Source organism: Bradyrhizobium sp. Mp19 (genome assembly GCF_029952935.1).
Taxonomy (GTDB): domain Bacteria; phylum Pseudomonadota; class Alphaproteobacteria; order Rhizobiales; family Xanthobacteraceae; genus Bradyrhizobium; species Bradyrhizobium elkanii.
In genome coordinates, this window is sequence record NZ_JASAUT010000019.1 from 55,807 (window position 1) to 137,512 (window position 81,706).

The 81,706-nt window shown below is 65.4% G+C and carries 72 protein-coding genes, 1 tRNA gene, 2 pseudogenes and 1 riboswitch (1 of these 76 cut by a window edge); of the genes and pseudogenes, 29 read left to right on the top strand and 46 right to left on the bottom strand.

Annotated elements, in window-relative coordinates:
• The 4 genes and pseudogenes from QJT82_RS21300 to QJT82_RS21315 all read left to right on the top strand — a co-directional run.
• A pseudogene (locus QJT82_RS21300) lies at positions 1 to 381 on the top strand (NADH-quinone oxidoreductase subunit B family protein); its annotated part reaches 96 nt to the left of the window's first position; the annotation flags it as partial.
• An 85-nt stretch (positions 382 to 466) separates the two neighbouring features.
• Positions 467 to 988: a DUF2867 domain-containing protein gene (locus tag QJT82_RS21305; RefSeq protein ID WP_155258539.1), complete on the top strand. Its 522-nt coding sequence runs from the start codon at positions 467 to 469 to the stop codon at positions 986 to 988.
• Positions 989 to 1,029: 41 nt separating this feature from the next.
• Entirely contained in the window at positions 1,030 to 1,941 is a 912-nt protein-coding gene (gene ubiA, locus QJT82_RS21310) for a 4-hydroxybenzoate octaprenyltransferase (RefSeq protein WP_028341320.1), read from the top strand.
• Between the two features lie 14 nt (positions 1,942 to 1,955).
• Positions 1,956 to 2,173 (top strand): annotated as a pseudogene (locus tag QJT82_RS21315) (ABC transporter ATP-binding protein); the annotation flags it as partial.
• A gap of 293 nt (positions 2,174 to 2,466) precedes the next feature.
• Here QJT82_RS21315 and QJT82_RS21320 read toward each other — a convergent pair.
• Positions 2,467 to 3,513 (bottom strand): AraC family transcriptional regulator, encoded by a 1,047-nt coding sequence (locus tag QJT82_RS21320; protein WP_245288741.1) that lies wholly within the window; start codon positions 3,511 to 3,513, stop codon positions 2,467 to 2,469.
• A gap of 316 nt (positions 3,514 to 3,829) precedes the next feature.
• Here QJT82_RS21320 and QJT82_RS21325 point away from each other — a divergent pair, with 316 nt between their 5' ends.
• Positions 3,830 to 4,120, top strand: a complete 291-nt coding sequence (locus tag QJT82_RS21325; RefSeq protein ID WP_155258540.1) for a hypothetical protein — start codon at positions 3,830 to 3,832, stop codon at positions 4,118 to 4,120.
• An 18-nt stretch (positions 4,121 to 4,138) separates the two neighbouring features.
• Here the strand turns inward: QJT82_RS21325 and uca are convergent, their stop codons facing one another.
• From uca to QJT82_RS21360, 7 genes are all read right to left on the bottom strand, one after another.
• Entirely contained in the window at positions 4,139 to 7,681 is a 3,543-nt protein-coding gene (uca, locus tag QJT82_RS21330; RefSeq protein ID WP_028341323.1) for an urea carboxylase, read from the bottom strand.
• 3 nt (positions 7,682 to 7,684) lie between these two features.
• Entirely contained in the window at positions 7,685 to 8,338 is a 654-nt protein-coding gene (locus QJT82_RS21335) for an urea amidolyase associated protein UAAP2 (RefSeq protein WP_028341324.1), read from the bottom strand.
• The gene (locus QJT82_RS21340; protein ID WP_028341325.1) at positions 8,335 to 9,180 is read right to left on the bottom strand and encodes an urea amidolyase associated protein UAAP1; all 846 of its coding nucleotides are present in this window, start codon (positions 9,178 to 9,180) and stop codon (positions 8,335 to 8,337) included. The genes QJT82_RS21335 and QJT82_RS21340 overlap by 4 nt, the downstream gene beginning before the upstream one ends.
• Positions 9,177 to 10,010: an ABC transporter ATP-binding protein gene (locus QJT82_RS21345; protein WP_028341326.1), complete on the bottom strand. Its 834-nt coding sequence runs from the start codon at positions 10,008 to 10,010 to the stop codon at positions 9,177 to 9,179. The genes QJT82_RS21340 and QJT82_RS21345 overlap by 4 nt, the downstream gene beginning before the upstream one ends.
• Positions 10,007 to 10,825 carry an ABC transporter permease gene (locus QJT82_RS21350; RefSeq protein ID WP_028341327.1) on the bottom strand — a complete coding sequence of 273 codons (819 nt, stop codon included), beginning with the start codon at positions 10,823 to 10,825 and terminating at the stop codon, positions 10,007 to 10,009. The genes QJT82_RS21345 and QJT82_RS21350 overlap by 4 nt, the downstream gene beginning before the upstream one ends.
• A 32-nt stretch (positions 10,826 to 10,857) precedes the next feature.
• Positions 10,858 to 11,931, bottom strand: coding sequence for a putative urea ABC transporter substrate-binding protein (locus tag QJT82_RS21355; protein WP_028341328.1), 1,074 nt, complete (start codon positions 11,929 to 11,931; stop codon positions 10,858 to 10,860).
• Between the two features lie 78 nt (positions 11,932 to 12,009).
• A riboswitch (guanidine-I (ykkC/yxkD leader) is annotated at positions 12,010 to 12,120 on the bottom strand.
• Between the two features lie 334 nt (positions 12,121 to 12,454).
• Positions 12,455 to 14,263: a peptidoglycan-binding protein gene (locus QJT82_RS21360; protein WP_028341330.1), complete on the bottom strand. Its 1,809-nt coding sequence runs from the start codon at positions 14,261 to 14,263 to the stop codon at positions 12,455 to 12,457.
• 515 nt (positions 14,264 to 14,778) lie between these two features.
• Between QJT82_RS21360 and QJT82_RS21365 the strand changes: the two genes are divergently transcribed.
• Entirely contained in the window at positions 14,779 to 15,213 is a 435-nt protein-coding gene (locus QJT82_RS21365; RefSeq protein ID WP_028341331.1) for a hypothetical protein, read from the top strand.
• Between the two features lie 76 nt (positions 15,214 to 15,289).
• Here QJT82_RS21365 and QJT82_RS21370 read toward each other — a convergent pair whose 3' ends face one another.
• From QJT82_RS21370 to QJT82_RS21390, 5 genes are all read right to left on the bottom strand, one after another.
• Complete coding sequence (locus tag QJT82_RS21370) at positions 15,290 to 15,988, bottom strand: hypothetical protein (RefSeq protein ID WP_155258541.1); 699 nt, start codon at positions 15,986 to 15,988, stop codon at positions 15,290 to 15,292.
• A 73-nt stretch (positions 15,989 to 16,061) separates the two neighbouring features.
• Entirely contained in the window at positions 16,062 to 16,598 is a 537-nt protein-coding gene (locus tag QJT82_RS21375; protein WP_051447914.1) for an invasion associated locus B family protein, read from the bottom strand.
• A 35-nt stretch (positions 16,599 to 16,633) separates the two neighbouring features.
• A complete protein-coding gene (locus tag QJT82_RS21380) occupies positions 16,634 to 20,782 on the bottom strand; it encodes a YadA-like family protein (RefSeq protein WP_028341333.1) in 4,149 nt (1,382 codons plus the stop codon).
• A gap of 336 nt (positions 20,783 to 21,118) precedes the next feature.
• Positions 21,119 to 22,006 carry a helix-turn-helix domain-containing protein gene (locus QJT82_RS21385; protein ID WP_245288742.1) on the bottom strand — a complete coding sequence of 296 codons (888 nt, stop codon included), beginning with the start codon at positions 22,004 to 22,006 and terminating at the stop codon, positions 21,119 to 21,121.
• A 914-nt stretch (positions 22,007 to 22,920) separates the two neighbouring features.
• Entirely contained in the window at positions 22,921 to 23,835 is a 915-nt protein-coding gene (locus QJT82_RS21390) for a LysR substrate-binding domain-containing protein (RefSeq protein ID WP_028341335.1), read from the bottom strand.
• Positions 23,836 to 23,951: 116 nt separating this feature from the next.
• Between QJT82_RS21390 and QJT82_RS21395 the strand changes: the two genes are divergently transcribed.
• Positions 23,952 to 24,521 (top strand): GNAT family protein, encoded by a 570-nt coding sequence (locus tag QJT82_RS21395; RefSeq protein ID WP_245288743.1) that lies wholly within the window; start codon positions 23,952 to 23,954, stop codon positions 24,519 to 24,521.
• Positions 24,522 to 24,935: 414 nt separating this feature from the next.
• On the opposite strand, the gene QJT82_RS21400 is transcribed toward QJT82_RS21395, so the two are convergent.
• Positions 24,936 to 25,010, bottom strand: a tRNA-Val gene (locus QJT82_RS21400).
• Positions 25,011 to 25,088: 78 nt separating this feature from the next.
• On the bottom strand, positions 25,089 to 25,448 hold the full coding sequence (locus QJT82_RS21405; protein ID WP_016843340.1) for a response regulator: 360 nt from the start codon (positions 25,446 to 25,448) through the stop codon (positions 25,089 to 25,091).
• Positions 25,449 to 25,753: 305 nt separating this feature from the next.
• Between QJT82_RS21405 and QJT82_RS21410 the strand changes: the two genes are divergently transcribed.
• The 3 genes from QJT82_RS21410 (at position 25,754) to QJT82_RS21420 (ending at position 29,041) form a co-directional block, all read left to right on the top strand.
• Positions 25,754 to 26,641, top strand: coding sequence for an N-formylglutamate amidohydrolase (locus tag QJT82_RS21410; RefSeq protein WP_028341336.1), 888 nt, complete (start codon positions 25,754 to 25,756; stop codon positions 26,639 to 26,641).
• A 569-nt stretch (positions 26,642 to 27,210) separates the two neighbouring features.
• Entirely contained in the window at positions 27,211 to 27,990 is a 780-nt protein-coding gene (gene hisN, locus QJT82_RS21415; RefSeq protein ID WP_028341337.1) for a histidinol-phosphatase, read from the top strand.
• Positions 27,991 to 28,072: 82 nt separating this feature from the next.
• Entirely contained in the window at positions 28,073 to 29,041 is a 969-nt protein-coding gene (locus QJT82_RS21420; RefSeq protein ID WP_028341338.1) for a tripartite tricarboxylate transporter substrate binding protein, read from the top strand.
• A gap of 8 nt (positions 29,042 to 29,049) precedes the next feature.
• On the opposite strand, the gene QJT82_RS21425 is transcribed toward QJT82_RS21420, so the two are convergent.
• Positions 29,050 to 29,943 (bottom strand): LysR family transcriptional regulator, encoded by an 894-nt coding sequence (locus tag QJT82_RS21425; RefSeq protein WP_018269712.1) that lies wholly within the window; start codon positions 29,941 to 29,943, stop codon positions 29,050 to 29,052.
• 93 nt (positions 29,944 to 30,036) lie between these two features.
• Here QJT82_RS21425 and QJT82_RS21430 point away from each other — a divergent pair, with 93 nt between their 5' ends.
• Positions 30,037 to 30,789: a sulfite exporter TauE/SafE family protein gene (locus QJT82_RS21430; protein WP_028341339.1), complete on the top strand. Its 753-nt coding sequence runs from the start codon at positions 30,037 to 30,039 to the stop codon at positions 30,787 to 30,789.
• A 30-nt stretch (positions 30,790 to 30,819) separates the two neighbouring features.
• Here QJT82_RS21430 and QJT82_RS21435 read toward each other — a convergent pair whose 3' ends face one another.
• Positions 30,820 to 31,455, bottom strand: coding sequence for a LysE family translocator (locus QJT82_RS21435; RefSeq protein ID WP_028341340.1), 636 nt, complete (start codon positions 31,453 to 31,455; stop codon positions 30,820 to 30,822).
• A gap of 239 nt (positions 31,456 to 31,694) precedes the next feature.
• Here QJT82_RS21435 and QJT82_RS21440 point away from each other — a divergent pair, with 239 nt between their 5' ends.
• The gene (locus QJT82_RS21440; RefSeq protein WP_028341341.1) at positions 31,695 to 33,494 is read left to right on the top strand and encodes a tetratricopeptide repeat protein; all 1,800 of its coding nucleotides are present in this window, start codon (positions 31,695 to 31,697) and stop codon (positions 33,492 to 33,494) included.
• 60 nt (positions 33,495 to 33,554) lie between these two features.
• Positions 33,555 to 34,214, top strand: a complete 660-nt coding sequence (locus QJT82_RS21445; protein WP_028341342.1) for a hypothetical protein — start codon at positions 33,555 to 33,557, stop codon at positions 34,212 to 34,214.
• A gap of 63 nt (positions 34,215 to 34,277) precedes the next feature.
• Here QJT82_RS21445 and QJT82_RS21450 read toward each other — a convergent pair whose 3' ends face one another.
• Entirely contained in the window at positions 34,278 to 35,225 is a 948-nt protein-coding gene (locus tag QJT82_RS21450; RefSeq protein ID WP_028341343.1) for an alpha/beta hydrolase, read from the bottom strand.
• A 221-nt stretch (positions 35,226 to 35,446) separates the two neighbouring features.
• Here QJT82_RS21450 and QJT82_RS21455 point away from each other — a divergent pair, with 221 nt between their 5' ends.
• Positions 35,447 to 35,923 carry an Hsp20 family protein gene (locus QJT82_RS21455; RefSeq protein WP_028341344.1) on the top strand — a complete coding sequence of 159 codons (477 nt, stop codon included), beginning with the start codon at positions 35,447 to 35,449 and terminating at the stop codon, positions 35,921 to 35,923.
• A 190-nt stretch (positions 35,924 to 36,113) separates the two neighbouring features.
• On the opposite strand, the gene QJT82_RS21460 is transcribed toward QJT82_RS21455, so the two are convergent.
• The gene (locus tag QJT82_RS21460) at positions 36,114 to 36,911 is read right to left on the bottom strand and encodes a hypothetical protein (protein WP_028341345.1); all 798 of its coding nucleotides are present in this window, start codon (positions 36,909 to 36,911) and stop codon (positions 36,114 to 36,116) included.
• A 473-nt stretch (positions 36,912 to 37,384) separates the two neighbouring features.
• Between QJT82_RS21460 and gltB the strand changes: the two genes are divergently transcribed.
• Both gltB and QJT82_RS21470 read left to right on the top strand, forming a co-directional pair.
• Positions 37,385 to 42,121: a glutamate synthase large subunit gene (gltB, locus tag QJT82_RS21465; RefSeq protein ID WP_028341346.1), complete on the top strand. Its 4,737-nt coding sequence runs from the start codon at positions 37,385 to 37,387 to the stop codon at positions 42,119 to 42,121.
• Positions 42,122 to 42,280: 159 nt separating this feature from the next.
• Positions 42,281 to 43,738 carry a glutamate synthase subunit beta gene (locus tag QJT82_RS21470; protein ID WP_028341347.1) on the top strand — a complete coding sequence of 486 codons (1,458 nt, stop codon included), beginning with the start codon at positions 42,281 to 42,283 and terminating at the stop codon, positions 43,736 to 43,738.
• Positions 43,739 to 43,914: 176 nt separating this feature from the next.
• Here the strand turns inward: QJT82_RS21470 and QJT82_RS21475 are convergent, their stop codons facing one another.
• Positions 43,915 to 45,582: an outer membrane beta-barrel protein gene (locus QJT82_RS21475; RefSeq protein WP_245288744.1), complete on the bottom strand. Its 1,668-nt coding sequence runs from the start codon at positions 45,580 to 45,582 to the stop codon at positions 43,915 to 43,917.
• 282 nt (positions 45,583 to 45,864) lie between these two features.
• Here QJT82_RS21475 and QJT82_RS21480 point away from each other — a divergent pair, with 282 nt between their 5' ends.
• Positions 45,865 to 46,875 carry a KpsF/GutQ family sugar-phosphate isomerase gene (locus QJT82_RS21480; RefSeq protein ID WP_028341349.1) on the top strand — a complete coding sequence of 337 codons (1,011 nt, stop codon included), beginning with the start codon at positions 45,865 to 45,867 and terminating at the stop codon, positions 46,873 to 46,875.
• A 77-nt stretch (positions 46,876 to 46,952) separates the two neighbouring features.
• Here the strand turns inward: QJT82_RS21480 and QJT82_RS21485 are convergent, their stop codons facing one another.
• The gene (locus QJT82_RS21485) at positions 46,953 to 47,492 is read right to left on the bottom strand and encodes a carboxymuconolactone decarboxylase family protein (protein ID WP_028341350.1); all 540 of its coding nucleotides are present in this window, start codon (positions 47,490 to 47,492) and stop codon (positions 46,953 to 46,955) included.
• Positions 47,493 to 47,579: 87 nt separating this feature from the next.
• Here QJT82_RS21485 and QJT82_RS21490 point away from each other — a divergent pair, with 87 nt between their 5' ends.
• Positions 47,580 to 47,915, top strand: a complete 336-nt coding sequence (locus tag QJT82_RS21490) for a helix-turn-helix domain-containing protein (RefSeq protein ID WP_028341351.1) — start codon at positions 47,580 to 47,582, stop codon at positions 47,913 to 47,915.
• 188 nt (positions 47,916 to 48,103) lie between these two features.
• Here the strand turns inward: QJT82_RS21490 and QJT82_RS21495 are convergent, their stop codons facing one another.
• The 3 genes from QJT82_RS21495 to hemH form a co-directional block, all read right to left on the bottom strand.
• Entirely contained in the window at positions 48,104 to 48,550 is a 447-nt protein-coding gene (locus QJT82_RS21495; protein WP_028341352.1) for an NfeD family protein, read from the bottom strand.
• A gap of 41 nt (positions 48,551 to 48,591) precedes the next feature.
• Positions 48,592 to 49,596, bottom strand: coding sequence for an SPFH domain-containing protein (locus QJT82_RS21500; RefSeq protein WP_028341353.1), 1,005 nt, complete (start codon positions 49,594 to 49,596; stop codon positions 48,592 to 48,594).
• 168 nt (positions 49,597 to 49,764) lie between these two features.
• Complete coding sequence (gene hemH, locus QJT82_RS21505; protein ID WP_028341354.1) at positions 49,765 to 50,802, bottom strand: ferrochelatase; 1,038 nt, start codon at positions 50,800 to 50,802, stop codon at positions 49,765 to 49,767.
• A gap of 114 nt (positions 50,803 to 50,916) precedes the next feature.
• Here hemH and QJT82_RS21510 point away from each other — a divergent pair, with 114 nt between their 5' ends.
• Positions 50,917 to 51,315 (top strand): MAPEG family protein, encoded by a 399-nt coding sequence (locus QJT82_RS21510; RefSeq protein WP_016842609.1) that lies wholly within the window; start codon positions 50,917 to 50,919, stop codon positions 51,313 to 51,315.
• 84 nt (positions 51,316 to 51,399) lie between these two features.
• Here QJT82_RS21510 and QJT82_RS21515 read toward each other — a convergent pair whose 3' ends face one another.
• Genes QJT82_RS21515 through QJT82_RS21525 form a run of 3 tightly spaced genes read right to left on the bottom strand, consistent with a single transcriptional unit; the run spans position 51,400 to position 55,255 of the window.
• Positions 51,400 to 52,518, bottom strand: coding sequence for a nickel/cobalt transporter (locus tag QJT82_RS21515; RefSeq protein WP_196238175.1), 1,119 nt, complete (start codon positions 52,516 to 52,518; stop codon positions 51,400 to 51,402).
• A complete protein-coding gene (locus QJT82_RS21520; protein WP_035631767.1) occupies positions 52,515 to 53,165 on the bottom strand; it encodes a DUF1007 family protein in 651 nt (216 codons plus the stop codon). The genes QJT82_RS21515 and QJT82_RS21520 overlap by 4 nt, the downstream gene beginning before the upstream one ends.
• Before the next feature lie 2 nt (positions 53,166 to 53,167).
• On the bottom strand, positions 53,168 to 55,255 hold the full coding sequence (locus tag QJT82_RS21525; protein WP_028341357.1) for a M3 family metallopeptidase: 2,088 nt from the start codon (positions 55,253 to 55,255) through the stop codon (positions 53,168 to 53,170).
• A 136-nt stretch (positions 55,256 to 55,391) separates the two neighbouring features.
• On the opposite strand from QJT82_RS21525, the gene QJT82_RS21530 reads away from it, so the two are divergent.
• From QJT82_RS21530 to QJT82_RS21555, 6 genes are all read left to right on the top strand, one after another.
• A complete protein-coding gene (locus tag QJT82_RS21530) occupies positions 55,392 to 55,646 on the top strand; it encodes a hypothetical protein (protein WP_085970589.1) in 255 nt (84 codons plus the stop codon).
• 672 nt (positions 55,647 to 56,318) lie between these two features.
• A complete protein-coding gene (locus QJT82_RS21535) occupies positions 56,319 to 57,461 on the top strand; it encodes a type III PLP-dependent enzyme (protein WP_016842601.1) in 1,143 nt (380 codons plus the stop codon).
• A gap of 130 nt (positions 57,462 to 57,591) precedes the next feature.
• A complete protein-coding gene (locus QJT82_RS21540; RefSeq protein WP_028341359.1) occupies positions 57,592 to 58,209 on the top strand; it encodes an N-acetyltransferase in 618 nt (205 codons plus the stop codon).
• Positions 58,210 to 58,220: 11 nt separating this feature from the next.
• Positions 58,221 to 58,388, top strand: coding sequence for a hypothetical protein (locus tag QJT82_RS21545; RefSeq protein ID WP_196238176.1), 168 nt, complete (start codon positions 58,221 to 58,223; stop codon positions 58,386 to 58,388).
• A 92-nt stretch (positions 58,389 to 58,480) separates the two neighbouring features.
• Complete coding sequence (locus QJT82_RS21550; RefSeq protein ID WP_028332860.1) at positions 58,481 to 58,870, top strand: RidA family protein; 390 nt, start codon at positions 58,481 to 58,483, stop codon at positions 58,868 to 58,870.
• Between the two features lie 40 nt (positions 58,871 to 58,910).
• The gene (locus QJT82_RS21555) at positions 58,911 to 60,353 is read left to right on the top strand and encodes a homospermidine synthase (RefSeq protein ID WP_028341360.1); all 1,443 of its coding nucleotides are present in this window, start codon (positions 58,911 to 58,913) and stop codon (positions 60,351 to 60,353) included.
• Positions 60,354 to 60,481: 128 nt separating this feature from the next.
• Here the strand turns inward: QJT82_RS21555 and QJT82_RS21560 are convergent, their stop codons facing one another.
• The 10 genes from QJT82_RS21560 to QJT82_RS21605 form a co-directional block, all read right to left on the bottom strand.
• The gene (locus QJT82_RS21560) at positions 60,482 to 61,222 is read right to left on the bottom strand and encodes an acetoacetate decarboxylase (protein WP_028341361.1); all 741 of its coding nucleotides are present in this window, start codon (positions 61,220 to 61,222) and stop codon (positions 60,482 to 60,484) included.
• A gap of 119 nt (positions 61,223 to 61,341) precedes the next feature.
• The gene (locus QJT82_RS21565; RefSeq protein WP_028341362.1) at positions 61,342 to 61,674 is read right to left on the bottom strand and encodes a hypothetical protein; all 333 of its coding nucleotides are present in this window, start codon (positions 61,672 to 61,674) and stop codon (positions 61,342 to 61,344) included.
• Positions 61,675 to 61,754: 80 nt separating this feature from the next.
• On the bottom strand, positions 61,755 to 62,471 hold the full coding sequence (locus QJT82_RS21570) for an MgtC/SapB family protein (RefSeq protein WP_028341363.1): 717 nt from the start codon (positions 62,469 to 62,471) through the stop codon (positions 61,755 to 61,757).
• Between the two features lie 74 nt (positions 62,472 to 62,545).
• On the bottom strand, positions 62,546 to 63,565 hold the full coding sequence (locus QJT82_RS21575) for a hypothetical protein (RefSeq protein ID WP_028341364.1): 1,020 nt from the start codon (positions 63,563 to 63,565) through the stop codon (positions 62,546 to 62,548).
• Positions 63,565 to 64,620 carry a GTP-binding protein gene (locus QJT82_RS21580; protein ID WP_028341365.1) on the bottom strand — a complete coding sequence of 352 codons (1,056 nt, stop codon included), beginning with the start codon at positions 64,618 to 64,620 and terminating at the stop codon, positions 63,565 to 63,567. Before QJT82_RS21580 ends, QJT82_RS21575 begins: the two co-directional genes overlap by 1 nt.
• A 56-nt stretch (positions 64,621 to 64,676) precedes the next feature.
• Positions 64,677 to 65,549: a metal ABC transporter substrate-binding protein gene (locus tag QJT82_RS21585; RefSeq protein ID WP_028341366.1), complete on the bottom strand. Its 873-nt coding sequence runs from the start codon at positions 65,547 to 65,549 to the stop codon at positions 64,677 to 64,679.
• Between the two features lie 5 nt (positions 65,550 to 65,554).
• Entirely contained in the window at positions 65,555 to 66,424 is an 870-nt protein-coding gene (locus QJT82_RS21590; protein ID WP_028341367.1) for a metal ABC transporter permease, read from the bottom strand.
• Positions 66,425 to 66,429: 5 nt separating this feature from the next.
• Positions 66,430 to 67,185 (bottom strand): ABC transporter ATP-binding protein, encoded by a 756-nt coding sequence (locus tag QJT82_RS21595; RefSeq protein WP_028341368.1) that lies wholly within the window; start codon positions 67,183 to 67,185, stop codon positions 66,430 to 66,432.
• Positions 67,186 to 67,190: 5 nt separating this feature from the next.
• The gene (locus QJT82_RS21600; protein ID WP_028341369.1) at positions 67,191 to 67,382 is read right to left on the bottom strand and encodes a hypothetical protein; all 192 of its coding nucleotides are present in this window, start codon (positions 67,380 to 67,382) and stop codon (positions 67,191 to 67,193) included.
• A gap of 1,030 nt (positions 67,383 to 68,412) precedes the next feature.
• Positions 68,413 to 69,330, bottom strand: coding sequence for a LysR family transcriptional regulator (locus QJT82_RS21605; RefSeq protein WP_028341370.1), 918 nt, complete (start codon positions 69,328 to 69,330; stop codon positions 68,413 to 68,415).
• A gap of 356 nt (positions 69,331 to 69,686) precedes the next feature.
• Between QJT82_RS21605 and QJT82_RS21610 the strand changes: the two genes are divergently transcribed.
• Both QJT82_RS21610 and QJT82_RS21615 read left to right on the top strand, forming a co-directional pair.
• Positions 69,687 to 71,000, top strand: coding sequence for an MFS transporter (locus tag QJT82_RS21610; RefSeq protein WP_028341371.1), 1,314 nt, complete (start codon positions 69,687 to 69,689; stop codon positions 70,998 to 71,000).
• A 16-nt stretch (positions 71,001 to 71,016) separates the two neighbouring features.
• Positions 71,017 to 72,090, top strand: a complete 1,074-nt coding sequence (locus QJT82_RS21615) for a tartrate dehydrogenase (protein ID WP_028341372.1) — start codon at positions 71,017 to 71,019, stop codon at positions 72,088 to 72,090.
• A gap of 259 nt (positions 72,091 to 72,349) precedes the next feature.
• Here the strand turns inward: QJT82_RS21615 and QJT82_RS21620 are convergent, their stop codons facing one another.
• The 9 genes from QJT82_RS21620 to QJT82_RS21660 all read right to left on the bottom strand — a co-directional run bounded on the left by QJT82_RS21620 (position 72,350) and on the right by QJT82_RS21660 (position 78,225).
• Positions 72,350 to 73,114: a serine acetyltransferase gene (locus QJT82_RS21620; protein WP_028341373.1), complete on the bottom strand. Its 765-nt coding sequence runs from the start codon at positions 73,112 to 73,114 to the stop codon at positions 72,350 to 72,352.
• 155 nt (positions 73,115 to 73,269) lie between these two features.
• Positions 73,270 to 73,761: a DUF2852 domain-containing protein gene (locus QJT82_RS21625; protein ID WP_028341374.1), complete on the bottom strand. Its 492-nt coding sequence runs from the start codon at positions 73,759 to 73,761 to the stop codon at positions 73,270 to 73,272.
• 130 nt (positions 73,762 to 73,891) lie between these two features.
• Entirely contained in the window at positions 73,892 to 74,593 is a 702-nt protein-coding gene (locus QJT82_RS21630; protein WP_028341375.1) for a TetR/AcrR family transcriptional regulator, read from the bottom strand.
• Between the two features lie 121 nt (positions 74,594 to 74,714).
• Positions 74,715 to 75,245 carry a dihydrofolate reductase family protein gene (locus tag QJT82_RS21635; RefSeq protein WP_028341376.1) on the bottom strand — a complete coding sequence of 177 codons (531 nt, stop codon included), beginning with the start codon at positions 75,243 to 75,245 and terminating at the stop codon, positions 74,715 to 74,717.
• A 210-nt stretch (positions 75,246 to 75,455) separates the two neighbouring features.
• A complete protein-coding gene (locus QJT82_RS21640; RefSeq protein ID WP_028341377.1) occupies positions 75,456 to 75,821 on the bottom strand; it encodes a YciI family protein in 366 nt (121 codons plus the stop codon).
• A 103-nt stretch (positions 75,822 to 75,924) separates the two neighbouring features.
• Positions 75,925 to 76,350, bottom strand: coding sequence for a YciI family protein (locus QJT82_RS21645; protein ID WP_028332843.1), 426 nt, complete (start codon positions 76,348 to 76,350; stop codon positions 75,925 to 75,927).
• 155 nt (positions 76,351 to 76,505) lie between these two features.
• The gene (locus QJT82_RS21650; protein WP_028341378.1) at positions 76,506 to 76,922 is read right to left on the bottom strand and encodes a YciI family protein; all 417 of its coding nucleotides are present in this window, start codon (positions 76,920 to 76,922) and stop codon (positions 76,506 to 76,508) included.
• Between the two features lie 134 nt (positions 76,923 to 77,056).
• Positions 77,057 to 77,428, bottom strand: coding sequence for a nuclear transport factor 2 family protein (locus QJT82_RS21655; protein WP_028341379.1), 372 nt, complete (start codon positions 77,426 to 77,428; stop codon positions 77,057 to 77,059).
• A 143-nt stretch (positions 77,429 to 77,571) separates the two neighbouring features.
• Entirely contained in the window at positions 77,572 to 78,225 is a 654-nt protein-coding gene (locus QJT82_RS21660; RefSeq protein ID WP_028341380.1) for a glutathione S-transferase family protein, read from the bottom strand.
• A gap of 491 nt (positions 78,226 to 78,716) precedes the next feature.
• Here QJT82_RS21660 and QJT82_RS21665 point away from each other — a divergent pair, with 491 nt between their 5' ends.
• Both QJT82_RS21665 and QJT82_RS21670 read left to right on the top strand, forming a co-directional pair.
• Positions 78,717 to 80,351 carry a PAS domain-containing methyl-accepting chemotaxis protein gene (locus tag QJT82_RS21665; RefSeq protein ID WP_028341381.1) on the top strand — a complete coding sequence of 545 codons (1,635 nt, stop codon included), beginning with the start codon at positions 78,717 to 78,719 and terminating at the stop codon, positions 80,349 to 80,351.
• Positions 80,352 to 80,633: 282 nt separating this feature from the next.
• Entirely contained in the window at positions 80,634 to 81,422 is a 789-nt protein-coding gene (locus tag QJT82_RS21670; RefSeq protein ID WP_028341382.1) for an SDR family oxidoreductase, read from the top strand.
• The last annotated feature ends 284 nt before the right edge of the window (positions 81,423 to 81,706 follow it).

Here is an 81,706-nt window from a genome sequence, read left to right on the forward strand (position 1 = left end):
TTCGGACTTGCCTGCTGTGCGGTCGAGATGATGCAGGTCATGATGCCGCGCTACGACCTGGAGCGGTTCGGGTGCTTCCCGCGGGCGTCGCCCCGGCAGAGCGACCTGATGATCGTCGCCGGCACGCTAACCAACAAGATGGCGCCCGCGCTGCGCAAGATCTACGATCAGATGCCGGAGCCGCGCTATGTGATCTCGATGGGATCGTGCGCCAACGGTGGCGGCTATTATCATTATTCATACTCGGCGGTGCGCGGCTGCGACCGCATCGTGCCGGTCGATATCTACGTACCCGGCTGCCCGCCGACGGCGGAAGCGCTGCTCTACGGCGTGATGATGTTGCAAAAAAAGATTCGACGGACCGGCACCATCGAGCGCTAAATGACCGTTGCCGGACCTGCACCGCAAGCACGGCATTGGGCGGGCGGCCGGCGCCGGCGCAACGACGATTGGATTCGGAGTTCGCATGAACGTTGTTGAATGCGATGTACCATCCGGCGGCTTGCTCAGCCGCGAGGCTGTCGAGCAGGCCTATTTCCGTGACTCCTACCGGACGCCGCTCAGCCGCATCGAACTTGGCATCATCGATATCTTCTTCGGCATTTTCGCCCATCATCCATTGTGGATGAAGCTGCTCCTGATCGCGCGCAACAAGGTCGCCTCCCTTGCAGGCCTGGATACACCGACCGCGTCCGAAATCTTCCATGTCGAGGTGAAGGACCGCTACGCCGTCGGCGACACGATCGGCGTCTGGCCGATCTTCGCGCTGGGCGAGAATGAGATCGTCGCTGGCCGCAACAACAAGCACCTGGATTTCAGACTGTCGGTCCTCAAGGTGCTCGACGGCGACGGAGCCAGCGTGATCGTCTCAACCATCTGCACGGTCCATCATTGGTCCGGCAAGGTGTATCTTTTCTTCGTCGTTCCGTTCCACAAATATGGCGTCCGCAAGCTGATGGCAAACGCGCTGACGGCTGGGAGGTTGTGACGTGCCTCTGACCCGGATGAGAGTCTGACCCGGATGAGATCATGGCTGCCGTGAACCGGCCCGACCTGAGCGATATTCATCCGGGCGACTGGGTGGATCGCCGATTGCCGTCCGCGTGGCGGCCATTCACGCGACTGGCAAGGCTGGATCGCCCCGTCGGAATATGGCTGACGCTGTTTCCCTGCTGGGCAGCGTTGATCCAGGCGTCGCACGGTTTCCCCGATCTACGCCAGCTCGCGATCTTCTCCCTTGGCGCCTTGCTGATGCGAAGCGCCGGTGCCACCGTCAACGACATTGCCGATCGCAAGTTTGACGGCCACGTCGAGCGGACGCGCCTTCGCCCCCTGGCGAGCGGTCAAATCGGCACACGACACGCCTTTGTCTTTCTGGCCGTTCAGCTTGCGCTTGCGGCGTGCCTCCTGTTCTTTCTGACCCCCGACGCGCGCCTGGTCGCGATTTGCGTTCTGCCGCTCGTGTTCATCTATCCGTTTTGCAAGCGCGTCACCCATTGGCCGCAGGCCGTGCTGGGCGCGGCGTTCAATTGGGGAATGCTGATGGCGTGGGCCGAGATCGCAGGACACATCCCGGCAGGAGCCGTGCTGATGTGGATCGGGGCCATCACGTGGCAGATCGGTTACGATACCGTCTATGCCTATGTCGACGTGAAGGACGATACCCGCCTTGGTCTGAAATCGACGGCAATTCTGTTCGGCCGGCACGGCAAGGCCTGCATCGGCCTGTTCTACGGCCTGACCGTCCTGGCCTGGTCGATCGGGGGCTGGTTGCTGGGCATGTCGACGCCCTACGCCGCTGGAATGCTGGTCATCGCCGCGCATCTTGCCTGGCAGACCTGGCAGCTGGACCTTGCCCGGCCCGAGGTGAGTTTCCGGCTGTTCCTGTCGAATATTCTGACCGGAGCACTTCTGGCCTGCGCGGCATTCTGCGGAACGTGAAGGGCGACAGGCTGACCGAAGGTCTGGCACTGCTGATCGTGCAGCAGGTCGGCGAGTTGACCGCGCGGATCGCCAAGGCCGGCGTCGCCATCCTCCTGGTCGAGCAGAAGCTGTCGATTGCGATGAAGATCTCGAACCGGGTCTACATCATGGGCCACGGCCGCGTCGTGTTCGAAGGCACCCCGACCAGCTCAAGAGCAATGCGGCCGTTCGCGAGGAATGGCTCGAGGTGCAGGCGGGCACCGGCGGATCGACAAAGCAATCGAACGCCGGCGTAGCAGCGCCATCAGTCAGCTCGCGAACACGATCCAGACCAGCGCGACCAAGAGACTGTGGAAACAAATTATCGAAGCCAGGAATAGCCAGTCGTCTCGGGTCATCGGGCCGAAGGCCTCGGCCGAAGCGCGGCGACAGCGACGCGCGAGCTGGGACAGGAGGTTCGACCGCATGGGACTGCCCTAGCGGAGGACACTCCGCCAGGTCTTGCTAGTCTGTGCCAGCTACTTGATACCTCGTGTCAGCCCATCACCGATCGCCATTCGAACTGCGATAGGCCCTCGGCGTCAGGCCGGTCCAACGGACGAACGCATGTGTGAAGGAAGAGACCTCGCTGTAGCCCAATAGCCATGCGATCTTGGAAATCGGCAGTTCCTCATCTTCGAGGTAATGGCGGGCAAGGGCAATTCGAAACGCCTTCAGAACATCTGAAAAGTCCGCCCCCTCCGACGACAATGCGCGAGCGAGAGTTCTACGGCTCATGCCAAGACGACGCGCGACCGCCTCGGCATTGGCTTTGCCGTGCGGAAGCAATTGGGCGATGTGTCCTTCGACGCGAGACCGCAAGCTGCTTCGTCTTGGTGCCCGGTTACGAAGCGCTTCGTCGGCATATTGGAGCAACATCCTGTTGAGATGCAAATCGGCCCCCACGACAGGTAATGCGCCGATCCGGGACGGAAACAGGAGCTCGTCCCTGTCCGCTGCAAATTCGATCTCACATCCGAGAAGAGATCGCACATCCAACGGCGTTTCCCGTCTGGAGTGTTTCAACTTGATTTGCTTTGGGACCAGCCTGCCGTCAGTCAGTGCGCGGCAAATACGGATCAGCGCAACCAGCCAGAATTCCGCATGGTGACGATCCGACGACCGATCGATGTTGACATATTCGAACCCGATGGCGAAGCCGCGATCCAACGAGCTCCGCAACCGCACACCCTCGTTGTTAATCGCGCAGTAGCGTCCGCCGATTTGCAAGGCGTCAACGAGATGCTCCGATGAAGCCATGACGTAGTACAGAAGCCCGATCTCGCCCAGCTCGAAGCCTTGAGCCAGATGGAGTCCGAAGCAGTCGTCCTGCAATTCCCTTGCGGCAAGTTCGAGCAGCCTGACCTGCGCTCGCGCATCGATCCGGCGCTTGCGGTCCTCGACGTCGTCGATTGCCAGGCCTGCAGCTGACACGATCGGGGCCGGATCAACCTGCGCGTCCCGCAGCCGGGCACACGCGAGACGCGCGATCCCCCCGGCAGAGCTCGGTATCGACGGCAAGGCGCTTGCAAGGCGTGTGGCGGTTTTCATTCGGCACCGAACTGTGTTCGTGGCTCAGCGTCGGGAGCTTCCGGAATCGTATTTTGACCTATGTCAAACGAGCTCATGGGTTCGGGGCATCCGGTCTGACACCATCTCGCAATTTAAAGACCCAGGATCACAAGACGCAACGGACACAAATCATCTAGCCGATTGCTTCGCGGCCACTCCATTTCTGCCTCGAAACGACGGCAGTCGGCTTCCAATGGGCCCGCGCAGGGGCGAACTCGTCATGGGCTTGGTCAAGCATGCAAACTCGCTGGGACAGGCGATTGACGCCGAAGCGAACAGCGATATGAGCTAGGTCGTGGTTGGAGAAACACCTGCCCAGCATAGCGGCATTCATCGTTCAATTCATTACATGATCATTGAAGGCGAGGCCGCCGGCACCTGGCGTTACTCGTTCTCCATCGGCGATCGCAACTTCGCGGGAACGGTTCAGGCGGTCCTGGGATTGCTGGCGGCACGCCGCGTAAGGATGAAGATCGATCGAATGTTAAGGCAAAGCGCGTCAACCGATCATCAAAGCCGGCAGCGGCCGGAGAAAGAGGCCGAGACGCCCGCTCCGCCCGTCCCACCGACCGATCCCAAGGACTAGTGCGGCTGTGCAGCCGCGCTAGCCCGGCCGGATCAGCGCCACGACATCGCCCGCGCGCAGCGTCTGGCCGGGCTTCACCGGCACCGACGCGATGCGGCCTGCCGCGGGCGAGAGCACCGAAATCTCCATCTTCATGGACTCGATGATCGCGAGCACGTCGCCGGCCGCGACTTCGGTCCCCTCCTCGACCAGGATCTTCCAGATGTTGCCGGGCACTTCGGAGAAGGCGCCGGTCTGACCATCAGGAATCCCGGTCGCGGCGACACTCGCGTCGACGGACTCTGCCGGCGCCTCATCGAGCTTCATCTCGCGCCAGCGCTGCCGCTCGGCGTCGAACGCGGCCTGCTGCGTTGCCTTGAACGCGGCGATCGACGGCTGCGCCTCGGCCAGTGACTTCGCGTAGCCGGCGTAGGAGAATTCGCCGTCTTCGATCCTGATGTCGTATTGGCCGTGCGGGAACGCGGCGCGCGCGTCGAGCAGTTCATCGGCGTCGACCGGGAAGAAGCGGATCTTGTCGAAGAACCGCAGCAGCCAGGGATGACCTGATGCAAACACCCGCGTGGTGCGCCAGGTGTTCCAGACCTGGATGGTGCGGCCGAACAACTGGTAGCCGCCCGGCCCCTCCATGCCGTAGATGCACATATAGGCGCCGCCGATCCCGACCGCGTTCTCCGGCGTCCAAGTCCGCGCCGGATTGTACTTCGTGGTCACCAGCCGATGCCGCGGGTCGAGCGGGGTTGCCACCGGCGCGCCGAGATAGACGTCGCCGAGACCGAGCACGAAGTAATCGGCGTCGAACACGATGCGGCGGACATCGTCCTCGCCGGCGAGGCCATTGATGCGCCGGATGAACTCGACATTCGACGGACACCAGGGCGCGTCCGCGCGGACCAGCTCCTGATACTTGCGCATCGCTAGCTCGGCCTCGGGATCACGCCACGACAGCGGCAGATGCACGGTCCGGCTCGGCACCCGCATCGCGTCGACCGGCGGCAATTCGCGCTCGATCCGCTTGAGCACGTCGAGCAACTTCGTTCGCGACAACGCTGTGCCGTCATAATGGATCTGCAGCGAGCGGATGCCGGGCGTCAGATCGATCGGGCCGCCGAGCTTCGCCTCCTCCAGCGCCTGCGCCAGCACATGCACGCGCAGCCGCAGCGCGATGTCGAGCTCCATCGGGCCATATTCGACCAGGAGATTGTCGTCGCCGGCGCGGCGATAGACCACCGGGATCGGGCCGTCATCATTGCGACCGACGATCGCCGATCCAAGTTCGGGCGCGCGCAGCACCGTGGGGCCGGCAACCGGATCGTCGCGTTTGACCGGCACGAAGCGGACGGTGTCGCCGGGCCGGAGCTGGCCGACCTTCCAGAGCTCGTCGCGCGCGACGACGGCCGGACAGACGAAGCCGCCGAGGCTCGGTCCGTCGGGGCCGAGGATGATCGGCATGTCGCCGGTGAAGTCGATCGAGCCGACGGCGTAGGCGTTGTCGTGGATGTTCGACGGATGCAGCCCGGCTTCGCCGCCATCGGCGCGCGCCCAGCGCGGCTTCGGCCCGATCAGCCGCACGCCGGTGCGCGCGCTGTTGAAGTGCACCTCATAGTTCGCCGCGAACAGCGTCTCGATATCCTCGTCGAGGAAGAAGTCCGGCGCGCCGTGCGGGCCATAGACGACGCCGATCTGCCATGCCGATGTGAGCTGCGGCCGCTCGTCCTTCGTCGCGCGCCGCGGCGCGGCAAGGCCCGGCGGCTCGGCGCCGATATGCAAGACGTCGCCGGCCTTCAGCGAGCCCGTCGCATGGCCGCCGAAGGCGCCGAGCGCAAACACCGCCCGCGACCCGAGAATCTGGGGCACGTCGATGCCGCCGCGCACGGCGAGATAGCTGCGCTGGCCCGGCCCCTTGATGCTGCCGATCGCGAGCGTCTGGCCGGCGCGCACGGCGAGCGGCTCGTCATACGCGACATCGGCACCGTCGAGCGACGCCTTCATCCGCGCGCCCGAGAGCGCGACGATCGCGTCGGTGTTGAAGCGCAAGGTCGGTCCGTTGACCGTCAGCTCCAGCGCCGTCGTTACTTCCGGATTGCCGACCACGCGATTGGCGAGGCGAAACGACCGTTCGTCCATCGGGCCGCTCGGCGGCACACCGACATGCCAGAGATGCAGCCGGCCGGGCAGTTCCTGCACCCCGCTCTGCGCCCCCGGCGCGACGACGTCGATGGTGCGCGGGCGATAGGCGAAGGCGCCGAGCACACTCGTTGCCACCTGGCCGCCGCGGAACACGTCGGAGGCTGCAATGGCACGCAGATAGTCCAGATTGGTCTCGATGCCGGCGACGACCGTATCGTCCAGCGCCTGCGAAAGCCGCGCGATCGCGGCCTCGCGCGTCTCGGCTGAAACGATGATCTTGGCCAGCATCGGATCGTAGAACGGCGACACCTCGGTGCCGGTCTCGATCCAGCCGTCGATCCGCGCATCCGGCGAAAAGCTGACCTGCGTCAGGCGGCCCGCGCTCGGGCGAAAGCCCGCGCCCGGATTCTCGGCATAGAGCCGCACCTCGATCGCAGCGCCCTTTGGCGCGAGCGCGCCCGCCTGGCCGAACACGTCCTCGCCTGCCGCCTGCCGGATCATCCATTCGACGAGGTCGACGCCGGTGACCTGCTCGGTGACGGGATGCTCGACTTGGAGACGGGTGTTCACCTCGAGGAAGTAGAAATCCTCACGCTCGACGTCGTAGATGAACTCCACCGTGCCGGCGGACTCGTACGAGACGGCCTTGCCGAGCGACACCGCGGCCGCATGCAGCCGCCGGCGGATGTCGGCCGACAGCCCCGGCGCGGGCGTCTCCTCAAAGACCTTCTGGTTGCGCCGCTGCAGCGAGCAATCGCGTTCGCCGAGGGCCACCACGCCGCCCTTGCCGTTGCCGAAGATCTGCACCTCGATGTGGCGGGCCCGGGCGACGAACCGCTCGAGATAGACCCGGGCGTCGCCGAAGCTTGCCCGCGCCGTGCGCTGCACCGATTCGAAGCGCTCGCGCAGCGTCGCCATGTCGTGGCACAGCTGCATCCCGATGCCGCCACCGCCCGCCGTGCTCTTCAGCATCACCGGGAAGCCGATCGCTTCGGCCTGCTGCACCGCCTCGTCGATGGTCTCCAGCAGACCGGAGCCCGGCAACAATGGCACGCCGCTGCGTTCGGCAATCTCACGCGCGCGGTGCTTGAGACCGAAGGCGTCGAGATGCTCCGGCCGCGGCCCGATGAATTTGATGCCGTGCCCGGCGAGCCGCTCGGCAAAGCGGCGGTTCTCCGACAGGAAGCCGTAGCCGGGATGCACCGCCTGCGCACCGGTCGCAAGACACGCCGCCATGATCGCATCGACGTTGAGGTAGCTCTCCGCGGCGGGCGCAAGACCGATCCGCACCGCCTCGTCGGCGTCGAGCACCGGCCGGGTGAAGCGGTCGGCGTCGGAATAGACCGCGACCGAGCCGATGCCCATGCGGCGCAATGTTCTGCCGATCCGCCCGGCGATCTCGCCGCGGTTGGCGATCAGGACCTTGCTGTACATGCCTCACGCCTCCGGTTCGACGATCGCGACGTCGAAGATCGTGACCTGGACCGGCGTCGGGAAGAATCCGTTGCAGGGATTGTTGATCTGCGGGCAGTTCGAGATCAGGCACAGCACGTCCATCTCGGCGACCAACTCGATGGCGTCGCCGGGCCTGGAGACGCCGTCGACCACGGTGAAATTGCCGGCGGGATCGATCGGCACGTTCATGAAGAAGTTCAGATTCGGCACAATGTCGCGCTTCGACATGCCGTATTTCGCGGCTTCGATCACGAAATTCTCGCGGCAGGCGTGCTGATAGCGGGTCTGGTGCCCGAACCGCACGGTGTTGCTCTCGCAGGAGCAGGCGCCCGCCGAGGTGTCGTGCAGACCGCAACTATCCGCCGTCACGCGCAGCATCACGCGGCCTTCGTTGGACATGATCCTGGTGCCGAGCCCGACATAGGCCGAGCCCTGCGCGCGCAGCGTATCCTGGCCGCTGTAGCGCTCGCCGAAATCACCGGCGCAATAGAACAGCGTGTCGACCGCCTGCTGGCCATGGCTATCGGTAATCCGCAGCGTCTGCCCCTTGCGGATGATCGCCGACCACGGCTTGCGCGCGGGAATTTCGACATCGAGAACGATGCGGCCGCCGGTGCGAACAGATTGCGAGGTCATCGCACGGCTCCTTCCAGGGTTTCGCCGAGATACAGCGCGTTGTTCTCGTAGGCGCGGACCGCTTCCGCCGTGGCGGTCCGGCACAGATCGTCGGCCGCCGGCGCGGCCGCGCGGTAGCGCACGATCTCCACGCCCGCCTGCGGATAGGCTTTCGCGGGATCGAGCGGATGCGGGCAGTTCGACAGCGCGATCAGAAGCTCCATCTCCGCGCGCAGATCGACGAAATCGCCCTGTTGCCGCCGCTGCTCCGACCAGACAAACTTGCCGTCGGCGTCGATCGCGACCGGTGCGAAGAAGCTGACGCAGGGATGCACGTCGCGGCGATCAAGGCCAAGCTTGGCTGCGGCGAGAATGAAATTGTCGCGCGTGTTGCGGAAATTCCCGTCGCCGTATTTGGCCAGGTTGGTCGCCGCGGTCGAGCCGCCGACCACAGCATCATGCGCGGCGCTGCTGTCCTCGATGATGCCGAGCAGCGCGCGCCCCATGTCGGACAGCAGCACCCGTCCCTTCTGCAGCCGCGCCGCCCACTGCACCTTGATGGTGTCGGCGTGGTTGAGCCGCTCGGTGGTGTCGGCGCCGTTCCAGGCGAGCAGGCTGACGGTCGACGTCCCCGACGTATTGACGATGCGCAGGGTGTCGCCACGATTCAGCCGCGTGGTCCAGTACCAGCCGGACGGGATCGTCTCACGGTGAATAACCGTGTCGGCATCGATCGGCGCGGCGTCGCGCGCGGTCGGCGCCGGCAGTGCCCGCGGCGCGTGCTCCTGCCCCGCCGCCTTCAGCTCGTTATACCGCCGGGTATGCGCCGCGATCTCGGCCTTTTGTTCCTCTGACAGGATCATGGTTGCTCCTTCAAGACGAGAGCGCCGGGCCGTCCCGGCTGATGCTCCTTGCCTGACCGGGTCGTCCCGGTCGGAGCTGGTTGAACTGACGACCGCAACTCCGCGCTGCGGCGCGGGAATATCTCGAGGTCGCGCGACACGGTGGCGCCGTAGCGGTCGCGCTCCTCAGGCCGGTTGCGCTGCCGCTCCAGCGCGATCACGCGCGTCGCGAGCCCGAAGGCCTCGCTGAGGTCATGCGTCACCATCACGACGGTGAGATGGGTCTCGTTCCAGAGCCGCTTCATCAGGAGGTGAATGTCGGCACGAATACCCGGATCGAGCGCACCGAACGGCTCGTCGAGCAGCAGGATCTTCGGGCCGCGCATGATCGCCTGCGCCAGCGCGAGCCGCTGCTGCATGCCGCCCGACAAGGCGGACGGATATTTACTCTCCTGGCCGGCGAGCCCGACCTCGGCGAGCAGCTTCATCGCTTCGTCGGTGGCAGCGCGGCGCGCGGCGCCGAACAGCCGGCCGGTGAATTTGGCGTCGCGCAGTTCGCGGCCGAGCATGACGTTCTGCAGCACTGTGAGATGCGGAAACACCGAGTAGCGCTGGAACACCACGCCGCGGTCGGCGTCCGGCTCGCCGGGCAACGGCTTGCCGTCGACCAGGATCTGCCCGCGGGACGGCTGCTCCTCGCCGAGCAGCATGCGCAGCAGCGTGGTCTTGCCGCAGCCGGACGGGCCGACCAGCGCGATGAAGGCGCGCGGCTCGACCTCCATCGTGATGCGCTCGAGCACGATGTGGTCGCCATATTCCTTCCACACGTCGTCGAAACGGATCGCGCTCATTCCGCCCTCACCGAGGCAAACCACGGAAACAGTTTCCGCTGCGTGACGCGCAGGCCGACATCGATCAGGAACGCCAGCAGCGTGATCCAGGCGACGTAGGGGATGATGACGTCCATCGCGAGATAGCGGCGGACCAGGAAGATCCGGTAGCCGAGCCCGGAATCGGATGCGATCGCCTCGGCCGCGATCAGGAACAGCCACGCCGGCCCGAGCTGCAGGCGCAACACGTCGATCAGCCGCGGCAGGGTTTGCGGCATCGCGACGCGAAGCGCGATCTGCCAGGTCGAGGCGCCGAGCGTCTGTGCCTTGACGATCTGCTCGCGCGGCAGCTCCTGCACCTTCATGGCGAGGTCGCGGATCATGCAGGGCAGCGTTCCGATCACGATCAGCGCGATCTTGGAATTCTCCCCGAGCCCCATCACGATGAACAGGATCGGCAACAGCGCCAGCGGTGGCACCATCGAGGTGACCGACACGAACGGCCCGAGCAGGGCATTGGCGCCCGGCAACAGTCCGATCACGATGCCGAGCACCAGCGCCGCCACCGTCGAGATCGCCAGCGCCGAGCCCAGCCGCCCCAGGCTGGCGACGGTGTCGGAGGCCATCAGATAGCCACCGGTGCGCGGATCGACCTCGAACGCCATCTGCTTGACGGCCTGCACCATGCTGGGCAGCGCCGGCAGCAGCTTGTCGTCGGGGTTTTGCGCGAGCCGCGCGCTGGAGCCGGCGAAGTAGGCGATTGCGACCAACAGGAACGGCAGCGCGAGCAGATAGAACCGCGTCTGCCGTCCCGGCCGTATGTTCACGAGTCGCATGGTCGGCTCCTGCCTGATGCGGCACTACATGGTCACAGCTTGCCCTTGGCGGCTTCGTCCATGTAGGTCGGGTCGAAGCGCAGCTTGACGTTCGCCTTGTCGCCGAGCACCGACTTGTCGGCGAGCTCGATGCCGACCGCGTCGGCCGACTTCGCACCCTTGCCAAGCAGGTCCTTCTCGAACAGGAACTTGCGCACGCGATCCATGGTCACGCCGACCGTCTGGCTGCGCGTGAAGGCTTCGGCATCGGTCGCCTTGTCGAACAATTTTGTGGTCGAGAGCTGGCTGTCGAAGCCGGCAAGGTCGGTGCCGGAGGCCTTGGCCATCGCCTCCTTGGCGGCCTTCGCGGCAGGATCGTCCGCCGTCATTTTCGACAGCGTCTCGTACCAGATGCCGACCAGCGCCTTGGCGAAATCCGGATTGTCCTTGGCGACCGCGGTGTTCACCACCATCAGGTCCATGATCTCGCCGGGGATCTGCGAGGAATCGAACACCTTCTTCGCATCGGGCGAGCCGAGGATTTCCGTCACGATCGGATTCCAGGTCACCACCGCGCTGACGTCAGGCGTCTTGTAGGCCGCCGCGATATCGGCGTCGGAGGTGTTGACGACCTTGACGTCCTTCTCGCTCAGCTTGCTGGTCTCGAGCGCGCGCGCCAGCAGATAATGGGACACCGAGAACTCGACCAGATTGACGGTCTGCCCCTTGATGTCAGCGAGACCGGACTTGTTCTTGAGGATCACGGCATCATTGCCGTTGGAGAAATCGCCCATCACGACCGCTGTCGTGTCGACGCCGCCGGCTGCCGGAATCGAAAGCGCGTCCATGTTGGTAATGGTGACGGCGTCATAGCCGCCGACGGTGTACTGGTTGATCGATTCGACGTAGTCGTTGAACTGCTTGACCTCGATCGCGATGCCGTATTTGTCGGCCCATTTCTTGACGATGCCGGTGTCGGCCGCATAGCCCCACGGCATCCATCCGACATAGATCGACCAGGCGACCTTGAAGCTTTTCTTCGGCGCGGCGTCGGCCGCAGGCGCAGCCGCCAGCGCGACCGCGCAGCCGATGACAACAGAGCGAAGGAAGAAAACGAATTTGTTCATTGCCGATCCCTCTTGCGAAATTTCACAAAAAGGGACTGGCGAAAAGACCATCGCTCCGCCAATCCCTTGGCTGACGAGGTCTCCCGGGCTTTTATCCCGCCGTGCACCTGCGGGGATGTCTCCCCCGCAAGCGGCTGCTCTCGGACCAGCATCTTGCTTCGCAAGATCGGAACCCTAGCGGCCAACTCGATGCCATTGATGCACGAGGCGTGCCAGCCGACCGGCAATTGAATCTCATGAGATTTTTTCGCACGCACTGCGCCGCAGCGACGGTGCCTTGCTTAAAGATTGCGCAGACCTGCTCAGAATTGGCTCTGTCCTTTCGCCACCGACGTCAGCAGGATCACACGATGGCTGATGTCGAGGGGAGTTCGATGCGCAAGCTTCTGAGCGTTCTGTGCGCCGGCCTCTGGCGCGGGCTGCACGGCCGGTTCGGCCTGGTGCCGAAGTCCGACGTGAAAGGCTGATCGCAAGATCGCAAAAAAAGAGCCCCGCTCTGCAGCGGGGCTCTTGTCCAAGGATCCTATTTCCGATCGGAGTTTTGCGCCGGCGTCTGCGGGCTTTGGCCTGAGCCTGACGACGGCGGATTGTTGTTCTGGTTGGGCTGGCTGGGCTGCGCATCCCGGCCGGCATTTGGCTGGTTGCCGCTGCCCTGACCGACGGTCGACTGGTTCTGCGGTGCAGCCTGGCCCGTCGTATTCTGCTGCGGAGCCTGCTGCTGAGCGGACGGCTGATTTCCGCTCTGGCCGGTTGTCGACTGGTTCTGCGGCGAGTTCGCCTGACCCGTGGTCTGCCCGGTCGTATTCTGCTGGGCAGGCTGCTGAGCGCCGGTCTGGCCGGTCGACTGGTTCTGCGGCGCGTTGTTGGTCTGACCAGTCGTCTGTCCAGTCGTGTTCTGCTGGGTGCGGCTCTGGCCGACCGTCGACGACGCGCCCGCGCCCTGACCGATCCGATCCGACAGGCCGAGTGCGGTCACCGTGCGCGTGTCGACGCTGCCGCTGGTCGTGATGCCCTCTCGACGCTGGAAGGTGATCAGCGCCTCGCGAGTCCGCGATCCCAATACGCCGTCAGCCTCACCGACCAGCAGGCCGCGGTCGATCAGCACCTGCTGCACCTCGCGGATCTGCTGCGGGTTCAGGTCCATCATCGCAACGCTACCGCCACTACCGCCGCCGCCGCGATGGCTGAAGCGCGTCCGCGGTCCGACCGGGACGACGTCGACGACACGGCGCTCGCGATCGAGGAACACAACTTCATCCTCGACGACGAAGAAACTGTCGTCGCGATAATAGGGGAACGCATCGATCAGCGCCGGGAAGCCGGCAACCGACACCGCGTTGAACCTCCGCGGCACCACCACGCCCGGATTGACCGCGAAGTTGATCGTGCTGACATTGACGCGCGGGGCGTTACGCGCCGACAGCACCGAGCGCTGGATCGTGCTCTGCTGCTGCGCGGTCACGGTGCGCCCGGCCTCGGTCTGGACCGTGGCGTTCGACTGGGCCTGGGTCTGAGCGGTTGTCCCGGCTTGTCCCTGAGCCTGACCGGTGGTCTGTCCGGAGTTCATCCTGTTTTGCGTCGTGCCTGACTGCGGAGCGGCCGCGCCCGTGGTCTGGCCGGCTCGCGTATTCGGGGCTGCCGTTGTGCCCTGGCCGGTGGTCGTGTTCGCGCCCTTTGCTTGGCCCGTGGTCGTGCTCTGGCCGGTCGTCGTGTCCGCCTTGCCTTGAGTCTTGCCTTGAGCCTTGTCCTGAGCCGTCCCTTGGCCGGTCGTGGTGCCCTGGCTGCGGTTCGCGGTGTTGGCGCGATTCTCCTGCTGCTGGCTTTGCCGCGTCGTGGCGCTGCCGCGTTCGCGGGATTCAGATCGGCCCATCTGCTCGCGCTGGTTTCGGCTCTGGCCGACGGTCTGCTCTTGCTTGCTCTGGTCTTGCTTGCTCTGGCTGCGCTGACCCTGCTCGGCGCGGCCGCTCTCGCGGGCCTGGCCGGTGGTCTGGCTGCGCTCGGCCGCACCGCGGCCCATCTGACCTTCAGCCCGACCGCTCTCTCGTGCACCTTGGCTCTCTCGTGCGCCGCCTTGGCCGCGGCCAACCGTCATGCCTTCGCTTCGCGACGCCCCGGGACTGCCATGCATTGCGCCGCCGGAACTGCCGCCCGACGGGCCTGCGGATCGGCCGTGTTCACCACCGCCGCCGCCTGCGCCAACGCTTCCGCCGCCACCCACGTTGCCACCACCGCCGCCGCCCTCGCGCATGCCCTGCGCCGATGCGAGACTGACGCCGGCCAACAGCACGGCCGTGGTCAGCAGAAATTTGCTCTTCATGATCTTGCTCTGCATTACCGATTCCTCCTGGAGTTTGGCGGCTACCCGGATTGCGAAGCCGGCGCCAATGGCCCGCGCGCTCCGCACCGCGGCCGCATTCCAACAAAGCCGGCGAGGGCGCGGCACAGCCGTGCGCGCTTTTCACCGGTGAACTGTGAGAAAACAGCGGCGCCGCCCGCACCGTTCCTAGATGCCGGCGCGACGCGACATTTCGCGCCAAGGGAACTGCCGCATGTTCATGCTGGCCTGATGCCTGCTCAAGCTTCAGGAACGGATTGCCCCTTTTTCCCGTCTCGCATTGCGCACGAGTTCGAACGCGTGCCGATCATCCGCCGGCGTATGGGACGAGTTCCGTTCAGTTGTGAACACTTGTTCCATCGCCCGCAGCTTGCACCGTCACGCGCACGACCGAGGCTCTCGCCAAGGTCTCCTGCAAGGCGGCCGAGCATCAGCGCCGGTACGGCGCGATTCGCAACCAATGCCCCCCTGCCCCGTTGACCGGCTGGGCAACTATCATCGAGGAGGATCCCATGAGGAAGACAGGCCTTGTTCTTGCAACCGTCGGTGCGCTTGGGGTGAGCGCCATCGCAGCCCCGGCGCCCGCCGAAGCACGATGGGGACACGGCGGGTGGGGGTGGGGTCCCGCGCTCGCAGGCGGATTGATTGCGGGCGCAGTCGTCGGCGGCCTCGCCTCGTCAGCTTACGGCTATCCGGGCTATGGCTATGGTTACGGCTACCCCGGCTACGGTTACGGCTATTCGCCCGCCTATTACGGCGGCGGCTATGCCTATGATGACGGCTATTACGCTGCGCCCTATCGTTGGGGCGGCGGCTACACCACGACATATTATAGCGGATACCGGCCGGCCTATTACGGCTACCGCTATCGTCACGTGGTGCGCCCGGCATACGCCTATTATCGCGGCGGCTACCCGCGCTGGCATCATCGCTGGCGTCATTGGTGAGATCGGCCGGACCGACGCGGCGCGGCCAGCCGGGCTGACCGGCGACGGCACGGGTCGACCGGGTTGAGCAGCAGCGCTACCCGGCGACCCGCAGCGCGGTCACCGCGACGCAGGCGTTGCCCAGCGGAATCAGCACCACCTGCGCGCCGTTCGGCAGCGCCATCGTCGCGAGATCACCGAGCGTGCCGGTCTGTCCGTTGAGCTTGGCGAGCTCGGCGGCAACCGTCGAGCAATTCTCCGTCCGCGGCGTCACCCGCACCAGATTGCCTTCGCAGGACGATCCGACCGGCGCGGCAAACACGATGCCGGCGGCCTGCTGATTGGCGGCGGGCGTGGCCTGGCTGGACTGGTTGGGTGCGAGCGCGACCAGCGACTGCACCGAATGCGAATTGCCGGCCTTGGCGTCCCACTGCGACTGCGCGGTGTAGTTGGAGTTCATCGCGAGGCCGCGGCCGAGCGTCCCGAACAGATTGGCGCAGGTCACGATGTTGCCCTGCCGCGCGTGCTCGTCGAACACGGTCGGTTGCTGGCCCGCCTGCTGCGGCGAAACGGATGCCGCGGCCGACGGCGGCGGCGTTTCCTGCGGACGCTGTTTGTGTGGCTGCGGCTTCGCGGCGGCGGCGGGCTTTTTGGCCGGCGCGGGCGTGGCCGGCTGCAGGGGCATCGGCTGCGACTGGGCCGGCTGCATCTGCTGGGCATAGCCCACGACGCCGGCGGCACTGAGCGCCGCCACGACAACCGCCGTGAAAATCAGGATGGGGGTCTTCAATCGCATCGACGTATTCATCCTCTCGTGCCGCACTTCGATGCGTCGCTCCGGATTCCGGATCCGCATGCAGCTTGTCGTCTCATTTCAGTTTCGCCAGCACGCCGGATAGTCCGTCCAGCGGCGCTTCCAGCACGATCGGCCCTTGCGGCAGCTGATAGGACACGCGGCACGGCGTCGCCGCGCGGATGTGCCGCCTCAGCACATTGCCGATCGCGATCGTGGCAAAGCAGAAATTGCCATCACAGCGATCGGTCTGCGCGACGATGCGGTCCGGACTGTCACCCATCGCGATCTCGATCTGCGCGCCGACCCCGGCGGCTGCGGGAATCCGCATCGCCATCAGCGGTTTGCCGTCGGCGGTCGCGATCAGCGACCAGTTGAAGGCGACCGCGCCCTGCGCGTTGACGATCGATTGCGTGACGTTGCAGACGCGGCGCTTCGATTTGAGGCTCTCGTCGCAAATCAGGGTCCAGTTCTTGAACGGCTGGATCATCCGCCTGAACTCGCCGAGCGTCTCGCCCTCCGGCACCGCGACGTCCGACGGCTTCACGGCGTAGGCGGCAGGCGGCGTGCCCTGCGCGGCGGCGCCCGCCGCCGCCCCGAGCCAGATCGCCAAAGCCAGACACGCCAGCCGCCTCGTCGCCGTTAGGGTCAATTGAGCGTCAGGCTCACGCCGGCGCTGACGCCCCAGTCGCCGCCGGCGGTGGTTGCCGCCGCGTTGGTGCGCAGCTTGCCGTTCTCGCTGGTGTAGCCGATGCCGAAGGCGAGCGCGCCCTGGCTGCGCCAGACGCCGCCGCCCGCCGAGGCGCTCACCTTGCCGGGCCGGTCGTCATAGCGCAGCGATGCGGCGGCCATGCCGATCGCGGCCGCCCGCCAGGCGTCCTGCCGCACCTCGCCGATCTGGCCGTTGAGCTGCTGGAACGCGCTGTTGAGCTGATTGACGTTGACCGCATCGGTGCCGAGGACGCCGGGCGCCACGTTGCTGATGGTCACTGGCGCGCCGTTGCCGCTGTTCAACGTCAGCTTGTTGGTGGTGTTGCCGGAACCGTCGGAGTCGTAGCGGATCGAGCTCGACGCAACCGCCTGGAGCTGGCTGACATTGACCGCATCGGTCGCCGCCGAGCCCGCGGCAACGTTGGTGACGCGGCGTTCGGCGCCGGATGAGCCGACCGACACTTCGCCGGTCGCAACGCCGGCAACGGTCTTGCCGACCACAGGCGTATAGGCCGCGTCGCTCAGATTGGCCGTGGTGGTGGCGTTGGCGCCGAGCGCCAGCGAATTGGCCGCCGTCGCCTTGGCGCCGGCGCCGATCGCGACCGAGTTGTCGGCCGACGCGGCCGAGCCGTTGCCCATCGAGATCGCATTGCTGCCGCTCGCGACCGACTGCGGCCCGATCGCGACGCTCTCCGCGCCGGTCGCGATGGAATCCGCCGCGGTCGAATTGGCGTGGAAATATTTCACGCCGCCACCGCCGGTCGAGATGTTGCTCACCGTGGTGTAGAGAGCGGCAAGCGAGGTGTTGGTGGCCCAGAGCTGCGAGCCGTTGATCGCGTCGGTCGAGGTCTGGGTGATCTGGCCTGCGGCCACGTTGGTGATGGTGCGCTCCGCACCGGCGCTGCCGACACTGACGGTCGAGGTCGGCGTCGTGCCGGCGAAGTTGTAGGTGGTGCCGCCGATCGAGGTGCTCGAAGTCGCGACCACCGCCTGTGTGGTCGAATTGGCGCCGAGCGCGACGTCGCCGGCCTGCGCCGTCGCCTTGGCGTTCGGACCGAGCGCAACGCTGGTCGGGTTGGTGGTCTGGGATCCGGCGCCGATCGACACCGACTGGACGCCGCTCGCCTGGGCATTGGTGCCGAACGCGATCGAATCGGCGAAGTTGGACACCGAATTCTGGCCGATCGCGATGCCGCCGGGCGCGGTCTGCGCCACGGTTGCGCCAAAGCCCATGCCGATGCCGTTGTCGCCATTGACAATAGTCTGCGGTCCCACCGCGACCGAATTGTTGCCGACCGCGAGCGAGTCGGCGAGCGTCGAGTTGGCGTGGAAGTATTTCGTCGTCGTGGTCGCGAACGACGTCAGCGCGCCGGTCAGCTGCCGCACGGTGACGGCGTCGCTCGACTGGGTGCCGTCGGCGACGTTCGTGATCTGCCGATAGCTCGTCGCATTGCCGACCGACACCGCGCCGAGCAGCGCGAGATCGGTGGTGTTGTAGGGAATGATGGTGCCGCCGATCGTGCCGGACGCCGGCGCGAGCGCGCGGTTGGAAATGGCCCCCGAGCCGAGCGCGACGCCGCCGTCCACCGATGCCTGGGTGTTGAAGCCGAGTGCAGTGGAGTTCGTCGCAGTTGCCGAGGCGGCAACGCCCGCCGCCATCGAGTTGGTCCCGGTCGCACCGTTATTGGTGTAGTTGGCCTGCTGGGTGCCACCGTCGTTGACGGCATAGTAGTGCGTCAGGCCGTTGCTGACGACGGTCGAGAGGCTGTCGATCGCCGAGGTGGCGGCGAACAGCTGCGAGCCGTTGATCGCATCGGTCGAGCCGTTGCTGACCCGCCCCGCCGCGACATTGGTGATGGTGCGCTCATTGCCGACCGAGCCGACGCTGACCGTCGAGGTCGGTGTCGTTCCGGCGAAGCTGTAGGTGTTGCCGCCAATGACGATGCTGGCGGTTTGAACCGCCGCGCCGGTCTGGCTGCCCGAGCCGAGCGCGATGTCGTTGGCGTTGGCGGCGTTGGCGCCGTTGCCGATCGACACCGAGCCGCTGCCGGTCGCGGTCGACGCCGGTCCGATCGCAACCGAATCGGTGCCCACCGCGGAGGAATCCGCCAGCGTCGAATTGGCGTGGAAGTACTTGATGCCGCCGCCGGTGTTGATGTTGTTGACGGTGGTGGCGAGGCCGTCGACCGCCTGGTTGGTGGCCCAGAGCTGCGAGCCGTTGATCGCATCCGTCGAAGAGTTGCTGATCCGGCCCGCCGCGACATTGGTGATGGTGCGCTCGGCGCCGAGCGCGCCGACGCTGACGGTCGAGGTCGCCGTCGTCCCCGCGAAGCTGTAGGTGGTGCCGTTGATCACCGTGTTCGGCGTGTTGACAGCGGCAGCGGTGACGCTGCCGGAGCCGAGCGCGACATCGCCGGAGCTTGCCGCCGCCGTGGCGCCGTTGCCCAATGCGATATTGCCCGCAAGACCGGCGGCGCCCGCCGTCGAGCCGTTGCCGAGCGCCACCGAGCCCTGCCCGATCGCCTTGTTGTTGTTGCCGATCGCAACCGCGCCGTTGGCCTGGTTGGCGGCGGTGGCGCTGGCCGTGCCGTCACTGTTGGCGATGTTGTTGGCGCCGCCGGTGAAGGCGCCGGTGCCGCTGGCATAGCTGGGATCGCCGATCGCCACGGCGCCGTCGCCATAGGCGACGTTGTTCGCACCGATGGAAACCGCCTGGCCGCCGGTTGCGGTTGCGCTGGTGCCGATGGCGACCGCGTTGGCTGAGTCCGCAGTAGCGGCGGTGCCGACGGCGACCGCATTTAGGGCGAGAGCCGACGCGCCCGCTCCGAGTGCGGTCGCGCTTGCTGCTGTCGCGTTGGCAGTCACGCCAATGGCAACGGAATCATCGCCTGTAGCAACAGCCGAACGGCCACCGGCAAACGCACGGGCGCCGCTGGCGCTGGAGCCGGCACCAACCGAAGTTGAGTACGCTCCCGCCGCGCTGGCCCCAACGCCGGTCGCGAGCGAACTGATGCCGGCGGATGCCGCGTTGTTGCCGATCGCGATGCCGCCCGTCGCTGCACTGTTGACGACCGCACCCGATCCGATCGCGACCGAGCCCCCGGTGCTGAGCGCCTGCGCTTGATTACCCACGGCCACGGCAAAATCTGCGGCTGCGTTGCTGGAGCTGCCTCCGGCGAATGAGTTGATCCCCGACGCGGTCGCCTGCTTGCCAAGCGCAGTCGCACTGTCCGCCGAGGCAACGGATGCCCAGCCTCCGGCCCACGAATAGTTGCCGCTCGCCAAGGAGCTGACGCCGACCGCGGTAGCATTGCCTCCGGTGGCATTGGCGAAGGTGCCCAAGGCGCTGGTGCCGGCGCCGGTGGCGACGGCTTGAACGCCGAGCGCGACCGAGTTGACGCCGCTCGAGACCGTGCCCTGGCCCAGCGCCATCGCGCCGCCAGTGCCCGTTGCCTTGGCATTCAGGCCGATGGCCACGGAGTACTGCGCTGACGCAACGGATGAACGCCCAACCGCAATCGCGTCGACCTGGGATGCCGTTACGTCCGTGCCAATGCCGATGGCACTCGTAGCAAGCGCGCCGGTTCCCAGAGCCGTGCGCGAGCCGAGATAGAGCGAATTTAGCTGTGAAGCGATCGACTGAAAACCGATCGCGATGGCGTTCTGGGCGCCTGCGCTGGTGCCAGTGCCCTGGGCAACGGCATCCAAGCCGGCCGCGTTTGCTCCACTTCCGATCGCGATGGCGCGCAGGCCGCTGGCTGACGAATTGGTATCGATCGCTACGGAATCGGTGCCGGTCGCACTTCCACCACCGAGCTGCACGCTTCCCGCGCTCGCGGCCGAGGCGGTCAGCACCGCGACGGCTAACGCGAGTGCCGTCGCGACGGCCGACCCGCCGATTCCCAGTGACCCGAGGCTTAAGCGATCCCGCTTCACGCCAAGGACACGGTGCGCCTGACGCAGCACGGCCAGCAGCCGTCGCCGCAGCGAAGTGCTGCCCGCATCGCCCGATGCGACCCAGCTCCGGACGAAGCCGGCGCGCCCTCGAGGCTTCAGCGATTTTGTTGAGTTGTGTGCGACAGCCATGGTGCGCCCCTTTCGCGACATCTGGTCCAGACGCCGGAGGCGACGCGCCATGGACCGGGCCGACGCGCGGGCCCGCCGGCCGCACGCGCGAAAAAATAACGATGATCGTGCACACGATCATCGTCCCGTCCTGGCCAACGATGTGTCGAATTCAACGAGCGCATCTTGCCACCCAGCGCTCGCTCGACTGCCCCATCAATGTGCCCCGAGTCGTCATGTTGCAAAATGATAGACACAATTTTGCCAGCGTCACTCAGCAGGCCGTCCAAATAACACGCAGATCGTCTCACAAGTTGAAGGATTCGCTCGATGCACCATGAGTTGTTTGCACATACCTCAACCGGTAGTTGATCGGCGGCGCATGCGCTCGCGCATCTCGCGCGGGCTGACGCCGAATTCGCGGCGGAAGGCGCGGGTGAAATCGGACGCCAGCTTGAAGCCGTGGCGATAGGCGATCTCCTGCACCTGCCTCTCGGCGGATGAGACAAGTTCTGCATGCGCCGCGCGCAGCCGCTTGCGCAGGATGTAGCCGGCAACGCCGCCGACGCTCTCGAATGCACGGTAGAGGGCAGAACGCGAGATCCGCAATTGCTGCGCAATGCGGTCCGGCGTCAGGTCGAAGTCGGCGAGATGCGACTCTATATAAAGACGCGCACGCTCGAACAGCACCGACTCGATCGCGCCGCGCGCCTGCTCCAGTCGATCCGAGGAGAGTTGGATGCACGCGGCGATCATCTGCGCGGTCGCCCGCCCCGCCTGCCTCAACTCCTCCGAGGACATGAAGGTGATGCGCGTTTCGAGGCGGTCGAAATAATCGGCCAACAATTCGATCAGATTGCCTTCGAGTAGAATATTGCAGACACCGTCGAGCCGATCGGCCACATCGGCGAACGACTGGCGCGGCAAACCCAGCACCAGGCCGTCATAGTCCGTGATGCTGCCGCGGAAATCCTCATCGAGCGAGATCAGGAACATGGCGCCCGGCCCGGCGTGAATCCGCCGGTCTGTGGTCTCGAAGCGGGCTTCGCCGGAGCGCACCCGGTACAGCCACCAGATATCGACGGGCGTGCCATGCGACGGTTTGATGACACGGGCGAATGATTGCGCGGCGAATCGCCCCGACGTGAAGACGACATCGGCCATGTTGCAGGTCAGGTACTCCACCAGGAACCCGTGCGCAGGGCTATGACCTTCCGGTGGCGCAACGTCGACCAGCGAAGCCATCCGCGTCTTCCAGACCTCGAACTGCTCCGAGGGCGGATAGTGTCGTGTCGAGAACAGCCGCGGCGGCGCGGGGGTTACATCCCTGATGTTCCGCGGCTCGCGCGGCAAGGGAACGTGTTCCAGGAACTGCGCTGCGTGTGCCGGCGTCTTGTCGTCTTCTTGCATGTACTTTCGTGCCCCGTTGGCGCGAACGACGAACGTTGGCTCAACGGAGGCGCATTCCCAAGGTTGCGTCGCCGGCCGCTCACAGACCGGCGAATTTCGGGGAGACAAGGAAGAGGCATTTTCGGGATTCGGACATCGACGGCTTACGCCGGCCGCTCCCGATAGGGTTGACGCAGGTTCCTCTGGCAGTCGTGCTCGCACATGGCGTTCATCATTGTCGCGTCATTGCCGTGTCCGGCTCGGATGCTCCGTCACGAGCAGGCTTGACTGATCTAGAGAACAATCTGCGCGAGAACCAGAGGGGCGGCAACGCGCGGCGTGCAGAAATCCAAGATTGCGTTCATGCGATGCGATCGGGCAACGCATCATCGCAGGGTCTTCAGAAAATTTTCTCGATCTCCGCGTTCGGACGAAACGCATGTCGCTGCAAAGGCGAGACCTAAGCACGGTAGATGACATATCGAGAATCCCACGCATGATCGCATTGCGAACGCTCTTGCCCAATCATGCGGCAATCCACCGCCTGCGACGTGAATGCAATCCGTACGAATCGAACACGCGCGAGGCGTACATGCGCGCGCACGCTGCGGCATTCACATGTGAGCGTCGAGATGACGAAAGTCACAAGTGCCCGTCGAATTTTTCTGCGAGCACAGCGCGCTAAGCAAAGCGATCGCGTCGCGGGCGGCTCGCGCCGTCCCGCGAGGTCATGCCGAGCGCAACGCGAGGGAAAACCCTGCCGCTGTCTCTCAAGCCTGCACGCGCGCGGACTTCCTGTAGTCAGCGGTTCCGGCGCGCAGCAGATCGCAGAATTGAAGTGCGAGACGGCTTCGCGGCCGCTGCGACGGAAGCAGCAACATGGTGACGATCTCCAGCCGTGGCACGAACGGCTTGAGTACGATTTTGGAGCTTGCAAAATCCCGGGCCACGATCGGGTCGACGATCGAGAAACCCAGTCCCTGTGCAACCAGGGCACAACGCTGCATGCTGTACTGGATCTCCGCGACCGTCTTGATCTCGACCTTGGCCTCATCGAGGATGCGTTCAAAGCGGGACCGATGCGGTGCGCTCGGGGAAGCTGCGATCATGGGCTCTCCCCGCAGATCTTGCGCTGCGATCGATCGCTTCGAGCGCAACCGGTGCTGGCGGGGCAGGACGCAGACCGCCTCCGTTGTCATGAGGAGCTCGTCGTCGACCGCGGCAAACCCCGCCTGCGGCCGCGCCAGTCCGACGTCGCATTGTCCCGAGGCCACCAGACTCCAGACGCGCTCGGGGCTGTGGACAGCGACGGATACGACGATGTCGGGATTCTTCCGCAGGAAGCTGCTGACGATCTGCGGCATCAACGAATAGGTGAACGCCGGAAGACATGCGATCCTGAGCGTCCCGCTGCCGCGCTCGCGAATGCCACGCGCGGCGCGCGCCAGATACTCGAGGCCGGCCTGGTTTCTCTCGACCTCGCGCAGGAATATCTCGCCTTCCGGCGTCAGCGTGACGCCGCCTCGCCCGCGTTCGAACAACGCAAAACCGATCTCGCGCTCGAGACGTGCGATCGCGCGGCTGATGAAAGGCTGCCCCACCCGAAGGCTCAAGGCGGCCTTGGTGATTCCGTTGTGGCGCACGACCTCTCGAAACAGGTCGATATGTCTTGGATTCAGGGGCATAACCAATTTGCATATGAACTGGCGTTCCGGTCATTTGACGGCATGCTCATCGGGTGCGTCAATAGGGCATATACCCGTCGAGCAATCATGCAAGCCTCGCCACCGACCGCATCCTGTTGACCAGGATCACCGGCCCGGAGTCTTCGCGCGCACAGCAGCTTCGCGAGGCAGCCATGCTGCGGCGGCTCGATCGCGGCACATCTGACCGGCCGAACACCGCGCGCCTGGCGGCGGCACGGGAGCAGGTCGACACCGCGGCTGCGTTCGCAATCGAGGCCGCGGGATCGGGAGACCTCCTCGGCGTTTCCGGGTTCGGCGCGATCGACCGGCACGAAAAGCGGGCGACGTTCGCTTCCATCTGGAGCATCGGACGGCTGGACGAGGCCGTGCTCGTCAGTCACGTTGCACATCTCATGACGCGGTATGCGTTCGAGGTGCTCGACGTCGAGCGGACCGAGCTGCATCTGGACTGGCGCCTGAGGCACATGCTTGATCTCTACGCCGCCCTCGGCTTCCGCTGCGAAGGAAGGCTTCGCGCATATTTCGCGGCCGATGAAGGTCCGTCCGCCGATGCTGCGGTCCTGAGCATGGTTCGCTCCGAATGGCCCTCCGTTGTGCGTCGGCAGTGCGGGGTTCTCGCCGGCGAAACGTGGCGCTACCGGCTTCCGTCCGACCGCCCTCCATAGCGGCGGCCAAGCTCGGACAAAACGATGTCACGCGAATGCGGGCGTATCACCGGCAGCGCAATACACTCAGTGTCGTCCCTGCGAAAGCAGGGACCCATAACCACGAATGGTTATCGTTGAGCGAAGACTGAACGACGAATCCCTTCAACAGCATCCGCCGCGGAGTATGGGTCCCTGCTTTCGCAGGGACGACGCCTGGAGGGAGCCGCGACCCCTCGGTTCAAACACTGCTGTCTCTGGAATACTGGTTCACCCGCCTGCGGGGATGACATCGCGCTGTTTGACAGGTTGAAGCAGAACCACGACCTCGTCGTTGTGACGCGTGGCTTGCCGAGCCGAAGCTCGCGGCCGCAAGCCCGCCTCCGCCCGTCGGGCTTCGGCGCGGCATCCTTCTCTCGCTGCGCGAGCGAAGGATGGTGGGTGCGACAGGGATCGAACCTGTGACCCCTACCATGTCAAGGTAGTGCTCTCCCGCTGAGCTACGCACCCAAAGCGTATTTGGATCGGGTCCCTATAACGGACGGCGGCGGGGCAGGCAAGGATACAAAGTGAAGGTTTTTTGGCGAATCAGGCCGCCAGCAACTTGTTCACTTCGCTGACCAATTCCCTGAGGTGCACGGGCTTGGCCAGCACCTTGGCGTTTTTCGGCGCCTCCGAATCGGAATTGAGGGCCACCGCGGCAAAGCCGGTGATGAACATGATCTTGATATCGGGATCGAGTTCCGAGGCACGGCGCGCCAGCTCGATGCCGTCCATCTCGGGCATCACGATGTCGGTAAGCAGCATTTCGAACGGCTCCTCGCGCAGCCGCTGGTAGGCCGACATGCCGTTGTCGTGCGGCGAGACCTTGAAACCCGCGTTTTCGAGCGCCTTGACCAGGAAGCGGCGCATATCGGTGTCGTCTTCGGCGAGAAGTATTTTCGGCATGGCAGGAATCGTCGAATCCGGCTTGAGGAGCAGTCCGAACAGTTAGCCCGACAGACGGTAAATTTCGGGTGAAATTTGCGTCAAGCCAGCGGCAAATGCGCGCCACCCATTTGTGGACTGAACCGGATATCGAATCAACCGGGGGCCGCATTTGCTGCTTTTAAGACGCGTTCCAGCTGAAACCACACTCTTTTCACTTGGCAGAATGATCGCGATTACCGACAATGCCTGCCCATAAATCTCCGCTTTTCCGGCAGACTCAGTTGTTGCGGGGCGAGGCGGACGCAAGGGACGGCGCCAAGGGAATGACCGAATTTGCTGGCGAGTTGTCGCCCCCGTTCGAGATCGTTGAGCCGCAGGCCTGGCGCGCGCCGATCATCTTCAATTCCCCGCATTCGGGCTCGGTCTACCCGGCCGAATTCCTCGAGGCGTCGCGAATCGATGTGGTGTCGCTGCGCCGCTCCGAAGACTCGTTCATGGACGAGCTGATCGCGGGCCTCAGCGATCGCGGCTTTCCGATCGTGCGGGTCAATTTCCCGCGCTCCTATGTCGACGTGAACCGCGAGCCCTACGAGCTCGACCCGCGCATGTTCACCGGGCGGCTGCCGAGCTTTGCCAATACGCGCTCGATGCGGGTAGCCGGCGGCCTCGGCACCATCCCGCGCGTGGTCGGCGACGGCCAGGAGATCTATCGCGAGCGGCTCGACGTCGACGATGCGCTGCGCCGGATCGAGGTGCTCTACAAGCCCTATCACCGCGCGCTGCGCCGGCTGATCAACAAGGCGCACCAGGCGTTCGGCGCGGTGATCGTGGTCGACTGCCACTCGATGCCGTCGGTCGGCGTGTCGCGCGACGAGCCGCGCCGGCCCGACGTCGTGATCGGCGACCGCTACGGCACGAGCTGCGCGCCGCTCTTGCCCGACCTCGTCGAGGAGATCATGAGCTCGCTCGGCTATTCGATCGGCCGCAACAAGCCCTATGCCGGCGGCTTCATCACCGAGCATTACGGCAACCCGGCGAGCGGCCTGCACACCGTGCAGATCGAGCTCAACCGCGCAGTCTATATGGATGAGCGGCGCCGCGAGCGCGGGCCGCGCTTCGCGCAGATGGCCGCCGACTTCGCCACCCTGGCGGATGCGCTCGCGAAAATCCCGTTCGGCGATCTCGGCCCGTTCCAGGCGGCTGCGGAGTAATCAATCCTTCGTCGGGCACTGCGATCCCGACGAAGTCATGAACCAGGAATTCAAGTTGGCGGCGCGATAAGCGCCGAACTGGATTCTCAGTTCACTTGCGGAAACGACGGCCCAAGAAAAAAGGGCCGCTTGAATGAACAAGCGGCCCAAGTCTAGGGAGGAAACGCCCAAGGAGGGCAGCGATAGCGCGAGGCGCTACCGCACCGCAACAATATGCGACCGCGCTGCACAAAACGCAAGAACTTTCGAAACATTTCTTGGGTAATGTTGGAAAGTCTGGCGAAACTGCAACAGGCCGGCAGGAGCGGCTTTCCGTATGTAGGATCAATATCTTACAAGGGAAGCCCAGAGCGGTCGGCGCTCCGCGCATAGCTTGTATACCAGAATTCGCAACTTCGTGATCGAGGCCGAGACCCGGTGCGCTTTCGAATCCGAAGCCAAATCGAAAGTCCGGAACCGCGTCGTCGGGCTGGATAACACTCCGTTAATCGTGCGCGCCGCGCCGGATTGAGCTAGGCAAGAACGCATCCGATTTCTACCGCGTCGTTTGCGCAGTTCAGGGACATGCCGTGACGGTCATCGACTTTACCGCCTTCATCGGCCGCCTCGCGACCGCATCCGGCGAAACCATCCTGCCCTTCTTCCGCACCTCGCTCTCGGTCGACAACAAGAGTTCGAACGATTTCGATCCGGTCACCGAGGCCGACCGGGCGGCGGAAGCCGTGATGCGGCGGCTGATCAAGTCGAACTTCCCCCAGCACGGCATCGTCGGCGAGGAGTTCGGCAATGAGCGCGAGGACGCCGACTATGTCTGGGTGCTCGATCCGATCGACGGCACGAAATCCTTCATCGCCGGCTTTCCGATCTGGGGTACGCTGATCGCGCTGCTGCACAAAGGTACGCCGGTATTCGGCATGATGCACCAGCCCTATATCGGCGAGCGCTTCTCGGGCGACAACGGCTCGGCGCACTACTCCGGCCCGTCGGGCGAACGGCGGCTCTCGGTGCGGCGCTGCGCGTCGCTGAAGGAGGCGACCCTCTTCACCACGAGCCCGCTACTGATGAATCCGGATGACCGCGCCCGCTTCGGCCGCATCGAGAACGCGGCGCGCCTGTCGCGCTATGGCGGCGACTGCTACTCCTATTGCATGCTCGCCGCCGGCCATCTCGACCTCGTGGTCGAGACCGAGCTGAAGCCGTACGACATTGCCGGCCTGATCCCGATCGTCACCGGCGCCGGCGGCGTCGTCACCACCTGGGACGGCAAGCCGGCGCAAAGCGGCGGTCGCATCATCGCGGCCGGCGACCCGCGCGTGCACGAAGCGGCGATGAAGCTGCTGAACGCCTGAGTTCCTGGCCTGATTCTTGAGTTGCCGGGCGCCTGATCTGCGCCCATCCTGACCGCAACCAGAAAAGTCAGGGATGGGCGACATGACGATGTGCGGCAGGCTGTTGGCGGCCCTTCTCCTGCTTCTCGCGCCCGTCACGGCTTCGGCCCAGGATTTCCCGACCAAGCCGCTCCGGCTGATCGTGCCGTTCCCGCCCGGCGGACCGAACGACATCATCGCACGGGTGATCGGGCAGAAGATCTCGGAGCTCGCAAGGCAACCCGTCATCGTCGACAACCGCGCCGGCCAGGGCGGCGTGCTCGGCACCGACGCAGTCGCGAAGGCGGCGCCCGACGGCTACACGGTCGCGATCGCGAGCGCGGGCGCGCTGGCGATCAGCCCGAGCATGGAGAAGGTCGCCTACGACACGCTGAAGGACCTCGCGCCGGTGACGCTGGTCGCGACGGTGCCGGAGATGCTGGTGGTCGCCGCCAACGTGCCGGCGAAGAACATGAACGAGCTGGTCGCGCTCGCCAAGGCGCGGCCGGGCAAGCTCAACTTCGCCTCCTCCGGCCCCGGCAGCCTGCCGCATCTCGCCTGCGAATTGTTCAAGCTGACGGCAAAGGTCGACATCGTGCACGTGCCCTATCGCGGTGCCGCGCCGGCGGTGAACGACCTGTTGGGTCAGCAGGTGCAGATGACCTTCCTCGACCTGCCGGTGATCCTGCCGCAGATCAAGGCGGGCGCGCTGCGGCCGATCGCGCTCGGTGGGCGCGAACGCGCGCCGACCGCGCCCGACGTGCCGACCACGGCGGAAGCCGGCATGCCCGACCTGATCATCGAGAACTGGTACGGCATGGTCGCGCCGGCCGGAACGCCGCCGGCGATCGTCGCAAGGCTGAACCAATTCGCCACAGCGGCGATGGCCGATCCGATCGTCAAGCAAAAGCTCGCCGAGCAAGGCCTGACGCTGGCCGGCGACACGCCGGAGCATTTCCGCGACTTCATCGCTGCCGACATCAGGAAATGGGCGAAGGTGATCCAGGACGCCGGCGTGGTGACGACGAAATGAGCCAGCCGTCAGCGCTGCGCTTCGGCGCGCAGATAGTCCACGAGCTGCTTGGCCGCCCGCGGCAGCGCCTTGAAGCTGCGCGCGCAGATCGTCAGGCGGCGGTTGGCCCAGGCGTCGCGGATCCTTATCGTCGTGATCGGCATCGACGCCGCGCAACGCCGCGCCGCGGTCTCCGGGATCACGGCGATGCCGACATCGGCGGCGACCATCTGGCAGATCGCATCGAAGCCGCGCAGGCGGGCGCGGAAGCGCAGCCGCGCACCGAGCTTTGCGGCGTGCCGCGAGATATGAACCTGCAGCGCGGACGTTGCCGTGAGCCCGACGAAATCGCGGCCGACCACTTCCTGGAAGTCGATCTGGCGACGGCCGCCGAGATCGCTGCGTCGCGACGCCACCAGCATCAGGCGGTCCTCGCTGAACAGGAAGCGCTCGACGCTGTCGGGCAGCGCGTGCTCCGCGGCGAAGCCGAGATCGGCGGCGCCGCTGGCGATCGCGGTTGCGATATCGGTGCTCTCGCGCTCCTCGACGTCGACGCTGATATCGGGATGCTCGTGCAGGAATGCCGCGAGCGCGCGCGGCAGATGCTCCGACAGGCCCGAGGTGTTGGCCAGCAGCAGCACGTTGGCGCGAACGCCGCTGGCATAGGCGGCGAGATCGCTTTGCAGCGCCTCGACATTGTGGATCACGATGCGGGCATGGCCGAGCAGGCTCTCGCCCGCCGCCGTCAGTTCGACGCCGCGCCGACCGCGCTTGAGCAGCGCGACGCCGAGCGCTTCCTCGAGGCCCTTGATCCGCTCGCTGGCCGAAGCCAGCGCAAGGTTCGCGCGCGCCGCGCCCTGCGTGATGCTGCGCGCATCGGAAACCGCGATGAACAATTGCAAGTCGGTCAGGTCGAACCGCATGACGTTTCCCGCCCCCATACCTTCGGGTCGCCCGAAGGCTAACTCCGTAACCTCCAGATTGTGCCGTTCGCATCGATCGGTCAATGTGCCGCCATGGTCGACCATCTCCTGATCTTCATCGCTTTCGCCTTCCTGCTCGCCGGCTTCGTCAAGGGTACGCTCGGCCTCGGCCTGCCGACGGTCGCGATGGGGCTGCTCGCAACCACGATGGCGCCGGGCCAGGCGATTGCGATCGTGATCGTGCCGGCGATCGTCACCAATATCTGGCAGACCTTCGTCGGTCCCTATCTGCGCGACATCATCAAGCGGCTGTGGCCGCTGATGCTCGGCACCGTGGCCGGGATCTGGATCAATGCCGGCCTGCTGACCGGGCCTTACGCGGCGTACGGCACCGTGGTGCTGGGCGTGCTGCTGGTGATCTACGCAATCGTCGGCCTGAGCCGGTTCAGCTTCAAGGTCGCGCGGCGCGACGAGAAATGGATCGGCGGCATCGTCGGCGTCATCACCGGGCTGATCTCGGCGGCGACCGGCGTTCAGGTCATCCCCTCGATGCCGTTCATGCAGGCGATCGGCATGGAGAAGGACGAACTGGTGCAGGCGCTCGGCGTGTTCTTCACCACCGCGACCGTGGCGCTTGCCTTCAACCTCACGGCCTCGGGCCTGCTGACGGCAGCCACCGCGCTGCCGGGCGCGGTCGCGATGGCGGCGTCGTTCACCGGCATGTTCATCGGCCAGGCGGTTCGCACGCGGATGCATCCCGAGGCGTTCCGCCGCTGGTTCCTGATCTCGATGATCCTGCTCGGCATCTATCTCGCCGGCAGCGCGCTGCTCAAGATCCACGGCTAGAGCGGCACAGCCAGAGCGCCAAGGCGCGAGCTAGCGCGCTTCCAGCGTCGCAACGCGGACGCCGAGATAGATGAAGAGCGCGCCGAGCGAGCGGTTGATCCAGGCGATCACGCCGGCCGATTGCCTGATGCGGCCGGCAGCCCGCGCCGCGAAGGCCGCAAGACCAAGGCACCACAGCGTGCCGCCGGTGATGAAGATCAGCCCGAGCACCAGGAAGGCGAGCGTCTTGTGCGGCGAATCGGCCGCCACGAATTGCGGCAGGAAAGCCAGGAAGAACAGCGCCACCTTGGGGTTGAGGGTATTGGTCAGCGCCCCCTGCCAGAACACGCGCGAGATCGAGGTCTCGCCGCCCTGCCCTGTGATGTCAGCGATTGGCTTGGCGCGCGCCAGCAGCATCTGCAGACCGGTCAGCACCAGATAGGCCGCGCCGACCAGCTTGACGGCCAGGAACGCGGTCGACGAGGCCATCAGCAGCGCCGACAGGCCGATCGCCGCACCCAGCACATGGACCAGGCAGCCGCAGCTGATACCGATCGCCGCAGCGGCGCCGCCGCGCCATCCGAGCTGAATCGTGCGCCCGATGATATAGGCGGTATCCGGCCCCGGTGTGACGTTGAGCAGCAGCCCGGACAGGACGAACAGCCAAAGCTCGTGAATTCCCAGCATGTCAGCGACGTTAACCTATGCAAGTAGCCGTCCGGAAAGGCTGATCCGCCAGCCGGCGCCATCCCGGCGACACACGAATTCAGTAGAGAACTGACTGTACCATCCGTTGGTCGCGTGCCAATTGCTGCTACTATGCATTATAGGTGCCTGCAAACCGGGCTTCCGCCGGACCCGGCCTGTCTTGTAAGTATCGGATTCGGTCACCTCGGCTAAAGTGGCCATTCCAGGGCACAGGAGACATGGAAAGACGGCTCGCTGCCATTCTTTGCGCTGATATCGCCGGCTATTCCCGCATGATGGGTGCCGACGAGGCGGGGACGCATGCCTCGTTCAAGGCGCACCGCAGCGCGATTTACCCGATCATCCTCAACCATGGCGGCCGTATCGTCAAAAACACCGGCGACGGCTTCCTGCTGGAATTTCCGAGCATCATCGGCGCGATCGAGGCCGCCGTCGCGATGCAGACCCTGATGGCCGAGCGCAACGAACATCTGCCGGCCGACCGTGCCATGCACTTCCGGATGGGCGTCCACATGGGCGACGTCATGGCCGACGAGGACGAGGTGTTCGGCGACGACGTCAACATCGCGGTCCGTCTCGAGACAGTCGCAACGCCCGGCGGCATCGCGGTGTCGGACAAGGCCCGCACCGAAGCGGGACGGCGGCTTGCCGTCACCCTCGTCGACGCCGGCCCGCACCGCTTCAAGAACATCGCCGAGCCGGTCAATGTCTGGACCTGGGCGCCGGCCGGGTCCGATGCCCAGGAGCAGGTTCCGGACGACGGCCCGCATCTGCCGGGGCAATACCGGACTGCAATCGTCGGCGTGCTGCCGTTCGACAATCTCAGCGGCGGCGCCGACGAATATTTCTCGGACGGCCTGACCGAGGACCTGATCCACGCGCTGTCGCTGCAATCCTTCTATCGCGTGCTGAGCCGCAACTCGACCTTCGCCTACAAGGGCAAGAACGTCTCGACCCGGCTGATCGCGCGCGAGATCGACGCAACCTATCTGATCCAGGGTTCGGTACGGCGCGCCGGCAACAAGATCCGCGTCTCCGCCGAACTGATCGCGCCCGAGAAGGGCGAGCAGCTGTGGACCGGCCGCTACGACCGCGACATGGGCGACCTGTTCGCGATGCAGGACGAGATCACCGCGAATCTCTCCGCCGCCGTCGCGCAGGAGATCTATCGCGCCGAGGCCTCGGCACCGGCGCGCTCGCCGAACGCCGAACTGACGGCGTGGGATCGCTTCCTGAAGGGGCTGTCGCACTACTATCAGCAGACCAAGGACGATTGCGAAACCGCGATCGCGCTGTTCAAGGAGGCGATCGAGCTCGACCCCGCGCTGTCGATCGCGCGCGCCTATCTCGCGCTGATCCAGATCCAGAGCATCCAGTTCGGCTGGATTCCGAGCACGCGCGAATTGTGGGCCTCGTCGGTCAGCCTGGCCGAGAGCAGCGTGCGGCTCGACCCGCGCTCCTCGTTCGCGTTTTCGCTGCTGGCCTACCTGCACGCGATGCAGGGCCATTACGAAGCCGCGATGGACGCCATCAAGCGGGCGATCGAGCTCAACCCCTACGACATGGGCGCGCGCGGCGTGCTGGGAATCTGCCACATGGTGATCGGCGACCATCGCAAGGCGGTCGATCTGTTCTCGACGGCGGTCCAGCGCGGCAACAGCGACCCGCGCTACCAATGGGCGGCGCTGAACGCGTTCAGCCATTATCTGCTCGGGCAATATGACGCGTCGCTGTCGTGGTCGCGCGAGGGGCTGTATCTGAACCCGAACCATCTGCAGTGCCTTGCAGTGCGCACCGCAGCGCTCGCCCAGCTCGGCCGCGCCGACGAGGCCGCGCAGGCAGCCGAGGCACTGCTCGCCAACCATCCGGAGCTGACGGTCGAACGTCACTTGCGCAATTTCCACTGGAAGAACCCGGCCGACATCGCGCATTATCGCGACGGCCTCTTGAAAGCCGGCCTGCCGTTCGGCAAACTCGCTCTGGTTGCGTCCACATCGAAATTCGCCATCGACTCCTGAGCGAATTCATCCACCGGTAATGGATGCTTTTTAAGCTGACGCTTTTCAGGATGTGGTTTGATGTCCGATACGGCTGCAAGCAAGGCGCCCGCCCCGCAGATTTCTCCTGACAATCCCTGCCCGTTCCTGCGGGCGCTCGTCGCCGGCAACTATGTCGGCGGCCATATCGTGCCGCTGCCTGAACTGACAGGCACCATCGGACGCGCAACCGGCAAGACCGGGTTCGAGGGGTTCACCGCGCGAGCGAAGATCTTCATGGTGGCGCAGATCGCCAACGGCCTCGGTCCTTTCAGCCAGCTGCGCAGCCTGTTCCAGGGCGCCATTCTCGACGCGTTGCGCAACGGCCCACTCGACAAGCACGGCGCCGGCTCGCGCATCCTCGACCAGCACGCGGTGGTCCATGAGGACGAGATTGCGCGGCTCGCGACCTTCGGCAAGGATTACAAGGCCCCCGACGGCAGCGTCGAACGCGGGCTGTCGGCCGCCGAGATCAAGACCTTCATGGCGGCGAACTTCCAGCGCGCCAAGGACGAGCATCCGCCGTCCTACGGCATCCTGCACTGCTACTATCCGCTCCTGATGCTGGGCGAGTGGCCGGTGCTGCTCGACATCATGGGCAAGGGCGAAGGCAAGGACCGCTATCTCAGCGTCGCCGAGGTCAGGACGCTGTTCGTGGACAAGCGCTTTCCCGATCGGATCATCGCGCTGCTACAGCGCTAGATTTTTGTTTGACGCGTTTTCTTCACGCGAACCGGGATCCGCTTCGCTCGGAAACGCCATGCCTCACTTGAACAGCGGCGTGCCGGGCACGAACGCGTCGAACGCCGCCCAGAATTGGCCGCGGTAGCGGTCCTGCTCCTGTAGGATTTCGTGCTTGGAGCCGGCGATCACGAGATGCGAGCCGGCGCGCAAGTGATAGGCGAACTCCTCGATCGCGGCCGTCGACACCACCTCGTCATTGCTCGCCGCCAGCATCAGGATCGGCTGGCGGATTTCGGACGGATACGACATGCCGCGGAAGGTGCGCATCGCGGTGAACGCGGTGTCGGCCCAGGCGATCGTCGGCGCCGCGATGCCGAGCGTCGGATCTTCGTCCAGGATCGCCGCGTTGCGGGCATGGCGCACCGGATCGCTGGTCACGGGATTGCCGATGAAGGGCGCGAGGCCGACCAGTTCGTCGCCGCCGCCGGGTACATAGCGGCCGCCCTGCCCGGCCAGCCGCATGATCCTGAGCAGCGCGCTCGGGAAGAACGACACGCGGCGGCGCGGCAGGTCGATCATCGGCGCCGACAGCACCATGCGATCGAACCAGCGCTTGCCGGCATGCGCGAGGCGCAGCATCACCGCACCGCCCATCGAATGCGCTAGCGCGAAATAGGGCGGCGGGCAGTCGGGCAGCACCACCTGCTGCACGAAGGTCTCGACGTCGACCTCGTAGTCGGCGAAGTCGCGCACGTAGCCCTTGCGGGGATCGCGCAGCCGCCGCGACGAGTGGCCCTGCCCGCGCCAGTCGATCATCGCCACCGCAAAGCCGCGGTCGCGCAGATCGCGCACGGTCTCGAAATATTTTTCGATCATCTCGCCGCGCCCGCCGAACACGCAGACCGTGCCCTTGCGGCCGGGCGGCGGCGCCCAGCGTGCAAAGCGCAGCTCGGCCCCGTCTGGTGTCTTGATGGTGCCACTGACAACGTCGTCCGGAACCGGGTTGGCGGGAATCGAGACGAGCGTCATGAAGGGGACCGGAGTGGTGAGACAGGGTGGAGATCAAGGACGCCGGCGCCGAAAAATGCGACGCGGTTTCCGCCTCTTGAACGCGACGTGACCCCTCCCATATCACCTCCGTGCAGGCCGCTACCAGTGTTTCGGAACCGAAACATCAGGCTGCACACATCTAAGCCCGGCCCGATGGCGGGCGGGTAACTGAAACAGTCGCTCAATGGAGGACTATTCCTATGCGTAGCTACGACCTCACTCCGTTTTATCGTTCCACCGTCGGCTTCGACCGCCTCTTCAACCTGCTCGATCAGGTGACCTCGGACGGCAGCCCCGGCTATCCCCCCTACAACATCGAGCGCACCGGCGAGAATGCTTACCGGATCAGCGTTGCGGTCTCCGGCTTCTCGCAGGCCGAGCTTTCGATCGTCGCGAAGGAGAACACGCTGACGATCAAGGGCGAGAAAACCGCCAACGAGAACTCCGGCAACGGCTCCGAAGTGCTCTATCGCGGCATCGCCTCCCGCGCCTTCGAGCGCGTCTTCCAGCTTGCCGACTTCGTGCAGGTGAAGAACGCTTCGCTCGAGAACGGTCTGCTCCACGTCGATCTCGTCCGCGAGATTCCCGAGGCCAAGAAGCCCCGCAGCATTCCGATCGGCGGCGGCGAGAAGGCCCCGCAGGTCGTTGACGGCTCGGCCGGCAAGGTCGCCGCCTAAGCAACAAACCCCGCGTCAGCAGATATTGGCTGATCGCGAAAACGCCCCGGGAAACCGGGGCGTTTTTTGTTGCGGCGGGCCGTGGCCCAGTTCAGGCCTTCGTAGCCCGGATGGAGCGAAGCGCAATCCGGAAAGGTCTTGCCGCCGAGACGTCCCCGGATTTCGCTGCGCTCCATCCGGGCTACGGATCTCACTCCAATCCCTGCACCTTGGGCATCGCCTGGGTCGGCAGGATCGCGGGCGCAGGCGGCGGAGCACCCTGACCGACGGTCGGAGCCTCGGCTTGCTGGACGGCTTGCGGGGCAGCCTGGGCCTCGGCCGGCTTTGGGGCTGCGGCCTGCTCGGCCGGCGCGGGTGCGGCTGCCTGAGCAGGCTGCGACGTAGCCGCCTGCGGGACGGCGGCCTGAGCCGCCGGGGCGGGAGCCTGAGCTGCCGCCGCCGGAACCTGGGCAGCTGGAGCCTGGGCCTTGGCCGAGAGCGGGCTGCGTTTGGGCACCGGCACGCGGCTGGCGACATGCGGGATCGGGAGCGGCGGGCGCGGCACCCGGGCCTGGATCGGCCGCGGCATCGGCCCGGCGGGACCGTCGGTCGCGCTCATTTCCTCTTCGTAATTGTCGCCGAGCCGAGAGGCCGGCGTGAAGCGGATGATGTGGCCGTCGCGGGCATCGATCACCAGCCGGCCGTCGTCGCCGCCCTGGTCGATCACCGAGATCGTGTAGACGAACCCGCGCTGCCGGGGCGCGCCAAGCGGCAGATAGCCGTTCTCGCGGAGCACGGTGTAGACCTCGACCGGCGGCAACAGGCTCGGCACACGGCCGTAGCGCGGCGGCGGCGGAACCTCGGGCATGGCGGCATAGGGCCCGTCCATGTCGGATACCCTGACCAAAAGCGGGCTGCCGATCCGGGCGGGCGTCGCCAGCTGGGCCTCGGCCGCGGCTGCGCTGAGCGCGAGGGCCGCGGCAGCAACCGAACCTGTGAACAACTTCATCGCCGTAACTCCTGTCTGCCCGCCCTTGGGAGCGTTCCCGCTCTCTTGCCGGCTTGCCCCAGGGCAAAATTTCAGTTTCAAATTCGGCGGTCCTTGGTCGCTCCTTGGGCCAGATCACGGCGTGTTTGCTTCGAATCAGGGGCGCGGCGCGGCCCGCCGAGCCGTTCGATCCGAGCATGCGGGCGAGGACTTCCTCGCGCTTGTGTGATAGACAAAAATTTGGCAAGGTCGTAGTTAGGACAGCAAAGCTGTCTCAATTTCGCGGCCATCCCGGCATAGGGATTGCAACGAGACCTCGGCGCCCCGAGCTCCGAGAATGCTGCAGGCAGGGCCGTCCCTCAGGGGACGTTGAAACGCCCGTCGTCTGAATTTAGGAAAATGCGGCTCGCGGCGGACGAGCGGTGGCCCGGTGGGTGCCGCAACGTCCAAGGTGCGCCAAATATGGTGGGGCCCTTACGAAAGGGAGAGGACACATGAGCGGGTCGGAATTCGAGCGCGAAAACATCGTGGCAGGAACGCTGTCGGCGACCGCGGACTCGAAAGCCGCCGAGCCCGCGCGTGAGCTCCACACCTGGCGTCCTGAAGCCGAAGGCCTGTTTGATCCGAGCCTGGAAAAGGATTCCTGCGGCGTCGGCTTCATCGCCAACATCAAGGGCCAGAAGTCGCACCAGATCGTCTCCGACGCGCTGAACATCCTGTGCAACCTCGAGCATCGCGGCGCCGTCGGCGCCGATCCGCGCGCCGGTGACGGCGCCGGCATCCTGGTGCAGATCCCGCACGCCTTCTTCGCGCGCAAGACCGCGGAGCTCGGCTTCAAGCTGCCGCAGCCCGGCGAATACGCCATCGGCGCGCTGTTCATGCCGCGCGATGCCGCGTGGCGAAACGTGATCAAGAGCATCATCGCCGACGAGATCAAGAACGAGGGCTTCAAGCTGCTCGGCTGGCGCGACGTGCCCAGTGACAATTCCTCGCTCGGCGTCACCGTGAAGCCGACCGAGCCCTACCACATGCAGGTCTTCATCGGCCGCAATGGTGCGGCCAAGACCGAGGACGATTTCGAGCGCCACCTCTACATCCTGCGCAAGTCGATCTCGCAGGCGATCTATCAGCGCCGCGACCGCGGCATGGCGGGCTACTATCCGTGCTCGCTGTCGTGCCGCACCGTGATCTACAAGGGCATGTTCCTCGCCGACCAGCTCGGCAAGTACTATCCCGACCTGCATGAGGCCGACTTCGACAGCGCGCTGGCGCTGGTGCATCAACGCTTCTCGACCAACACCTTCCCGACCTGGTCGTTGGCGCATCCGTACCGGATGATCGCCCATAACGGCGAAATCAACACGCTGCGCGGCAACGTCAACTGGATGGCAGCGCGGCAGGCTTCCGTGCATTCGGAGCTCTACGGCAAGGACATCAGCCGCCTCTGGCCGATCTCCTATGAAGGCCAGAGCGACACCGCCTGCTTCGACAACGCGCTCGAATTCCTGGTGCAGGGCGGTTACTCGCTGCCGCACGCCGTGATGATGATGATCCCGGAAGCGTGGGCCGGCAATCCCCTGATGGATGAGCAGCGCCGCGCCTTCTACGAATATCACGCTGCGCTGATGGAGCCGTGGGACGGCCCGGCCGCGATCGCCTTCACCGACGGCCGCAAGATCGGCGCCACGCTCGATCGCAACGGCCTGCGCCCGGCGCGCTATCTCGTCACCAAGGACGACCGCATCGTGATGGCGTCCGAAATGGGCGTGCTGAAGATTCCGGAGGACCAGATCGTCACCAAGTGGCGGCTGCAGCCCGGCAAGATGCTGCTCGTCGACCTCGAGCAGGGCCGCCTGATTCCCGACGACGAGATCAAGGCCGACCTCGCCAAGAGCCACCCCTACAGCGACTGGCTGCATCGCACCCAGATCCAGCTCGAGGAGCTGCCGGATGCGCCGGCCAAGGGCGTGCGCTCCAACCTGCCGCTGCTCGATCGGCAGCAGGCGTTCGGCTACAGCCAGGAAGACATCGCGATCCTGATGACGCCGATGGCCGCCACCGGCGAGGAAGCCGCCGGCTCGATGGGCAACGACACGCCGATCTCGGCGCTGTCCGACAAGCCGAAGCAGCTGTTCACCTACTTCAAGCAGAACTTCGCGCAGGTGACGAACCCGCCGATCGACCCGATCCGCGAGGAAATCGTCATGAGCCTCGTCTCGATCATCGGGCCGCGGCCGAACCTGTTCGACCTCCAGGGCGTCGCCTCGACCAAGCGCCTCGAGGTGCGGCAGCCGATCCTGACCGACGCCGATCTGGAAAAGATCCGTTCGATCTCCGACGTCGCCGAGACCCACTTCAAGTCGCGCACGCTCGACACCACCTTCCACGCCGGCTTCGGCGCGGCGGGCATGGAGCAGGTGCTCGACGAGCTCTGCGCGCGCGCCGAGGGCGCGGTGCGCGAGGGCATCAACATCATCATCCTGTCGGACCGCATGACCGGCACCGACCGGATTCCGATCCCGTCGCTGCTGGCCTGCGCCGCCGTGCATCATCACCTGATCCGCACCGGCCTGCGCACCTCGGTCGGCCTCGTCGTGGAATCCGGTGAGCCGCGCGAGGTGCATCACTTCGCCTGCCTCGCCGGCTACGGCGCCGAAGCGATCAACCCCTATCTCGCGTTCGAAACCATCCTCGCGATGAAGGACCGGCTGCCCGGCGCGCTCGACGACTACGAGATCGTCAAGCGCTACATCAAGTCGATCGGCAAGGGCCTGCTCAAGGTGATGTCCAAGATGGGCATCTCGACCTACCAGTCCTATTGCGGCGCGCAGATCTTCGACGCGGTCGGCCTCAAGGCGGACTTCGTCGCCAAGTATTTTGCCGGCACTCACACCCGCATCGAGGGCGTCGGCCTCGGCGAGATCGCCGAGGAGACCGTGCGGCGCCACACCGACGCGTTCGGTGACGGCCAGATCTACAAGAGCGCGCTCGATGTCGGCGGCGAATATGCCTACCGCACCCGCGGCGAGGACCACGCCTGGACCGCGGAATCGGTCTCGACGCTGCAGCATGCCGTGCGCGGCAATTCGCAGGAGCGCTACCGGGCGTTCGCCAAGATCCTCAACGAGCAGTCCGAGCGTCTGTTGACGCTGCGCGGCCTGTTCCGGATCAAGAGCGCCGAGGACGACAAGCGCAAGCCGATCAAGCTCGAGGACGTCGAGCCGGCCAAGGACATCGTCAAGCGGTTCTCGACCGGCGCGATGTCGTTCGGATCGATCTCGCGCGAGGCGCACACCACGCTCGCGATCGCGATGAACCGGATCGGCGGCAAGTCCAACACCGGCGAAGGCGGCGAGGAGTCCGACCGCTTCAAGCCGATGCCCAATGGCGACAGCATGCGCTCGGCGATCAAGCAGGTCGCCTCGGGCCGGTTCGGCGTGACGACGGAATACCTCGTCAACTCCGACATGATGCAGATCAAGATGGCGCAGGGCGCCAAGCCCGGCGAAGGCGGCCAGTTGCCCGGCCACAAGGTCGACGCGACGATCGCCCGCGTGCGGCATTCGACGCCGGGCGTCGGCCTGATCTCGCCGCCGCCGCATCACGACATCTACTCGATCGAAGACCTCGCCCAGCTGATCTACGACCTCAAGAACGTCAATCCGGACGGCCAGGTCTCGGTGAAGCTGGTGTCGGAAGTCGGCGTCGGCACGGTTGCCGCCGGCGTCGCCAAGGCGCGCGCCGACCATGTGACCATCGCCGGCTTCGAGGGCGGCACCGGTGCCTCGCCGCTGACCTCGATCAAGCATGCCGGTTCGCCGTGGGAGATCGGTCTTGCCGAGACCCATCAGACGCTGGTGCGCCAGCAGCTGCGCAGCCGCATCGCGGTCCAGGTCGACGGCGGCTTCCGCACCGGCCGCGACGTCGTGATCGGCGCGCTGCTCGGGGCCGACGAGTTCGGCTTCGCCACCGCGCCCCTGATCGCGGCGGGCTGCATCATGATGCGCAAGTGCCACCTCAACACCTGCCCGGTCGGCGTCGCGACCCAAGATCCGGTGCTGCGCAAGCGCTTCACCGGCCAGCCCGAGCACGTCATCAACTACTTCTTCTTCGTCGCCGAGGAAGTCCGCGAGATCATGGCGCAGCTCGGCTACAAGACGTTCGACGAGATGGTCGGCCAGGTCCAGATGCTGGACCAGACCGCGCTGGTCTCGCACTGGAAGGCCAAGGGCCTCGATTTCTCCAAGCTGTTCGTGCGGCAGAAGGAGGAGAAGGGCCAGACGATCTATCACTCGGAAAGCCAGAACCACCATCTGGAAGCCGTGCTCGACCGCCGGCTGATCGGGAAGGCGCAGGCCGCGCTCGATCGCGGCGCCCCGGTCAAGATCGAGGAAGAGATCAACAACACCGACCGTTCCGCCGGCGCGATGCTGTCGGGCGCGGTGGCCAAGATCTACGGCCATGCCGGCCTGCCGCTCGACACCATCCATGTCGGCCTGAAGGGCACGGCAGGACAGGCGTTCGGCGCCTGGCTCGCCAAGGGCGTCACCTTCGAGCTCGAGGGTGAAGGCAACGACTATGTCGGCAAGGGCCTCTCGGGCGGCTGCATTATCGTCAAGCCGCCGAAGATCTCCGGCATCGTGCCGGAGGAGTCGATCATCGTCGGCAACACCGTGATGTACGGCGCGATCGCGGGCGAGTGCTACTTCCGCGGCATCGCCGGCGAGCGCTTCGCGGTGCGCAACTCCGGCGCAGTCGCGGTCGTCGAGGGCGCCGGCGATCATTGCTGCGAATACATGACCGGCGGCATCGTCGTGGTGCTCGGCAAGACCGGACGCAACTTCGCGGCCGGCATGTCGGGCGGCATCGCCTATGTGCTGGACGAGACCGGCGACTTCGACAAGCTCTGCAACCTTTCGATGGTCGAGCTCGAGCCGGTGCTGTCGGAGGAGATGATCAACGCCGACACCTACCACCACTCCGGCGATCTCGAGGCGCATGGCCGGGTCGACGTGTTCCAGAACCTGCTCGAGTCCGATGTGGAGCGGCTGCACGTCCTGGTCACGCGTCACGCCAAGCTGACAGGTTCGAAGAAGGCGGCGGAGATCCTCGCCGACTGGAAGAGCTGGCTGCCGAAATTCCGCAAGGTGATGCCGGTGGAGTACCGCCGCGCGCTGAAGGAAATGAAGGCGAACGCCGACGCCGAGCCGAAGATCGCGATCGGCGCGTAAGCCTGAAAGACCCTCATGGTGAGGAGGCGCGCAGCGCCGTCTCGAACCATGAGGCCGCCACACGGGCCTCCATCCTTCGAGACGCGGCGCACGCGCCGCTCCTCAGGATGAGGGTCAAACAGAACAGACGAACACATGATGCAGGGGCATCGGGTTTCAATGGGCAAGATCACAGGTTTTCTCGAGATCGAGCGGCATGACCGCAAGTACGAGCCGGTCGCCGATCGACTCAAGAACTTCAGGGAATTCGTCATTCCGCTGAGCGAGAAGGACACGCGCGACCAGGCTGCGCGCTGCATGAATTGCGGCATCCCCTATTGCCACGGCACCGGCTCGACCGCGCCGGGCACGCCGGGCTGCCCGGTCAACAACCAGATCCCCGATTTCAACGACCTCGTCTATCAGGGCAACTGGGAAGAAGCCTCGCGCAACCTGCACTCGACCAACAATTTCCCCGAATTCACCGGCCGCATCTGCCCGGCGCCGTGCGAGGCGTCCTGCACGCTCAACATCGACGACAACCCGGTCACCATCAAGACCATCGAATGCGCGATCGTCGACCGCGCCTGGGACAATGGCTGGCTGAAGCCGGAGATCGCAGCCGTCAAGACCGGCAAGAAGGTCGCCGTGATCGGCTCGGGTCCCGCCGGCATGGCCGCCGCGCAGCAGCTCGCGCGCGCCGGCCACGAAGTGCATGTCTACGAGAAGTTCGCCAAGGCCGGCGGCCTGCTGCGCTATGGCATTCCCGACTTCAAGATGGAGAAGGGCATCATCGACCGCCGCGTGGCGCAGATGGAAGCCGAGGGCGTCACCTTCCATTACGGCAAGGCCGTCGGCGGCTCGACGCCGGGTGCGATCGATCCGCAGGAACTCGCCAAGCAGTATGACGCCGTGGCGCTGACCGGCGGCGCGGAAGCCCCGCGCGACCTGCCGATCCCCGGCCGCGAGCTTTCCGGCATCCACTTCGCGATGGACTTCCTGCCGCAGCAGAACCGCCGTGTTTCCGGCGAGCCGCTGAACGGCGCCGCCGACATCCTCGCCGACGGCAAGCATGTCGTCGTGATCGGCGGCGGCGACACCGGCTCGGACTGCATCGGCACCTCGTTCCGGCAAGGCGCCAAGTCGGTGACCCAGCTCGAGATCATGCCGGCGCCGCCCGAGCACGAGAACAAGGGCGTGACCTGGCCGAACTGGCCGCTGAAGATGCGCACGTCCTCGAGCCAGGCCGAAGGCGCGGTGCGCGAATTCGCCGTGCTGACGACGAAGTTCGAAGGCGTCGACGGCAAGGTGACCAAGCTGCATTGCGTCAAGGTCGACGACAAGTTCAAGCCGCTGCCCGGCACCGAGTTCACGCTCGACGCCGAGCTCGTGCTGCTGGCGATGGGCTTCGTCCATCCGGTGCACGAGGGCCTGCTCAAGACGCTGGGCGTCGAGCTCGACCAGCGCGGCAACGTCCGCGCCTCCCTGCAGGACTACCAGACCTCGCGCGCGAAGATCTTCTCCGCCGGCGACATGCGCCGCGGCCAGTCGCTCGTGGTCTGGGCGATCCGCGAAGGCCGCCAGTGCGCGCGCTCGATCGATAGCTTCCTGATGGGGAAGACGGATCTGCCGGGGTAAGCGCGTCAGCCGCCACGCCACTGCAGCCACACACTGAACTGTCATCGCCCGCGAAAGCGGGCGATCCAGTATTCCAGAGACGTCAGGGCTTGAACGGACAGGCCGCCACGTACTGGGTGCCCCGCGTTCGCGGAGCACGACACCTCATTTGAGATGCGACTTAGGCATCCTCACCGCTAATTCTGCACCCGCACGCCGAGCATCACCACCGTCGACGCCGAGCTCTGTCCCGGCTGGTTGGAATCCAGCCAGTCGCGGCGCACGGTGCCCTTGATCCAGAGGCTGCGGGTCATCTTGTAGATCAGGTCGCCTGACACCGAGTAGATCGTGTCGTTGCGGTTGTCGCCCTGGTAGTCGAGCGTGCCGTAGGTGAACTTGCCGATGCCGGTCAGCCAGCGGCGGAAGTCGTGGTCGACCTCGACGGTGTAGGTGCGCGACAGCACGCCCGAGGTGCCGGGCAGCGTGGTCTCGCCGAGCTGGGTGTCGGAATAGAATTTGGCCGTGGTCAGCGGCGTCGCATTCCAGGTCAGCGAGGCGGTGGTCAGCAGGCCCTTGAGCGGGCTAAGCCGCGGATCGACATAGTCGCGCCTAGCATAGCCGATCGAGACCTCGCCGAACAGAATCCGGGTGAACTCGAACGATGTGCCGACCTTGGCGTAACCGCCCGACGAATTGCGCGCGTAACCGTTGCGGTCGAGATAGAGATCGTGGAAGCGGCTGTCGCCCTCCACTTCCACGAACGGCTTCACGGCCGGATTGAGCTCATAGCTGACGCGGCCGACACCGCCATACTGCGTGAAGTTGCGATCGTCGTTGGACGACGAGGTGCCGTCGGTCAGCTTCGACCACTGATAGTCGGTGCGGTCGACGGTGCCGCCGAGCGAGACCTGCATGCGGTTGAAATTCTGGTCGATGCCGAAGGTGCCGCCGACGGTGGTGTAGATCGGATATCTGGCGAGGCCGGCCTGCACGTTCGGGCTGCCGGGATTGTCGGTCGAGACAAGCAGGCGGGCCTGCCCCAGGAGATGCGTGTCTCTTGAGACGTCGAGCCGGCCGTCGATATGACCAATGAAGTTCGGACGGTCGATGTCGAGCGGCGCCGACAGCGGCGTGCCGTCGGCATTCGGCGTCAGCCCGGAGCCATAGCCGGTGAAGGAGCCGCGCAAATCCGCGACGACGGCGTGACGCTCCCAGTCGGAGACCGCGAGGAATTCCGGCGCGACCATGTAAAACGCCTTGCCCTGCGGCGAGTAGAGCCGGCCCGGATTGGTGTCGTAGCCCGCCATCACCTCGACCGCGGTCTTGACCATGAACGAGCCGGCGTAGTCGCCGACCGCGCCGAACGGATCGTCGTCGATCTTGAGCCGCTTGCGCGGCGGCTGGCCGACGATGGTGCCGGCCATCGACGGCGGCAGCGGCGTCTTGTTGGCGGTCTCCGAGGGCGGGATCGACAGCCGCAGCTGCCCCGTGGCGTTCAACGGCGCCGGCGTCGGCTGCGGCGAGCCGGGTCCGGCCGGCGGCTTCGGCTTGGCCTGGCCCGGGTAGTATTTCGGCTTCTGGCGTTTGCGGTTGAGCGAGTCATAGCCCGACGTCGAGGCGCCGTTCGCTGCGGGGAGCCCGTAGGTCGGGACCTGCCCGATCCGCGTCGTCGATGTCGATGTCGATGAAGACGAAGACGAACGGCGATCGCGATCAGCGTCGGGCAGCTTCAGGCCGTTCAGCGGATCCATGGCGTCGGCCGTGGTCCGGCGCAGCGGCGAATCCTGCGTGATCACCTGGCTCTGGCGATTGGGGCTGAACAGATCGGGCGTCACGGTCTGGGCCGCGGCGAACCCGGTGGTCATGGTCAACGCCAGAGCAGTCACGGCAGGACATGGCAAAACCGCGCGGACAACGCATCCACGCCGGTCTGGGCCGCTTGCTGGCCGCCGCAACACGATGGAAATACTCCAACGAATTCATATACTTGTCGGACGCACTCCACCGGGTGGCGGAAAACGTCGTTAATGGAGTTAAAACAATTATGGTTAATGAGCCGTTGAGGATCGGCCGCCGCGCGTCGCATCGCGGAATCGAACGTGCTAAGGGAGACGCCCGGGTGCAAAACCCCTCCCCTGGAATCCGAAATGGCCAAACCGAAACCGCTGATGACCAAATCATCCGGCCCCGATGACGGCGCCATTCAATCGGCGCTCCGCACCCTCGATGCCGAAGCAAGCGGCGTCGCAGCCCTTTCCGCGGCACTGAAGTCCGACCTCGGCGCGCCGTTCGCAGCAGCGTCCGAGCTGATCGGCAATGCCAAGGGACGGCTGATCGTCACCGGGCTCGGCAAGTCCGGCCATATCGGGCGCAAGATCGCCGCGACCTTTGCCTCGACCGGCACGCCGGCGTTCTTCGTGCACGCCGCCGAAGCGAGCCATGGCGACCTCGGCATGATCACGATCGATGACGTGATCCTGGCGCTGTCATGGTCCGGCGAGCAGCCGGAGATGCGCAACCTGATCGCCTATGCCGCCCGCTTCGGCATTCCGCTGATCGCGATGACCGCCGACAAGGACTCGACGCTGAGCAAGGCCGCCGACGTGCAGCTGACGCTGCCGAAGGCCCGCGAGGCCTGCCCGCACAATCTGGCGCCGACCACCTCCTCGCTGATGATGCTGGCCCTCGGCGATGCGCTGGCGATCGCGCTGCTCGAGGGCCGCGGCTTCACCTCGACCGATTTCAGCGTGCTGCATCCGGGCGGCAAGCTCGGCGCGCTCCTGAAATATGCCCGCGACCTGATGCATGGCGGCGACGCGCTGCCGCTGAAGCCGCTCGGCACCAAGATGTCCGATGCGCTGGTCGAGATGACCTCCAAGGGCTTTGGCTGCGTCGGCATCGTCGACCGCCACGGCCATCTCGTCGGCATCGTCACCGACGGCGATCTGCGCCGGCAGCTGCGCCGCCCCGACCTTCTGATGGTGTCGGTCGAGGAGGTCATGACCAAAACGCCGAAGACGATCAGCCGCGACACGCTGGCCGGCGAAGCGCTGGAGCTGCTCAACGCCTCGAAGATCACGACGCTGATCGTGACCGACGCCAAGAAGCCGGTCGGCATCATCCATCTGCACGATCTGCTGCGGGCGGGTGTGGCGTAGGCCCTCTTGTCATTCCCCGATGCGCAATGGCGCATCTGAGAGCGCGCCTGTTGGCGCGAACCCCGGAATGACAGCGATTACCTCGGAAACCGCGCCCCCGCTTCCTCCAGCGGCAGGGCCAGTGCGTTGGCGAGGTAGGAGACCGTGCGGTAGAAGCCGCACAACAGGATGATCTCCAGGATCTGGTCCTCATCGTAATGCGCCGACAGCGCCGCGAATTCCGCGTCATCCAGCGTCGCGCGGGCATGCAGCGCATCGACCGCCGCGATCATCACCTGTTCGGCCGGCGACCAGCAGTCGGCATCGGCCGCACCGCGCACGGTGGCGTCGACCTGCTGCTCCGTCAGTTCGGCGGCCGCGCCGAACGCCGTGACATGCACGCCCCATTCATATTCGCATTCATTGAGCGCGCAGGTACGGTCGATCACGATCTCGCGCTCCCTGAGCGACAACGGCCCGCGGTCCAGCAGGCTGCCGCCGCGAAACTTCTCCCAGGCGCGCGGATGGCCGGCCATCATGCGGAACAGCAGCAGCGGCGGCTTGCCGCGCATGATGCGATCGAAATGCTGTTGAACGTCCGCCGGATAGGGCGGATCGAGCGGTGCGAGGCGTGACATGGGCTGATCCCGTAGCTACATTTAATGTAGCAACACGCTACAATATCTGTAGCGACCCGCAAGAGGGATTCGAAAGGAATTCGCGACATGCCGAAGCAGGGCCCAGTCACAAGATCCGGCGTCCGCGGCTCGCGGACCGGCCGCCCGATCATGGCGCTGCTCGATCTCTTGGGACGGCGCTGGACCTTGCGCATCATCTGGGAGCTGCGCGAGGGCGCGCTGACCTCGCGCGCGCTGCGCACCGCCTGCGACGAGGCCTCGCCAACCATCCTGCAGACGCGATTGACCGAGCTGCGCGAGGCCGGCTTCGTCGAACTATCGGAGGATGGTTACGGCCTCACCGCGCTCGGGAGGGAGCTGTTCCAGACCTTCACGCCGCTCCATCGTTTCGCCGACCGCTGGAGCAAGCGGGGCGCCAGCTAGACCGCGGCGACCGTCAGTGTGTAGCCCGCATTAGCGGAGCGATATGCGGGACCGGTTTCCCCGGGTATCGCGGAGCCTGTCATCGGGCGCGCATTCGCGCGACCCGTTGGCTCACCCGGGCTACGGATTACTCGTCCGAAGCAGCATTCGACGCTCGGGCCAAGTCGTCGTCGATGGCTCAGGTCAAACTAGGCGATCGCCACCGTCAAGCTCGCGCCGTCGGCGCGGACCACCTTCACCCGGCTGCCGGCCGGCGCATCGGGGCCGGCGACGCGCCACACCGTATCGTCGATCCGCACCGTGCCAGATCCGTCGATGATCGGCTTCTCCAGCGTGAATTCGCGGCCGACCAGGGCTTCGTTGCGGCGGTTGAGGAACGGGTTGGTCTTGCTCGCCGCCGTCGCGCCCTTCGCAAAATGCCGCCATGCCGGCACCGCCAACGCGGCGAACACCGCGAACATCAGGAGCTGCATCTGCCAGGACGGCGTGAAAAAGAACGACAGCAGGCCCACAAGGAGCGCCGCGAGTCCGAGCCAGAACAGGAACACCCCGGGCGCCGCGAGCTCCAGCGCCATCAGGATGAAGCCGAAGATCAGCCAGTTCCAGGTACCCAATGTCGAAAACATCTCGGCCATGACAGGTCCTCTACCATTGCGGGCGCGACGCCGTCACGCCCTCACCGCTGCGGCGGCACCGGCGGTGGCACCGGTGGGCCGGCCGGCGGGACCGAGCCGCCGCGCCGTGCTGCGGCCGTAGCGGACGCCGCACTCTCGCCGAAGGTAGCGCGGGCGATCTCGCCGATGCCGGCCAGCGAGCCCAGCACGCTCGAGGTTTCGATCGGTAGCATCAAGACCTTCTGGTTCGGCGATTCCGCGAGCTGGCCGAACGCCTTGATGTACTTGTCGGCGATGAAATAGTTCAGCGCGGCAACGTCGCCCTTGGCGATCGATTCCGACACCATCTGGGTCGCCTTGGCCTCGGCCTCGGCGAGCCGCTCGCGCGCCTCGGCGTCGCGGAAGGCGGCTTCGCGGCGGCCTTCGGCCTGCAGGATCTGACCCTGCTTGGCGCCCTCGGCGCGCAGGATTTCGGATTGCCGCTGGCCCTCGGCCTGCAAGATGTCGGCGCGCTTGACGCGCTCGGCCTTCATCTGCCGGCCCATCGCCTCGACGAGGTCGGCCGGCGGCACGATGTCCTTGATCTCGATGCGGTTGACCTTGACGCCCCAGGGCGACACCGCGGCGTCGACCACGCGCAGCAGCCGCTCGTTGATCTCGTCGCGATGCGACAGCACCTGGTCGAGATCCATCGAGCCCATCACCGAGCGGATGTTGGTCATGGTCAGGACGGTGATCGCCTGGTTGAGATTGGCGACCTCGTAGCTCGCCTTGGCGGCATCGAACACCTGGTAGAACGCGACGCCGTCCACCGTCACGGTGGCGTTGTCCTTGGTGATTACCTCCTGCTCGGGGATGTCGATCACCTGCTCCATCATGTTGATCTTGCGACCGATGCGATCGAAATAGGGCACGATCAGATTGAGGCCGGGCGACAGCGTGCGGGTGTATTTGCCGAACCGCTCGATGGTCCAGTCATAACCCTGCGGAACGGTCTTGATCCCGGCGAACAGCGTAACGATGACGAGAAGAACAAACGCGATCGCGAAAACGTCGAAGCCAGTCATAAAGTCCTCCAGGGCCGGCGAGACCGTCGCCAGTCACGGTCGTGCATTGGTCGGCAGGACCGCTCCGCCGGTTCAGCCGGCTGTTGTTCTCCCTAGCACATAGGAAGCTGCCGTCCGACTACCAGATGCAAGTGAATAGCCGTGTCCGGTGTCACTGATCGTTAACAATCAGATCCAGCCCTGAAGCTCGCGCAGCACGAGCTGGCGGATCACGTCCATGCCGCCGTCGCTGTCGTTGAGGCAGGGGATCGCCGCGAACTGCTCGCCGCCATTGTGCCGGAAGATCTCGGCATTCTCCTGCGCGATCTCCTCCAGCGTCTCCAGGCAATCGGCGGAGAAGCCGGGCGTCACCACGGCAATGCGCCGCACGCCGTCCTTGGCCAGCTTCTCGACCGTCTTGTCGGTATAGGGCTGCAGCCACTCGGCATTGCCGAAGCGCGACTGGAAGGTGAGGATCAGCCCGTTGGCATCGAGCCCGAGCCGCTTGCGCAGCGCATTGGTCGTGGCGATGCATTGCGCCTGATACGGATCGCCCTTGTCGACATATTCCTTCGGCATGCCGTGGAACGAGGCGACGATGATCTCGGGCTGGAACGCCAAGGTCGCAAGATGCGCATTGATCGAGACCGCGAGCGCCTCGATGTAGTCGGGATCGTCGTAGTAAGGCGGCGTCACCCGCAGGATCGGCTGCGCGCGCATGCCGGCCAGCACGCGGAACGCCTCGTCGCAGACGGTCGCCGACGTCGCGGCGGAATATTGCGGATAGAGCGGCACCACCAGGAGCCGGCCGCAGCCCTGCGCCGCCAGCGCCTCGATGCGCTCCTTGATCGAAGGGTTGCCGTAGCGCATCGCCCAGTCGACCACGACGTGGTCGTGATCGGCGATCGCCTCCGCCAGCTTGTCGGCCTGCGAGCGCGTGATGGTCTTCAGCGGCGACTCGTTCTTCTCGGTGTTCCAGATCTTCAGATAGTCGCGCGCCTTGCGGGCCGGCCGGACGCGCAGGATGATGCCGTTGAGGATCAGCTTCCAGAGCAGGCCCTGATCCTCGATCACCCGCGGATCGGACAGGAATTCCTTGAGATAGACCCGCACGCCGGCGGCATCCGCCGTATCGGGCGTGCCGAGATTGACCAGGAGCACGCCGACGCGTTCCGGCTTCGGCGCCGCCGCAGGCTTCGCGCTGTCGAAGGGGATCACCGTGCTCATGATGGCCTTGCGCTAGATATCCTTCGCTTGGGAGCTTTGGGCTTCGCGCGTTGCTCCAACCTTGTCAAGCCGAGTGCGGGTTGGCTACGTTCCCGTGCGGAATAAGGGGGAACCATGACGATCGCCGAATGGTGCGTCTTCGGGACGCTGATGCTCTCGCTGCTGACGATCGTATCGGTGAAGTGGACCGGCTTCCGCAGCTTCGACAATGCCAGGCCGCGCGATCCCGATTTCTACGACGACCCGATCCGCTCGCGGGCGCTCGGCGCGCACCAGAACGGCATCGAGGCCTTCCCGTTCTTCGCCTTCGCCGTGCTGCTCGCCGAATTCCGCGTCGGCCCGCTGCGGCTGATCGACGAGCTCGCTGTGCTGTTCCTGATCGTGCGGATCGCCTACGTCTTCACCTATATCGGCAACCGCCCGACGCTGCGCTCGATCCTCTGGAGCATCGGCTTCGCGATCAACATCGCGATCTTCCTGCTGCCGGCGATCAGGGGATATCTGACGAGTTGAGCCGCGAATCCGCTCCCCTCCCCGTCATCCCCGCGCAAAGGCTTCGCCTTTGCGCGGGGATGACGGATTACCTGGAGTGGGGCTCTACAAACACGTCGCCCGCTCGGCCGCGACGTAGCCGAACAGCAGGCCGAGCCCGAACAGCAGCACAAGGCCCGCGGCGGCGAACTCCAGGCCGCGCATGATGACCATGCCGCCGCCGTCGCGCGCCGCGCTCAGCCGCTCCGCCACGCCGCGCGCCGACACCGCGACCAGCGCGATCGCCGCCACCGTAATGGCGGTGCCGAGCCCCATCACGAAGGTCGCGGCAATGCCGGCCCAGAACAGGCCCTGCGCCAGCGCGAACACCAGCACCAGGATCGCGCCCGAGCAGGGCCGGATCCCGACGGTCAAGATCGCGCCGAGCCCCCGCCGCCAGCCGCCAGGACCGGCAAGCTCGGCCGGCGTCGGCCCGTGCGAATGGCCGCAATGCTCGTCATGGACGTGTTGCGCGTCATGACCGTGATCGTGGCCGTGATGATGATGGCCATGATCGTCATGCGCGTGACGATGATGGTGATCATGGCCATGGTCGTGGTGATCGTGGTCATGATGGTCGTGATCGTGCTGATGCGCGCCGGCCATCGCCAGCGCCGGGCGCGGCATCTGCAGCGCGCGGAAGAAGCCGCCGCCCTTGACCCAGACCAGCCGGGCGCCGAACGCCGCGATCAGCGCGTAGCTTGCGATCTCGATCGCCTTCTCCGCCCCGCACATGGTCTTCGCCGTCGCGTTGAGCAGCCACGCGCAGATGCCCACGATGAGAACGGCGACCACCGACTGCATCAGCGCCGAGGCGAACGACAACACGATGCCGCGCCGCGCGGTCTCGCGGTTGGCGACCATGTAGGAGGAAATCACCGCCTTGCCGTGGCCGGGGCCGGCGGCATGGAAAATCCCATAGGCAAAGGAGATCACGAGCAGCGTCCAGACCGCCGAGCCGTCGGATTTTGCGGCGCGGATGGTCTGCGATATCTCGCGGTAAAACTCCGACTGCTTCGCCAGCAGCCAGCCGACCAGGCCGCCCTGCGGCTCGGGAGCGCGCGGCGCACCGAACGGGTTTTGCGCGAGCAGCGCATGAACGGCGCCATCGAGCAGCGCAAATGCCGCCAGCACGGCAGCGGACACGGCGAGGCCGCGCGTCATGCGCGAGACGATCGGCGTCATGGGCACTCCACCGAGACCTTGTTGGCGAACATCATGCCGAAATTGCCGTTGCCACCGTCGAGAAAGGTCTGCTCGCCGAGTTTCTGCGCGGCGGCGGTGCCGTCACTGTTCGGCCGCTCGAACTGCATCTTGCAGTCCGCCGCGGCGCCGACCAGCTTGACCGGCTCCTTCTCGGCATACTGGAAGTCGATGAAATAGGTCGGGTCGAACACTTCGAGCGAGAGTTGCCTGGCGTTGAACGGCGTCTTCAGCGGCAAAGTGAAGTGCAGCGTCAGCGCCGAATCCTTGTATTCGAGGAAGTAGTCGACCGGTTCGGTGAACTTCTGCTTCTTGCCGTCGCCCTTGGCGAAGGTGAAGTAGGCGTATTCCTTCAGCGACTCGACATTGGTTTGCGCCAGCGGCGCCAGCTCCTCGCGGCTGTAGGCACCCTTCACCTTGGTCTCGATGCCCTGCAGCGCGTAAGTCGAGAACATGTCGTCAAACGTCCAGGCGTGCCGGACCCCGGTGATGGTGCCGTTGGGCGCGTAGATCAGCTCGCTCTTGGCGACGATCCAGACATGCGGATGGGCCTCGGCGGCCGCCGTGCCGAGCACGACGGACACCGCGAGCACGAGCCCGGCAATCAGCCGGTTGAGGGACGGCCGCACCGTCAGGCCGCCTCTGATGTCTCGAGCAGGCCGCGGCGGCGCAGCAGCGCGTCCGGCTCGGGCTCGCGGCCGCGGAAGGCGACATAGGCCTCCTCGGGATCGCGCGAGCCGCCCGACGAATAGATGTCGTCATGCAGCCGCTTGGCGGTCGCGGGATCGAAGATGTCGCCGGCCTCCTCGAAGGCGCCGAACGCGTCGGCGTCCATCACCTCCGACCACATGTAGCTGTAATAGCCGGAGGCATAGTGGTCGCCGGAGAAGATATGGCCGAACTGGGTCGGCCGGTGCCGCAGCGAGATTTCGGCGGGCATGCCGATCTTCTCCAGCTCCTTCTGTTCGAAGGCGCGGACGTCCCAGCTCGCCGCCGCCGGCTGGGTGTGGAATTCGAGGTCGACCAGAGCGGACGAGACGAACTCCACGGTGGCAAAGCCCTGGTTGAACTTGCGCGCGGCGAGGAAGCGCTTGAGCAGGTCGTCCGGCAGCGCCTCCCCGGTCTGGTAGTGGCGGGCGAAGCGCTGCAGCACCTCGGGCCGCTCCTGCCAGTGCTCGTAGAGCTGCGAGGGCAGCTCGACGAAGTCGGTGAACACGCTGGTTCCGGACAGCGATGGATAGGTCACGTTGGACAGCATGCCGTGCAGGCCATGGCCGAACTCGTGGAACAGGGTCCGCGCATCGTCGGGCGACAGCAGCGACGGCGCGCCGTCGGCGCCCTTGGCGAAGTTGCAGACATTGATCACCAGCGGCGCGACGGCGCCGTCGAGCTTCTGCTGGTCGCGCAGCGAGGTCATCCAGGCGCCGGAACGTTTTGACGGCCGCGCGAAGTAGTCGCCGTAGAACAGCGCCTTGTGCTGGCCGTCGCGGCCCTTGACCTCCCAGACCCGGACATCTGGATGCCAGACCGGGACGTCCTTGCGTTCCTCGAAGGTGACTCCGAACAGGCGGGTGGCGCAGTCGAACGCGGCCTCGATCATGTGGTCGAGCACCAGATAGGGCTTGATCGCGGAATCGTCGAAATTGGCGCGGCGCTGGCGCAGCTTCTCGGCGTAGTAGCGCCAGTCCCAGGACGCCAAGGTGAAATTGCCGCCCTCCTCCGCGATCAGCGCCTGCAGCGCGTCGCGGTCGGCGAGCGCCCGCGCCCGCGCCGGCTTCCAGACCCGCTCCAAGAGGCCGCGCACGGCCTCCGGCGTCTTCGCCATGGAATCCTCGAGGCGGTAGGCGGCGTAGGTCGGGAAGCCCAGGATCTTGGCGGTCTCCTCGCGGAGTCTCAGGATCTCCACGATGGTCGCGTTGTTGTCGTTGGCGTTGCCATTGTCGCCGCGCGCCGTGAAGGCCTTGTAGACCTTCTCGCGCAGATCGCGCCGCGACGAGCTTTGCAGGAACGGCTCGACCGAGGAGCGCGACAGCGTCACGATCGCCTTGCCGGGCATGCCGCGCTCTTCCGCCGCAGCCTTGGCAGCCGCCACAAATGTGTCGGAGAGACCGGCGCGGTCGTCCTCGCCGAGCTCCATGGACCACTCCTGCTCGTCGCCGAGCAGATGGTGGCTGAACGAGGTGCCGAGATGGGCGAGGCGCTCGTTGATCTCGGCCATGCGGGCCTTTGCCGCATCGTCGAGGCCGGCGCCGGAGCGGCGGAAGCGGGTGTAGGTGCGTTCCAGCAGCCGCATCTGCTCGCCGGTCAAGCCGAGCGAGGCGCGCTTCTCGTGCAGCATGGCGATGCGGCCAAACAGCACAGCGTTCATCATGATCGGATTCCAGTGCCGCGCCATTCTCGGCGACACTTCCTTGTCGATCTCCAGAATCGCCGGGCTCGAATGCGCCGAGACCAGATCGTAGAACACCGCCGAGACCTTCGACAGCAGCTTGCCGGAGCGCTCCAGCGCCGTGATGGTGTTGTCGAAGTCGGGCAGCGCCGGATCGTGGGTGATCGCAGTCACTTCCGCCGAATGATCGGCGAAGGCCTGCTCGAAAGCGGGCAGGAAATGCTCCGGCTTGATCTCGGCGAAGGGCGGCGTCTCGAGCGGCGTCTGCCATGCCTTCAGGAGGGGGTTGGCCAAAGTCTCGACCTTGGCGTCTGCGCTGGTTCCTGACATCGAATGTCCCGTTTTTCGCCTTGAAAATGCTGCCCAATCTATATCACGCGATACGGCATTTTTGGGCCTTTTGCGCTTGATAGATGGGCACTTTTCGGAGAGATTGCGCCCCCTGAACAGGACCTATTCCATGACCATGCAGCCCTCCACCTCAGGCAACCGCACCATCGTCTGGCCGAGCGTCATCACTGTGATCTCGGCGGCGATCCTGATCGGCGCGGAAGTGTTCGGCGCGGCGTTCGCCGGCGGCTGGGCGCTCGCGATCCTGCTTGGGCTCGACGACGTCGCCGCGCACATCCTGCAGGCGGTGCTGTTCGGCATCGGCGTCTTGATCATGATCGCCTTCATCCGCGCCGCGCAGCGCGTCGAGCCGTTCACGCGTCGCGCGTGAGCTTTGAGCGATTCAAGAAAGCGCTGCGGCACAGGGCTAAAACGCACACACGCTTCGTTAGTCATTCTTAACAGCCGTTCATCTTCAGCGCCTCCGACGCGTGCTGCGCGCGACATCGCAAACACGCGTTAGGGAAATTTGCCGCTATCGCAAAAAAATTCTTGCGCCGCGAAGTCAAAAGACTTATTTCCTGCCTTGCCCAATTTCGCACGTGCCTGTGGTCGTGTGTCAGTCGGTAGGTATCCGGACAAGAGGCCGGACAGCCGCCAAGGGGTGGAAGAACCGAGGGTCGCTTACGTCCATCAGGACACGAGGCGGCCAGCATCTCTCTCCAGGGATGCCGTTGAAGGTCTCACCACTCTTTGCAACCGTGACTGGCAGCCGGAGGCGAACCGGCGCACCCCGCTCTCAACGGGGGACGCGACTTAAAGCAACGACGGATCGGGCTTTTTTGGTCTCTACCGGCGGTCCAACGCCGGCCCGGGCTACTGAAAAGGCTTGTCCTTCATTGCCAGGTGAGCGGGCGGGAAACTCTCCCAACCAATCCACGGCAGCACAGTCTGGTTTGAGTCTCTTGGCCTCAACGCGCCTCCATCGCGCGATGTGGCCGAAGCGCTCTTACCCGACGTCACGTTGATGCGGATCCCGTCGCTGGGGCCGTTGGAGAGTGCCATGACTGAACGTATCCAGGAATTCCTGCGCAACCGCCGCCAGGATGGTCTCGACACCGAGCCGTGCCTCGTCGTCGACCTCGAAGTCGTGCGCGACAACTACCAGACCTTCGCGAAGGCGCTGCCGGACAGCCGCGTGTTCTACGCGGTGAAGGCTAATCCTGCGCCCGAAGTGCTGTCGCTGCTGGCCTCGCTCGGCTCCTGCTTCGACACCGCGACCGTCGCGGAGATCGAGATGGCGCTGGCCGCCGGTGCGACGCCGGACCGCATCTCCTATGGCAACACGATCAAGAAGGAGCGCGACATCGCGCGTGCCTTCGCGCTCGGCATTCGCCTGTTCGCGGTCGACTGCGCCGCCGAGGTCGAGAAGGTCGCCCGCGCCGCTCCCGGCGCCAAGGTGTTCTGCCGCATCCTCTATGACTGCGCCGGCGCCGAGTGGCCGCTGTCGCGCAAGTTCGGCTGTGACCCGGAGATGGCGGTCGAGGTGCTCGACCTCGCCAAGCGCCTGGGTCTGGAGCCGTGCGGCATCTCGTTCCATGTCGGCTCGCAGCAGCGCAAGGTGAAGGCGTGGGACCGCGCGCTGGCGATGGCGTCGACCGTGTTCCGTGACTGCGCCGAGCGCGGGATCAACCTCACCATGGTCAACATGGGCGGTGGCTTCCCGACCAAGTATCTCAAGGACGTTCCGCCGGTCCTGCAATATGGCCGGTCGATCTTCCGCGCGCTGCGCAAGCATTTCGGCAACCAGATCCCGGAGACGATCATCGAGCCGGGCCGCGGCATGGTCGGCAATGCCGGAATCATCGAGACCGAAGTCGTTCTGATCTCGAAGAAGAGCGATGAGGACGAGGTCCGCTGGGTCTATCTCGACATCGGCAAGTTCGGCGGTCTCGCCGAGACGATGGACGAATCGATCCGCTACGCCATCCGCACCCCGCATGACGGGGCGGACATGACGCCGTGCGTGCTCGCGGGCCCGACCTGCGACTCTGCCGACGTGCTGTACGAGAAGCTGCCGTATCCGCTTCCGGTGACGCTCGAGATCGGCGACAAGCTGCTGATCGAAGGCACCGGCGCCTATACGTCGACCTACTCGTCGGTGGCGTTCAACGGCATTCCGCCGCTGAAGACCTACCACATCTGACCCGCCTCCTTTTCGAGGCTCGATAAACCGGGAGCCGGCCCCGCCGGCTCCTCCCCGATCATTTTTGATTTTCCTGAACGACGCTTGCCGCGGCGTACGACATGCCGTTGCAAGCGGGGACTGACGTGCCATGACTGCAAAACGGAACACCCCCGTTGCCCTCATCCGAGATGCCGCCCCGTTCGCGATCCGTGCGGAGCGTGGCTCGGACGTCGTCGCACGCGAAGCGCTGCTGGATGCCTGCTTTGGCTATAATCGCCATGCGCGCACCTGCCAGCGCCTGCGCGACGGACGCGCGCCCGCCGAAGGCCTGAGCCTTGCGGCCGTGCGCCAGGACGGCCGGCTGGTTGGAACCGTGCGGTTGTGGCACGTCAGCGCGGGGGGCCGCAGCGCGCTGATGCTGGGGCCGCTGGCAGTCGACGACGACTGCCGCGGCCTCGGCGTCGGCGCCGCGCTGATGCAGCGCGCGCTGGCTGTCGCGAAGACACGCGGCCACGGCGCCGTGATCCTGCTTGGCGATGCGCCCTACTACGCCCGCTTCGGCTTCACCGCCGCCAAGACCGGCGAGCTGTCGCTGCCTGGCACGTTCGAGCGCGAGCGACTGCTCGGCGTCGAGCTTGTCGCCGGCGCGCTGGACGGCGCCTGGGGCATGATCACGCCGACCGGCGTGATCATGCCCGAGGCCAAGGCATCGCGGACGCGATCCCGGACCCGGAAGGCACCGCTCGCCGTGCCGCACGCGGCGTAAGGCGGGCCGTCATGTCGGGGCACCTTCCCATCACCGACCGCGCGCGCCCGCGTTGGCGCGGCCTCGTCACCACGGTCATGCTGATCCTGATCTCGGTGATGATCGTCAGGGATATCCTGGTCCGGCGCTGGACCGGCACGCCGCCATCGCCGCCCGACACCACGCTGCAGTCCCACTAACGCCGGCCGCGCCAGGCCTGAACCAAGGGGTTGCGCGGGCGGTAAAAATGCCCGTAAACCCCGCGCAAAGCCATTTTTTCGTCGAGGTCCAGATGTCCCGCCGCCTGATTTCCACCGGCTCGCCCTTTGAGAAGACCGCCGGCTACAGCCGCGCCGTGATCGACGGCGACTTCGCCTTCGTCGCGGGAACCACCGGCTATGACTACGCCACGATGACCATGCCGTCAGATGTCACGAGCCAGTCACGGAACTGCTTCAAGACCATCGAGGCCGCCCTCAAGGAGGGAGGCTTTGCGATGGCCGACATCGTTCGCGCGACCTACTACCTCACCGATGCCCGTGACGTGGATGCCCATTTCGCGGTCTGCGGCGAGGTCCTCGGCGACATCCGCCCGGCCGCAACGATGCTGATCGTCGCGGGGCTCTACAAGCCTGAGATGAAGGTCGAGATCGAAGTCACCGCGAAGCGTCGCAACCCCTGATCCACTCTATCCGCCGCTAGGCACTCTCCTGGAGAAAATGATGAGCCCCGCCTCGCAGATCTACGCGAAGATCACAGGTCCCATTGTCATGATCGGCTTCGGCTCGATCGGCAAAGGCACGCTGCCTTTGATCGAACGGCATCTCGATTACGACAAGTCGCGCGTTACCGTGATCGACCCCAAGGACGAGGGCCGCAAGGCGCATTGCGAGAAGCACAACGTCAAATTCATCCAGAAGGCCGTAACCAAGGACAATTATCGCGACCTGCTGAGCCCGCTGCTCACTGAAGGCGGCGGCCAGGGCTTTTGCGTCAATCTGTCGGTCGATACCGGCTCGACCGACATCATGGAGCTCTGCAACGAACTCGGCGCTCTCTACATCGACACCGTCAACGAGCCCTGGCTCGGCTTTTATTTCGATTCGTCGAAGGGCCCGGAAGCGCGCTCCAACTACGCGCTTCGCGAAGTGACGCTGGCCGCCAAGAAGGCGCGCCCCGCGGGCTCGACGACGGCCGTCTCCTGCTGTGGCGCCAATCCCGGCATGGTCTCATTCTTCGTCAAGCAGGCGCTGCTCAATGTCGCCGCGGATCTGAAGCTCAATGCCCCGAAGCCAAAGACCAAGGCCGAATGGGCGGACTTGATGCGGCAGGCCGGTGTGAAGGGCATCCACATCGCCGAACGCGACACCCAGCGCTCCAAGTCGCCGAAAGAGCCTGACGTCTTCGTCAACACCTGGTCGGTGGAAGGTTTCCTGTCGGAAGGCGTGCAGCCGTCCGAACTCGGTTGGGGCACCCATGAGAAATGGATGCCCGAGAATGCCCATACCCACGAAGCCGGCTGCGGCGCAGCGATCTATCTGATGCAGCCCGGTGCCAACACGCGCGTGCGCACCTGGTGCCCGACCCGCGGCGCGCAGTATGGCTTCCTCGTCACCCACAACGAGTCGATCTCGATCGCCGATTACTTCACGGTGCGTGACGCATCGGGCACGGCGATCTATCGGCCGACCTGCCACTATGCCTATCACCCGGCCGACGACGCCGTGCTGTCACTGCATGAAATGTTCGGCCGCGCAGCGAAGATGCAGGAGAAGCACCACATCCTCGACGAGAACGAAATCGTCGATGGCATCGACGAGCTCGGCGTCCTGCTGTTCGGTCATGACAACAATGCCTACTGGTACGGCTCGCAGCTCTCCATCGAGGAGACCCGCAAGCTCGCGCCCTATCAGAACGCCACCGGCCTGCAGGTGACGTCCGCCGTGCTCGGCGGCATGGTGTGGGCGCTGGAAAACCCGAACGAAGGCATCGTCGAGGCCGACGAGATGGACTTCGATCGTCTCTTGGAAATCCAGCTGCCGTATCTCGGCCCGGTGAAGGGTTTCTACACCGACTGGACCCCGCTGACGGATCGTCCGGGACTGTTCCCGGAAGATATCGACACCAGCGATCCCTGGCAGTTCAAGAATATTCTGGTGCGCTGACCCGAAAGGTCATCCCGGGATGCGCGCTCAGGCGCGCAAACCCGGGATCTCGAAATTGTCGCGCGAGATTCTCCGGTGCGCGAGTGCGCACCATTGTTCATCGCTGACGCGACGCCTGAATGACTTCGTCATCTCGCCATGTAGTCGAACGCGACCGAGCCGAGGCCGAGCGTCAGGTCCGCCTTGAAATGCAGCGCCGAGACCACCTCGCGCACCGGCAGGCGGGCGACGTCGCACAGCGCATGCGGAAACAGCCCGAGCGCGGCGGGACCGGTCCAGGCCTCCTTCAGCGTGATGTCTTCCAGATGAAACCGCACCAGCTCGCAGATCCGCGGGCTGCCGTCGACATGCGGGATGATTTTCAGAATGAAGTTCGGCGCTGTCATCGATTTCAGCACGGTGTCGAGGTCGACCTTGCGGTGCTTGTAGCCCATGGTGGCGGAGGCGCAGAGCACCGAGCCGTAATGCAGCGAGCCGACCAGCACGTCGCTCTCGACCTCGATCCTGGGCTTTGCCAGCTTCTTCGGAAATCCCCACAGTTCGCGGCCGCCGGCGATCGGACCTTCATCGTCGAGATACATCGCGTGGGTGTAGGCACCCTCCTCGCCCCTGAAACGAACCGGAATCACCTGCCCTGTCTCGGTGTAGTCGCCGAACCCGGTCGAGTCCGGCATGCGGATGAACTCGTACTTCACCACCGGCTCCGCGACCTCGAGCGGCTCCGGCACCACGGCGGCGAGCACTTCCGGGTCGGTTTTGTAGGTGATGATGAAATATTCGCGGTCAAAGAACCGGTAGGGCCCCGGCGGAAACGACGGGTTGGTGAGCGGCATCGAATAGGCGGTGCGCCGGACGTCCTCGATCTTCATGGCAGGCCCCATCTGTCGTTGGCAAGACGACAGATTATGGAGGGCGTCGGCGGCGGAGGCGAGACCGTATAATCGGCAGCGTCCGTCAAATCCGCGTCACAATGCGGGCCGCGGCGTGCCTACTTTTTCTCGATCGGCGGCGCGGTCTTCTCCGCGGGCGCGGGCGGCAGCACCGGCTTGGCGCCGGACTTCTGTGCCTCGTCGTCGGGACGCGCGGGCTGCGGCGCCGGCGTGGTCGGCCGCTCGCCGCCCGGCTTCGACTCGGCCGGCGGCGCCGTCTTCTGCGGCTCGGGCATCGGCGTCGGTTGCAGCGGCTGGGTCGCCTGCGCGATCTCCTGCGGCGGGGTCGCATTGATTGCGTGCAGCGAAAGCACCGCGATCGCAACGCCCGCTGCCACCAGCGTCGAGGCGATCAGCATGTCGATTCGCAGCCTGATCCGATCCGCAGCCATCTCGTTCACCCCGTCCTGTCCGCGAGGTCAACGATCCTGCCACGGCATGGTTCCGAAGCGGCGCCTGCGGGAACCTCGGCTCAATCCGTGGTGCTGACCTCCCAGGTCGCGTGCCGCACGCCGGGCTGATGCTGCAGATCGACCACCACGGCGTTCAATTCGTTGGGCTCGACCGCGGTCGAGACCAGCGTCGCCACGATCTCGAGAAAGTCGTCGCCGGCCTCGACCACGTCGACATCGGCGACCGGATAGTCCGCGGCCTCCAGCTTCTCGACCAGGCGGTCGCGCATGTCGGGCAATGCCTCGGGAGTCACGGCGAGCTTGAAATAGTAGGTCGCCTCCGAGGCCTTCTCGTTCAGCGGGATGCGGTTGATGGCGTTGACCAGCGGACGCAGCAGCGTGTTGCCGGCGATCACGAACACGGTCAGCGCCGCCGCCTGCGCCACGAGGTCGGCACCGGCGCAGGAGCCGACCGCGGCCGAGGCCCACAGCGTCGCCGCGGTGTTGAGGCCGCGCACGTCCATGCCCTGCTTCATGATGACACCGGCGCCGAGGAAGCCGATCCCCGACACCACATAGGCGATCACCCGCACCGCGCCGTCGGCGCCGGCCAGATGCATTGCGAGGTCGACGAAGGCGGCAGCGCCGACCGCGACCAGCACATTGGTGCGCAGGCCCGCGGTGCGCTGCCGGTACTGCCGTTCGGCGCCGATCAGGGTGCCGAGCACAAAGGCCGTGGTCAGGCTGACCAGCGTGTCGATGAAGTCGGCGAGCTGGAATGTCGTGAGAAACCGCATGGCGCTGCCCCGGCGCGAGCTTCGTCTTTTGACGCGTTTTCTTCGCTCGAAAACGCTTCGTCTGCCGCGATCTCTTACATTTCCACGATGCCCGCGTCACCATCTTCCGTGCCGAAGGCGAGCAGCGTGCCCTTGGCATTCCATCCGAGCGCCGACACCGCCGTGCCGGCGTTCCGGCGCACCAGGATCTCGGCGCCGTCCTCTAGGCGGACCATCAGCACGGTGCCGTCGGCATAGCCGACCGCCATGATGTCGTTCTTCGGATGGCAGGCGACCACCGCGACCCGCGCCGGCATCGGCGCCAGCATCGCCGGCTCCTTGCCCATCGGCCCGTCCTTGCTGGTGAACGGCCAGACGATCACGGTATCGGCGCCCGAGGTCGCGAGCCCCTTGCCGCCGACGCTCCATGACATCGAGCGGACGCGGCCGGGATAGCCGCTCATCCGCATATGCCGGTTGTCGGCGAGCCGCCAGCCATGCATCGCGGGCTCGTGCATCGCGGTGACGAGGAATTTGTTGTCCGGGCTGAACATGACGGCGAGATGCGAGCCGGCCCATTCCAGAAATTCCGGATTGGCCGCCATGTTGGGAAACCACAAGGTCACGCCGTTGTAATGCGCGATCGCGAGCCTCAGGCCCTTCGGCGCAAAAGCAAGCCCGCCGACGGTCGACGGCACCTCGAAGGTTTTCTCTTCGCCCTTGGGATTGCGCACGAAGGCGGTCTTGCCCGCCGACCACGCCACGGTGCCGTCGCTGTGCAGCGCGACATTGTCGATCCAACGCCGCTTGGCGTCGGTCGCAATGACAGAGGTCTCACCCTTGGCGTCGATCGCGATCAGCTTGCCGTCGTCACCGCCGGTGACGAGCCGCTTGCCGTCGGAGGCGGCGCACAGGATGGCGCCGAAATGCGTCTGCGTCCGTGTGATCTCGCCGTCGGCGGTCGCGATCGCAACACCCTCCTCGGCACCGACGAAGAACGCGCGGTCGCCGAGGAAATGCACCGAGCTCACCGCTGCGCCGAGCGGCAGCGGCTTGACGCGGTCGGTGATCGAAACGATGGAAGAAGGGGCCTCGCCCGGATCGAACTCTTTCATCACGTGGTGATGCACTGCTCGAAGCCGTCGCGGATCGCCTGCTCGGGCAGTTCGCGACCGATGAACACGACGCGGCTCTCGCGCTTCTCGCCGTCCTTCCATTTCCGCTGATGGTCGCCCTCCAGCATCATGTGGACGCCCTGGAACACGTAGCGGTCGTCATCGCCGGTGAAGGCGAGGATGCCCTTCGAGCGCAGGATCTTCTGGCCCTCGGTGGCGACGAGCTGCTGCAGCCAGGGCATGAACTTGGTCGGGTCGAGCGGCTTCTCCGAGCGCAGCGACAGCGACTGCATGTCCTCGTCGTGATAATGCTTCAACCCGCCATGGCCATGGTCGTGATCGTGGTGGTGATGATCATGGTCATGGGGGTGATGATCGTGATCATGGTCGTGATCGTCGCCGGCCTCGAGGAAATCGGGCTCGATCTCCAGGATGCGGTCGAGATCGAACGCGCCGCGCTCCAGCACATCGGTCAGCCCGACCTGGCAACGCTCGGTGCGGTGCAGCTTGGCATAGGGATTGATGCCGCGGATGCGGGCTTCGACCTCGGCGAGCTCGGGCTTGGAGACCAGGTCGGTCTTGTTCAGCACGATGACGTCGGCGAACGCGATCTGGTTCTTGGCTTCCGGCGCGTCCTTGAGGCGGTCGCTCAGCCATTTGGCATCGGCGACGGTCACGACCGCGTCGAGCCGGGCGTTCTTCTGCACGTCCTCGTCGACGAAGAAGGTCTGCGCGACCGGCGCCGGATCGGCAAGGCCGGTGGTCTCGACGATGATGGCGTCGAACTTGCCCTTGCGCTTCATCAGGCCGTCCATGATGCGGACGAGGTCGCCGCGCACGGTGCAGCACACGCAGCCATTGTTCATCTCGAACACTTCCTCATCGGCGCCGATGATGAGGTCGTTGTCGATGCCGATCTCGCCGAATTCATTGACGATGACGGCGTATTTCTTGCCGTGGTTTTCCGACAGGATGCGGTTCAACAGCGTGGTCTTGCCGGCGCCGAGATAGCCTGTCAGCACGGTCACAGGAATTTTTTGCGAAGCTTCAGCCATAACAACTCCGAAGGAACTTGAATCACGGCACTCAACCCGGCAAGGAGGCCCCTGCCCTACTCGGCGAGCGCGCTGGTCAGGGCCTTTATATTGTGCCTGACCATATCAATGTAAGTGGGTGCATCGCCCTTTTCGGCCGTCAAACCGTCCGAATACAGGGTACCGCCGACCCGGGCGCCGGTCTCGGCCGCGATCCGCTCGATCAGGCGGGGATCGCTGATATTTTCGAGAAAAACTGCCGGAATTTTCGCAAGCTTGATCTGGGCGATGATCGCGGCGATATCGCGCGCGCTGGGCTCGGAATCGGTGGACACGCTGAGCGGCGAGAAGAACGTGACCCCGTAGGCATCAGCGAAATAACCGAAGGCGCCGTGGGTCGAGATCACCTTGCGCCGCGCCTCCGGCACGCGCGCCACCGCTTCGTGCACCTCGCGGTCGAGCGCCTCCAGCTTGGCCAGATAGGCGTCGGCATTGGCCTTGAAGATGGCCGCCTGGTCGGGGGCCACGGTGATCAGCCCGTCGCGAATATTGACGACGTAGATCTTCGCATTGGCCACGGATTGCCAGGCATGCGGGTCGTCATGGCCGCCCATTTTCCGTGGCATGATCCCCTTGGTCGCCACCGCGACCAACGCCTTGCTGCCCGAAGCCTGCAGCAGCCGCGGCATCCAGCCTTCGAAGCCGAGGCCGTTGATGACCACGAGCTTGGCGTCGGCGACCTTCTTGGCGTCTGCCGGCGTCGGCGCGTAGACATGGGCATCGCCGTCGGGCCCGACCAGCGCCGTCACGTCGACATTATTACCGCCGACATTGCGCACCATGTCGGCGAGGATCGAGAAGCTCGCGACGACATTGATGCGCTCCGCGGCGCGCGCCGGTCCGCTCGCCAGCAGCAGCGCCAGACCAATCAAACCGAACAATCGCCGCATCGTACTCACGCCTCGAGATGGCGGCCGGGAAACAGCTGCCGCACCAGGCCGCTGACATTGCCGAACAGCAGCGACACAATATAGAGCCCCGCCGCGACCAGGATGATCGCGGGACCGGAAGGAATCCGGGTCTGGTACGACAGCACCAGCCCGGCATAACCCGACACAATCGCGCTCGCGACCGCGATGCAGATCATGGTGGTGATGTCGCGCGACCAGAACCGCGCGATGCCCGCGGGCAGGATCATCAGTCCGACGCCGAGCAGCGTGCCGAGCGCGTGGAAGCCGTTGACGAGGTTGACCACGACGAGCGCGAGGAAGGCGAGATGCGCCGGAGCGCCGGCCCGGCTCACGGTGCGCAAAAATACCGGATCGACGCATTCGATCACCAGCGGGCGATAGATCACCGCAAGCACCAGCAGCGTGAGGGTGGCGTTGAACGCGATCACCAGCAGCGTCTGGTCGTCCATCGCCAGGATGTTGCCGAACAGCACATGCAGCAGGTCGATATTGGTGCCCTTGATCGAAACAATCGTGACGCCGAGCGCGAGCGAGACCAGATAGAAGGTCGCGAGCGAGGCGTCCTCCTTCAATTCGGTGGTGCGGGCGACGAGGCCCGCGAGCAGCGCCACGGCAAAGCCGGCGATCAGGCCGCCGGTCGTCATCGCGAACAGATTGAGCCCGGACAGCAGGAAGCCGATCGCAGCCCCCGGCAGGATCGCATGCGCCATGGCGTCGCCGACCAGGCTCATCCGCCGCAGCATCAGGAACACGCCGATCGGCGCACCGCCGAGCGACAATGCGATCACCGCCGCCAGCGCGCGGCGCATGAACTCGAATTCGGTGAACGGGGTGACCAGCGCGTCGGACAGCATCGGCGTCAGGCGGCCCGCGAGCGTGGATCGGCGGCGCAGGCCGCGGCGCTGTCGTCGAACGCCTCGCACATCCGCATCGCGACCATCAGATTGTCGGCCGTCAGCGCCTCGGCGGTCGGTCCCCATTCCACCGGGCCGCGCGCCAGCAGCAGCGTCTCCGGGAAATTGTTGCGCACCATGTCGAGGTCGTGCAGCGCCGCCAGCACCGTGCGCCCCTCGCCGTTCCAGCGCTTCACCAGCGCCAACAAATCGGCTGATGTCTTGGCATCGATGGCGTTGAAGGGTTCGTCGAGCACAATCAGGCGGGCGTCCTGCAACAGCACGCGCGCGAACAGCATGCGCTGGGTCTGGCCGCCCGACAGCGTGCCGATCGGCCGGTTCTCGAAACCGTTGAGGCCGACCGCGGCGAGCGCCGCCAAAATCTTCTCGCGCGCGGCCTTGCCGATGCCGCCGAAGAAGCCGGTCGAACGCCATAGCCCGGTGCCGACGAAGTCGAACACCGAGATCGGGAAGCTGCGGTCGATGTCGGCAGACTGCGGCAGATAGGCGATGTCGCGGTGATCCAGCCCGTCGAGATCGATCACGCCGGACAGCGGCTTGAGCACGCCGGCGATGCCGCGCAGCAGGGTCGACTTGCCGGCGCCGTTCGGGCCGATCACGGCGAGCAGCGCACCCGCCTCGACGGCACCATTGAGATGATGCACCGCCGGGTGGCGGTCGTAGCCGAGCGTGACGTCGCGGAAGGTAACAAGAGCAGCCACGGGTCTCACCTCATCGCCAGCCAGACGACCGCCCACAGGCAAGCGCTGACCGCAAGCGCCGCGAGCAGCCGGGCCGGCACGGGCATGCGCAGGATCGACCAGTGCGCGGCCTGCGCCGGATGCGCGTGCGGGGCGTGGCTGTGCCCGTGGGGGGCGTGGCCGTGATTGTGGTGCTCGTGGGTGTGCGTATGCGCCATGGAACGACTGTTATATTATAACATAACGCGAGTCTACAAACGAGGAACTCATGGCCGGTCCGCAAAACCGGGGGAGATTTGAGCTGCGGCGGGGGCAAGTCGCTTGTCTACCAGCTTGTCTATGCGAGCTAGACCCAAAGCTGCCCATCCCATCATCCTGAGGTGCGAGCGGAGCGAGCCTCGAAGGGCGACGGCCCGGCCGGTGGCCGTGCATCCTTCGAGGCTCGCAAGAGCTCGCACCTCAGGATGACGGGATGTACTGGATCGCTTGGTCGAGCCGGGCGATGACAGCTTAGTGGTGACGTAGCTTCGCCATTCTCGCGACATGTTTTCGATTGGCGCGTGAGGAAAATACCGGCGGAAGACCTTCGGTGACGGAGAAACAGCCCCTATGCGACCAGCACATAGACCAGCATGGCAGCGGTGATCGCCATCCAGACGAGCGAGAGACGGAAATACAGCAGGTCCCGATTCATGGGCGCGAGCGTACACGCCCGCGCTGACACCAACCTTTCACCAGGTTAAGGCATCGCGGATTTGTTCACTAAGCACGCCAGCGGAGCGGATTGGTGGTTGGCACGCCGAAAGACACAGCCCCGGCCCTCAATATAGGAACATGGCAATCGCCATGAGGATGACCGGGCTTAGCCCCATCAGCACGACAAACACGCTGTAAAGTAGGTTGCCCATAACGCCGCCCTACGTTGGAAGGGGAAGCTATGCCGGGAGGAACTCGGCAAGCCAGTGCAGTTTGTGCCAGCGGTGTTCGAGCTTTAGGAATTACCGAGTTATCTCCGTGGCTTAGCTTAATACCCCCGTAACATTACGGGGGCGACGCAGCTCAGGCAGAGAAAAGGGCGACGAGCGCCACCACCGCCAAAGCGGTAGCGACGCACCCTGCGATCATGACCCAGTCTTGACGCTTCGCCATGCCGGGCACGCTCACCCTGGCCGGCGCAGGTTGTGTTGACCTAGGTCAACCGGCCAAAATCATTCATCGGCCGTCGAGGCATCACGCAACGAAGCGCCCTCACGCCTCGCGCGCGTAACTCTTCAACCGTGCCTGGAGCACCGCGATCACCTGGTCGCGGACCGGATCGCGGGAGCCTTTGAGCCAGGCGGCGGCGAGCGGCAGCCGGCCGGCGCTGCTGCCGCGCTTCAGGCGGAGCGGCACAAAGCGGACGCCGGGGATCGCCATCCGCGCGGTCCAGCGCGGCACGATGGCGACGCCGAGCCGCGCTGCGACCATGTTGACGATGGTCTGCTTCTCGTCGGCAATCTCCTGGATGCGCGGCGTCAGCCCGGCCTCGTCGAACAGTTTTGTCGTCAGATCGTGGCTGTGCGGCCGCGAGCGGCGCTCCGGCACGATCAAGGGCTGATCCGCGATGTCGGGCAGCACGATCTGCTTGCGCCGCGCCAGTGCGTGCTTGTGCGACAGCGCCACCACGGCGGTCTCCTGCAGCAGCGGGACAAACTCGATGCGCCGGTCGGGCCGCTCCGGCGGGCGCACGAACGCAAGGTCGAGCGCGCCCGACAAGAGCTTCGGCAGCAGGCGGATGGTCTTCTCCTCGAGCAGTTGCACCGCGACGTCCGGATAGGCGGCGCGAACGTCGCGCAGCAACGGCGGCAAGAGGCCGGCCGCGGCGCTGTCGATCGCGCCGATCCGGAAGCGCCGCGCCTGTGGCTTGCGCAGGCGGCGGCGAAAGCCGTTCTCGATCGCCTCGGCGCGGCCGAGCAGCGCGCGGCCCTCGCGCAGCAGCAAAGAGCCGTCCTCGGTCAACGACACCGCGCGCGTGGTGCGCGCGAACAGCCGTACCCCGAGATCCTCTTCCAAGAGCTTGATGTGGCGGCCCAGCGCCGACGGCATCATCTGCAGGCGCTGCGCCGCACGGCCGAAATGCAGTTCCTCGGCAGCCGCGACGAAGCAGCGAAGCTGGTGCAGTTCCAAGCTGGGTTCCTGTGCGTTCCGAGCCACGTTTCCGGCTGCGGCGATTATATCATTTTTTTGTATAAACCGGCGCGGCTTGAAGCGAAAGGGCGCGAGCTTCTAGGCTTTCCATTGGTGATGAATTCAGGTTGAGCTTCGGCCACGAAGAAACTGCGCCCCCTCTCCCGCTTGCGGGGGAGGGCTGGGGCAGGGGCTCTCTCCACGAATCGTAGCGCGGAGAGAGCCCCACCCGCATCGCATCAAAGATGCGATGCGACCTCCCCCGCAAGCGGGAGAGGTGGAACGGAGACTACAGGCGCCACCTCAACCCCACATTCATCACGACGAAAAAGAACACGAACCCGGGGAAGAAGCCCATGGAAAGCGAGCTTGGCACGCGTGTATTGCGCAAGATCTCACTGCGCATCGTGCCGTTCATCATGCTGCTGTACTTCGTGGCCTTCATCGACCGCGTCAATATCGGCTTCGCCTCGCTGACCATGAACAAGGACATCGGCCTGTCGCCGACCGTCTATGGTTTCGGCGCCGGTATCTTCTTCTGGGGCTACTTCCTGTTCGAGGTGCCCTCCAACATCATCCTGCACAAGATCGGCGCGCGGATCTGGATCGCGCGGGTGATGATCACCTGGGGCCTGGTCTCGGCGGCGATGGCGCTGGTGCAGGGCGCAACCAGCTTCTACGTGCTGCGCTTCCTGCTCGGCGCCGCCGAAGCCGGCTTCTTCCCCGGCATCATCCTCTATCTCTCCTACTGGTTCCCGGCGCGGCAGCGCGCCGCCGTCACCGCGCTGTTCATGGCGGCGGCACCGCTCTCGACCGTGCTCGGCTCGCCGCTCTCAGGTGCGCTGCTGGAGATGGACGGAATGCTCGGCTTCAAGGGCTGGCAATGGCTGTTCGTGCTGGAGGCGGTGCCCGCCGTGCTGCTCGGCTTCGTCGTGCTGGGCTTTCTGACCGACCGTCCGGAGCAGGCCAGATGGCTTGCCGACGACGAACGCGCCTGGCTGGTCAAGACCATGAAGGCGGAGAGCGACGGCAAGGCCTCAACCGCCAGCCACAGCATCTGGCGCGGCCTCGCCGACCCGCGCGTGCTGGCGCTGGCGCTGGTGTATTTCGGCACCTCGGCCGGGCTCTACACACTCGGGGTGTGGGCGCCGCAGATCATCAAGGCGTTCGGCCTGTCGTCGATCCAGGTCGGCTTCCTCAGTGCGGTACCGGCGACAGTTGCCGTGATCGCGATGGTGTTGTGGGCGCGGCATTCCGACCGTACCGGCGAGCGCACCTGGCACGTGGTGCTGGCCTGCCTGATGGCCGCGGCGGGACTTGCGCTTGCCGGGCTGTGGACCGGCCTTGCCGCCGTGATCGTTGCGCTGACGCTGGTCAATATCGGCATCTCCTCGTCGAAGCCGCCGCTATGGAGCATGCCGACCATGTTCCTGTCGGGCTCGGCCGCGGCGGCCGGGATTGCCACCATCAACTCGATCGGCAACCTCGGCGGCTTCGTCGGGCCTGCGATGATCGGCTGGATCAAGGAACGCACCGGCAGTTTCGACGGCGGTCTTTATTTCGTCGCCGGCCTCCTGGTGCTCTCGGCCGTGCTCACGCTGCTGCTGTCGCGGGCACAGAGCGCGCCGGCACAATCCGAACCGCAACCCAATCCCGTGCGAACCCGCTAACATCCGGAGACAACCCATGCGTACCCATTCCATCGCCGCCATCCCCGCCGACGGCATCGGCCCCGAAGTGATCTCCGCGGGCGTCCGCGTGCTGGAGGCGCTGGCGAAGCGCAGCGGCGACATCAGCTTCAATGTCAAAACCTTCGACTGGGGCTCGGACTATTACAAGAAGCACGGCGTGATGATGCCGGCCGACGGGCTCGCGGAGCTGAAGAACTTCGACGCGATCTATTTCGGCGCGGTCGGCGCGCCCGATGTGCCCGACCACATCACGCTGTGGGGCCTTCGTCTGCCGATCTGCCAGGGCTTTGACCAATACGCCAATGTGCGGCCGACAAAGATCCTGCCCGGCGTCGCCTCGCCGCTGCGCAATGTCGGCGTCGGCGATCTCGACTGGGTGATCGTGCGCGAGAATTCCGAAGGCGAATATGCCGGCATGGGCGGCCGCGCGCACAAGGGCCTGCCGGAGGAAGTCGGCACCGAAGTCGCTGTCTTCACCCGCGTCGGCGTGACGCGGATCATGCGCTATGCGTTCCAGCTGGCGCAGTCGCGGCCGCGCAAATTCCTCACCGTGGTGACCAAGTCGAACGCGCAGCGCCACGGCATGGTGATGTGGGACGAGATCGCCGCCGAGGTGGCGAAGGACTTCCCCGACGTCACCTGGGACAAGATGCTGGTCGACGCCATGACGGTGCGGATGACGCTCAATCCGAGGAGCCTCGACACCATCGTCGCGACCAACCTGCACGCCGATATTCTCTCCGACCTCGCCGGCGCGCTCGCCGGCAGCCTCGGCGTCGCGCCGACCGGCAACATCGACCCGCAGCGCCGTTACCCCTCGATGTTCGAGCCGATCCACGGCTCGGCCTTCGACATCACCGGCAAGGGTATCGCCAACCCGGTCGCGACCTTCTGGACCGGTGCGCAGATGCTGGAGCATCTCGGCGAGAAGGACGCCGCGGCGCGCCTGATGGCGGCGGTGGAGAAGGTGTGCGCCGCCGGCGTGCTGACGCCCGACGTCGGCGGCAAGGCGACGACCAAGGAAGTCACCGACGCGGTGATCGACGCGATCCATGGGTCGAATGTGTGAGGGGCGGTCGCTTCGCATCTTGCAGTGAGGCGAGCACGCTAGTAGGGCTCCCTCCCCCCTTGCGGGGGAGGGTTGGGGAGAGGGGTACCGCTTGCTCCGCACTCAGTTAGAGCGGCGACACCTGCTGCGCGCTGATGCAACAGCATCATCCACTCTGACACCACGCCCGGGGCCACCCCTCTCCCCACCCTCTCCCGCAAGGGGAGAGGGAGCCTGAGAGTGTGCTCACCTCACTAAGCGCCGGCCGAGAGTGCTCACCTCACGAAAACGTCCCCGCCTCCGCGCAATTCGTTAGCCGCGCCGGCACGCCGACGGCGGTGCAGCCGGCGGGCACATCCGTCGTGACAAGCGCGCCGGCGCCGATCCTGGCGAAATCGCCGATCGAGAGATTTCCGATCACCGTGGCGCCGGCGCTGAGCAGCACGCCGCGGCCGATCTTCGGCGCGCGGCGCGGATCATCCTGATGCCGCGCGATGGTGACGTTCTGCAAAATCGTGACCTCGTCGCCGACCGAGGCCAGCGCGCCGATGATGATGCCGGTGCCGTGATCGAGGAACACAGCGGTTCCGATCCGGGCCGACGGGTGAATGCTGATCTGCAACTGGTCCGCCGTCGCGCTTTGCATCATGAGCGCAAGGTCGGGGCGGTCCTCGCGCCACAGCCAGTTCGATACCCGCCACGCTTGCAGCGCGACGAAGCCCTTGAAGTTGAGCAGCGGCGGCAGGAAGCCCGTGATCGCCGGATCACGGCGCACGATGGCTGTGAGATCGGTGGCCGCGGCATCGACCAGCGCGGGCTCGGCCGCATAGGCTTCGCGGGCCGCGCGCATAAACTGCGCACGATCCTCTTCCGCGCGGCCGATATGCCGGCCGATCAGAAAGGCGAGAGCGCCGCCAAGGTCACCCTGATCGAGGATGAAGGCGGCCGACGCCTCGAGGAAGGGATCAGCCGCGATCGCGGCTGCCGCTTCGCGCCGGATCGCAAGCCAGAGATCGCCAGCCGTCACAGTCACCGATCCCGCCATGGTCTTCACCTCATCGTCCGGATTCCCAAACGATAGAGTGGGCGTCACCGCCCCAAAATGCAAACCGCCCGCTTGCTCATCGCAAACGGGCGGCTCAGGGCCATCAGGTTCTATGGGGGCACATCGCCTGAGGGCTCAGTGCTTGCCTCGCACGATCAGCCCTGCGGCGGCTGGTCACTCGGCGGGGTCGGACGGGTCTTGTGCTGCGCCATGAAGGCGTCGAACTCTTCCTTGTCCTTGGCGTGACGCAGGCGATCGAGGAAGTTCTTGAACTCGACCTGCTCCTCCTCGAGACGGCGCAGCGTATCCTGGCGGTACTCGTCGAAGGCGCGGTTGCCGCTGGAGGGCGGACCGAAGCCGCCGAACGGGAAGCCGCGGCGCTCCATGCGGCTCTTCATCCGCTCCATCTTGTCCTGCATCCGCTCCATCTTGTTCTGCCAGCGATCCATGTCGTTGTGACTCCAACAGGCCATCTTTCTGCTCCCGAGTGTGAAAAAGAGAAGGGCGAGGCCGATCGGCCACCAGATCATGAAGCCGAGGATGATCCCGGCGATCTTCAGGGGATGCCACGGCGTCGCGTAGAAGTAGGGACGGTAGGGCTCTTCGACGGGGCCGCGCCAGCGATTGACATCAGCGGTGTAGGCCATTTCCTTCTCCATCACGGCATCACGCCGTTGTGAATGTAAATAACATTTACATAGGTAGCCGATCCCTTGGGAAAGTCAAGCAGCGCGGATGACGCACCCTTCGGATTATTTTTGGCTCTGCCGTTGAACCTTATTTCGGCTTGCCCCACGGACCGGCCGGCTTTTCGTCGGCTGCCGCGGTTCCAGGCCTGCGGTCGGTCGGGAAGCCCAGCCCGCGCAGATAGATCAACACTTCGGCCTCGAGCAGCTCCTCCGGCGACATCGGCAGCTTGCGCCGCGCGGCATCGCCGCGGCCGAACAGCGAGGCGACACCGTGCGACATCGCCCAGATGTGCAGCGCCATCATCATCGCCGGCGGACGCGGCATGCCGGGCGGCGCCAGTGCCGCGAGCCGTTCGGCGGCGGCGCGGATGATCGCAAAGGCGCGCTCGCTCGCGGCCATCAGGGTCGGATTGGAATCGACCGGCAGGCCGGATTCGAACATCGCCGAATAGAACGCGGGCTCCTCGCGGGCGAAGGCGAGATAGGCCTTGCCGACGCGCTCGAACGCCGTGACGGTGTCGGGGCGGCCGTCGTCCCAGGCCTGCGTCAGCAGCGATTCGAACTGCTCGAAGCCGCGCTGCGCGATGCTGGCGATCAGTTCGTCACGGTCGCGGAAGTGGCGGTACGGCGCGGCGGGGCTGACGCCGGCCATCCGCGCGGCATCGGCGAAGGTGAAGCCGGCCGGCCCCTTCTTCGAGATCAGGTCGAGGGCGGCCTGCAGCAACGCCTCTTTGAGATTGCCGTGATGATAGCCGCGCTCGGCGCGGCCTTGGTCCTTGCGCCAGCTCATGTGAACGGCTTTTACATGAGCCGGCGGTAAAGGTCACTAGCGGGGCGGCGGCGCGTCAATCAAGATTAACGGACCAGTCAATCGGGGGCTTCCGCGCCCCGCCGTCAGGCGGGTTGCATGACTAGGCGGGGACGTAGGTCAACCTGATCGTGTTCTCGCCTATCCGCTCGCTTGCCACCAGGCGGAGCGGCGCGCGGGGCCCGACGAAGAATGGCTTGCCGTGCCCGAGTATGATGGGCCGGAGGTACAGTCGATACTCGTCAATCAGGCCAAGCTCGGTCAGACTCCCCGCCAGGTCCGGCCCGGCGACTTCGATCTCCCCGTCGAGCCGGGCCTTCAGCCCGCGCACCGCCGCCTCAAGGTCCCCCTCGACCAGTGTCGCGTTGGGTCCGACGGATTTGAGCGAGCGCGACACGACCCACTTTGGCCGTCTCCGCCACACTGCCGCATAGTCGCGCTCCTCCGCATCCCAATCAGGAAGGTCGTCGTCCCAATACCGCATCACCTCGTACATGCGACGGCCATACAACATGCCGGCCACGCCGCGCACCTGCTCGATGAAATGACGAAAGAGCCCGGTGTCCGGCACCATCGCCTGATGATCGACATAGCCGTCGAGCGACTGGTTCAGTCCGAAGACGAGCTTCGCCATGGCGCAAGACCTCCACTCCAGGGCTTTCAGATTTGCTCGGGCCGGCGTGACCCGACTCGCCAATGGCGAGCGGAGGCCCTCTCCGCGAGTTACACAGTGGAGAGGGCCTCCATCCGCCGCGATGCGCGCGACGACCTAAGAGCGAGCTTCGCTCGTCTCGACCCCCGCGCGCGGGAGAGGTTCAGGGAGCCCATGGCCAGAAACGATTGCCTATCGCCCCGGGATCGGCAGCACCGGCATGATCTCCACGGCTTCGCCCGGGAAGATCGAAAAATGCGGATGGTTCTCGAACAGCTTTGCCGCCGCTTCATGCGAGGGCGCGCGCACCACCGTGAAGCCGGTCATCAGATTGGCGATGTCGGTGACGCCGCCCTGCCCGACCTTCTTGGTCTTGCCGAGCGGTCCGCCCATCTCGACGATCACGTCATGGTGCTTCTCGACCCAGGCGCCCCAGGCCGCCATGCCCTGCTGCTCCTTGGCGCGCCGTTCGGCCTCGGGCAGCGCGTTCCAGGCGGCCATGCGCGAGCCGGTGCTGCCGCCACCGAGATAGACGGCGAGGAAGGTGTTGGTGCTCATCTTGCGTCTCCATTGTGGTCGTTGCTGGTTTGACGATCGTTTGCTGGCGCGATGACGCCGTGCGGCGGCATCGCTACGTGTTGCAAGGCCGGATCATGCGGTGTCAGCGCAGCGCCTTGCCCCAGCCGCCCTGCGGATGCTCGAAGGTCGCGGCGGCCTGCTGCACCTCCTCGGAGAAATCGGCCATCTCCTGCACCTGGCGGATCTCGATCATCTCGTTCGCGGTGGCCGGGCATTTCCTGGCCCATTCGATTGCCTCGGCGCGCGAGGCGACCTCGATCATCCAGAAGCCGCCGATCACTTCCTTGGCCTCGGTGAACGGGCCGTCGATCACGACCGGCACGCCGGTGTCGAACTTGACGCGCGCGCCGGCAGCCGGCGGATGCAGGCCTTCCAGCGTGATCAGCACGCCGGCGTCCTTCAGCGCCTGATTGTACCGCATCATCGCGGCGACCCGTTCGGGGTCGAGCTCGAGCTTGGCCGGCGCGGACTCGTAGCCGAGCGGGATCATCAGCATCATGAAACGCATTGGTCGGATTTCCTTGCCTGTTGAATCACTCGCAATCTTCACCCTCGTCATGCCGGGAAGCCCCACGCGGCGCCGGCCCGGAATCCGCGACTTGCGACGGAGATCATGTATTCGGAGCGCATCGCCGGCGCGATATCGCGGAATGACGTCGGGTGTCATTTCCTGCCCACCTGCGCGCGCAGGCGCTCTCCCCGCTCGCGCAGTTCGGGCGTCAGCGCCTCGCCGAAATCCTCCGCGGCAAACACCTGGCGGATTTCGATCTCGGAGCCGACGTCGAACGGCGCGCGCTTCATCCAGTCGATCGCTTCATCGAGCGACTTGGTCTCGATCAGCCAGAAGCCGCAGACGAGATCGCCGGTCAGGCTGAACGGTCCGTGGCTCACGGTGCTCTGCCCGCCGGCATATTTGACCCGCGCGCCCTTGTTGGTCGGGTGCAGGCCCTCGCCGGCCTGCATGACGCCGGCCTTGACCATCTCCTCGTTGAACTTGCCCATCGCGGCGAGCAGTTCGGTGCTCGGCATCACGCCGGCCTCGGTATCCCTGCTCGCCTTCACGATCACCATGAACTTCATCGTCCTGCTCCGTTGTCTTGTTCAGCTGCTTTGCCGGTATCTCCGGTGCTCGTCTCAAGGACGACGCGGGGCTTGCCACGCCGACAGGGTTTGCGAAATTATTTCGGAGGTCATTGCATCGCGCGCCACAGCCCTCAGCGTTCTTGCCTGACGAGTTCGCCGTCCTGATGCGACGGGCCGAAATAGACGTCGATGCGCGACACCTTGTCGCCGTCGAACACGAAGAACTCGGTGTTGCGAAAGCTCTTGCCGTCACGCGCGACGCAGCGATAGGTGACGAAGGCCTCGACGCCGTCGACCATGATGCGCTCGATCTCGTGGCGGCCGATCCAGCCGGAGTCGCGCCAGCACTCGGCGAAATAGGCCGGCTTGTCGATGTTCTCGCCATAGGGCGTCGAGAAGCGGAAGTCCTCCGCGAACACCGCCTCGACACTCGCGCGGTCATTGGCGAGGTAGGCGGCGAAAAGGGAGCGGATGATCTCCGCCCTGTTGCCAGCTGCAGCCATGTCGTCTCCCACACGTATTGCCCGGGCCTCCGGAGCGGCCAGCGCTCCGGAAACCCGGGCCTCAGAGAGATGACGAACGAGACGCCGCGAAAGCGACATCACGCCACAATTATTTTTGGAGCCGGATCGGAGGCCGGCTTGCTTCAGGTTTCCTGCGGGAACATGCCGAAATAGGGCTCGGCCTCCTTCAGGACGCGCGCGAAGGACGGCCGCCCCATCAGCCGCTCGAGATAGGCCGCCAGATGCCGATGGCCGTCTCCGAACGGCTCGACCTTGTTGCCGTAGAACATCGTCGGCGCGGCCGCGCAATCGGCCAACGAGAAATGCTCGCCCATCATCCAGCCGCCCTGCGCGCATTGCTGATCGAGGATCGCATAGGAGGTGCGGAGCTGCGCCCGCGCCTCGGCGACGCCGTGGGGGTCCTTGCGATCGGCAGGCCGCAGGCGGTCGCCGACGACCTTCTGCATCGGCAGATGGACATAGAGATCGAGAAAGCGGTCGCGCAGCCGGGTCTGCAATGCGAGGTCCGGATCCTCGGGGATCAGCCTGACGGCACCGGGATAATGCCGGTCGAGATATTCGATGACGATGCTCGATTCCGGCACCGTCTCGCCCCGCGTCTCGTCGCGGAGCACGGGAAAGCGGCCGATCGGCGATAGCGCGAGCAGCGCCGCGCGCTCGGCGGGATCGCCGAGATTGACCTTGTTCGGCTTGAACGGCGTGCCGTTCTCGTAGAGCGCAATCAGCGCCTTCCAGCAGAACGAGGACAGCGGGTGGTAATGCAGGGTGAGCGACATCGGAACTCCATCATGGAACCAGTGCCCGGAGGACGAATCGGAGTCCGCCCGGCCGACATCTCGTGCCACGATTATTTTGCGATCGCGGTGAGCAGATACTCGAACCTCGACGCGCCATCATCGAGGACGCGAATCAGAGAGCGAGATCGATCGGCGAAGCGGCCGGTAATATCAAACTTCGTAATAGGCCTATCAGCGCTGCTGAAGCGAACGCGTTGCGATCATCCGCATCAGACGAAGGTCGTCATCGATTTTCGCCCGTAAGATTACGGTGAACATCGCATGCAGGCTACGGATGATAACGTGCATACTGAAAAAATACGCCGCAAGTTGAAAGAGATGCGCGGGTGCATCGGCGCATTATGCAGATCGTGCCAGGCGCGCGTGAGCAACAGGCTTTACCGATGCTAAACGGCTCGCTGCAACCTTTCCGTGAGTTGCCGCGATCCGCTTTTCCCCATCCCTTTCATTTGGACCTTCACGGAGCCCTGATGTTCAGTTTCAGCAACAAGGCCAAGATCGAGAATGCGCTGGCGCAGACTGCCGCGATCGGCAAGTCGCAGGCGGTGATCGAGTTCAAGCTCGACGGCACCATCGTCGACGCCAACGAGAACTTCCTGAATGCGATGGGCTACACGCTCGACGAGATCAAGGGCAAGCACCACAGCATGTTCGTCGATCCGGCCATTCGCGACAGCCAGGACTATCGCGCGTTCTGGGCCAACCTGAACCGCGGCGAGTTTCAGGCCGCGCAATACAGGCGCATCGGCAAGGGCAGCCGCGAGATCTGGATCCAGGCCTCCTACAACCCGATCCTGGACAAAAGTGGCAAGCCGGTCGGCGTGATCAAGTTCGCCACCGACATCACGGCGCAGAAGATTCACAGCATGGAGGAGGCCGGCAAGATCGCCGCGATCGGCCGGGCGCAGGCGGTGATCGAGTTCAACATGGACGGCACCATCGTCAATGCCAACGAGAATTTTCTAAGCGCGCTCGGCTACTCGCTCGCCGAGATCCAGGGCAAGCACCACAGCATGTTCGTGCCGCCGGCCGACCGCGACAGCGCGGCCTATCGCGACTTCTGGGCACGGCTGAACCGGGGCACGTTCGAGGCCGGCGAATTCAAGCGGCTCGGCAAGGGCGGCAAGGAAATCTGGATCCTCGCCACCTACAACCCGATCCTCGACGACCGCGGCAAGCCGTTCAAGGTCGTCAAGTTCGCCACCGACGTCACGCAGCAGAAGGTGAAAACCGCCGACAATGACGGCCAGATCGATGCGATCGGCAAGTCGCAGGCGGTGATCGAGTTCAACATGGACGGCACGATCCGCACCGCGAACCCGAACTTCCTCGCCGCGATGGGCTATTCGCTTGCCGATATCCAGGGCAAGCATCACAGCATGTTTGTCGAGCCCACTGAGGCGAGCGCGGCCGGCTACCGCGAGTTCTGGGGGGCGCTGAACCGCGGCGAATTCCAGGCCGCCGAATACAAGCGCATCGCCAAGGGCGGCCGCGAGATCTGGATCCAAGCCTCCTACAACCCGATCCTCGATCTCAACGGCAAGCCCTACAAGGTGGTGAAGTATGCTACCGACAGCGCGCGCGGCCTGATCGAGGCGGTCGCCGCCGGTAGCGAGGAGATGAGCGCCTCGATCCGCGAGATCTCGGAAACCATGACCAAGTCGAAGCAGAACGCCGCGGTCGCCACCGGCCGGGTCGAGGCTGCGGACGGACAGGCGCAGAAGCTCAATGCCGCAGCTCAGGCGATGAGCGGCATCGTCGAGATGATCTCGAGCATCACCGGGCAAATCAACCTGCTGGCGCTCAACGCCACGATCGAGTCGGCGCGCGCCGGCGAAGCCGGCCGCGGCTTCGCGGTGGTTGCCTCCGAGGTGAAGAGCCTCGCCAATCAGGCCAAGCAGGCGACCGACACGATCTCCTCTGAAATCGACGCGCTGAACTCGATCGCCGCCGAAGTCGTGAGCTCGCTGTCCGAGATCAAGGCGGCGATCGCCGGCGTTAACGAATACATCACCTCCACCGCCGCCGCGGTCGAGGAGCAGAGCATCGTCACGCAGGACATGTCCACCAACATGCAGCGCGCCTCTGCCGAACTCGCAGCGTAAGCCACGGTGCGATCCTCGAAGGATGGGCGGCCCGGGCTGGGGGCCGTGCATCCTTCGAGACGCGCCTTCTTCCCATGCTGAAAGAGTATAGAACGGCCGTCGCACCCATGTCATTGCGAGCGAAGCGAAGCAATCCACCTCGCCACACGGGAAGAATGGATTGCTTCGTCGCTATCGCTCCTCGCAATGACGGCCGAGCCAGTTGAGCGCCTCTCAGGTTGACATCACCAGGTAAAGGTCGCAGACGGTCGGGACTTCCTGCCCGAACCGATGGACCATCCGATGAATTCCGCTTCCCCCAAAGTCGCACTCGTGACCGGCGCCGCGCGTGGCATCGGGCTTGCCGCGGCGAAACGCTTTCTCGCCGACGGCTGGCGCGTCGCACTGCTCGACATCGAGGGCGAATTGCTGCGCGCGGCGGTCGCGGCGCTGAAGCAGCCCGACGACACGCTGGCGCTCACCTGCGACGTATCAGATGCCGCTGGCGTGGCAGCCGCGATCTCTGCGATCACGGACCGGTTCGGCCGGCTCGACGCGCTGGTCAACAATGCCGGCATTGCCGTGTTCACGCCGGTGCTGGAGACCTCGGACGCCGACTGGAGCCGGATCATGGCGGTCAACCTCACCGGCCCGTTCCTGTGCACCAAAGCGGCCGCGCCGTTAATGCGGGAGCATGGCGGCGGTGCAATCGTCAACATCACCTCGATCTCGGCGGTGCGCGCCTCGACGCTGCGCTCGGCCTACGGCACCAGCAAGGCCGGCCTCGCGCATCTCACCAAGCAGCTCGCGGTCGAGCTCGCCTCGCTCGGCATCCGCGTCAACGGCGTCGCGCCCGGGCCGGTCGAGACCGCGATGGCCAAGGCCGTCCACACACCGGAGATCCGCGCCGACTATCACGACGCCATCCCGCTCAACCGCTATGGGCTGGAGGAGGAGCTGGCGGAAGCGATCTTCTTCCTGTGCTCGGATCGCGCCAGCTACATCACCGGACAGATCCTCGCCGTCGACGGCGGCTTCGACGCCGCCGGCATCGGCCTGCCGACCCTGCGCGGCGCGCGACGGAACGGCTGAGGACACGCAAGTCCTCCCGTCATTGCGAGCGAAGCGAAGCAATCCATCGCCCCTCGCAATGACAGAACCGACGCTACGCGCTCAATCTATCACCGTCACCCCCGCGCAACGGCTTCGCCGTTGTCGCTGGAGGTGGCCGCTTCTTCAGCAGCCCTCGAAGGGTCGACGGCCCGGCTGGTGGCCGATTCATCCTTCGAGGCTCGCTTCGCTCGCACCTCAGAGCTTGTGACCCTATGAGTTGCGAGCGCGGCATTTGCCCTGGTAAGGCGATGGCGCGATCGGAA

Bases quoted from the DNA above. Each gene is read 5' to 3' on its own strand.
- hemH (WP_028341354.1), bottom strand. From the start codon at position 50,802: ATGAGCACGGTGATCCCCTTCGACAGCGCGAAGCCTGCGGCGGCGCCG.
- QJT82_RS21445 (WP_028341342.1), top strand. From the start codon at position 33,555: ATGTCCGATACGGCTGCAAGCAAGGCGCCCGCCCCGCAGATTTCTCCT.
- QJT82_RS21475 (WP_245288744.1), bottom strand. From the start codon at position 45,582: ATGACCACCGGGTTCGCCGCGGCCCAGACCGTGACGCCCGATCTGTTC.
- QJT82_RS21380 (WP_028341333.1), bottom strand. From the start codon at position 20,782: ATGGCTGTCGCACACAACTCAACAAAATCGCTGAAGCCTCGAGGGCGC.
- QJT82_RS21385 (WP_245288742.1), bottom strand. From the start codon at position 22,006: ATGGCTTCGCTGGTCGACGTTGCGCCACCGGAAGGTCATAGCCCTGCG.
- QJT82_RS21470 (WP_028341347.1), top strand. From the start codon at position 42,281: ATGGGCAAGATCACAGGTTTTCTCGAGATCGAGCGGCATGACCGCAAG.
- QJT82_RS21420 (WP_028341338.1), top strand. From the start codon at position 28,073: ATGACGATGTGCGGCAGGCTGTTGGCGGCCCTTCTCCTGCTTCTCGCG.
- QJT82_RS21350 (WP_028341327.1), bottom strand. From the start codon at position 10,825: ATGCGACTCGTGAACATACGGCCGGGACGGCAGACGCGGTTCTATCTG.
- QJT82_RS21355 (WP_028341328.1), bottom strand. From the start codon at position 11,931: ATGAACAAATTCGTTTTCTTCCTTCGCTCTGTTGTCATCGGCTGCGCG.
- QJT82_RS21450 (WP_028341343.1), bottom strand. From the start codon at position 35,225: ATGACGCTCGTCTCGATTCCCGCCAACCCGGTTCCGGACGACGTTGTC.
- QJT82_RS21495 (WP_028341352.1), bottom strand. From the start codon at position 48,550: ATGGCCGAGATGTTTTCGACATTGGGTACCTGGAACTGGCTGATCTTC.
- QJT82_RS21565 (WP_028341362.1), bottom strand. From the start codon at position 61,674: ATGGCTGCGGATCGGATCAGGCTGCGAATCGACATGCTGATCGCCTCG.
- QJT82_RS21650 (WP_028341378.1), bottom strand. From the start codon at position 76,922: ATGAAGTTCATGGTGATCGTGAAGGCGAGCAGGGATACCGAGGCCGGC.
- QJT82_RS21370 (WP_155258541.1), bottom strand. From the start codon at position 15,988: ATGCGATTGAAGACCCCCATCCTGATTTTCACGGCGGTTGTCGTGGCG.
- QJT82_RS21655 (WP_028341379.1), bottom strand. From the start codon at position 77,428: ATGGCTGCAGCTGGCAACAGGGCGGAGATCATCCGCTCCCTTTTCGCC.
- QJT82_RS21410 (WP_028341336.1), top strand. From the start codon at position 25,754: ATGACCGAATTTGCTGGCGAGTTGTCGCCCCCGTTCGAGATCGTTGAG.
- QJT82_RS21480 (WP_028341349.1), top strand. From the start codon at position 45,865: ATGGCCAAACCGAAACCGCTGATGACCAAATCATCCGGCCCCGATGAC.
- QJT82_RS21485 (WP_028341350.1), bottom strand. From the start codon at position 47,492: ATGTCACGCCTCGCACCGCTCGATCCGCCCTATCCGGCGGACGTTCAA.
- gltB (WP_028341346.1), top strand. From the start codon at position 37,385: ATGAGCGGGTCGGAATTCGAGCGCGAAAACATCGTGGCAGGAACGCTG.
- QJT82_RS21535 (WP_016842601.1), top strand. From the start codon at position 56,319: ATGACTGAACGTATCCAGGAATTCCTGCGCAACCGCCGCCAGGATGGT.
- QJT82_RS21575 (WP_028341364.1), bottom strand. From the start codon at position 63,565: ATGAAAGAGTTCGATCCGGGCGAGGCCCCTTCTTCCATCGTTTCGATC.
- QJT82_RS21405 (WP_016843340.1), bottom strand. From the start codon at position 25,448: ATGCCGAAAATACTTCTCGCCGAAGACGACACCGATATGCGCCGCTTC.
- QJT82_RS21645 (WP_028332843.1), bottom strand. From the start codon at position 76,350: ATGCGTTTCATGATGCTGATGATCCCGCTCGGCTACGAGTCCGCGCCG.
- QJT82_RS21640 (WP_028341377.1), bottom strand. From the start codon at position 75,821: ATGAGCACCAACACCTTCCTCGCCGTCTATCTCGGTGGCGGCAGCACC.
- QJT82_RS21345 (WP_028341326.1), bottom strand. From the start codon at position 10,010: ATGAGCGCGATCCGTTTCGACGACGTGTGGAAGGAATATGGCGACCAC.
- QJT82_RS21340 (WP_028341325.1), bottom strand. From the start codon at position 9,180: ATGATCCTGTCAGAGGAACAAAAGGCCGAGATCGCGGCGCATACCCGG.
- QJT82_RS21490 (WP_028341351.1), top strand. From the start codon at position 47,580: ATGCCGAAGCAGGGCCCAGTCACAAGATCCGGCGTCCGCGGCTCGCGG.
- QJT82_RS21455 (WP_028341344.1), top strand. From the start codon at position 35,447: ATGCGTAGCTACGACCTCACTCCGTTTTATCGTTCCACCGTCGGCTTC.
- uca (WP_028341323.1), bottom strand. From the start codon at position 7,681: ATGTACAGCAAGGTCCTGATCGCCAACCGCGGCGAGATCGCCGGGCGG.
- QJT82_RS21550 (WP_028332860.1), top strand. From the start codon at position 58,481: ATGTCCCGCCGCCTGATTTCCACCGGCTCGCCCTTTGAGAAGACCGCC.
- QJT82_RS21555 (WP_028341360.1), top strand. From the start codon at position 58,911: ATGAGCCCCGCCTCGCAGATCTACGCGAAGATCACAGGTCCCATTGTC.
- QJT82_RS21440 (WP_028341341.1), top strand. From the start codon at position 31,695: ATGGAAAGACGGCTCGCTGCCATTCTTTGCGCTGATATCGCCGGCTAT.
- QJT82_RS21365 (WP_028341331.1), top strand. From the start codon at position 14,779: ATGAGGAAGACAGGCCTTGTTCTTGCAACCGTCGGTGCGCTTGGGGTG.
- QJT82_RS21570 (WP_028341363.1), bottom strand. From the start codon at position 62,471: ATGCGGTTTCTCACGACATTCCAGCTCGCCGACTTCATCGACACGCTG.
- QJT82_RS21510 (WP_016842609.1), top strand. From the start codon at position 50,917: ATGACGATCGCCGAATGGTGCGTCTTCGGGACGCTGATGCTCTCGCTG.
- QJT82_RS21305 (WP_155258539.1), top strand. From the start codon at position 467: ATGAACGTTGTTGAATGCGATGTACCATCCGGCGGCTTGCTCAGCCGC.
- QJT82_RS21460 (WP_028341345.1), bottom strand. From the start codon at position 36,911: ATGAAGTTGTTCACAGGTTCGGTTGCTGCCGCGGCCCTCGCGCTCAGC.
- QJT82_RS21435 (WP_028341340.1), bottom strand. From the start codon at position 31,455: ATGCTGGGAATTCACGAGCTTTGGCTGTTCGTCCTGTCCGGGCTGCTG.
- QJT82_RS21580 (WP_028341365.1), bottom strand. From the start codon at position 64,620: ATGGCTGAAGCTTCGCAAAAAATTCCTGTGACCGTGCTGACAGGCTAT.
- QJT82_RS21665 (WP_028341381.1), top strand. From the start codon at position 78,717: ATGTTCAGTTTCAGCAACAAGGCCAAGATCGAGAATGCGCTGGCGCAG.
- QJT82_RS21670 (WP_028341382.1), top strand. From the start codon at position 80,634: ATGAATTCCGCTTCCCCCAAAGTCGCACTCGTGACCGGCGCCGCGCGT.
- QJT82_RS21525 (WP_028341357.1), bottom strand. From the start codon at position 55,255: ATGTCAGGAACCAGCGCAGACGCCAAGGTCGAGACTTTGGCCAACCCC.
- QJT82_RS21615 (WP_028341372.1), top strand. From the start codon at position 71,017: ATGCGTACCCATTCCATCGCCGCCATCCCCGCCGACGGCATCGGCCCC.
- QJT82_RS21635 (WP_028341376.1), bottom strand. From the start codon at position 75,245: ATGGCGAAGCTCGTCTTCGGACTGAACCAGTCGCTCGACGGCTATGTC.
- QJT82_RS21360 (WP_028341330.1), bottom strand. From the start codon at position 14,263: ATGCAGAGCAAGATCATGAAGAGCAAATTTCTGCTGACCACGGCCGTG.
- QJT82_RS21545 (WP_196238176.1), top strand. From the start codon at position 58,221: ATGTCGGGGCACCTTCCCATCACCGACCGCGCGCGCCCGCGTTGGCGC.
- QJT82_RS21425 (WP_018269712.1), bottom strand. From the start codon at position 29,943: ATGCGGTTCGACCTGACCGACTTGCAATTGTTCATCGCGGTTTCCGAT.
- QJT82_RS21500 (WP_028341353.1), bottom strand. From the start codon at position 49,596: ATGACTGGCTTCGACGTTTTCGCGATCGCGTTTGTTCTTCTCGTCATC.
- QJT82_RS21600 (WP_028341369.1), bottom strand. From the start codon at position 67,382: ATGGCGCATACGCACACCCACGAGCACCACAATCACGGCCACGCCCCC.
- QJT82_RS21625 (WP_028341374.1), bottom strand. From the start codon at position 73,761: ATGGCCTACACCGCTGATGTCAATCGCTGGCGCGGCCCCGTCGAAGAG.
- QJT82_RS21590 (WP_028341367.1), bottom strand. From the start codon at position 66,424: ATGCTGTCCGACGCGCTGGTCACCCCGTTCACCGAATTCGAGTTCATG.
- QJT82_RS21585 (WP_028341366.1), bottom strand. From the start codon at position 65,549: ATGCGGCGATTGTTCGGTTTGATTGGTCTGGCGCTGCTGCTGGCGAGC.
- QJT82_RS21560 (WP_028341361.1), bottom strand. From the start codon at position 61,222: ATGAAGATCGAGGACGTCCGGCGCACCGCCTATTCGATGCCGCTCACC.
- QJT82_RS21430 (WP_028341339.1), top strand. From the start codon at position 30,037: ATGGTCGACCATCTCCTGATCTTCATCGCTTTCGCCTTCCTGCTCGCC.
- QJT82_RS21620 (WP_028341373.1), bottom strand. From the start codon at position 73,114: ATGGCGGGATCGGTGACTGTGACGGCTGGCGATCTCTGGCTTGCGATC.
- QJT82_RS21660 (WP_028341380.1), bottom strand. From the start codon at position 78,225: ATGTCGCTCACCCTGCATTACCACCCGCTGTCCTCGTTCTGCTGGAAG.
- QJT82_RS21540 (WP_028341359.1), top strand. From the start codon at position 57,592: ATGACTGCAAAACGGAACACCCCCGTTGCCCTCATCCGAGATGCCGCC.
- QJT82_RS21320 (WP_245288741.1), bottom strand. From the start codon at position 3,513: ATGAAAACCGCCACACGCCTTGCAAGCGCCTTGCCGTCGATACCGAGC.
- ubiA (WP_028341320.1), top strand. From the start codon at position 1,030: ATGGCTGCCGTGAACCGGCCCGACCTGAGCGATATTCATCCGGGCGAC.
- QJT82_RS21335 (WP_028341324.1), bottom strand. From the start codon at position 8,338: ATGACCTCGCAATCTGTTCGCACCGGCGGCCGCATCGTTCTCGATGTC.
- QJT82_RS21610 (WP_028341371.1), top strand. From the start codon at position 69,687: ATGGAAAGCGAGCTTGGCACGCGTGTATTGCGCAAGATCTCACTGCGC.
- QJT82_RS21530 (WP_085970589.1), top strand. From the start codon at position 55,392: ATGCAGCCCTCCACCTCAGGCAACCGCACCATCGTCTGGCCGAGCGTC.
- QJT82_RS21390 (WP_028341335.1), bottom strand. From the start codon at position 23,835: ATGCCCCTGAATCCAAGACATATCGACCTGTTTCGAGAGGTCGTGCGC.
- QJT82_RS21515 (WP_196238175.1), bottom strand. From the start codon at position 52,518: ATGACGCCGATCGTCTCGCGCATGACGCGCGGCCTCGCCGTGTCCGCT.
- QJT82_RS21630 (WP_028341375.1), bottom strand. From the start codon at position 74,593: ATGAGCTGGCGCAAGGACCAAGGCCGCGCCGAGCGCGGCTATCATCAC.